This window comes from Ginsengibacter hankyongi (assembly GCF_008710285.1).
Classification (GTDB): domain Bacteria; phylum Bacteroidota; class Bacteroidia; order Chitinophagales; family Chitinophagaceae; genus Ginsengibacter; species Ginsengibacter hankyongi.
The window spans coordinates 634,386-749,728 of sequence record NZ_VYQF01000001.1 but is presented as its reverse complement, the minus strand read 5'-3'; the positions used below and the strand labels follow the sequence as shown (position 1 = coordinate 749,728).

Genomic DNA, 115,343 nt, shown 5'->3' with positions numbered 1-115,343 from the left:
TAAAACTTTTAAGGTTATTATTGATAAAAAAGAGGCGGGGAGATATCTTGGCCGTACAGAATTTGATAGTGTTGAAGTGGACAATGAAGTGATCGTTCATTCAAAAACAAAATTATTGCCGGGTGATTTTGTAAATGTAAAAATCACTTCTGCTTTTGATTACGACCTTGAAGGTGAACTAGTAAATTAAATTCCTTTTATTCTTAAATCTTGAACTTAGTGCAGGAAAACTCCGCCACAATTGCAATACCTGCAAATGAAATGCAGGAATGCTTCACCGGCATTTTATTGAAATACGGGTTTATACGTGAAAGAGCATTGCAGTGTGCACAGGTTTTTACTGAAAGCAGCCTTGATGGAATTTACACACATGGGATTTACCGTTTCCCAAGATTTATTCAATATTTAAAAGCTGGATATGTTGTTCCGGAAGCTTTGCCAACGTTGGAAAGCAAGTTTGGCGCCATGGAACAATGGAATGGCAACCTGGGGCCAGGTATATTAAATGCACTACAGGTAACCGACACCGTTATCTCACTCGCAATTGAATATGGTATTGGTTGTGTGGCTTTAAGAAATACCAATCATTGGATGCGTGGAGGTACTTACGGATGGCAGGCTGCAAAAGCAGGTTTTGTATTTATCGGCTGGACAAATACAATTGCCAACATGCCCGCATGGGGAGCTAAAGATGCAAAACTTGGCAATAATCCTTTGGTTATTGCATTGCCATATAAGGATGAAGCGATAGTGCTGGATATGGCGATGTCACAATATTCTTATGGGGCATTGGAATTATCAGCCATGAAAGATGAATCACTTTCTGTGTATGGTGGTTTTGATACTGAAGGTAACTTAACCAAAGATCCTTCTGCAATTCTTGCGGCCAACAGCCCATTACCCATTGGTTATTGGAAAGGTGCAGGATTATCTTTATTGTTAGATTTGCTCGCAACTATTTTATCAGGTGGGTTATCAACTCATGAACTAAGTAAGAAGGAAGTTGAATACAGTTTGTCGCAGGTATTTATCGCTATTGATATGTCAAAATTTGGTAAGCAATCCGTAATTGCGCAAGCAATTGAAGAAATCTTAAAAGATTATCATCAATCCATACCGTTAGATGAATCTAAAATAATAGTATATCCTGGTGAAAGAGTTTTACAAACAAGAAAAAATAATCTTGCCAATGGAATTCCGGTTCTTAAAGAAGTATGGGAGGAAATTAATTTACTCTAACGGAAGGCGCAGACGAAATGTTATTTCTCTTTGGCAAAAATCATCAGCGAGCTTATTGAGATCGTCAACACCTAAAGTTGTTTTGTTATCCTCAATCACTATCCTGTACCGAAAAGTAACAGACTCCCCTTTTTTTAATAGAAGATTTTTTGAAGATTTTCCATTCGTAAATATTTTTTCTCCAAGAGGATTTGCTGCAAATAAACCGTAGCCCCTTGCATGCCAGAAAGTAGGATAGTTGGGATTCTCCGGGTGATCAATGATTGCAATGCTTATAGAATCATTTCCCATTTTGCCATATACTTTGCACCATCTTCCTCTTGAGCTCCATGCATCGTCTCCGGTTTTCCCTTCACTGGTAAGATAGTTGCCATTTGCAATGGAATCTTTCACGCCTTTTACAATGGTTACGTTGCCTTTATTGTCTTTAAATTCCTGGTCTTTGGTTGATGGAATTTGTAACGCATGTGCTATCCTCATTCCATACAAGCCATCTTTTGCATCGTAAAAATTTACTGTCGTATCGGCTTTTAAAACAGTTATCCTGTCTATAATTCGCTGATGTTCCATTCCGCTAAATTCCAATCGCGTTGTTTCTTCCAGCAATACATTTTTTTGCTGATCGGTCCAGTTTGCGTGGTAAGAAATTATTCCTTTCGTGCCATTTGATGTGTTAAGAATTTTATCTGTTCTTATCCACCCGTATAAATGTTTTTTTGCTTTTGAAATTGCATATGAATTATTCCAGAAGTCGAGCCCGTTTACATTTTCATAAGTAAACCAAATTCCAACATGATGCGGATGATCGGTAGGATCGCCAGGCTGGGTATTGAATGGAAATCCTCTTGTAACAACGATTCCATTGGCCGCATGCACCGGATATAAAACCGGTTTCTCCAAAGTGTCGGGGTACAAGAAACTGGTGAAGATTTTATTTCCTATAAAAACAGATATTTTATTTTGGCTTGGTGATTTTACAATCTTTACCATTTCATTTTTTTGTGCAAATAATACTGAGCAACAAAAGATTGCTACTATTCCCAGGGAAAACTTTTGCGACGAATGTCTACTGTTCTTCTTCATTTTTAAATAGGATTACTAATGATTGAACAATTTGCTAACGGCTGACCTTAAACGATTTTAATACTTAAAAATTTTTCCACCCACCATTACTTCCTGTGTCGCTTCATCAAAAGTCGCTTTTAAGCCTGTATGCGATGCTGCGGTGGTCATGATGTTGGCAATGGAGTGGCTGTATCCCGCTTCAACAGGAGCATGCGGTTGTTTACGGCTGCGTACGCATTCCATCCAATTGCGTACGTGGTTGCTGGTTAGTACATCGCCGCCGGTGTTTGCAGAAGCGACAACTTTTTCACTTTGGTCTAAATTCATTTCGGGCAATAAATTCGGTTGCATATGCATTTCATCTGCATAATGTTTTGTCAGTCCTCCTTTTGGTGAAACCTTATTGGTTATAAGATTCAATTCCCCACCGTTAGAATAATAGATTTCTGAAGGATGTTCGTCGCCGTTATCCATACGTGCCTGGAACGATACCTGGAAGCCTGTGGTCAGATCATCAGCAGGCCCGTAATCAAAAACAGCCGTTATTGTATCCCAGTTTTTTCTTCCATCTTTCCACATATAAACTCCACCATTAGCCACTGCGCTGCGCGGATGCTTCAACCCGCTGAACCAATGAACTGTATCAATCTGGTGACTCATCCATTGACCGGGAAGTCCTGATGAATACGGCCAAAATAAACGGTATTCGAGGTATTTTCTTGGATCATAAGTATCGGCGGGCCTGTTCAATAAAAATCGTTTCCAGTCAGTATCTTCTTCTCTCAACTGTGCAACGAGATCCGGCCTGCGCCAACGTCCTGGCTGGTTTACATTCCATGTAAGCTCCACCATTTTTATGGGGCCAAACTTTCCTGATTGTATAAATTCTGCAGCCTGGATGTAGTTGGCGCCACTTCTTCTTTGTGAGCCAATCTGCACAATCCTGTCTGACGCTTTAATGGTTTTAAATGCGAGGCGATTATCTTCCATAGTTTCTGCAAAAGGTTTTTCACAATACACATCGCAACCTGCATTTACAGCTTCCACAGCATGCAGCGCATGCTGAAAATCGGCGGTGCTCACAAACACAGCATCCACTAATTTTTTATTATACATTTCTTCATTGTTACGGCAGCCAACAATATCATGATTCATTTTTTCTTTCCACATAGCGGTGCCTTCATTTCTTCGTTTGTTCCATATATCAGAAACGGCTACAATATCAAAATTTAATTCTTTATAGTGGTTCATGAAAGAAGGCATGTGAGAACTTCTATGCCTGTCTGAAAATCCTACCACGCCTACTCTTACGCGGTCATTAGAACCTATGATTCTCCTGTAGCTTTGTGCGCTGAAAGCATTGGCGCCCATATAAACACCTGCAGTGGTAAGGGCTGTTTTTTTTATAAAATCACGACGGGATGAAGACATAATGTAATAGATTTAGAAGTAAGGAAATATTAATTAGCTGATAGATTAAAGCTATTAAAAATTTTTGTGTTAGGCCAAAAGAAAATTATTAAGGCGTGAACGATTTTATGCGTATTTATTCAAAAATGGATTTCCATTTTTCTGTTTCGGCATATTCTTTAATTGTACTGTTCCTTTCAATGAGTAATCTTTTTAGGTAGTTTGAAAGGAGTATTTTGTCAACTAACTTACCAATCATCCCAAGTGGTGATTGGAAATTGAAAATATCTTTCATAATTACATACTGGTCATATTTTTCAAAGTAATGGTCATGAGCAATGTATTTAAATGCTCCTTTTTGCTGTTCATCTTTAAAGTAAAACGGTTCATTAAATCGGGTAATCTTTGATGTTAGTCTTTGGTTTATTCCAAAATGTTTTGCCTGCCAAGTAACATATTCGCCAAGGTTTATGAGTCCTTTTGTTTTGCCATCGACTGCTTTTTCATTCGTTTTTGCGGTTGATATTTGGTGTAAGTCAATACTCCTGGCCAGGTCAAAACAAATTTGAATGTTGGATTTTATTTTGGTTTCTAAGTATATTGTAGGCATAACAACTTTAGATATTTTTCAAATTTAGTCCCTTCTAATACACTACCAAGTCTTCCCTCAATTTTTTCCCTATATCTTTGCTTCTCAAAAAATAACTGCGTTACAAAAGCAATTAAAAAGTATAGATGAGCCAGGCATTTCAATCTCAATACATACCTTATTCAGCAACAGGAAAATTTGCAAAAATTATTTTGGATTATGTTGCCGGGGCAAATGATTTAAAAGATTTTTACGAACATGAATTAAATATTAATGGAATCACCGATTCTATTAATGAAAGAAGGAATTTCAATACCAACAGGAAATTATTAGTTGAGCAGTTACAACTTCAATATAAAAATATAGGCGACAGCGACAAAGTAGAAGCTAATATTGATGCACTTTCCAATGAAAATACATTCACTGTTTGCACTGCGCATCAACCCAATATTTTTACGGGGCATTTATATTTCATTTATAAAATTCTTCATACCATAAAGCTTGCTGATGATTTAAAAAAGCAGTTACCACAATATAATTTTGTTCCTGTTTTTTTTATGGGCAGTGAAGATGCAGATTTGGAAGAACTAAATCATGTCGTCGTTGATGGAAAGAAATATGTGTGGAACACTATGCAAACTGGCGCTGTAGGAAGAATGAAAGTGGATGATAGTTTATTACTACTAATGAATGAACTTGAAGGGCGATTGTCTGTTGAAGAACATGGCAAAAAGATAATTGAATTGCTAAAAAAATGTTTTCAAAAAGATTCAACAATACAGCAATCAACTTTTCTACTGGTTCATGAACTTTTTAAAAATTATGGGCTTATTGTTTTTTTACCGGATAACGCTTCATTAAAAAATGAAATGTCTGCCATTTTTGAAGAAGACATTTTTGAAAATATGTCTTCAAATATTGTAAGCAAAACTTCGGAAAAATTATCACAGAAATATAAAGTGCAGGCGCATCCACGGGAGATCAATTTATTTTATTTAAAAGATGATATACGAAACCGGATTGTGCAGGTGGAAGACCATTACCTTGTTCATGATACCAAACTTTTTTTTACAAAAGATGAATTAAAAAATGAATTAAAGAATCATCCTGAACGGTTTAGCCCTAATGTAATTTTAAGAGGACTCTTCCAGGAAATGATGTTGCCAAACATTGCCTTCATTGGCGGAGGCGGTGAAATTGCTTACTGGCTCGAACTGAAAGATCTGTTTCAATATTATAAAGTTCCATTTCCATTATTGATTGTTAGAAATTCTTTCCTGATTATTGAAAAAAGATATCATCAGCACATGGTGAAATTAGACTTGCTTTCGCCTGATTTGTTTAAGGGAGAAGAAGGAGTAGTAAATGAAATTGTAACAAGGCAAACTAATCACCGGTTGAAACTGGATGAAGAAAAATTCCAAATGCAACAAGCATATTATTCAATAAAAAAACTGGTAAAAGAAATTGATGTTACACTGGAGCAACATGCCGAAGCGCTTGAAACGAAATCCCTAAAGAAATTATCAGCATTAGAAAAGAAAATGTTTCGTGCAGAAAAGAGAAAGTTTGAAGATCAAAAAAATCAATTGTCTAAAATATTTTCTGTTTTATTTCCGCAAGGGAATTTACAGGAACGTATAGAAAATTTTATGCTGTATTATGCAAGATTGGGGGATGACTTTTTTAAAATACTTTACGAAAATTCATTAACACTGGAACAGGAGTTTTGTATTATCGAGGAGAATTAACTCCAATTATTTTTCAATCTTCTCTGCCTTTCTTTCCACTTCTTCTTTCATTTCATTTTTAAAATCAACAAGCTTCTGGGTAAGAGCAGCGTCGGCAGTTGCTAAAATTTCAACAGCTAATATTCCTGCGTTTTTTGCAGCGTTTAAGGCTACGGTTGCCACAGGAACACCGTTAGGCATTTGTAAAATAGAAAGAACAGAATCCCATCCATCAATAGAATTGGAAGATTTTATAGGAACACCAATTACAGGTAATGTGGTAATTGAAGCAACCATTCCTGGTAAGTGTGCGGCGCCTCCGGCGCCGGCAATAATTACTTTTAAACCTTTACTATGGGCAGATGCAGCATAGTCAACCATTCGCATTGGTGTACGATGTGCTGAAACAATCGTAAGTTCAAATGCAACCTCAAACTTTTTTAATATTTCAGCAGCAGCTTCCATAACTTTTAAATCACTGTCGCTGCCCATTATAATTCCCACTAAAGCGTTTTTTTTTATTGCCATCAGTATATATTTAAAAGAATAAAGATAGTGTTCTCTTAAAGATTGGCAATATCTCCCGTAAGTAAAGCAACCTGTGCTTCTGCCAGCTTTGCCTGGTTCAATGCATTGTACAACCTGTTCTTGGCATCGCTGTAACTTATCTGTATTTGACGAAGTTCTACAGAAGTAATGTTTAATTTTTTGTAACGCTCGTTGGCAATATAAATATTCTCTGTTGCTAATACGAGGTTGCTCTTTTCAAGGTCAACCAGCTTTAATGAGTTATTATAATTTATATAGGCATTTCTCAACAAGGTTTCAATGTTATTTTTTATTTGCGCCTGCGTAATTTGCTGGTTTTTTATTTGTATATCGGTAACGGCTAGTTGCTTTTTTACAACACTACCCCTAAATAATGGCAACGCTACACCAACTGAGCCCGAAGGCCCGTATGTTTGGTTAAGTAAAGTAAAACCTGCGCCATTTTTATTTCGGGCAAAATTATAGAAACCATTCAGGGTTACTACCGGCAGCCTTTCTGCATTAATTTCTTTTTTGGTTTCAAATAAAATGGTAAGATCACTGTTGGCTAAAAGGATATCCGGATTTTGCTTTGCAATTTTAGTTTGAGCATTTTCAATAGTTGGTAATTCGTTTACTGTAATTGTATCAACAACATTGTAAGAGGTGTCAGGGATCTTTCCCATCAGGTTATTCAATGACGTCTTAGCTAATGCCAATGAATTTTGCAATGATAACAGGAGGGAATATTGTTCATTCAAATCAACCTGTGCTTCCAGTACTTCATATTTTGCGCCAGTTCCTATTTCCAACCTGCGTTGCGCAAGATCGTTGCGGTCGCGGTATAATGTTATTTGTTCAAGGGTTGATTTTATTTGTTCATTAATTGTAACAACATTATAATAAGAGGAAATAACATTATAAACGGTTTCATTTAAATTTTTCTTGAAAGCATATTCCCCGTTTCTTTCCAACTCTTCGAGTCTTCTTTTTGTTGCAAACATTTTAAGCCCATCAAATACTGTCCAGTTTACAGCTAAACCCGCATTGAAATTTTGAGTGGTATTACCGTTTTTAGTAATTACGGTTCCATTGTTTAATTTTTGCTGGAGATTATTTACTCCAACTACTTTATTAGCTGTAGCGTTTACAAGTGGCACGGCGCCTGCGTTTGCCCAGTTGTTATTTATTTTCCCAATATCAATTTCATTTTTACTAATTGTAATTCCGAAATTATGTTGAATGGCATATTTCACCGCTTCATCTGCAGTTAATAAACTATCCTGTGCGAAAAGATGATAATGAAAAACAAAGAACTGTATAAAAATTAAAAGAAATATTTTACGAAAGCGCCTCATGTATCGGTGTTTTTTTTGATGAAAGAAAAGCATACATAGCCGGCACAACAAATAAGGTAAGTATCAAAGAAAATAGAATACCACCTACAATTACCACACCTAACGGTATACGGCTGGTAGAGGCATCGCCAATTGAAAGCGCCAGTGGCAGGGCCCCCAAAGACATGGCAAGGCTCGTCATTAAAATAGGCCGTAACCTTGAGAATGCTGATTCAATAACTGCTTCAACTTTACCCATGCCTGCCTTTCTTTTTTGATTGGCAAATTCTACAATCAATATTCCATTTTTAGTAACCAACCCTATAAGCATAATCATGCCTATTTGAGAAAAAATATTAAATGTTTGCCCGAATATCCAAAGAGATAACAAGGCCCCCGCCAATGCCAGCGGAACTGTAATCATAATGATAAAAGGATCTATAAAACTTTCAAATTGTGCCGAGAGAACAAGGTATATCAATACTAACGCCAGCACAAACGCAAATAACGTATTACCCGAGCTTTCAGCATAATCTCTTGACGTTCCGCTGAGCGCAGTTGTAAAGGATTCGTCCAATAATTTTTTTGAGATTCTTTGCATCTCTTTTATACCGTCGCCAACAGTGTGGCCGGAAGTAAGACCCGCTGAGATAGTTGCCGATTTATACCTGTTGAAATGATAAATGGTCGGCGGGGCAGAAGCCTCCGTCGTAGCTACTAAGTTATCAAGCCTTATATTTTCGCCGCGGCTGTTTTTCACCATAATCTTACTTAGGTCGTTTGGATCGTCTCTGTCGCTGCGATCTACCTGTCCTAATACTTCATACTGCTTTCCTGATTTTAAAAAATACCCGAGTCTTCTGTCGCTATAAGCAAGTTCGAGGGCTTGCGAAATATTATCCACATTTACCCCTAATTCACTTGCCCGTAATCTGTCAATATTAACACGCAGTTCGGGCTTATTAAATTTGAGATCAACATCTGCTCCTTCAAATACGGGGCTTTTATTTACTTCATTCAAAAATTCGGGAAGCACACTTTTTATTTTATCAAAATCATTATTTTGAATTACAAACTGTATCGGGGGGCCTCCGCGACGATCTACCGAAATTGTTTGTTCCTGTGTTGCATAAGCCTTACCCTGTGGAAACTTTTTCATATCCCGGTTCACCATGTCAACTATCTGTTGCTGAGACCGGGTGCGGTCTTTCGGGTCAGTAAGCATTACCCTGATGAAGCCGCTGTTTACCGCACCACCTCCAAAGCCGGGAGCGGTAAGGCTTATCATTTTTGTTTTTTCTGGAACTGAATCAGTGATCATTTGAGTAAGGCTGTCCATATACGAATCCATATAATCATAAGAAGTTCCTTCAGGCGCCGTAACTCCCACTCTGAATTGATTGCGGTCTTCTAACGGTGCAAGCTCGGATGGGATATTCGAAAAAATAACCCAGATGATGCTAAAACATATTCCAACCAGTATTAAAGCGATCCACTTAACTTTCATAAAAGATGCCAGGTTTCTCTTGTAGCCATTTTCCATCGCATTAAAAAACGGTTCCGTTTTTTTATAAAACCATGAATGACCTATTTTTTTCCTGGTAAGTTTTACATTGAGTACAGGCGTTAGCGTTAGTGATACAAAAGCTGAGATGAGTACGGCACCCGCAACAACAATCCCGAATTCGCGGAAAAGCCTTCCAACAAAACCTTGTAAAAATATAATGGGTAAAAAAACTATGGCGAGCGTGATAGAGGTAGAAATAACGGCAAAATATATTTCTTTCGAACCTTCTCTTGCCGCCTGGTATTTGTTCATACCCCGTTCAATTTTTTTGAAAATATTTTCAGTGACCACTATTCCGTCATCCACTACAAGGCCCGTTGCCAATACAACAGCAAGAAGTGTAAGCACGTTTATAGTAAAGCCAAAAAGATACATTATAAAGAAAGCTCCTATCAAAGAAACCGGAATATCGAGCAGAGGGCGAAGGGCTATGATCCAATCGCGGAAAAATAAATAAATGATGAGAATTACCAGGCCTAACGCTATAAAAAGTGTTTCTTTTACTTCGGAAATAGAGCGCTTGATAAACACAGTTTGATCCATCCCGATATCAAGTTTAAAATCCGGTGGAAGCTCCTTTTTAATATTGGCTAATCTTTTATAAAACTCATTGGAAATAGAAACATAGTTAGCGCCGGGTTGTGGAATTATTGCCAGCATTATCATTGGAACCTCACTTTCCTTTAAGCCTGATTCCTCGTCCTCGGGGCCTAAAACCACATCAGCAACATCGCTCAATTTTACGTTTACGCCACCTATATTTTTTATAACAAGATTATTAAATTGATCTTCAGTATTTAATTTTCCGAAGGTTCTTACAGAGAGTTCAGTAGTGTTTCCATAAATTTTCCCTGCGGGAAGCTCTACACTTTGAGTAAGCAGGGCTTGTTGCACATCATCTGTTGTAAGTCCGTAAGCATTTAATTTATCGGGCTTAAACCAAAGACGCATAGCATATCTTTTTTCGCCCCACACAGACACTGAACTTACACCCGGAATGGTTTGTATGCGCTCAACAATATTATTTTCGGCATATTCGGTTACTTCAAGAAGATTACGTTTGGTACTTTGTACAGTAACTGCAATTATGGGCTGCGCATTAGCATCTGCTTTGGAAATAACGGGAGGTGCATCTATATCCTGGGGCAGTTGTCGCGTTGCCTGTGACACTTTATCACGTACATCGTTAGCCGCAGTTTCGAGATCAACGCCCAATTCAAATTCTACGTTAATGCTGCTGTTTCCTTCGCTGCTTGAAGAAGTTATATTTTTTACCCCGGCAATACCATTGATGGCCTTTTCCAGGGGTTCTGTTATCTGCGATTCAATAATGTCGGAGTTAGCACCGGCATAGGAGGTACGTACCGAAATATTAGGCGGGTCAATAGCCGGATAATCTCTTACGCCTAAAAATTTAAATCCTATTACGCCAAATAAAACAATTACCAGGTTCATTACAATGGCAAAAACAGGACGACGTAAACTGGTATGAGATATATTCACTTGTACGTTACTTTTTTAAAGATGAAATACTGATTTTACTTCCTGGTTTAATGTTTAATAGCCCGGTTGTAATTACTGTATCCCCAATATTAATGCCCTTTAAGATTTCAACCCTAGCCGAATCCCGTACGCCGGTGGTTACAGTATTGAAACCAGCTACGCCATTATGATACACGATAACTTTTTTATCTCTTGCCTGAGGAATGATCGCTTCAGTAGGAATCATGATTGCGTTATTATCATCACCCATATCAAAATTTACTTTTGCAAATGATCCGGATGTTATGTTATTGTCAACATTTTCCACTACAGCATGTACTTTCAGGCTACGGTTCTCTTCTGTTATGCCTGATTCTGTAGCAACAATTTTAGCGTCGTATTTCTTTCCTGAAGATTCTGTACTGAAATTTACTATACGGCCCAGCGCTATTTTTGAGGTGTATTTTTCAGGGACAGAGAATTCCAGTTTTAATTTATTAATCTGGCGGATAGTGGTCACAATAGTGGCCGGGGTTACGTAGGCCCCTATGCTTATATTTTTAAAACCGATCTTCCCGTCAAAAGGTGCACGAATCATTGTCTTATCGATAGATGCCTGGAGCACCTGCATATCGGCTTTTATGCTACTTACGCTAAGTACACTTAAATCATAATCCGCCTGGCTGATACCTCCTATTTTTAATAATTCATCCTGGCGCGCTTGTGTTTTATCAGCAACTTCCAGTTGCACCGCTAATTTATGGAGCTGTGCCCGCAGGTCGCCATCAAAAAGCCTGGCCAGTAATGTCCCCCTTTTTACTACGCTGCCTTCTTTAATGGAAAGCATCACAACTTTTCCCGCAACTTCGGGATGAATTTCTGTTTCTTCAAAAGGTAATAAGGTTCCTGCCACATCAATCTTAGAATTTAGTACGGAGGGTGTTACAACATATCCTTCAACTGCCAATGACGCATTTGCTCCCGGCCTTTTTATATTTTTGGGAAGATCTGACTGGTCGTTTGATTTATTGCTGCAAGAGGAGATGTAAAATAAAAAAAGAATCCCTGCCAGGAGTTTCCAGTACTTCAATTTCATTAGGTAGATTTCTGATTTTTTGTATAGATGATGAATAAGACGCCGAAAAATTACAAAACCTTCGCTTAATAAACATTATTCTGCAATTACTTTCAATATATGTTTTATTTTATTGGCCGTATGTATAAGTTCCTGTCTTTCATTGCTTAATATGGTTACATGTCCCATTTTTCTTCCGGGCTTTGTATCCTTCTTACCGTAGATATGAACAAATACATTTTCAATCTTTAATAAATCTGGCAGTCCCTCATATTTTACCTTACCGGCACAGTTTTCTTCCCCTATCAGGTTTACCATTGCTGAAGTCATAATATGGCCCGTGTTTCCTAATGGATAATTAAGCATAATTCTCCATAACATATCAAACTGTGAGCAATAATTTCCTTCAATCGTATGATGCCCGCTGTTATGAACCCTCGGTGCGGTTTCATTTACCCAAACATTGTCCGCCATGTCAATAAACATTTCAACTGCAAACAGGCCCGGGCTATTAAAGTTTTTTACAACTGTTAGTGCTATCGCTTCTGCTTTCCATAATGTTTTTTCATTTATTGCAGCAGGGCTCAGCTGGTATTGTAACAAATTAAAATCTTTATTAAAAATCATTTCAACCGGGGGATATAACGCGGTTTCGCCTGCTTCATTTACTGCAACAATTAAAGCGATTTCTTTTTTAATATCCATCAGTTTCTCTAATACCGCAGGTGCATCAAATCCATTCTCAATTTGCTTTTCATTATTAATAACCACCACACCCCGTCCATCATAACCACCCATACCAATTTTGTGAACCGCCGGCAAAAAGCTTATGTGGTATTTTAATTCATTTTTATTTTGAGTGATTATAAAAGAAGAAGAAGGAACATTTATGGACGAATAGAATTGCTTTTGAAGAATCTTATTTTTAATGGTTGCCAATGCAGATGGCCTGGGGTAAACTTTAATTCCCTCTGATTCCAGTTTTTGAAGTGCATCAACATTCACCGATTCTATTTCTATCGTTACTGCATCCAGATGTTTGCCGAAATTATAAACATCATCATAATTAGTTATGTCGCCCTTTGTAAAATGATGACAAAGATGCGCAGCCGGGCATTCTGCGTCGTTTTCCATTACATAAGTTTCCACAGGATAATTAGCTCCCGCCTGCAACAACATTTTTCCTAATTGCCCACCGCCTAATATGCCAATCTTCATTTAAAAATTTTCTGCAAGATAAATGTTCCCGATTTACAAATATTAAAATCTCATTTGATATGAAGCAAATTGTGAAATAGATTATAGAATTCTCAAAATGTCAACACGAACTATTGGGTAAGGATGCTCTTTAATTTTTTATCTTTGTGCAAATTAAAATTACATGGAAACATCAGCGATAGCAATATCAAAGAAGGAAAAAAAAGAAGAAGATTTTTTGCCTTTGCTTGGAACAGATTATGTGGAATTTTATGTAGGTAATGCAAAGCAGGCGGCGCATTATTATAAAACAGCTTTTGGCTTTCAATCGCTTGCTTATGCCGGCCCTGAAACGGGTTTAAAAGACAGGGCAAGTTATGTGATACGGCAAAACAAACTCACGTTTATTTTAACTACCCCGCTTAGAAAGGATAATGAAATTGCTGATCATATTAATAAACATGGCGATGGCGTAAAAGTTCTTGCATTAAAAGTGGAAGACGCAACCAGCGCGTGGGAAGAAACCACCCAACGTGGTGGAAAAAGCTACATTCAGCCGACAACTTTAAAGGACGAAAATGGTGAAGTGGTTATGAGCGGCATTTATACCTATGGAGAAACAGTTCATCTTTTTATTGAAAGAAGAAATTACTCCGGTGTCTTTATGCCGGGTTTTAGGAAATGGGAAACCGATTATAATCCATCAGAAACCGGGCTTTTGTATGTGGATCACTGTGTCGGAAATGTCGGCTGGAACCAAATGAACAAGTGGGTGAAATTTTACGAAGAGGTTATGGGTTTCAGAAATATATTGAGCTTCGATGATAAAGACATATCAACAGAATATTCAGCATTGATGAGTAAAGTAATGAGTAACGGTAATGGGTATGTGAAATTTCCTATTAATGAACCCGCTGAAGGGAAGAAAAAAAGCCAGGTAGAAGAATATCTGGAATTTTACAATGGGGAAGGTTGCCAGCATATTGCAATTGCTACTAATAACATCATTGACACGGTTACAAAACTGAAGGGAAGGGGAGTGGAATTTTTAAAAATTCCTGCCAGTTATTATGCAACGGTTTTAGACAGGGTTGGACACATAGATGAAGACCTTAAGCCTTTGAGTGAATTGGGAATTTTAATAGATAAAGACGATGAGGGATATCTTCTGCAGATTTTCAGTAAACCTGTGGAAGACCGACCCACACTGTTTTTTGAGATTATTCAGCGTAAGGGTGCCCAAAGCTTTGGCAAAGGAAATTTTAAAGCGCTCTTTGAAGCCATTGAAAGAGAGCAGGCCGAGCGTGGAAATCTGTGATAATCTAGAATAATTATAAGTTAAGAAAATGCGGAATAATTATTTTTTTCAATAAAAAATTTACTTTTACGTTATAACATATAATCTTCTATCTGAATAAAAATGCTTAGTAGAATTTCTGCTTTTATTTTCACTTTCTTAGTAATTTTTTTTACCTCATTTATTTCAAATGCGCAAAACTCTTTTGTGGCACAGGAGAAATCATCATTCAGGCTTGCCAGTATTTTTAATAGCAAGGAAGACACCCTGCAAAAAGAGTTCGCTGCCAAAGGATTGGAATGGCCCGCAAAATACGTTTACATCCGCAGTTTTAAGTATGATGCGCAACTTGAAGTGTGGGTAAAAAATGCCCCCAAAGAAAGATACAAGCTTTTCAAAACTTATAAAGTTTGTATGCAAAGCGGCACAATGGGCCCTAAAAGATTGCAGGGCGATTACCAGGTGCCCGAAGGCTTTTATTATATTAATGAATTTAATCCGCATAGCAATTATCATCTTGCGCTTGGATTAAACTATCCTAATGCGTCCGACAGGATTTTAAGTGATTCACTTCGCCCCGGTAATTCTATTTATATTCATGGCAGTTGCGTGTCTGTAGGGTGTATTCCCGTTACGGATGAGGAGATTGAAGAGATTTATATTATTGCAAGCTATGCAAAATCGAATGGCGAAGATTTTATTCCCGTGCATGTATTTCCTTTCAGGTATAACTCAAGAAGGTCGATGGAATATTTTAAAACAACTGCAAAAAATAATCCTTCGTTACAAAAATTTGCGATGGAGTTAAAAGGTGCTTACGACAAGTTTGAAGATACCCACCAGGTGCCGCTTGTATTAATCGATCGCAAAGGCGATTATGTTATAGATTAAATTTCCCTCATTAACACCTGTATTGTATTAGCGGTTTTTTGTTGTAATACAATGGTTTTATTTTCAGTTAACTTATTTATAAATTCCGCGGTGTAATGCCTTATAGTGAGCAGCGTTAAATTTTTCTCAAGTTGTACATCAAAAATTCCGGATGCTTCCATCGCAACTTTTTCAATTTTTTCCGCAACATCATCCATACATATATACAGGCTTATGGCGGCGTTTTGAGTAAGATTGGGTTTTATTTTTATATCCTCAAGAATTTCGTATAAAGTGTTTACCGGTTTGCCTTCCACAAATGAAAAATCTTTGGATTCAAACGTCATTAATACCTGGTTACGTTTATATACAATAATAGGAGGCAAATGATGCGGATTCTTTCCCGTTATAACGGTACCGGGTAGCTGCCGTTCTATAAAACTTTTTACATGCAAAGGAATATTTTTATTTTGTAAAGGCTTTATAGTTTTAGGATGAATTACCTGGGCGCCATAGTATGCCATTTCTATCACTTCCTTATAACTGAGTTCAGGGATATTAACTGCGCCCGGCAAATCTTTGGGATCAGCGTTCATTACTCCTTCCACATCTTTCCAGATAGTAACACTTTCTGCATTTAAAATATTAGCAAAAACAGCAGCCGTATAATCGCTGCCCTCGCGGCCCAGTGTAGTGCTTTCATTTTCGTTGCTAGATCCAATAAAACCCTGTGTAATAACAAGGTCAGTTTCCCTAAAAAGAGGAAGAATTTTTTCTTCAATTTTTTGCCGGGTTACGGGCCAGTCGATCACCGCTTCCCTGAATGTATTATCTGTACGAAGCAAATCTCTTACGTCAATCCACTTGTTTAGTATTTTTTCTTCGTTTAAAAAATAACTTACAATAGTGCTCGATAAAAGTTCGCCGGCACATACAACCTGGTCGTAATAATAATTGTATTCTTTCACTGGCTTATCATGTAACAGCCATTCTACTTCTGTGAAGAAATTGAGAAGGTCATTAGTAGCTGCTTCCCACTGTTGTGTAACGGCATATTTTAATAAGGTCAAATGATTCTGTTTTATCTTTTCAAAAAGCCGGAGAGCGTCTGCTTTTTTGCCTGAATAAAAGGCCTCAGTAACTTTCTCAAGTGCGTTGGTCATTTTGCCCATGGCCGAAATAACAATTAAAATTTTTTCATTCTTATATTCTTCCAGGATTGTTGCGAGATTTTGAATTCGTTCAAAACTATTTATGCTGGCACCTCCGAATTTAAACACCTTCATAATAAAATTTAACTTTTAGCGTAGCAAAGTAAAATGAATTATTAATGCTATTTAAATTTTTATGATAGCCACGTTTATACTTATTTAATAAACAAGTTTCCTGCAATTCTTTTAAATACGAAACGATGTGTATTCAAAAAACAGCGAATTAATTAATTCACCTATTTTTGTTTCCTTTCAAAAAAATCAATTGAACGTTATATATGGTTAACAGGCAGGTATTAACCTTAGATGAATTTACGATAAGAGAAATGCGGGCATTTCCAAAAGCAACCGGTGAACTGGCGGGACTTTTGCGAGATATAGGCCTCGCGGCAAAGCGGGTGAATGTTGAGGTGAATAAAGCAGGGCTCGTTGATATTTTGGGAGATACCGGGAATGTGAATATACAAGGAGAAGAGGTAAAAAAATTAGATGAGTTTGCAAACGACCAATTTACACGGGTATTAAGACATGGAATAAGTTGTGCAGGCATCGCAAGTGAAGAGTTGGATGATGTAGTTATTTTTGATAATGAAATCAGCAGGAACTCTAAATATATCTGCATGTTTGATCCGCTGGATGGAAGCACCAATATTGATGTGAATGTATCTATCGGAACAATTTTTAGCGTCTATCGGCGGGTAAGTGAAACGGGAACTTCGTTAACTATTAAAGATTTTTTACAACCGGGCATGCGCCAGGTAGCGGCAGGATACATTATTTATGGCTCATCCACCATTCTTGTATATGCAACAAAAAGAGGAGTTAATGGTTTTACCTTAGATCAATCTATTGGAGAATTTTGTTTAAGCCATCCTAATATCCGGTGTCCCGAAACCGGCAGAATGTATTCTGTAAACCATGGTAACTTTTTTCAATATAGCGAAGAAGTTAAAGCCTATATCGATATTTGCCAGAAAAAAAATAAATCTAACGGCGGGCCATACACGCAAAGATATATTGGCAGCATGGTATCTGATGTACATCGTAATTTGATACGTGGAGGAATTTTTATGTATCCCGGAACTGCACAAAAGCCGAAAGGCAAATTGCGATTGCTTTACGAGTGCAATCCGCTAGCTTATATAATTGAAATAGCAGGTGGAAAAGCAACAGATGGAACCCAAAGAATACTCGAAAAACAACCAACCGAATTACATGAGCGTACCCCTTTATTTATTGGGAGTGCTGCAATGATGGCGGAGCTGGAAGTATGTCTTGGTGTCAGTATTTAGAATGGTGAGTTGTCAATAGTCAGTAGTCAATAGGCAATGGGCAAGAGGACACACTATAATGAATAAGAAAACAATAAAGATAATTCGTGTAATAAAGAAAAAAATGGAAACAATTATTTCAGTAAAAGATCTTAAAAAAAATTATGGCAAGTTTGAAGCCGTAAAAGGAATTTCTTTTGATGTATATGCAGGGGAAATATTTGGATTGCTTGGTCCCAACGGAGCGGGCAAATCTACCACGCTGGAGATAATAGAAACGCTTCGTGATAAAACTTCCGGTAAAATTATTGTTGATGGATTAGACCTTGATAAGTCACCGGAAAAAATAAAAAAGATAATCGGTGTACAACTACAAACCTCTGGGTTTTATCCAGGCCTTAATCTTCTTGAATTGATTGATCTTTTTTGTGGATTATACAATACGAAAACCGATTCAATGCAATTGCTGGAAATGGTAAACCTGAAAGACAAGGCTAAGAATAAATATAAAGAAATGAGTGGCGGCCAAAAACAGCGCTTTTCCATTGCAACTACTTTAATTAATCACCCCAGGATTATTTTTTTAGATGAACCTACTACAGGCCTTGATCCGCAGGCCCGGCGTAATTTGTGGGAGCTCATTAAAACGATAAGAGATAAAGGCACCACCGTTATCATCACCACGCATTATATGGATGAAGCGGAGCAGCTTTGTGATCGGGTGGCGATTATGGATGAAGGAAAAATAATTGCTCTTCAATCCCCCGATAAATTAATTGATGATCTTGTCGCTTCAGGCTTCGAAAGGCCAAAGGTTACCAAATCCGCTAACCTGGAAGATGTATTTATTAACCTCACCGGAAAAGATTTCAGAGAAGATTAAGAAATATTACTGTTGTAAATCCGTTATTTTGCCGAACAAATTTTTTAAATAAACCCCAATGAAAAAAATACTATTTATTTTACCCGTACTATTCTCTGTTTGTTATGCGCAAACGAAAAAGCCCGCATCAAAACCTGCTGTTAAAAAGACACCGGCGAAAGTAACTCTTAGCACAGCAGATAGCCTGAGTTATGCAATGGGAGTGCAGACCGCTGAATATTACAAAGCCCAGGGAGCGGAAAATATAAACCCGGCCATGGTTAAAAAAGCTTACGAGGATGTATATAACAATAAAAAACTTTTAATTTCGCCAGAACAATGTAATATGACTATTCAAACTAAACTCCAGGAATTTATGGCACAAAAAACAAATGCGGAAAAAGAAAAAAGTACTAAGTTCTTAGAAGAAAATAAAAAGAGGCCCGGTGTAATTACCTTGCCAAGTGGCTTGCAATACGAAATAATTACCAAGGGAACCGGCCTTGTTCCAACAGCAACCGATACAGTAAAAGCAAATTATATTGGTTCGTTAATTGATGGAAAGGAATTTGACAATTCTTACAAAAGAAATGAGGCGTTAACTATTCCGGTAGGCGGCGTAATACGTGGCTGGACAGAAGCTTTACAATTAATGCCGGTTGGCAGTAAATGGAAATTATACATTCCTTCAGAATTAGGATATGGCGATCGTGGCGCTGGTGGCGCAATACCTGGAGGAGCAGCATTGGTGTTTACCATTGAGCTTTTGGATATTGTGCATAATAAATAATTTTTTTTATGGAGAACGAAGAACAACGTCTAAGTTATCCAATAGGTTTAGAGGAGGAAAGTGATGTATATAATGACCTGTATGGTGATGCTTTAAAGCATAAGTTGCTGAATGATATCAAAATGCTTCCTGCAATGCTGGAGTTTGCGGTCCAGGGCTTAGATGAAGATCAGCTTAAAACTCCGTACAGGCCTGGTGGGTGGACGGTGCATCAGTTAGTTCATCATGTTGCCGACAGCCATATCAATGCCTATGCGCGTTTTAAACTTGCATTAACAGAAGATAATCCTGTAATTAAACCTTACGACCAGGAAGCCTGGGCATTGTTACCTGATACCCAAAATTTACCCATCAATATTTCATTAACGTTGCTGCATGCGTTGCACGCAAGGTGGTATCAATTAATGTACGATATGACAGAGGGTCAATGGCAGCGTTCGGTGTATCATCCTGACAGAAAAAGAAAACTTAGTTTATGGGAATTGCTGAAAAGTTATTCCTGGCATGGCCTTCATCACACTGCGCATATTGTGAAACTTCGTGAACGAATGAAATGGAGCTAAATTTTTTATTACACAAACTATAAAACATGAATTACACGAATGCTTTTTGTGAAATTCCTGGGATAGCCCGGTTCAAGGAAAAATTATATAACTGAGATAACTATTATAATTCGTGTAATTCGTGCCCAAAATTCGTGTAATAAATTATTTAATATGAAATGGGAAACATTATCCTCCGAATATATATCGAAACATAAATATTTTACTGCAAGAAAAGACAAATGCCTGGCGCCGGATGGAAAAATTATAGAAGAATATTTTGTAGTGGAATTGCCAAAGACTGCCTGTGCGTTAGCCATTACGGAAGACGGAAACGTTTTGATGGTAAAGCAATACAGGCACCCGGTAGAAGAAGTGTTACTTGAATTACCGGGCGGGTTTATTGATGAAAACGAGTCACCTGAAATAGCGGTAGCAAGAGAATTGATGGAAGAAACGGGTTATCAATTTTCGTCTATTGAACAGGTTGGATTAATAGCCGCCAACCCCGGCGTGTTAAATAATTATACAGCTTTGTTTCTTGCAACGGGTGGAAAAAGAACGGGTATTCAACAGCTTGATCACAATGAAGATATTGAAGTAGTAATAATTCCTTTGGATGAATTAAAGGGACTCTTTCTGGAAAATAAAATTGCTCAATCAATGCATGCAAATTGTATTTTTTATGCACTAAGAAGGATGGGAGAAATATAAAAGGCGATAAGCAATAAGCAAATGGCAATGGGCAATTAAGCACTTAATTAACTTCTCCTACTACAAATACACTCCCGCAAACAATAATCATATCTTCTTCAGTTGCTGTATCCATAGCCGCATTCAGGGCCTTATTTACTTCATCATAAGAAGATCCGGTTAAATTAAATTTTTGTGCCCGTTGCAATAATTCTTCCTCCGGTAAAGCTCTTGGGATTTGGGCTTTGGTAAAATAATAAGTTGCATTCTTAGGAAGCAGTTCCAAAACCTTTTCAATCTCTTTGTCCTTTACCATTCCGAAAACAATATGAAGAGCTTTATAAGAACTGTTATTAATCTGGTTAATTAATTGTTGTATTCCATCAACGTTATGCGCAACATCCAGAACTACCAAAGGATTGCGTTGAATAACCTCCCAGCGTCCATGCAAGCCCGTTATATCTTTTACATGACTTAGTGCATATTTAATATTTTCTTCTTTTAAAAGATATTTATTTTGCAATACATCAAGGGCTGTAAGAACTGTGCGCAGGTTTTTTGCCTGGTACAGTGCAGGTAAATCGAGATTATAAATTTTCGTTTTTGCAGTATTGTTAGGAAGGATTTCTACTTCCAGTTTTTCACTCACCGGTGTAGCTGAAATTATTTTAAACGCTTCTTCGGCAAAAAAAACAGGAGCATTTTTTTCTGCCGCTTTTTCCAGGAAAATAGTTTTTGTTGACGGCAGCGTTTCACCAATTATAACCGGAATATTTTGTTTGATAATTCCCGCTTTTTCAGTGGCAATTTTTTCAATCGTATCTCCTAAAATATCCATATGGTCAAATCCAATGTTGGTAATAATTGCAACTTCCGGCGTTATAACATTCGTGCTGTCAAGCCTGCCGCCAAGGCCGGTTTCGATAATTGCAATATCCACTTTTTGTTGGGCAAAATATTCAAGCGCCATTACAAAAGTGAGTTCAAAAAATGAGGGATTTATTTCATTGGAAAATGTTTTCGTTCTTTCAACAAAATCAATCACAAAATCCTGAGGTATCATTTCTCCGTTTAGTTTAATTCTTTCCCTGAAGTCCTTAAGGTGAGGAGAAGTATATAAACCGGTATTGTAGCCACTTTGCTGAAAGACTGCAGCAAGCATATGGCTCGCGGAGCCCTTGCCGTTAGTTCCTGCAATATGGATCGTTTTTATTTTATTTTGAGGATCTCCCAGATATTCGCAGAGAGCAATTGTATTATTTAAATCGGCTTTGTAAGCTTTAATGCCAATGGTGCTGTATAAAGGAAGTTTGTTGTAGAGATAGTGTATTGTTTGCCCGTAATCCATAGGAAGCAAATATAATCAGCCAACAGGATAAATAATTACCTAATTGGATAATTTGGAGTGTAATACATCTAACATTCTATAGCGTGCGTTTCTCACTTAGTTCTTCAAAACAAACACAAAAAGTATTGTTCCGCTTTCCACATCATTTTGGCTGGGAGGGAATTTTAATTCCTTTGCTTTTTCTATGGCGATGTTCCTGAGAGAACTGTTGGAAGTGGTTGTTCCACGGGCAATGCCTGCATCAACAACCTTTCCGCCGGCATTTACTTTTATATCTACATATACTTTTGCATTTTCATTAAAATCATCCGTCATGCTGGGAAAATGAATAATTCTTCTTCCCGACAGCCCACGCACTACGCTCACACCACTTCTTCCGCCGGGAGAATTTCCGTATGCATCAGGTTTTCCATCCGGACTTCCTGCATCTCCATTACCGGGTTTATAGCCCTGGTTTCTATATCCATTATCTTCTGTTGCGCCATTACCACCATTTCCGTTACCACCTTTATACAAAGGCAGTTTAGGTTTGGGTGGCGCCGGATTTGGATTTAAAACAGGGGACGGATTAATTTTTTTGGTTACTTTATTGGTGCTTGACTTATTAATATCTTTTGCATCTTCCTTGGGCTTCTCCACTTTTGTAACGGGTGCAGCTTCTTTATCATCATTATTTTCATCGGCCTGCACATTTCGTGTAGGGGCTTCCGTTACTTTAGCCGCTTTTTGGTGTGATTCCATACTTTGATTATCCGGCGCTCTTTCTCCTTTTACCAATGGTTGAATATTGCCCATTCCTTCCTGCTCATTGCCAAGATTGACATCAATTAAATCCTGTACCGGCGGCGTAGGAGGAATCAATAACGGCCATGTATAAAATATTGCAATGATGAGAAACAGCCCAACAATCCCTGTAGTATACATCAGGGCTTTCCTGTTCTTTTCTGCCTCGAACCTATGATTGATTGCTGTTGTACTCACTTAAGAAATATTTATTCAATATCAAATTTATGGTATTGTAAAAAAGATTTGTATTTGTAAATGTTAAAAGATTAAAAGCGCTTTAATTCGTGTATTCCGTGATTGTAATTCGTGTTATAAATTATGATCTTTTTCCAAACAACAAACTCCCAATCCTAACCATGTTGCTTCCTTCCTCAATTGCTATTTTATAGTCAGCACTCATGCCCAGGCTCAGAATAGTGAATGGTGAATTGTGAAAGGCGAGTGAATACTTGTCAAATAATAATTTCAGGCTTTTAAATTCATGTCTGACTTTTTCCATGTCATCGGTAAAGGAAGCCATTCCCATCAGTCCACGGATTCTTACATGCGTAAGATTCGTGTAATTCGTGGTAAGTAATTCATGCAACTCATTTTCATCCAACCCAAATTTTGTTTCTTCTCTTGCGATATGAACCTGTAAAAGACAATCTATGACGCGGTTAAGTTTTTCGCCTTGTTTGTTGATTTCTGTTAATAATTTTTTACTATCAACTCCATGTATCAACGAAACAAATGGAGCAATATATTTTACTTTATTAGATTGAAGATGGCCGATAAAATGCCACCTTATATCTTTTGGAAGCTGCTCATATTTTTCACTTAATTCCTGCACATAATTCTCACCAAAATCTCTTTGTCCAAGTTTATATAATTCAAGTATTTCTTCTGCAGGTTTCGTTTTTGAAACTGCAACGAGAGTTACGTTTTTGGTTTTTAACTCTTCAACAATATTTTTATAAAATTCAGAATTTACAGGCATGGATAAACGAAGTTCAATAATCAGGTAACTAAATAAACTATTAAACGATATAACAATATAACCGGTTAGCTCATTTTAAAATTCCGCGGCTGATAACAATCCTTTGCACTTCACTGGTGCCCTCGTATATCTGGGTAATCTTGGCATCCCGCATCATTCTTTCAACATGGTATTCTTTTACATATCCATAACCCCCGTGTATTTGTATCGCTTCTGTAGTTACCCACATGGCTGTTTCGCTTGCAAACACTTTTGCCATTGCTGCGCTTTCAGTATAATCTTCGCCTTTATCTTTTTGCCATGCAGCCCTGAAACATAACAGTCTTGCGGCTTCCACTCTTGTTGCCATGTCGGCAATTTTAAATTGTATTACCTGGTGATTTTTTATTTCCGTACCAAAAGCTTTCCTTTCTTTTGAATAAGCGATAGACCTTTCTAATGCTCCGGATGCAAGCCCTAATGCCTGTGATGCAATACCGATCCGGCCTCCGGAAAGCGTCATCATTGCAAACTTAAACCCGAAACCATGTTTGCCAACCCGGTTTTCTTTAGGAACTTTTACATCGGTGAAAGAGATACTGTGTGTATCACTCCCACGTATCCCTAATTTATTTTCTTTTGGTCCAACAGTAACACCGGGCCAGTTTTTTTCAACAATAAATACATCTATCCCACGGCTTCCTTTAGTAAGATCCGTTTGTGCAAACACGAGATATACCGAAGCACTATTGCCATTGGTGATCCAGTTTTTAACGCCATTAATAACATAATGATCGTCTTTAGCTACAGCCGTTGTTCTCTGCGAAGTAGCGTCACTTCCGGCTTCCGGCTCACTCAATAAAAAAGCGCCAATATATAATTCACCACCTTTGCGACCTTGCGCAAGCGGGGTCAAATATTTCTTCTTTTGTTCCTCAGTGCCAAATGCCTCAATACCATAACAAACCAAACTATTATTTACACTCATACAAACGCTGGTACTTGCATCTACCTTACTTATTTCTTCCATAGCAATAACATAACTTACCGTATCCAGGCCTGAGCCTCCATAATCAGGACTAACCATCATTCCCATAAACCCTAATTCAGCCAGCTTTATTACCTGCTCATAAGGAAATTTTTGTTTTTCATCCCGCTCAATAACCCCGGGAAGACATTCTGTATTGGCAAAGTCGTGTGCAGCCTGGCGTATCATCAATTGTTCTTCTGTAAGTTTGAATGTCATAATATTTATTTGTATCTGCAAAAATACGATTTGCTGTTCTAAATAAGAGTTGCAAGTAGACGAACTGAGTTTGATAATAAACAAAACCGAACTTACAATCCGGCACGTTAAACTCATAAACTATAATCTCACAATTCTTACCTTTGCGCACTTTATGAAATATCTGAACGAAATACAGAAGCGCAGAACATTTGCAATTATATCACATCCCGATGCGGGCAAAACTACATTGACTGAAAAGTTTTTGTTGTTTGGCGGCGCTATTCAAACTGCAGGCGCTGTAAAGAGTAACAAAATAAAGAAGCATGCAACCTCCGATTTTATGGAGATAGAAAGGCAAAGAGGAATTTCTGTTGCCACCTCCGTAATGAGCTTTGAATATAAAAATACTTTGGTAAATCTTTTGGATACACCCGGCCATAAAGACTTTGCAGAAGATACCTATAGAACATTAACTGCTGTTGACAGTGTTGTTTTGGTGATAGATTGTGTGAAAGGAGTGGAAGAACAAACTAAAAGATTGGTGGAAGTTTGCCGCATGCGTGATACGCCGGTTATTGTTTTTGTAAATAAGCTTGACCGTGATGGTAAAAACCCATTTGACCTGTTAGATGAAATAGAATCTGAATTAAAAATCAGGTTACATCCTTTAAGCTGGCCGATAAATATGGGAAGAGATTTTAAAGGGGTTTATAATTTATATGATAAAAGCCTTTTGTTATTTAAGCCAAACCAGAAAGCAACGGAAGAGGATTATCTTCCATTGGAAAATTTAAATGATGATATTTTACCGGTAAGAATAGGAGAGAAGGATGCTGCCCAGTTACGGGAAGATGTGGAATTATTAGAAGGTGTTTATGGCGATTTCGACCGGGAGTCCTACCTGCAGGGAAAGGTTGCCCCTGTATTTTTTGGAAGTGCTATTAACAATTTTGGTGTAAAAGAATTACTGGAAACCTTTATACAAATTGCGCCGTTACCCCAGCACCGGGCCGTAACTACAAGGGTTGTAGAGCCTTCTGAAGATAAGTTTAGCGGCTTTATTTTTAAAATTCACGCCAACCTTGACCCGAGGCACAGGGACAGGATCGCTTTTTTAAGGGTATGCGCCGGAAAGTTTGAGCGCAACAAATATTTTCATCACGTTCGTTTACACAAAGACGTTAGGTTCAGTAACCCTTATAGTTTTTTAGCAAGAGATAAGGACGTTATCGAATCGGCTTTTCCCGGTGATGTAGTTGGCTTATTTGATACCGGTAATTTTAAAATAGGCGATACCCTTACTGAAGGAGAGGATTTTTATTTTACAGGAATTCCTTCTTTCTCACCGGAGATATTTAAAGAGGTAGTGAACAAAGACCCAATGAAAACAAAGCAACTGGAGAAAGGCTTGTTGCAGCTTACCGATGAAGGGGTGGCCCAGTTATTTACCCAGTTTGGCGGCAATAAAAAGATAATAGGTTGCGTGGGCGAACTGCAGTTTGAAGTAATACAATATCGTTTGCTGAACGAATACAGTGCATCCGTACAATTAAATTCACTTCCGTTTTATAAGGCTTGCTGGCTTACTTCAAAAGATCCAAAAAAGCTGGCGGAATTTATAAAATTTAAATCTTCCAATATTGCTGAAGATAAAGATGGGCACATAGTTTACCTGGCCCAGAGCGAATGGTTCCTCAATACAGAGCGAACCAATAATCCTGATATTGAGTTTCATTTTACAAGTGAAATTCATAAATAACGTTTAATGATATTCGAAACAAAAAGATTATATGCCACCAAATGGCAACCGCGTGATTTAAAAGCATTGCATGAACTTTACAATGATCCGGCTATTACAGAATTTATTCTGCCGGCACTTACTTTAGAAGAAACACGGCACATTTTTGAAGACCAGTTAAACCGATACCGAAGCCATTATCCTTTCGGAAGATATTTTATCGTGGAGAAGATGAGTAATAAATTTATCGGGCTTCTTCTTTTTAAAAAGGATCATAAAAAGGCAGGCGTTGAAATAGGATATTCGCTAATCAAGAATCAATGGCACAAAGGATATGCCACTGAAATTGTAAAGGAAAGCATAAACTGGCTATTTGAGCAGGACAGGTTTTTTTCAATTTCTGCCATAACCGAATTGCACAACGAAGGTTCCAAAAATGTTTTACTGAAATGCGGGTTTCGTCCGCAGCAAACATTTATGGAATATGGCGAAGAAATGAACCTGTTTGGGCTCTTAAAAGAAGACCAGAACATGGAGTACATTACCTGAGTAAGGATACTGTCCCCTTCCTGTTAACAACTCCACACGCTGTTTTAGCGGATATAACATACACGAAAACATTCACATCCTGCAGTTGCTGTTTATAAGTGCCATCCCAGCATATAGCGGGGTTGCTTGTGTGAAATACTCTTTCGCCAAACCTGTTGTAGATGCTAAAGTCAAGTTGCTGCACTACTCCCCAATACTTTATTCCAAAACAATCATTTATACCATCACCGTTAGGTGTAAACGAATTGGGCAGGAGATATAAAGCATTCATATTAAAATCTGCTTTAACAGTAACGGTATCAGCGTTGGTGCAGCCATTGTCATCCTTACCGGTTACTTCATATACCGTTGTAACAGCAGGTGTAGCAACGGGATTTGCAATGTCGGCATTGTTTAATCCTGTGGCAGGCGACCATGTATAATTTATTGCACCGGTTGCAGTAAGCTGGCTGGAGCCTAAAGAACAGGTTAAATCATTGGAACTGGTTGCGTTTACATTGGGAAGTGGCAATACGGTTACATTAGTCGAAAGAGTTTTCGTTTCATTACAGGTATTTTCATGAATGGTTACCGTGTAAGTGGTCGTAGCACCAGGTGTTGACATGGGATTGCTGATATTTGAATTGTCGAGTCCATCTGTGGGGGTCCACGTATAGGTATCACCGCCTGACGCTACTAATTGAGTTGAACTTTTGAAACATACAGAGGAATTGGGCGAAACAGAAAATACAGCAGGCGGATTTATTTTTACCAACACAGAATCCGTATTCGAGCATGAATTATTGCCTGTTACCGTCACGAAGTATTTAGTAGTTGATACTGGTGATGCAACCGGGTTTGGGATATCGGGATTGCTTAATGAAGCTGCAGGTGACCAGGAATACCTATTTCCCCCGAAAGCGAAAATTTGTACAGAAGTGTTGTTGCAAATTACTGTATCGTTGCTTTTTATAATAACGGGTAGGGCAAGTGCCGTAAGGTTCACAGTATCATTGGCAATACAACCAAAATTATTAACACCGGCTACAACGTAAGCAATTGTATTGTTCACCGTAGCCACCGGGTTGGGAATAGCGGTATTTGATAATCCGGTTGAAGGAGTCCACGAATAAGTATTGGCACCTGAGGTTTGTAACTGAATTGTAGATCCTGAACAAACTGTGCTGTCATTATTAGATTTTATAAAAGGAGTGTTTACGCTAATTTTTACGCTATCTCTTTTCACCAGCACCGGGGCGAAAGAAATATCGTCCAGCGCAAAATCATTGCCTTGAACGAAAGTATTTTTATTTACTATTGAAATCGTTGCTGAAGTATTATTACCTGAATTCCATGTCGTAAAAAATTGAGTCCATGTGCAGGTTGGCAGGGATGCCGTAATTAAATTTCCAATATCAATTCCGTTTATTGAAAAGCTCAGTTGCGCAGGATTTGGAGGAAACAGGGCCTCAATCCAGGTAGAAAATGCATAATTGGTATTGGGTATAACAGTAACGGTTTGTTTCCATACATTAACGTTGGCAGCAGGAGATCCGTTAACCAGCATCATATTTCCATTGCCGGTTGTATGGTCACCGCATGCGCTCATCGAAGCATTCCATGCCTGCGGATTTTTCCCTACAAAATATTCACCTTCCGTAACATTTGGATTGGCAAAACTATATGCTGACGTAAATCCTGTATTCCCATTATCAAAGTTTCCGTTATTGATTACATTAGTTCCGGTAACCTGTGCTGTAAAATAATAGGTAATATTTTGCGGGGTTGATGTTACAGGATTTGGTGAAAGCGGATTATCCAAATAGGTTACCGGCGACCAGCAAAAATTTAAAGAAGGAACTGTTCTTAACTGTTTTGTACTGTTAATACAAATGGTTGTGTCAGGAGTAATAATAATATCAGCAGGAATGATTGAAAGAGAAATTGTTTTTGCGATAGTATCAACACAACCTCCGTTTTGAACGCTGAATTTTACTACATAATTTCCCGGTGATGCATAAGTATGAGTTGGGATAAGCGTGCCCGTTATATTACTTCCGTCGCCGAAAGACCAATAAGGATTCACAGCTCCTGCACCTATATTGGTAAACTTTACAGATAGGGGATTACAAACATTCTGGTCAAAAGAGAAATCAAAACTCATTCTATTTGCAGATATATCCCGGGTAATGCTGTCTTTACATCCGTTTATATCCGTTACTACCAATGTTACTGTATAGGTTCCGGCAGCAGCATAGGTGTGCGAGGTGTTCTGTTGAACATCTGTGCCACCATCCCCAAATGACCATTTCCAGGAATTGATTGCAGCAGTATTTGTATAACCAAGGCCTTTAAAATCGAAACTGGTACATGTGGTAGCGCTATCTTTTATTCTTACTGAATCTATGTTTGGTTTAAATAAAATAGTATCGACGGGGATTTTAAGGTTGAATAGATTTGAGCCGGCTTGACCAGCAGTCGCGCCATAAGAATCATTTCCAAAATCAATATTTACTCCATTTATGCCGCCGTTTTGGGTGACTACGACATTACCGGGTAAAGTTGCATTGGATACCCAACATACTCCACCTCCGCCTCCGCCTCCTGGCCCTAACTGTCCCTGTATCTCGCCATTCATATCTGCGCCTTTACCGCCATTAACATGAATGCTTGTGTTATCCAGGAAGCTATTTGCGTTGATCAAAATTGCACCACCTCCGCCACCTCCGCCCATGCCTTCGTGACATTTATACGCCTGGGCATCCCTAAAGCATTCAACTCCACCTGCGCCATCAGCAGTAATTATATTTCCATTTGTTTTTATAAAATTGGTTTTAATTATAATAATACCTCCGCCATTTCCTCCCAAAGGATTGAATCCCGGAATATTATCACAATGCCCTGCACCCCCTCCGCCACCTAAAAATGTCTTATTTGCAATGCCTGAATAGCTTAAAGGTTTTCCTCCAATTCCATTATTATTAATTGGTGGGCCGCATGTAATCCATTCCTTTCCTCCAAGTCCGCCATTGGAGCTGTTACTGCCGCCCCCTCCTCCGGAATTATGTTCTAATCCACCACCGCCCCCATTACTTAAAGCACCCTTACCAAATATTTTTTGATCCGATAAAATCGCAATTCCTTCACCTTTAGGTGCCGCCTTAATTGGATCATTTGGATAATAGTAATTGTTCTCGTGGCAATAAAAGCTATTATTCTTTGGATTGATAACCTGGCCCCCGATAAATCCTTTCCCGCTCACGTCAATATCCGCATTCATTGTTAAAGTATTCTTCACATTAAATGCCAATACGCCCCCTTTGCTTCCATCCCATTGCAAACAAGTTAGCTTATCATTTATTGTTAAGTTATCGAAGTAAGGCACCCTTATTATTTGCACCTTTCCAGTTGGTATATCATATTGTCTTGTCACCAGGTTTTTAAGTTGAATTACGTTTCCGGTCTTTTGTTTTACATAATTGTATTCGTAATTCCCGGCATTTTTATAATTCGTTACTGTTCCAAAATTTGCCGTGTTACTGGAATCAATTACGGCCCCCTTCATCTGAATCAGCAACACAGTATCGCCAGCATTGTATTTGGATGCGTCTGCAACTGTAAGTTCGTTTTTGCAAATATTAAATCCCAAAACTTCGGTATAATCATTAATTACATAGGGTAAGCTTACCGGTATTGAACAGGAATCGACAATGAAGCTACAATCCGGTAGGGTTTGGTTAATTGTTGCATTTCCCTGTATAACTCCATTCCAACTTGGATTCCCCTGCTTGTTAAGTAAATTATCGAAAGTATAATAGGCCAGCAATCCTGGCTGTGTTGAAGGATTAGGTAGAGATGCATTCATGTAGGTTCTCAACTGAGCTTGCGTCCTTGCGACGTTCCAAATCCTTACTTCATTAATGTAACCAAAAAATTGTGTATTCCACCATTGGTAGGCGTAGTATCCAATCCTGGTATCCTGGTTATTTTGAATTAAATTTCCGGTGGCCGCAAGCTGGCTCATTAAAAATCCATTCCGGTAAAATTTTAATGTTGCCCCGTCATACACCATCGCAACATGATAAACTTTCTTATCTTCTATTTTGCAAATATCCCCGGTTTGGTAGAATCCGTTTGTTGTTGTTATACTACAATAATCCGGTCGTAACAAATAATTGTCGTCACTCGGATCTGTGTGTTTGGAAACGATATCGGCGGTGCCAAGTGCCGTATTAACCGCTGTCTGATAAATAGTAGCTTCAACAGTGAGTTGATTTCCGGGTACTGCTAATTTACCAATGTTCACAGCGGATACATAGGATGGTGTGGACAGCCAGTTGTTGCAATTTGGAACTTGTGAAAATATTAATTGGGTGAAAAAAACAGGGAGGAAACCAAACAATATCTTTCTCATAAGCGTGGCTGGAGGTAGTTAGTTTTGCATCATATATTAGCAACAAGTTAGTTACTTTTTTTAAAAATCACAAAACCCGGTATAATTAAAAGGTGTAAACGATTTAAGTTCTTTTTTTATTGCTGATTTTATTTTAAGTGAGTCTATAAATGTATGAAGACTTTCCTGCGTGATCCTTTCATTGTTCCGCGTTAGCTCTTTCAATGCCTCGTAAGGCTTCGGATAATTTTCCCTTCGTAAAATTGTCTGGATGGCTTCGGCAACCACTGCCCAGTTGTCCTCGAGGTCAGCATCTAATTTTTGCTGATTTAAAATAAGTTTTTTTAATCCTTTCTCTAACGATTTAATTGCTAAAATCGTATGTGCAATTGGTACACCTATGTTCCGGATTACAGTGGAATCTGTTAAGTCACGCTGCAGTCTTGATATAGGTAGTTTTGTTGAAAGGTGCTCCAGTAAAGCATTCGCAATTCCAAGATTCCCTTCGGCATTTTCAAAATCAATTGGATTTACTTTGTGGGGCATAGCGCTGCTGCCCACTTCACCCTTTTTAATTTGTTGCTTGAAATAATCCATACTTATGTAACTCCACATATCGCGGCAGAGATCAGTCAGTATGGTATTGATTCGTTTTATATTATCGAAATGAGCAGCCAGCAAATCATAATGCTCTATTTGCGTAGTGTATTGCTGGCGTTGAATACCCAATTTATCTTCCAGGAATTTATTGGCAAAAGCTATCCAGTTTGTTTTCGGGTAGGCAGCATAGTGAGCATTGAAATTTCCCGTTGCCCCGCCAAATTTTCCGGTAAAAGGTATGTAGCTAAATTGCTGAATTTGGTTTTCTATTCTTTCCGCAAATACCATAATTTCTTTCCCCAAAATGGTAGGAGATGCCGGTTGCCCGTGCGTTTTTGCAAGCATTGGGATATTCTTCCATTCTTTTGAAAGATTTAATAATTCGTGTTGCAGGTTTATGACTGCGGGCAGGTATTCAAATTCCACCACATCTTTCCACAGAAGCGGTATGGAAGTGTTGTTGATATCCTGCGATGTTAATCCAAAATGTATCCATTCCTGCAAATTTCCTGCGCCGAGTTGTTCCAGCTTTTCTTTCAAAAAATACTCAACCGCTTTTACATCATGATTGGTAATGCTTTCCGTGGCTTTAATCTTTTCCGCATCTTCTATTGAAAAATCTTCATGAGCCCTGTTTAATTGTTTTTTTAAGACAGGAGTGATCTTGAAAAATCTATTTTCAGCCAAAAAAATAAAATACGCAATTTCCACTTTAACCCTGTATTTGATCAATGCGTATTCTGAAAAATATTCATCAAGATGCTGAAGTTGTTTCCTGTATCTTCCGTCAATGGGTGAAATGGCAGTAAGTGGCTGAAGTTGCATGTAGATAGATTGAATGAATGCAAAAAATTGATCTTTTAATCATTTTCATTGCACTAAATTTGCCGCAAATTTAAAGTAATAGGTTTGCAAAGAAAAATAAGGGTTGGAGCCGTTAGTTACCTTAATACAAAACCCCTGGTATACGGATTTGAACATGGCATGATGGCTGATAGCGTTGACTTAAACATAGACTTTCCTTCAAAAATTGCTTCAATGCTCCTGGAAGATAAAATTGATGTGGGCCTCGTGCCGGTGGCCATCATTCCTGAAATGAAGGAACATTATATCATTTCCAATTATTGTATTAGCTGCGACGGAGCAGTCGCCAGTGTTTGCCTGTTTAGTGAAGTTCCGCTCGATAAGATCGAAAAGATATTATTAGACTACCAAAGCAGGACCTCTGTTGAACTATTAAAAATACTCATTAAAGAATCCTGGAAAATTGATCCCGTTATAGAGGAAACAACAGGGGAATACCGGTCTCAAATATCAGGCACCACCGCAGCGCTGGTAATTGGCGACAGGGCGCTGGAACAGAGAAAGGTTTCCCCTTACATATATGACCTTGGTCTCGAGTGGAAAAAATTTACGGGATTACCATTCGTATTTGCTGCATGGGTAAGTAATAAAAAGTTAGATACAGATTTTATAGATTCTTTTAATGAAGCTAATAGTGCAGGACTTCATAAAATTGAAACAATTGTTGAAGAGAATCCGTTTTCGGAGTTTAATCTTATTGATTATTATACTAAATATATAAGCTTTGAATTAAACGATGCAAAAGAAAAAGCATTGGGACTATTTCTTAACAAAATTTCTTCAGGTACTTTGCTGGTCAATTAATTTCCGGTAAATATTTAATTAGTATAAATCTGACCTTATATAATATTTTTGAATCTTATAAAAGTGATTTATGAAAGTTGTAATCTTCGCTGGCGGACTCGGAACACGTATTAGTGAGGAAACTGATGCAAGACCCAAGCCAATGGTAGAAATTGGCGGGAAGCCAATCCTGTGGCACATTATGAAGATTTATAATCATTTCGGATTTAATGAATTTGTCATTTGTCTTGGTTATAAAGGATACGTTATTAAAGAATATTTTATGCATTATTTTTTGCATAATTCTGATATAACCATAGAATTGGGAAGTAATAATATAGAAATTCACGATACAAATACTGAAGCATTTAAGGTCACCCTGGTTGAAACGGGGCTAAATACCAAAACTGCAGGAAGACTGAAACAAGTTCAAAAATACATAGGTGATGAAGATTTTATGCTTACCTATGGCGATGGGGTTTGTGATGTAAATCTGAAAGAGCTTTTGGCTTTTCATAAAAGCCATAATAAAATTGCCACCGTTACTTCTGTTCAAATGGATGCCAGGTTTGGTGGAATGGACGTAGGGCCGGATGGAGAAGTTTTATCGTTCCGCGAAAAAGCAAAAGATGAAAGCAAATGGATCAATGGCGGTTTCTTTGTTTTAAAGCCGGAGGTTTTTAATTATTTAAAGGGTGATGTTGCTGATATGATGTGGGAAGATGAACCACTGGAAACCCTCGCAAATGATAATCAACTGGTCGCTTACCGGCATCGCGGTTTCTGGAAGTGTATGGATGCTTTAAGAGATAAAATTGAATTGGAAGATCTTTGGAAAAATAATCAGGCTCAATGGAAAGTTTGGTGAATCAAATTACATTCGAAAAATTCTATAAGGGAAAAAGAATATTTGTTACCGGCCATACCGGCTTCAAAGGCGCATGGTTTATTACCTGGTTACATACCCTGGGCGCAGAAATAAAAGGCTATGCACTTGCTCCCGGAAACGGGGAGTCGATTTACAATATTATTGCTCCCCACGTGCCACATACAAGCGTAATTGCAGATATCAGGGATAAAGGTGGACTTGAAAAAGAAATAGCAGATTTTAAGCCCGATTTCATATTTCATTTTGCAGCGCAGGCCCTCGTGCGCCGTTCTTATAATATACCCGCTGAAACATTTGATGTAAATGTTGTGGGAACTGCCAATGTTTTGGAGTCAATGATTTCCTTGCAACATAAGTGCACCGCGATAATTATTACCACGGATAAAGTATACGAGAATAAAGAAGAGCAAATTCCATTTATTGAGACCGACAGGTTGGGTGGGCATGATCCCTATAGTGCCAGTAAAGCATGCACTGAAATCGTAGTTCAATCTTTTTCAAAATCGTTTTTTAATATAGATAAGTTTGGAGAACATCAAAAAACAATTGCAAGTGCGAGAGCAGGAAATGTAATTGGCGGTGGTGACTGGAATGAGGATAGAATTGTTCCGGATATTGTGAAGCACCTGAAGGAAGGAAAGAAAATCCCCGTAAGAAACCCGTATGCTGTCAGGCCGTGGCAGCATGTTTTGGAACCACTTGGAGGTTATCTTTTAGCGGCAGGTATTTTAAATGAAAACGAAAACTTAGCCCGTGCGTATAATTTTGGCCCGGAGATACAGGATCACTTAAAGGTAAAAGACCTGGTAAAAATTGCCATCGATTGCTGGGAAAGCGGGGAATGGTTAGACGTTTCTGATATGGATCAGCCGCACGAAGCCGGTATTTTAAAATTAGATATTAACCTTGCAAAAAAAGACCTGAACTGGCAGCCGAAACTGGATAGTAAGCTGGCTATTAAATGGACGATCGACTGGTACAGTCAAAAGAAAAACAACTTATATGATTTTACTTTGCAGCAAATAAGAAAATACCAGTCGATATGAAATTTATTCCAACCGGATTAGAAGGAAGTTACGAGATTGATATTTTTCCTATTGAAGATGAAAGGGGATGGTTTGTAAGAACATTTTGTAAAAATGAATTTGCTGAAATAGGACACTCAAAAGAATGGGTGCAAATGAATCATTCATTTACAAATAATGCAGGAACTATAAGGGGAATGCATTACCAGCAACCCCCTTTTTCGGAAATAAAATTAATAAGATGTATTGCAGGCAAAGTATTTGATGTTATTGTTGACCTGCGAAGAAATTCTGAAACTTTTTTAAAATGGATTGGTATTGAATTATCCGCAGAAAACAAAAGAATGATTTATATACCGGAAGGATTTGCGCATGGTTTTCAAACATTGACTGACGATTGCCAGTTAATCTATAACCATTCCGAATACTATAAGCCGGGAGTTGAAGGCGGCATAAAGTACGATGATAAAATGGTTGGAATCAAATGGCCGTTGCCTGCAAAGAATGTTTCAGAAAGGGATGGCAATCATCCATTGCTTGATAAAAATTTTGAAGGATTAAATATTTATAATGAACTGTAGATTTTGTAAAGCTCCTTTAGAGCATGTATTTATTGATCTGAATAATTCGCCTGCTTCCAATTCTTTTTTAACCAAAGAAGAATTGAATGAGCCGGAAGTATTTTATCCCTTAAAGGTATACACCTGCACCCATTGTTTTTTAGTACAGGTAGATGAATACAAAAAATCGGATGCAATTTTCAATAAAGAATATGCCTATTTTTCTTCTTATTCAAAAGACTGGCTGGCTCACAGCAAAGCATACGTGCAAAAGATGGTGGAACGATTTGCCCTTAATTCAACGTCTTCTGTTATAGAGATTGCCAGCAATGATGGTTATTTGCTGCAATACTTTAAAGAAAAAAACATACCCGTGCTGGGCATTGAACCAACAGCAAACACTGCAAAAGTAGCTATTGATAAAGGCATTGAAACTATCATTGATTTTTTTGGAGTGCGGTTAGCAAAAGAACTTTCATCGAAAAATAAGAAAGCAGATTTGCTTTTAGGTAATAATGTTTTAGCTCATGTTCCTGATATTGTTGATTTCGTGGGTGGAATGAAAATTCTTTTGAAAGAAGATGGGATCATTACGATGGAATTTCCGCATTTGGTTCAATTGATCAATAATAACCAGTTCGATACTATTTACCACGAGCACTTTTCTTACTTGTCTTTTTATACCGTTAAACAAATATTTGAATCCGCGGGGCTTAAACTTTCTGATGTGGAAGAACTGCCAACCCATGGTGGCTCATTAAGAATTTATGCAACACATGCTGAAAATAACCAGCAAGCGATTACTGAAAATGTTAAGACTTTGCTGGATAAAGAATTGAATTTTGGAATAAACAAAATTGAATACTATAGCGGGTTTACACAAAAAGCCTTTAATGCTAAAATCCAATTGCTGGAATTTTTAATTGAGCAGAAAAAGCAAAACAAGAAAGTAGTTGCCTATGGCGCCGCAGCTAAAGGAAATACTTTATTAAATTACTGCGGCGTAAAAAATGACCTGATAGATTTTGTGGTTGATGCCAACCCGCATAAGCAGAATAAATTTTTACCGGCAAGTCATATTCCCGTCGTAAATGAAAGCGAAATAATTAAAGCGAAGCCGGATTTTGTAATCATACTTCCATGGAATTTAAAATCTGAAATAACCAGCCAACTGAGCTATATAAAAGAGTGGGGCGGAAGATTTGTAATTCCAATTCCCGAAACTGAAATATTGTAAAATGAAAATTTTAGTTACAGGTGCAATGGGTTTTGTGGGCAGGCATGTAATTAACGAGTTATTAAAATACAATCACCAGGTTATTGCTGCAACAAGAAAAGTTGATTTAAAAAGCAACGGGGATAAACTGGAATACACATTTCTCGATATTGATAACCCCGATTTAACTCAAAATTATTTTGCTCAACTTGGCAGTCCTGATTTGTTGATACATCTTGCCTGGCAGGGATTACCAAATTATAAATCACTCTTTCATTTTGAAGATAATTTAATGGCTCACTATTCTTTTTTAAAAAATATGGTGATGAATGGTTTGAACAATGTAGTTGTAACCGGCACCTGTTTTGAATATGGAATGAGGGAAGGATGTTTATCGGAAGATATGATACCCGATCCGCAAAACGCATACGCGTTGGCGAAAGACACACTGCGCAAATTTTTATTTGAACTTAAAAAAAAGTACCCGTTTGATTGTAAATGGATCCGGTTGTTTTACATGTACGGTGAGGGGCAAAATCCCAGTTCTTTACTTTCGCAGTTGCAAACAGCTTTACAAAAGGGAGATAAAGAATTTAATATGAGTGGCGGAGAGCAGGAGAGGGATTATTTGCCGGTAGAAAAAGTCGCAGAATATATTGTTAGCATTGCACTTCAAAATACAATTTCCGGTATTATTAATTGTTGTAGCGGGAAACCTATGAAGGTGAAACAGCTTGTTGAAAATTATTTAAAAGATAATAAACAGGAAATAAAATTAAATCTCGGGTATTATCCATACACCGATTACGAAGCAATGTCATTCTGGGGTGATGATGCTAAACTTAAAAAAATAATTAATGAAAGATCCTATCCGGGAATTTGAAGAAGAAAAGGTGCAACTGATTAAAGCGAATGGTGAAAATGTTGCGCTTAAGGAAGCGGCCCATGCCTTCAATGTTGAATCGAATCGTGCAAAGTATTCCTACAACTTTACGTGGATGGGAAGACCTATCATTCAATATCCGCAGGATATGATAGCCATGCAGGAATTAATCTGGGAAATAAGACCTGATCTTATTATTGAAACCGGCATTGCGCATGGTGGCTCCATCATTTACTACGCATCATTGTTAGAATTAATAGGAAAGGGCGAAGTGCTCGGCATCGATATTGATATAAGAGAACATAACAAAAGGAAGATTGAGGAACATCCGATGTATAAAAGAATACACATGCTGGAAGGTTCTTCAATAACCGAAGAAATGGTTAGCAGGGTAAAACCATTTGCTGAAGGCAGGCAAGCTGTTATGGTGTGCCTTGATTCCAATCATACACATGAGCATGTTTTGGCTGAATTAAATTTGTATGCGCCGTTTGTAACGCCGGGTTCTTATATCGTGGTTTTCGATACAATAGTTGAAGATTTGCCCGAAAGTTACCTGCCCAACAGGTTCTGGGGAGTTGGAAACAATCCTAAAACCGCCGTTCATGAATTTCTAAAAAATAACGATGATTTTATTGTTGATAAAGCAATAGATAATAAGCTGTTGATAAGTGTGAACCCTGAAGGTTATTTAAAAAGAGTAAAATAATGGCACGAGTACAGGAAAGTCAGGCATGGGTTACCTTTTGCATAAGTACTTATAAGCGCCCCGGCTTTTTAAAAGAACAATTAAATTCTCTTTCTCAACAAACGCTTCCAAACTTTAATGTAGTGATTTGCGACAATGATCCTGAAGCAAGCGCTGAAGGAATTGTAAGAGAATTTAATGATAATAGATTCTTGTATTACCATAATGAGCGAAACCTGGGAATGATCCTAAGTTTCAACAGGGCTATCGAAAAGGCTACGACCCCTTATATTGTGATGCTTACTGACGACGATCATGTTGACAAGAATATGCTCAAAGAATTTAAGGGTATTATCGATTTACATCCCGGTTATCCCGCTTATCTTGGTTGTAAAAGGAAAAATGTCCCGGGTAAACAGGTAGAAATATTTGAGAAGGAAAATTATGTATTTGAGTTGTTAGATCCCGGTAAAACTGAAACAATTTTATGGTCAAGTTGTATATTGGAAACAGCCACTGTTAAAGGATTTGGTGGTATACCCGATTTTGGGAGCCCGCATTTTGCCGATCATGCCTTATTGGTTTTGTGTGGTAAAGACAGGGGCGGCGTATTTATAAACAATGTCTACGGCTCTCTTTCGTCTCACGATCAAAATTTTTCAAAAAGCCATTTTGATTTGTATTACAAAGGATGCGTTGGTTTTTACCAGTTTGTCACGTCTCATTTTGATATAAGTTCTTATAAAAAGAATGGCATAAATGCGCTGGAGAAACATCTCCATAATTGGTTCCTGAACAACTATTTTATTCTAAAAAAATATTTTACTTATAAAAATTACAACCAGGAAACACTTCAGGACATCAATGATTTCTCGCATAAGATTATGAGCCTTTCCTTTATGAAGCCGGTTTCCCCGAAGTTTCAACTTATGCAAATAGGGTTTCTTCTTAAAAAACCGCTATTTTTAATCAAATACCATCGTTGATTTTATTAGTTCTGAAATTTTTAGAATGAAATTCAGCATTATATTACCAGTAAAGAACGGCGGCGTATATGCAAAAGAATGTGTTGATAGCATTCTGTCACAATCGCTGCAGGATTTTAATTTGATAGTGCTTGATAATTGCAGTACTGATGGTACATTGGAATGGCTTCAATCGCTGAACGATCCTAGGATTGTTATACATCAATCAGAAAAACCTTTATCGATAGAAGAGAATTGGGCAAGAATAAAGTCGGTCCCAAAGAATGAATTCATTACGTTAATAGGCCACGACGATATTTTGAATACAAATTACCTGCAGGTAATGGCTGATCTTATTCAAAAACATCCCAACGCAAGCCTGTACCAAAGCCACTATCATTACATTGATGGAGACGGTAAGATATTGCGTAATTGCCTTCCGATGGATGAAGTTCAGCAGGCGCATGAGTTCCTGGCGCTTTATATGTGTAATCTTATTGAAAGCACCGGAACAGGCTATATGATGCGCTCCGGGGATTATGACGATTTTGGCGGCATTAACCCCGTCTACAATAATCTGATCTTTGCTGATTTTGCACTTTGGATTGGCCTCATGGGCCTGTCTTACAAAGCCACTTCTTTTGACGTCACTTTTAAATACAGGATTCACAACAGTGTCTCAAAGGTAACTAACGGTGAAGCCTACCAGCAGGCATTTGATAAGTTCCTTGAATTTATAATTGAGCAGGGAGGCAAGAACGAAAAAATAAAGCAGGTTTTGGAAAGATATGGAAAAAGATTTCTGCTCTACTTCTGCGAGGCCCTTGCCCACCGGGTACTTAAAACTCCCCGTGACCAAAGAAAGATTACTGTAAAAAATTTGATTGACAAGTATAAGAGCTATGCTGCCCGTTTGGTACCGCACCAGGATTTTATACCCGAAAAAGAATTCCGCATCAAAATCGCAAAGCTTTTGGATCGTTCAATCGTTGGAAGAGAATTGTTCTTATTGATGAAAAAATTGTAGCGCTTCGAATGCGGTAGTAAACTATGTAGTCTGCACAACCTTATATTACAACACCAAACTCCCTGTATACACACTGCAGGCTGCGTCGTCTTCGTCATTGCTTAAATAGCCCATCCATGTTTCAGCAAGCTGCCCTTGCCTGTTGGGATTTTCAAGAATTGCATTGCCGGATTGTCTTGTTCCTGCGTCAAAGCTGTATACTACTTCGTTTGTTGCGGGGAAGTAAGCAACCAGTATGGCCTTGTCTGTTTTTTTGGAAGTACCCGTGCCGGTATTATCCGTCCAGGTGAATTGTATATTACCTGCATCCGTTGCTGCAGCTACCGCGTTCAGCGCAGGCGGCAGCGTACCTTTTGATATCAATACCAGCGGGTAGCTGATAGTTACGCCATCTTCCGAAGGTACCAGCGCCAGGCTCATGAGTGCACTTACCGCACGGTTATAGCCGGAGCCGGTATGGCCAAAGGCCGGGAATGTTTTGGTAAAAAAGCCTTTGCCGGCAAATGCTTTTGCAAAAGCATTACATACGGTAATCTTGCTGCGCTGGGCCAGTCTTTTTGCCGTAGGTTTTACCGTGCCCCTGTTTTTTGCAGAGCGAATTACGTCTATGCCATACCTGTTATAGCCGGTTACAGTACCCACCCGGCCTTGTATGCCGCCCAGGATGCCGTTAGGAATTGTTGCCATAATTTTTTATTTTTAAATTATATAAAATCAATCTTTATCCTTCATTAATATCTCTGTTATTATTGCATCTTATACCCTTAGTACCTGCCTGTGCCCTGCCTTTTACAAAAGACAGGCGGAAGAAGGATATTAGTTATTCGGTTATTGCGACCGAACAACTACCGAAGAAGTACCGAAAAACTATCATACACCTTTCAAACGACGATGCCCGCAGGCCATATCGGGAAGTAACGAAGGGTTGGGGAAGTTTATTGTGAGGGGTGTATAATTATAACGGCGGGAGTGCTTTGTTAGTATACCACCTGAGTCTTTGCAGTTGAATTAATTATTTCATTTTTAAGTGATAATGTGTAGATTTATAGTTCTAACTGTAATTCCTTCCCCTGTGTTTCTTGTTTAAACAATACATCCCGTATTACCGGGAAGGTGATGATTTGTTACATAAAAAATTATAAAATGAAAAAGCTAATGCTATTGGCAGCGATGATGTTTATTACTGCCATGAGTTTTGGGCAAACAAGGCACCCATATTACGGCGGAGGGTACCATACCAAAAGCCACGGGGGACATTATGCCGGCAGTACGAATACGCATCATAAAAACGGACATTATTTTGACCGACTTTATTTTTTTGGGGATTTATTTTTATAAACATACTAAATAAATTAGTATTATTCCATTAATTATTTAGCTTAATGTTATACTTTTAATCTTTATGGGAAAACCGTTTATAAAGGAAATTAGAAAGCTGCCTGAAACAATAGAATGGGCAAAAAAATTAAACCTAGCAAAGCTTGCTGAAATAGTTAATAAATTTCATCATCCTGTCTATATAGTAGGATCAGGAGGATCATTCAGTGCCTGTGTGTATGCTGCTGATCTTCTAACAGCCAAAGGCATTTTTGCCAAAGCGATCACTCCTTTGGAATTATTCTATGCTAAATCCACTATTAGAAAAAGTAACTTAGTTTTTATTAGTGCAAGCGGAAGAAATACTGACATTTTATTTGCATTTAAAAAAGCAATTGAAAGTGAACCGATTTCAATTGTCAACATCTGCATGAGAAAAAAAAGTAAATTGGCAGCTCTATCAGAAAATTATTCATGCTGCACTACTTTTGAATTTGAACCACCTTACGGGAAAGATGGTTTTCTGGCCACAAATTCCTTGATTGCATTTTTTGTCATTTTGTTTAGATCAATTACTAACCAGTTTATGCAAAATGAATTTCAACCTCTTCACAAGACTTTCTATATAGATTTCATAAAACGAATAGGACACAATACCTGCTTTACTATTCTATATGGGTCTTTTCACCATGCGGTCGCGGTCGACCTGGAATCCAAATTTTCAGAAGCCGGCTTAGCTCCGTCTCTTGTAAGTGATTACCGCCATTTTGCCCATGGTCGTCATCAATGGTTTGATAAAAAGAAGGACTCAGCAATCATCGCATTGACATGCCCTGCCGATGAAAAGCTTTGTCTTAAAACATTGCAACTACTACCCGAAGGAATTCCAAAACTTGTATTTAATAGTCATCTCGAAAATTTTGACGGCACTATTGAGTTATTGCTTCAATCAATGGAATTAATAGGGCTTTATGGTATAAAACAAGGCATAGATCCTGGTCGGCCTGGCGTACCCGATTATGGTTCGAAAATATATCATTTAAGGTACGAGAAGTTAATTTCGAATCAAGGCCTAAGTACAAAAGATGTAGCCATTGTTAGAAAAGCTAAAGTGACCAAGCTGTCGGACCTTTCGCATGAACAACTGAAGGATTGGGAAAAGCATTACTTAAACTTTATAAAAAAAATCAGTGTTACAAAATTTGGAAGTTTAATCTTCGATTACGATGGAACGTTATGTTCATCAGCTAACCGCTTCGTCGGTCTGAATGATGAGATCAAATCTTTGTTGATAAATTTTGTAAAAAAAGGTTTTGTTCTGGGCATTGTATCAGGCAGAGGAAAATCTTTACGGGAGGATTTGGAGAGAGCATTTAACAACGATCCTGAACTTATGAAGAATGTGATGGTTGGATATTATAATGGCAGTGATATCGCGCCTTTATCAAACGCGAAACATCCTAATAAAAGTAATCATATGCATCCTTCCTTAGTGGTTGTTAAAAATCAACTTATTAAAATTGGAATAAACCCTGATGAAAGTCCGAATCAACTTACTTTAGGTTCAAAGACGACCGAGGAATGGAATTCCTTAAAAGAAATCTTACTTAATGAAATAATGTTGCTTGATTTAAGCGATATCACCATGGTTGAATCTTCGCATTCGATAGACATCATACCTCGCAAAATTGCTTCCAAAAACCATATGCTCAACCATTGCCGTAAACTATGTAAATCCCTAGGTTTGCCCGTTGAAGCTTTATGTATTGGAGATAAGGGTCAATGGCCGGGCAACGACTATGAATTATTGGCCAACGAATATGCATTAAGTGTGGGCGAAGTTTCCTCTTTTCCTAAAACAGGCTGGAATATGTTTCCGCCTGGCTTAAGGGATGAAAAGGCAGTTTCATATTTATTTGGTAAACTAAAAATGAAGAAGGGATACTTTACATTAACTGATTTATGAGAACTACATTAGCAGAAACCTTACTAACTAAGATTATGGAATGGACGCCGGACGAAATAGACTGTGAGCGCCCTTTGCTTCAGGCTATGGCTAATCTAAAATGGAACGAATATCAACAATTCGCCCCTGGAACAAGGTTTCTTGAAAGTCTAGTAAAATGGTTGCAGCAATTTAATAGCCTTGAAGATAAAAAAAGCGCTTATAAGTTAGTAAGGGAACATCTTATTTTTGTTTCCAGTGAGCAAATGGCTCATTTGGTTGATATCCTCTTTTCCGAAAAAGTAAATCCCTTGTTAATTAAAAAAACAGCGGCTGAAAAGCGATTAGCCTCATATTTAGTTACAAAAATACTGAACGATCTTGCTTACGAAAATAATTTACGGATGTCGTTGTTTATTGGCTTAAGCGACGGATCAAGAATTGATCAATTTAGAAGGGGTGCCTATCTAAACAATGAGCAGGTGATTTCAACTTATGACATATCACCTGAAAAAGTAAAGGACATGTTGGATAACTTAGAAAAGGATGTGCCGGGTGCTAAATTTAAAACAATTTTTTTGATTGATGATTTTACTGCGAGTGGGAAAACCTTTTGCAGATCCGGCGGTAGAGGTAAATTGGGAAAAATTTTTAAAAAAATATTTTTTGAAGAAAACAGCGGATTTAAATCAGCAGTTGATTTTGATAAAATTGAAGTCCATATTTTATTCTATATAGCAACCTCAGATGCAATCGATAATATAACAGCGGGAATAACAGAATGGAAAGAAGAAAATGGTATTGAATTTCCTTGTACGGTCAATTGTTTACTTCTAATAGACGATACGACCAAGAATAAAATTATTGAAGACGCAGCTATTATGAGCTTTATTTCAAGATATTTTGATGATACTGTTGTGGATGAACATTATAAAAAAGGTAAGCATGAGTTACCATATTTAGGCTTTAATGAGTGTGGATTGCCCTTAGTACTAAATCATAATTCACCAAATAATTCTATTGCCATTTTTTGGTTGCCAGCAGACAAAAAATATAAAGGTTTATTTCCAAGAATTTCAAGACATCGGGAAAAATGAGCATTAAAATAAGAAACCCATTTTTGTTACGAGCATCAGAAAGCATAGAATCTGACGCCGGATTTTTGCGCTTATATAGCCCATTGGTACTGGATTTTTTTATTGAGTTACAGGCTGAGGGCAAATTATGGGATACACTGTTTTTTATAAGAAGTTCTCCAGGTGCGGGAAAAAGTTCTTTGTTGAGGTTGTTTGATCCAAATTCACTTCTTACATTACAAAACCGAAAGTCAGGCGACGAGTTTAAAGAAGTTTTCAAGAAGTTAAAAAAGATTGAAGTCGTAAGCGATGATACTATTCATGTTCTCGGTGTAAATCTGACATTCACAAGGAATTATGAATTACTTGAGAGTTTTGCGGGGATCGATGTTGGTAATAGAGAACGTTTGTTTTATTCTTTATTAAATAGTCGGATAATAACTGCGACATTACGTTCGGTTCTTTCGCTGAAACGGCTTCAGTTTCCGGAAGATCTTTCAAGGATTGAATTCTGCTATCCCAATAGCAAATTGTTTTATAAGAGAATTGAGGTCCCCTGCAACGGTCAATTGCTTTATGACTGGGCATCAGGCATTGAGAGATCAATTTACGAACTACTTGATAGTTTTCTTCCAATGACACAAACTTCGATTGAAGGGCATAATGAGGTGTTTTCTTTCGAATCACTTCGCCCTGAATTCATTAAAGTAGATGGCAGGCCTGTATGTACACGCATTCTTTTCATGCTCGATGATATTCATAAATTATCCAGCCGACAAAGAGACGTTCTGATCTCTCATTTACTTGCAAACAGGAGCAACGTCAGTCTATGGCTTTCCGAGAGGTTAGAGGCCCTAAATAACCTCAAAACTAACCGCGGCAGAGATTATGAAGAATTAAATTTGGAAAATTACTGGAAGGATAGAGAAATTAAATTTGAAAAATTGTTAAGCAATATTGCGATAAAAAGGGCAGCTGAATCCAGGGATGGCGTCGAATTTTCCCTAGAGCATTTGCAAAACGAATTAGACCTTGCTGATATTTATCAGGAGGCAAAAGAAACTCTTTTCAAAAATATTGTTGCACTTACGGCCGAAACGCAAAAATTCGATTTATGGAAAGACTATCTTTTTAATTTAGATGGCACTCCTCAGGAAATTTGCCAAAAAGCAAAAGAACTGGAGATACTAATTCATCGAAATCTCGCTAAAACAGAACTCGCATTGGATTTTTTTCTTAGTATTCAGGAAATGGAAGAAAAAACTGATGAAAAAATCATAACTGCGGCACGGTTATTTTTAAGTAAACAATTTGGCATTCCTTATTATTTTGGTATGAGTATGCTCGCCAGAATTTCTACTAATAATATTGAACAATTTCTAAGTTTCGGCGCACCACTTTATGAAAGAATGTTGTCTTTGAATTTGAATATGACAAATGTGTCTATAACCGCTAAAGATCAGGATAAAGAAATCAGGCGTATTGCTAATGAAAAATGGCGTGAATTACAAAAAATGATTCCGGAAAGTGCACTTATCATGCGTTTTTTAGAAAATCTTTGTTTATTCTGCTTTACCGAAACATTCAGGCCTACGGCACCCTATGCACCTGGCGTGACTGGATTCTATATTGACGCTTCTCGCACTATTCAACTAATTAATGAAGAAGATTGGCTTTCGAATGAAATATTTGAGGATTTGCAACTTGTATTGAATACTTGTCTTGCTTTTAATTTATTGCATGTAAAGGAAACTATGCAGGGTAAAAAAGGACAGAAAAAAAATGTTTATTATCTCAACCGTTGGTTATGTGTGAAGTTTAGTCTTCCTTTAAACTATGGAGGTTGGCGAACTAGAAAACCAGATGATCTCTTACGATGGACAAGAAAATAAAACATACTCTCAAATGGGACCCCTATGTTCTTTTGCGTAATGACGATATTTCTTCATTTGCGAGAGAATATTTTGAGGGTTCAAGTGGCAGGAAATTATTGTATATAATGGGTGAAGGCTTTGATATTAGAATGAACAAAGGAATACAACTATTAAAGAATAATTGCCCTGCACTTGACATTGAATGTTTATTGATAAGATATGATGAGGGCAGAAGTTCGTCTTCCAAAAAATATAAGCCGCTCGTGAAAAAAAACGTTGATATTCTTTACAATTTTTTACCTGAAGGGAAAATCACACCTAAAAAAATTGAGCTGTGGAGTGCTGAAGGGAAAATGAGAAAAAGAGTCGGTGATCAAAACATTGCAGATGTATTTAATGACCCCACATTGTTCGCTAATTATACAGATGTTGTAGTTGATATAAGCGCATTGCCCCGTGGCATTTATTTTTCACTAATAGGTAAGATTCAGGCCTTGTTGGACCAATTCTATAAAGATTCGGATAAAAATTTTTTTATTATTACATGTGAAAACGCTACCCTCGATGCACACATCAAGGAATTCCAACCGGACTCGGAATTATCTTATGTATTTGGCTTTAGAGGCGGGTCTGAACTAACTTATGATAAAAAGCAAACTATCTGGCTTCCCATCCTTGGTGAAGGAACCGCTTACCAGATTAGTGCAGCCTACGAAAAAATTAAACCTAATGAAATTTGTCCTGTACTTCCTTTTCCGTCAAGGGATCCAAGACGCTCTGACGCATTGCTGATTGAATATCATCAATTGCTATTTGATGAGTTGAATATAGAAGGGCAAAATATTATATACGTGCCAGAGCAAAATCCTTTTGAAGTTTACCGAACACTATGTCAAACAATCCGTGATTACAATGAGACACTTGCAGTTGTTAAAGGATGTGATATTGTCATCTCGACGTTTTCGAGGAAGTTATTGTCAATTGGCGCTTTACTTTGTGCTTATGAATTTAAAGTGCTAAATGACATCAAGGTTGGCATATTAAATGTGGACTCTTCTGGATATGAGATAGATGCCGATGGTTTTGAAAAAAATATTATGGATCGATCTGAACTTTTCTTAATTTGGCTCTCTGGTGAGCCATATAAAAAATAAATAAATTATGTCTACTTGTTTAGGCACAGGGTTGGTTGCATTAGATGTAATATTAAATGGGAGCCCTACAACTTTACCCAAATTATCTGCCGGCGGCTCGTGTGGTAACGTGCTAAGTATACTAAGTTATCTTGGTTGGAATAGTTACCCAGTGGCAAGGCTATCGAATAATCAGGCGGGAGCCGAACTCTTGCACGATTTGGAAAGATGGAATATTCATATCGATCATATTTCCGTTAATAAAGAGGGAAGCACACCCATTGTTATCCATAGAATACTTAAAGATAAAACGGGAAAGCCGGTTCACCGGTTCGAGTTTCGTGATCCTGAAACAAAATCCTGGCTTCCACAATTAAAGCCGATCACAAAAACCATTGCAGTGGAAGTATCACAGCGGAGCATCAAACCGCAGGTTTTTTATTTTGATCGTATGAATCCCGGTACTCTGGAACTTGCAAGGAATTTAAAATCAAAGGGTGCAGTTATTTATTTTGAACCTTCATCATACAGAGATATTAAACAGTTCGAAAAATTTCTTGCTATAGCTGATATTGTAAAATTTTCACATGAACGTATTCCGGATTATAAGGAAAGATATAACCTCATTCGGTGTTTCTTGGAGATAGAAACATTTGGTGATCAGGGATTGGCTTATAGAACTAAAAAGAGTTCTGAGCCAAATCATTGGAAATCGATTAAAGGATTTTCTTTAAATAATATCCAGGATGCAGCTGGAGCCGGTGACTGGTGCACTTCTGGCATTATAAGTTACCTTTGTTCGGCAGGACAAACTGGCCTTTTAAATGCCGAGATCGACCTTATCGAAAGAGCACTGGAATTTGGGCAAGCACTAGGAGCGTTAAATTGTTTATATGATGGAGCTAGAGGCTTAATGTATTATTACGAATATAAATCTCTAGTTTCGACAATTAATTCCTTCACTTCAGCAAGAAGTATAGCTCAAAAAGATTTAGTGCTGTCGCCAATAATTGATATTTCTACAAATAGGCAATTTTCGGAATTATTTTGCAGTGTATAGAGTTGGAAAATAGATAAAAATTTATCTGCCAAAGGGCCTTAAGTGTTATCAACAAGGTTTTATAAAACGGATATAACTGACTATAAGTTAAACTCAGCTTCTTAGCTTGGCACACTCGACAAACAGCTTTAAGCTCTCCCCTTCAACAATAATTCTTCCAGCTTTTCAATCATATCACCCTTTTCCTTCAGCATTCTTTCATCCAAAGCAATTTTTTCATCGTATAGCTGTATAACTTTTTCAATAGGGTTAAAGTTGCTATTAAACGCGTAAACAGCTCCATGATTTACTCTGCCGTCATTAAAGCTATTAAAGTAGTTTACTGCTTTGAATCTTCTAAGTTTCTTATAGCTTCCTCCGGCACTTTTAAAATTTTAGCCACTTCTTCCAGCACATCATCTTCAATCTCTTCTTTTTGTTCCAGTAAAGAAACTTTCTGCTGGCTCCAGTTGAGTTCTGCTGCCAATGCATCCTGCTTAATGCCAGCCCATTCGCGGAAGCGTTTGATATTTCGGCAGCGCCTTATGCCGAACCCGGTAGGATACCAACCTGCAACGTTTTAAACCAGGTGCTTACCAGGAATGCAACAATTGTATAGAAAATCAGCCATTGTTGCAAGCAAGTATCAGAAAACGCAGATATATTGGCAACCTTATTGCTATATACACAGCTTAGTCTATCTTACAACTGAATCTTACGCTAACCTCCCAAGGATCTATGAATAAAAAAAAGCCCGGCGCACCTGAAAATTCCAATGCCGGGGTAAATAACGACTCTCTGATACAACTCGCTTTTAATAACGCCGCGCAGCCAAACATCATTACTATTGTCAGCAGCGGCAAGATAATATTGGTCAACAAAGCTGCGTGCACCCTTACAGGCTTTTCCAAAAGAGAATTATTAACCAAAAGCAGGGCATCTGTTTTCGATACGAATGAGACCAGTTTTAAAAAAATGCTCAGCCAAGGGAACGCTGAAGGGCAATCTGTTACCCTGGTAAATATTATAACAAAAACCGGCAAGGCGATTCCCTGCGAAATCAGTTCTGCGGTTTTTATGGATGAAGACGGAATTGAAAAAGCCATTACCACCATTTCCGATAGGAGTCAAAGTATCAGGAAGCAAAAAGAAATCGACACTAAGAAGGATAAAATAGTGGAGGATAATATTATTCTCGCTAAATCCAGGCAAAAAAAGGTTGAAGTAAAAAAAGAAAAAATAGTTGCAGATAATATTATAGTGGCGCAGGAAAGATCTGATGCCAGGCTTGCGGAAAATAATGAATGGATAAAATATATAGCCAAAGCATCGTACGATGTGATGTGGGACTGGGATATTGTAACCGGCGAAATTTATGTAGGTGACAGTATTGAAGAAGTGTTTGGTTATAAAGTGCAAAATAATACGGTGCATTTTAACCATTTCAGCCGTTGCCTTATCCGCGAGGAAAAAAATACTATTGAAAAAAAATTATTTACGACACTTGGCTCAGATCATAAAAGCTGGGACGATTCTTATAGGTTCAAACGTTATGACGGTTCGGTTGCATCCACTACCAGCAGGGCAAGCATTGTAAGAGACGAACAGGGAAAAGCGATCCGTCTTATCGGTGCCATACAGGATGTAAGCAGGCTGCAGGAACTTGAAAAAAAACTGGATGATCAAAGTACCGTAGAGAACGATAACGGCGATATATTGCTTAAAGCATCTAATCTTTCCATCGAGGGAATATGGCACTGGAATTTATTAACGAATGAATTTTTCCTGAGCGATAGATTTGAAGAATTATTTGGGTATTCAACAAAAAACAATGGCGGCAATATGGATGCTGATTGGGCTAATTACTTTCACCGCGATGATAAAGAAGCAATTATAAAAAGCCTGTACGATGCAATTGCATCACCTGTTACCTACTGGGAAAGTACTTATCGCTTCATTAAGGCCGATGGTTCTGTTTCAAGAGTATTTAGCAGGGCCAGCATCATTAGAAATAACGAAGGAAAAGCCTGCCGTATAATTGGGGTTATGCACAATGTTAGCAGGCAACCAGAAAAGAAAGTCACTTTTCCTGAGCCAATGGAGGATAGGAAACCCATGCTTATCGGCAAGATAAAAAATATAATTGTGGATTTGGTTCATTATTCGGATGAACAGTTGCAAACAAACTTTTCTGATTATCTCAGTAAGAAACTGGAATATGATTATACCTATCTTTCTAATCTCTTTTCAGAAGCCGAAGGCATTCCCATTCGAAAATTTATTATTGTACAAAAAATTGAACGGGCGAAAGAATTAATGATGACTGGGGAAGTGAGCCTTACACAAATAGCATCGAAACTTCATTACAGCAGTGTGGCTCATTTATCCAATCAATTCAAAAAGGTCACGGGTTTCACGCCATCTTACTTTAAACAGGTGCAGCAACAACAACTTACCGCATCGGAAAATGTGTGAAAGATGTAAGTCTTTTCCCAAAATCATGTAACACCTCTACAGATTTTATTGCCCTCATCTTGCGTTTTATTGTCGTGTAAAAACTAAAAACACAACAATTAATTTTAAAGCGCAATTATGAAAAACAACCCTTTCCAAAAGGAGAAAACCCTTATCCGCACACGTAAAGGCTACCATCACATTTTCAACAAATGGTTTATGTTAGCACTGCTGGTTGTTTTTGCAGCCGGATGTAAAAAAGTTACCGAAGAACCCGGGATTTTAGGCGTCTGTCCCAAAGTAATTTCAACCAACCCTGTGGATACCGCTTCAGGCGTAAGTCTTAACAAGACAATTGATGCCATCTTTAATGAAGCGATGAATCCTTCTACCATCAATTCGTTGACCTTTACAATAACCAACGGAACGACGCCAATTGCCGGGGTGATTACTTATGCAGGCACAACGGCAACTTTTTCACCAACTCATAATTTTTTACCCAATACTAAATATACAGGGACAGTTACTTCCGGGGTAAGAGACCCCGCGGGCAATGCCATGGTAAGTAATTATGTTTGGAACTTTACAACCGGTGCAGGTCCGGATATAATACCGCCTACGGTTATTTCAACCGATCCGGCGAATGCAGCCATAGGTGTGGCGCTCAACAAAAAGATCTCGGCTACTTTCAGTGAGGCAATGGATTCTTTATCCACTACCACCAGCTTTACCTTAGTAAATACAACACTTGGCGGAGTTTCAGTGAATGGTGCGGTTTCTTATTCAGGCACTACGGCCGTTTTTTCACCATCGGTTAATCTTACGGCCAATACCACTTACACGGGTACCATTACTACCGGTGCTAAAGATGTTACCGGCAATGCAATGATAAGCAAGTATGTATGGAACTTTACTACGACGGGCGATGTAACGCCACCAACGGTAACCTCCACCGACCCGGTGAATAATGCTACCAATGTGGCCCTGGATAAAAATATTGCTGCCACCTTTAGCGAGGCGATGGATCCTTTAACGCTTAATGCTTCCACATTTATTCTGAAACAGGGAGCAAACACGGTTTCAGGAACTTTAGCCTACTCAGGCACAACGGTTACTTTTTCTCCTTCAGTTAATCTTGCATCCAGTACCGTTTATACAGCTACAGTTACCACAGGGGCAAAGGACCTTGCAGGCAATTCACTGGTCAGCAATTACGTGTGGAGCTTTACTACCGGATCAATAGCGCCTCCGTCATTTTTAGGAAGTGCGGCTGGTTTTGGTGCGTTTGGCGGAAATGCCGGGATAACCAACCAGGGATTAAATACCATCATTAACAATGGAAGCATCGGTACCACCGGGGCCTCTACCTTAATTACAGGATTCCATGATGGAACCAACAACGATATATATACAGAAACCCCGCTGAATGTAGGCGATGTTACAGGTGGAATTTATACGGCTCCTCCGGCGCCGGGAAATGCGACTTCATTTACCATAGCAACTAAAGCTTTGGCAGATGCAACCACTGCTTATAACAGTATTTCTCCTGCTTCAAAACCGGGTGGAACTGATCCGGGTGCAGGTGAACTTGGAGGATTAACCCTGGCTCCGGGTGTTTATAAATCTGCCAGCGGCACTTTTAAAATAACCAACGGAAATCTTACGCTGGATGCCAAAGGAGACCCCAATGCGCAATGGATATTCCAGACAGCAAGCGGTTTAACGGTAGGTGTTGCCGGTCCATCAGGAGCCCGCAGCGTCGTAATGATAAACCAGGGCCAGGCTAAAAATGTTTACTGGTATGTGGGTAGTGCGGCCACTATTAACGGATCAGGCGGTGGTATTATGAGCGGAACTATTATTGCTTCTGCAGGAGTTACTTTCTCTACTGCCGGTAATGCAGTTCAGACAGTATTGAATGGCAGAGCGCTTTCCTTAAATGCTTCGGTTACCATGGTAAACACTACTATTAACGTACCACAATAACAAAGTTATTAGTTTAACAACACACACAAATCATCCCGCCGCCGGGCGGGATGATTTCCAAAAGAACAATACAATTAATTTATAAAAAGATATTTTATGTTACAATTTCATCTAGCAAATAAAAAATTTGCAATCATGTTCCTGGTGTCAATTTTCGCAGGGGTCGCAGGCCATGCACAAAAAGTAAAGCGAACACAACCCGTATGGTGGTTCGGCGAATCAGCTGCTGCAAACTTCAATACTTATCGCGGTACCACGCAAATGCTCAACAACAGCTTAACAGTACCTACTGCGTTTCATAAAGGAGACGGAGTGAAGCCTTATCTCTCTTTACTTACGGAGTACAGGCCGAACAAAGTTTGGGGTGGGATGCTAAATATAGCTTACGATAACCGCGGCGGAAAGTTTGACGGCGTGGTGGCTCCCTGTAATTGTGCGGCAGACCTGTCAACCAATATCAGTTATGTGGCTGTTGAACCCAGTTTACGCATCGCTCCCTTTTCTAACGCCTTTTATATTTTTGGCGGGCCAACACTTAGTTTTAATGTGAGCAAAGCATTTACGTATACGCAGGAAAAACAACCCGATACCAGGGGCGACTGGAGCGATATTCGCAAAACTGTTTTTTCAGCCCAGGCAGGCGCCGGTATTGATATCCCGGTTTCTGCACGTACAAGCGCAACACAGATGACCGTTTCTCCATTTGTATCTTTTCTTACCGACTTTGGTCATGACCCACGCTCAGTAGAATCATGGTCATTTTATACAGTTCGTGCCGGTATTGCACTAAAGTTTGGTACTTCCAGGAAATCAATCGCTAAACCAATAGAAGAATCCGTAGCAACTTCACCGGTTGTCCAGGAAAAAGATGTGCAGTTCTCAGTAAGGGCACCCAAAGTTGTTCCATTGAGCCGACAGGTAAAAGAAACATTCCCACTTATTAATTCAGTATTTTTTAACCAGGAATCAACTGACATACCTGCCCGTTACATACAATTGAATGAGGACCAGGCTGCCTCATTTAAAGAAGCCCAATTACAGGAAGGACAGCCGGATAATTTAAATAATGGCCGTTCGGCAAGGCAGTTAGCGTTATATCATAATATTCTAAATATTATGGGCGATCGCTTGCGCAGCAATCCGCAAAGCACTATTACTTTAATTGGTGCATCAGGTAAAAATCCTGCTGAAGGAAAAATAATGGCTGAAAATATTAAGCAGTATTTAGTAACAGTTTTTGGAATAGATGGCTCAAGAATAAATATTGATGGAAAAGATAAACCAGCTATTTCCTCAGAACAACCGGGTGGTGATAAAGAACTTGCATTATTACGTGAAGAAGACCGCAGGGTAGATATCGTAAGCGCTTCTCCTGAATTACTGATGCAGGTTGGCGGAAGTAGTTCACCCTATTTAAAACCTGTGGAAATAACTTCTGTACAAACAGATCCTTTAGACAGCCACGTACTATTTAATACAGACGGAGCTGCTGAATCATTAAAATCATGGACAGTAGATGTTACAGATGAACAGGGTAACGTGCAGCACTATGGTCCTTATACACAAGACCAGGCTTCAGTTTCAGGGAAGACGATTTTGGGCAACAACCAGCAGGGTAATTATAAAATTATGATGATTGGCCAAACAAAAAATGGCGGTACCATTGAGAAAGAAAGCTCTGTTAGTTTAATGAAAATGGATGATCCTAAACAGGAAGGATTGCGTTACAGCATCCTCTTCAATTTCGACCAATCGAAATCAATTGCTGCTTATGAAAATTTCCTTACTGATGTTATAACGCCTCTTGTACCTGAAAATGGAACGGTTATTATTCATGGGCATACGGATATTATAGGAGATGAAGCATATAACCATACCTTATCGCATGAAAGAGCAACAAGCGCTCAGCAAATTATTGAGCAAGCCTTGTCAAAAGCCGGAACGAAAGGTGTTACATTTGAATCTTACGGGTTTGGTGAGGATGCCGGTACGGCGCCCTTTGACAATACACTTCCCGAAGAAAGATTTTACAACAGAACAGTAATTATTGACATTATCCCGGCGAAATAAGATAAAATAAAAATTTCCAAAGCACAGGATATAGCATTAGCAAATGTTATATCCTGTGCTTTTTTTAGTAGGGTTATCGATACCTCAAAAGAAGGCAACTTTGAAAAAATGCCCCCGCATTCCCGAAAGGTTTGATATTTGCTATGGTGTAATTTCTATCGCCCTTTTATCTGTGTATCACACTTTCTATGACAACCAGGTGTATTCATTTCCCCGGGTACCCAACTGTTCACTTTCTTTAAACAAGTGTTCGTTTATGAACACTTGCGCACCAAATAAATTATAATAAATAACTCTTTATCAATACGATGCAGGCTTGGTATATGGATTGAAAGTTTTTCCGGTGATTGGCTTTATATTAAGGATGATGATGTGCAGCTTCCCGGCAACGGGCACGCAGAATTATAAATCATAAAGGAGTTGTGAATGTGATGGTTATCGGGTTTTCTTTTTACTTATAACTTAAAACATACGGCCTAAAACTTATTTTATGTTTAAAACTTATTTTAAAATAGCATGGCGCAGTATCATCCGTCATAAAATTTATAGCATGATCAATATAGTCGGGCTTGCTTTGGGCATTTGCGCTTGCATTGTCATATTTCTTGTTACAAATTATGAATTCAGCTTTGATAAATTTCATCCTGATTCAGACCGCATCTACCGCATAGTTGGCGAGGCGCAAAGAAACGGCGGAGAAAAGCAATTTTTAAACAGCCCGTTTTCTGATGTGGCCGGTTTTCAAAACCAGGTTCCCGGCTTTGAAGCAGTGGCTGGTGTTTACTCCTACGGTGCCGGGGTAAGCATACCCGATGGTAACAGGCCGCTGAAAAAATTTGATGGCCGGCTTGAGGGCTCTTATGTTTCTGCTTCCATTATTACCTGGCCCCAATATTTTGATATTTTTAAATACCAATGGCTGGAAGGTAATGCCCGGGTTTTAAATGAACCGTTTAAAGTAGTGCTTTCAGAAAAAAGGGCACGTCAATACTTCGGCGATATTCCGTTAAGCAGCATGATCGGGAAAACTGTGATCTATGATGATTCATTACGGGTAGGCGTAGCCGGTATAGTAAAAGACTGGAAGGGGAATACTGATTTTGGATATACTGATTTTATTTCCATCAGCACGGCAACGCATAGTTTTTTAAAAAGCCGGATTCCAACGGAAGACTGGAATAGCTTAAGTCCGCACCAATCCATGGCATTTGTGAAACTGGCAAAGGGGGTCACACCATCCGGCATAAATAAAAGGTTTGCGGCATTTATAAAAGACCATGTAAAATTTCCCGATAATAGTTCTTCACTACACATGTATCTCCAGCCGCTCAATGACATTCACTTTACCGATGATTTTCACCGCGGCGATGACGGTGATGATTTCAGGAAAGCTTACCTGCCCACATTATATGCTTTGATGGGCGTTGCTTTATTTATCTTAATTATTGCAGCCGTTAATTTTATTAATTTATCAACAGCGCAATCTATACAGCGGGCTAAAGAAATTGGGGTGCGAAAAGTGCTGGGCAGTAACAGGAGAAATATCATGTTCCAGTTCTTAACAGAAACATTGGCGCTTACTTCCATTGCCGTGGTGCTTTCAGTGTTGCTCGTTAACCCTGTGTTGCATCTTTTTAAAGATTACATCCCCGAAGGCGTTGCCTTCCATCTTTCCAATTCATCCACGCTTTTATTTTTGCTCGCCGTTACCCTGCTAACATCTTTGTTAGCTGGTTTTTATCCGGCTAAAGTTTTATCATCTTATTTGCCGGTACTAAGCCTGAAAGGTGCAACCGGGCAACAAGGTCGTGAAAAGGTGGGGCTGCGTAAAGAATTAATTGTGTTTCAATTTTCAATTTCATTGGTCTTTATTATCGGCGCTATAGTTATCGGCAAGCAGATCAGTTTTATGAACACAACCAATAAAGGCTTTAATACGGATAACGTTATTACATTAGTGAAATGGCGCGATAAAGATCAAAAACTAAAGGTGCTGGCGCAACAGGTAGCACAGATAAAAGGTGTTGATAAAGTGATATTACAAAATCATGCGCCGATGGGTTTTGCGCAAATGACGAATAGCTTTAAGTACAAAGGCAGGCAGGAAATAGTTACACAGCCATTAATGGAAATTGGCGATGACCAATACATCCCTTTTTACCAGATGAAAATTATTGCAGGCAGAAACATGTTGCATAGCGACAGCCTGAAAGAATTTGTGATAAACGAATCCATGGCAAAGGTAATCGGTTTTACTAACCCTCAGGATGCGGTAGGTAAAATGCTCTACATGATGGGACCAACAGAAAAAGCTTATCCGATAGTTGGAGTGATTGCGGATTTTCATCAGCAATCTTTTCATGATGCCATACAGCCTGCTGTAATAGTAAATGATCCTTCATTGAATTTTAGTGTTGCAATAAAGCTTGCAGCATCCGAAACAAATATGAAATCTGTAAAGCCAATTGTATCGGGGATAGAACAGCAATGGAAAAAAATATACCCGGGTGAGCCATTTGATTATAGCTTTTTAAATGAATCTGTTACCTGGTTATACGGCCAGGAAAAGAAGACGGCATGGCTCATGAACGCAGCGATGGTCATTACTATTTTTATTTCCTGTATGGGTTTGTTTGGCCTTGGCATGTACACTGCTCAAAAACGAACGAAAGAAATCGGCATCCGTAAAGTTCTTGGTGCAAGCGTTACCAATATTACTGCTATGTTGAGTAAAGAATTTTTGATACTGATCCTGATAGCTATCATTGTTGCTTCGCCGGTTGCTTATTATTTTTCAAAACAGTGGTTGCAGGACTTCGCTTACCGGACGACCGTTAGTTGGTGGATATTTTTGGTGGCGGGTGCAGGAGCTGTATTCATTGCATTACTAACGGTGAGCTTCCAGGCAATAAAAGTAGCGATAGCAAACCCGGTGAAGAGTTTGAGAACGGAATAGTATCGTGAATGGTGGATGGTGAATCGTGAATCGTCAATCGTGAATGGTGAATAAATCACATCTTATAAATCAACTTCTATGTTTAAAAATTATTTCAAAACCGCATGGCGCAATTTGATGAAGAGCAAAATGTTTTCGTTAATTAATATTCTTGGATTAACCATTGGCATTACAGTTTGCATGATGATTTATTTATTTATCATGAATGAATTCAGCTTTGATAAATTTCATAAAAATGGTGATCGCATTTATCGTGTGCAACGTGGAATAAAGATGGATGGAAAAGCGGCAAGTGTTGCCTACCTGTCTGGTCCTTACATGCCTGCTTTATTGAATGATTTCAAAGGTCAAATAGCAAGTGCTGTTCGTGTAAATCAAAATGATAATTTATTTAGTGTCGGCGATAAATCTTTTCATGAAAAAAAAGAGATTGATGTGGATTCAAACTTTTTTAGCTTCTTTTCATTTCCATTACTAAAAGGAAATCCTTCAAAAGTATTGAATGACATAAATAGTGTTGTGCTAACTGAAACAACAGCAAAAAAATATTTTGGAAGCATTGATAATGCAATGGGAAAAATTGTTATGCTCAACAAAGAAGCGCCGTTAAAAGTTACAGGCATTGCAAAGGATGTGCCTTCTAATTCACACCTGGATTTTGATATTGTTACTTCTCTTGAAAGACGCAGGAATGCCAGCTTTATGAATGTGTGGATAAACAATGGATTATATACTTATGTGGAACTTGCTCCTAATGTAACGCAGTCCCAGGTAGAAAAACAGCTTCCTGCTTTTATGGAAAAAAATATGGGTAGTGATATGCGCAAGTATGGTTTCCATTTCACGCTTTCATTAACCCCATTAAAAGATGTTTATTTTTCAGGTTCTTTGGACAACACTAAACACGGCGATAAAGCTGTTGTATATATTTTTCTTTCTATTGCAATTTTAATATTACTTATTGCCTGCATCAACTTTATGAATCTGTCAACGGTTCGTGCAGCAGAACGTTCTAAAGAAGTTGGCTTACGTAAAGTGCTAGGTGCATTACGTAATAATTTAGTTTGGCAGTTTATAGGTGAATCACTTTTGCTTACAACCATCTCATGTTTACTTTCTGTTGGTTTACTGTTTTTGATCATGCCATGGTATAATCAAATATTAGGCTATTCATTAACGGTATCGTGGAATACCTGGACTATTTATTTATTTCTTATTAGTGTAATTATTATTGTAGGAATTTTAGCAGGCAGCTATCCTGCATTTTTTTTATCAGCATTCTCGCCCATACAAGCCTTAAAAGGCAAATTGAAATCAGGAAAGGGTGGCGCATCATTCAGGCAGGCATTAGTTATTGTTCAATTTAGCATATCCGTGTTTTTAATTGTGGGCACTATCATCATTACAAAACAAATGAATTATGTAAAGAGCAAACAACTTGGTTATAATAAAGAGCAAACCGTAATTATTCCAATTGATAATAATGATATCTATAATAACCTGAATACTTTTAAAAACGAACTGCAAAATCAAAGTGGCGTACAATCCGTCTCTGCAATGAGTGGCGAGCCAGGAGGATTTTTTGACGGGCATATGTTTGAAGTAGAAGATCATGCAGAAAGATGGAATGCAAGAACCGAGTTTGCCGACTTTGAATTTGTAAAAACATTAGGTTTAAAAATTATTGCAGGCAGAGATTTTTCAGCACAATTTCCAACTGATACAACAAGCGCGGTTTTAATAAATAAAACAGCTGCAGCCAAACTTGGATGGACACCACAAGAAGCCATTGGCAAATGGATATTGAACACAGTTCGGGATAGCGCAAGACGCAGAATTATTGGTGTGGTTAATGATTTCAATTTTCAATCATTAAAACAAGATGTGGATGCGTTGGTGATATCGCCGGCAGAAGACAGAAGGCAAATATTAGTAAAATTGAAACCAGGCAATTTGCAGGCCGGTGTTGCACTTATAAGAAACGCATATAGCAAAGCCGCGCCCGATTATCCGCTTGAATACAAATTTTTAGACCAGCAGTTTGATGATTTGTATAAAAAAGATATTCGCCAGCAAACTATTTTATCTGTGTTTGCGGGCTTAGCCATTTTTGTTGCCTGCCTTGGCTTATTCGGCCTTGCATCATTTACTGCCACAAAACGGTTTAAAGAAATCGGTGTAAGAAAAGTGCTGGGCTCATCTGTACAAAGCATTGTTGTTTTATTATCAAAAGATTTATTAAAGCCCGTAATAATCGCAACCTGTATTGCATTGCCTGTTGGTTATTGGGTGATGAATAAATGGCTGCAAAACTTCGCTTATAAAACAACAGTAAGCTGGTGGATTTTTATTGTAGCTGCGCTGATAACTTTTGGTATTGCAATAATTACAGTTAGTATAAAAGCAATTAAAGTGGCAATGGCAAACCCAGTGAAAAGTTTGAGAACGGAATGATATCGTGAATGGTGAATGGTGAATAGATAGATCATAATTTATAAATCAACTTCTATGTTTAAAAATCATTTTATAACTGCATGGCGAAATATTATAAAACAAAAGTTTTTTGCTGTTATTAATATTTCAGGATTGTCAATTGGCATTGCATGTTTTAGCTTGCTTGCCTTATATGCTTATAATGAATTTAGTTTTGATAAGTTTAATAAGAATGCAGGCAATATTTATCGCCCTTATGTATGGTTTGATGCATTAAACGGTCAGCCTGCTGCAGGTTATATGGATTATTCCGGTCCTACAGCAACAACGTTAGGTGAAGCGCTGAAGCAGGATTTGCCCGATGTAATAAATTATGTACGCATACAACTTCCTTACGACAAGAGTTTACTGCGTGCAAACAATAAAGGATTGCGGGCTGAAGTTACTTATGCAGATCCATCGCTGTTTTCAGTTTTTTCTTTTCCTTTGAAATACGGTAATGCTGCGTCTGCGCTACGTAATCTGAATGATGTTGTATTAACCGAATCAAAAGCAAAAGAGCTATTTGGAACGGACGATATTGTTGGAAAAATAATCGAGATTAAAATAGGCGCCACATTTCAACCTTTCACTATTTCCGCAGTTTCAAAAGATATACCTGAAAATTCAACAATTCACTTTGATATTTTAGGCAATTTTTTATACGCTGAAAAATATGTGAATGGAAGCATTTTTGTCGGGAATGATTTTCATTATATTGATAAGCAAACCTATGTTCAGTTAAGGCCGGGAAGTACACTGGCCAATGATAAAAAACAATTGCAAAATTTTCTTGCTACGTTTTATCCGGGCTATTTAACTGACTTAAAAAATAGTGGTGCTACATGGCCAAAGAATGAAATACCGGTTAATCTAAAGTTGCAGCCATTGCTTTCAATACATACTTCTGATATTAATTTATGGCACGACTTTCCACACGTTGATTTGAAATCCATCTGGATTCTGCTTGCAATAGCTTTTGGGATTTTGCTTATTGCCTCCATTAATTTTACTACGCTTGCAATAGGGCGATCTGCAGGAAGAAGTAAAGAGATTGGTGTAAGAAAAGTTATCGGCGCAGATAAACGTCAACTTATTTTCCAATTTATAACAGAAGCGTTTTTACTGTCAATAGTTTCAGCCATAATTGGATTATTGTTAGCCAATTTATTATTGCCATATTTTAATCAACTTGCAAAAAGTGATTTACATTTCTCGCTTTCGCCGCAGATATTCTTTTTGTTCGTTAGCCTGGTGATCATCGTTGGATTAATCGCAGGAAGTTATCCGGCATTTGTACTTTCTTCATTCAAACCGATTCTTATTCTTAAAAATAAAATTCGCGTTGGAGGTTCAAACTTGTTTACCAGATCGCTGGTAACTTTTCAATTTGTGTTATCGATTGTATTAATTGTCTCAACGATTATTATGCTTCAGCAAACGCAATATTTATTAAATAAAAATCCCGGGTTTAATAAAGAAAACGTTATTGTGGTTGATGCTTCAGAATCAGATCCTGCTAAAATTTTCCCATTGTTTAAACAATCAATAATAAATCAACGTTCCATCGAAAATGTTGCAAGCGCTGCTGCTGGTTTGGGAGCCGGGCAAAATTATCTGGGATACTCTGATAATGGCCTGAATGCAGATATAAACATCATCGACACAAACTATTTGAGTGTGTTGGATTTAAAATTGATTGCCGGGAAAAACTTCAATGCTGCAAATATTAATGACACAGTAAAATCCATCATCATTAATGAAACCATGATGAAGGCTTTTGGATGGAATACTGAAAACGCAGTTGGAAAAGAAATTAAAAATTTTCAAGGGCAGAATGCTGTTGTAACAGGCGTAGTAAAAAATTTTAGCTATCATTCATTAAGTGAAGTTGTAAAGAACCAGGCTTTCATCACATCAAAGGATAAAGGGTATGCAAACTTTTATGTAAGAGTAAAACCTGGTGATCCAACTGCAGCCATTGCAGCAATGCAAAACGAATGGAATAGTTTATTGCCGGGTATTCCTATGCGGTATAGTTTCCTTGATGATGATATAAATAACTATTACAAAGCCGAACAAAAATGGGCAAGCATTGTTGGATGTGCAAGTAGCATATCGATATTTCTCGCATGTCTCGGTTTATTAGGCTTAGCTGCGTTAGCTTCCATCAATCGCGTTAAAGAAATAGGTGTAAGAAAAGTATTGGGCGCATCTATACCTGATATTCTTGCACTGCTTTCAAAAGATTTTATAAAATTAATTATTGTTTCGTTCCTCATTGCTTCACCCCTTGCATGGTATTTTATGAATAATTGGTTATTGGATTATGCCAATCACATCCATATAAACTGGATCGTTTTTTTAATAACAGGAATCGCGGCCATAACCATCGCATTTATAACAATCAGCTTCCAGGCACTAAAAGCAGCGGTAGCTAACCCGGTAAAGAGTTTGAGAACGGAGTGATATCGTGAATGGTGAATGGTGAATAAAAAAACAGGATGGCAAAAAATCATACGTCATAATTCGTCTTTTATGTTTAAAAATTATTTCCGCCAATAGCTTTTTTACATTAACATATTTATATCTTTTGGTGCTTCGGAAGTACCGTTGAAGTTTTAACCGGCCTATTGTTAGCGGGCGCATCTATCATCATCGGCAAGGTTTTATACATCAGGTATAACTGACTTTATCCGGCTGTGGAAAATATGCCTTACATCTTTCCGTTTCCCACCGCCAAATGAACGGATCGCGCCTTTGAAAAAATGTAAATTTCGCCTTTTGCAAAACTTAGGATGAAACCTTTGGGCAGAACGTTGTTTATGGGCCTAATTATTTAATTTCGCGTTCGATTAATAACAATATTTTGTTTTTTTTTACGTCTGATAATGGTGAAAAATTGGCTAACGGTTTTTCCCTGATTCGAAGCAACGGCAAAAAAAAACTAAAATCATTTAAACAAAACATGTAGTTTGCAATTATGAAAACAGCGTTAATAACAGGAGTAACAGGCCAGGACGGGGCCTATTTGTCAGAACTTTTACTAAGTAAAGGCTATGAAGTGCATGGAATAAAAAGAAGAAGCTCGCTGTTTAACACCGAACGTATTGACCATATATACGAAGATCCGCATCGCCCTGATCCGAAATTTAAACTCCATTACGGCGACCTGACTGATTCAACCAATATCATTCGAATCATCCAGGAAGTTCAGCCGGACGAGATTTATAATCTTGGCGCGATGAGCCACGTGCAGGTAAGTTTTGAAACCCCTGAATATGCCGCTGATGCAGACGGCATGGGAACCTTAAGGGTGCTTGAGGCAGTACGTTTGCTGGGGCTGGCAAAAAAAACCAGGATTTACCAGGCTTCCACATCAGAATTGTATGGCCTGGTGCAGGAAATCCCGCAGAAAGAAACAACGCCATTTTATCCAAGATCGCCCTACGCAGTGGCAAAGTTATACGCTTACTGGATTATGGTTAACTACCGCGAAGCCTACAATATGTTTGCCTGCAACGGAATTCTATTTAACCATGAAAGCCCGCTGAGAGGGGAGACGTTTGTTACAAGAAAAATAACCCGGGCTGCGGCTAAAATTGCGCTCGGTATGCAGGATAAAGTGTACCTCGGAAACCTTGATGCACAAAGGGACTGGGGCCATGCAAAGGATTATGTGGAGGGAATGTGGCGTATTTTGCAACAGGATATACCGGAAGATTTTGTGTTGGCTACAGGTGTTACCACCACGGTAAGAAAATTTGTTGAAATGGCTTTTGCAGAGGTGGGGCTGGAACTGGAATTTAAAGGAAGCGGGGTAAAAGAAGTGGGAATTGTAAAAAGTTGCAGTAATCCTGCTATTCATCTGGCACCGGGCGCCGAAGTAGTGAATGTTGATGAAAATTATTTCAGACCTACGGAGGTTGAATTATTAATTGGAGATCCTACAAAAGCAAAAACAAAATTGGGTTGGACTCCGTCGCACACATTGAAGGACCTGGTAAGCGAAATGGTCGCATCAGACCTTGATAAATTTAAAAAAGAAAAACACCTTATTGATAGCGGATTCTTCATCAGCCAGTCTATAGAACATTGATTTAACTATGAATAAAACAGATAAGATATATGTTGCGGGCCATAGGGGTATGGTTGGCAGTGCGATAGTACGAAAACTGAGAAGCGAAGGATTTAATAATATTATTGAAAAAACATCTTCAGAACTGGACCTGAGGAACCAGGAAAGTGTGAATAAATTCTTTGAGACGAATAAGCCGGATTATGTTTTTTTAGCGGCTGCAAAAGTTGGGGGTATTATGGCCAACAATACCTATAAGGCTGAATTTTTGTACGACAACCTTATGATTGAAACAAACATCATCCAGGCTGCTTATAAAAATGAGGTGAAAAAATTATTGTTCCTGGGTTCCTCCTGTATCTACCCGAAACTGGCGCCCCAGCCTTTAAAAGAAGAATACTTACTGAGCGGGCTACTCGAGTCCACCAATGAGCCTTATGCGATTGCAAAGATTGCCGGTATTAAATTATGTGAATATTACCGGGAACAATTTGGATGCAATTACATTTCGCTGATGCCTACCAATTTGTACGGGCCTAATGATAATTATGATCTTCAGAACTCGCACGTATTACCCGCGCTTATTCGAAAACTCCATACAGCAAAAGTTTCGGGTATGCCCTCCATTACGTTATGGGGAACGGGTTCACCCAAGCGGGAGTTTTTACATGTAGATGACCTGGCAAATGCGTGCCTGCATTTAATGGAACATTATAATCAGAAACAGTTTTTGAATATAGGAACAGGCGAAGATTTGACCATTAAGAAATTAGCTGAATTAATTAAAAATATCGTTGGCTACGATGGTGATATAAACTGGGATGCAACAAAGCCGGATGGCACTCCAAGAAAACTGATGGATGTAAGTAAGGCACACTCACTGGGATGGACACACGAAATCGCTTTGGAAGAAGGAATTAAAAAAACCTATGCTGACTTTCTTACGCTTAATTTGAATTAATAATTATCGGTTTCGCCGGAAACTAATTATTTGATTAATAAATTCCTGTATTTTTCGCAAAATGTTTTTCCGCTAAAATGCTCTTCTGCATAGCGCCTGCTTTTATTACCTACCTGCTCCAATACAATTTTGTTATCAGCCAGGTGTTGCAGAACAGCAATCCCTTCGGCAATGATTTTACCTTCATCAGGACTATTGTTTAACAGGAAACCATTTTCTCCATTCGTAATGTAATCAGGAATACCGTCAACGGCAGTGGATACAACAACTTTTCCATGCGCCATCATTTCCATAACCGCAATAGGAAGCCCCTCATAGGCGGAGGTGAGCAACAAGACATCAGCGTTGCGGTAAATTTCCTCCATCTTATCAGCGCCCTTAATGTTGCCGTAAAAAGTGGCATACGGATAGTCAGCAGGATTAATGATTTTTTCCACATCCCCGACAAACGAAAAATGAATATTGGTTTTCATTTCAGAAAACTTCTTTGCGATAGCGGCAATGATATGAATTCTTTTTTGTGGTGCGCCCCGGCCAACGAAAACAACCGATAAAGTGGAATTAGTATTTTGAAAACGTTCTGGAATATTAACCTTATTATCTATAAAATGTAAGCGGGAATATAACGGTAACGGCAAGTTGTTTTTTTTATATAAAGCTTCTGCATCTCTTTTAAGTTTGGCAGTGCTGAAAATTCTTACATCAAGATCTTTAATAAATTGTTGCGTATAGTTAAACCACGTATTGAGGTGACAGATATCAGCACGTACCGCATTTTTTTTTACATGAGGCAATACTTTATAGAAGTATAAGCTTTCGCCACCAATTACTACCGGGTTTTCGACCTTATTGATCAACGAGGCTATAACGCCGCGGTAAAAAAGATTTACAAAATGATACCATTTATTATCAACATAACGGTGGAGATCAACGGTACGAACGCCTTGAACTTTAAACTGGTCCAGGAACTCGTTGTTCTTTGGTTTCTTTGAAAAAATTACCAATGGGGATTTATCTGCAAAGCAGCCGCATAAATCATAGTTAACTTTTACTGATCCGCCGATATCAGCCGATGGAGAGAAAATAAAAACCTGGTGATGCGTTTTTAAAGAAAACAAAGGGGCGCATATTTTTCCTAACCATACAAAAGGAAAAATAATCACAGCTTCTATATTCCGTTTTATGATCGCTGTTTTGTAGGTCACCTTGAATGATAATATTTTTTTAATAATGAAGCAAGATAGTTATCATTAAACTGAATATGTAATGATGTAAACAGGGATTCAATAGTTGTAATGTCTATAAAGTAATTATCCCCTCTTTCAACTTCATTAATGATTGCTTTTTTATTAAGATGCGTTTCAATGGTTTTAATAATATAGGGAACCGGGTAATTTTGAGGATTGGCAATATTAATGGTAGTATTAATATTTTCTTTTTCCTGTAAAAAATAATTAACGATTGCATACATATCGTCTACCCCTATTATATTCCTGAAAGCATTTTTCCAAACTGTCAACGGCTGATCCTTTAGTATGTTGAAGATAAAATAATTGAGCAGCGTATAAGGGTTATTAGATACACCGGCAAGATTTGAAATTCTGAACAGGTAATACTTTGCAGCATTTTGTGTAATGTATTCCTCCATATTTTTTTTGTGAGTGACATAAGGCGAGGAGGCAAGATCAACATCCTGGATACTGCAGGTACTGAAGTAAACGAGTATTTTTTCCGGGTAGTCCTGCATGGTTTGTTTCAATAACAGGAACTCTCTTTGGTAATTTTCTTCAACAGTATCTTTTGAATTGGAAACGCCTGAAGCGAAAATAATAATGTCTTCATTATTCTTATAAGAAGCAAAACTATTTGCGATCATTCCATTCCCGATAACCATAAGTATTACTTTTTATTGCACGAAATATAAAACGCGAATTTCACGAATGAATGTATGCGTCAACTTTATAATAAATGCGCATCGGGCTTCTTTCTTTTCCCGATTGCTAAATAAACAATGGCAGCAATTAATGAAAGGAACACCAGTATGTTTGCTATAATTGTTATCGTTCTGCCGGTATAATATGATTGCGGTTCGAAGCGAAATTCAATCTCGTGGTCGCCGGCCGGCACATACATGCCACGCAAAACATAATCTGTTTTTACATAGTCTGCTTTCTTACCATCAATAAAAGCATTCCATCCAAGCGGGTAATACACTTCACTTAATACGGCAAATTGTGGCGTTGTGCTATGAAATGTATAATCAATTTTGTCATTGAGATTTTGTTTGAGTTTGATAAATGCAGAAGAATCAGCAACCGGTGGCTGCTTAACCTGCGGCATATATCTTTTGTCAACAACAGCCGTATCTTTTAAATTGGTGCTGTCCAGTGCCTCCATTTCTGCATCTGCGTTAGGAACATACTTTATTCCTTTCACCAGCCATGCATTTCCAAACGCACCCGGGTTCAGTTGTGCAGTAGGTTTTCCCGTTTGAGGATTTTGAACGATAAAATATTTTGTATTCAACATATCAAAAACCTGCATATTCCCTTTGCTTAGCTGGTTATCGATGATGTCTGCATACAATCCCAGCATCGCAGGGTGATAACCGCCAATAGAATTATGATGATAAGAAGTCCTGGAATCGCTGTACAGCGGGCTGGCTGCTGTTTGGTCAAATACGCGGAAATTAGCATGGTCGGGATCTTTCAAAATTTGCTGGTCTGCTTCTGTAGGTATAAACGCAGCTTCAAAATCACTATCATCTACAAAAGTGTCGGCGTTTAAATACCGGCTTGCCACGCTCAGCAAATCAAAAGATGAAAGAACGATGAGTCCTGCCATTAGAATAGCGGGCTTTATTTTTCTTTTTATAAATAATCCTATTAAAACTACAGCAATGCCAATCAATAAGATATTTTTCAAAAGATCTGAACCCATCAGGTCTTTCCTGTCGCTGCGTAACGCATTTATAAGTTCCGAACTGAATGATTCTGCCTGTTGCTGTAATTGCGGCGGCGCTTGTTGTCCGGGCGGCACCTGTTGTAGCATGCCCTGCTTAAAATTCTCTTTGAGAGATTTATCATTACCGCCGCTAAAATCTGCCGTAAAATAAAATCCTGCCAGGAGCAGTAAAATGGCGCCGGTAACGTAAACGCTTACCCGTAATTTTTTCCAGGCAACACTCCAGTCAGTTTCGTCAATTAATTTGTTTATTGCAAGAACACCCAGGAACGGGAAACACAATTGAGGAATAACCAATGACATGGTTACCGCCCTGAATTTGTTGTATAAAGGAAGGTGGTCGAAAAGGAAATAATTTATCCCTTTTAAATTAGCGCCCCAGGCCAATAAAATTGCAATAGCTGATGCCGCAACAATCCACCACTTATACCAGCTTTTTACATAGAATAATCCAAATATGAAAAGGAAGCAAATGATTGCGCCAAGGTAAACCGGCCCTGCGGTTGATGGTTGCTCACCCCAATAGGAACTGTAATCCGCATATTGAATGGCCCTGTCTTCCTGCTCGCCTGCCTGGGTAAGTTTATCAACAAATTTTGATGAAGAACTCATTTGCTTGTTACGGCTTCCGCCTCCATACAAATCGGGGACAATAAAAGTGAACGTTTCCCCAAATCCATAACTCCACCTGAAGGCTTCTTCTTTATCAAGGCCGCCCTTTGTTTTGTTTGCGCTATCATGCGTAAGTTCTGATCTGCCGCCTCTTGTGCTTTCTTTGGCATATTCCGCAGTTGGCAGCATAGTTACAGCGCTGCATGTAAGTCCCAATACTCCAGCAACTAATGCCAAAACGCCGCTTCTAACGGCAACGGATAATTGTTTTTCTTTATAACTTTTAATAATGAATGCTACATACATTGCCGCGGCAATGATTAGGGTGTAATACACCATCTGAACATGGTTCTGGCCGATTAATAGAGCGGCAAACAGCGCAGTGACAGCAAAACCTGCCCAGTATTTTTTTTGAAAAAGCAATAGCAACCCGGCCAATACCGCAGGCATATATCCAATTGAAATCATTTGTGTATCGTGGCCAACCGTAACTATTATCGGGTCGAATGTTGAATACGCGTAAGCCAAACCGCCCATAATACTTAACCATGGATTGATACCGGCAACAATACATAACAGGTAAAAACAAATGCAAGCCAGGAAGAAAAAACTAATGGGCTTAGGTAATCCAAGTGTTATTACATTTCCGAGGTATCCAACCAGTATATGAGTACGTGCGTCCAAAAATATTTGGTAAGCTGGCATGCCACTGTACATACTGTTCGTCCACAACGGGTAGTACCCATACTTATCATGAAACTCTACGGATTGCTGGCTCATGCCCCGCCATCCCTGTATATCCTGTTGCGCAACTACTTTGCCTTGTAATGCAGGTTTGCAATAAATAACAGCAACAATTAAAAAAATAACAATTGCAATTACATGGGGCAATAATTTTTTGAAATCGAAATTCTTCATGAACTTATTTTCATTTAAAAAGCAAAGTAAAAGTTTTATACCAAAGGGTTCAAATAAAGTTTAAGGCGCTTGTTGAAAAAATGCCCGGGAGTTGTCGTCGTGAATCCGTGACAGTAGTTAATCAGGAAGGAAGTTATTGATCAAACAATTATCAATTTTCAATTGTCTATTATCAATTATCATTTCCTATCTTAGTTTCTTACAAATCAATTTATGGCATTAAGCAGAATATGGGCGGCGTTTATAATAATTGCTGTATTGGCAGCAATTATTCAATGCGTTTTTATTAAAGATAATACAGATATATTTAGCAGGATGGTGGTTGGCAAGACCGGGGATACTTCTTATACAAGGCCAGTGGATACTACTGCGATGCCTGCAACTATATTACATGCAATACAAAGCGGCAAAACGTATAACGGCGGCAGTTATATGTATGCAAAAACATCTAACGGCAGTTACGTCTCTTACCGGCAACAAAGCGGAGATGGAATTATTGCCACTGCAAAAGCGGCTGTTGATATTGCCATCAATCTTATTGGCATTATGGCGTTGTTCATGGGCTTTATGAGCATCGCAGAAAGGGCAGGGGGCATAAGACTTTTATCAAAAATAATAGGTCCGTTCTTCTCTAAACTATTTCCTGAGCTACCAAAGAATCATCCGGCAATGGGTCACATGGTTATGAATTTTTCTGCCAACTTACTGGGGCTTGATAATGCCGCAACTCCGTTTGGCATTAAGGCCATGGAAAGTTTGCAGGAGATCAATCCCAATAAAGACACCGCATCCAATGCACAAATTATGTTCCTGTGCTTACATGCATCCGGGCTTACTTTAATCCCGGTGAGCATCATTGCAATAAGGGCTTCTTTAAATAGTTCTAACCCAACGGAAATTTTTATTCCGTGTATGATTGCAACTTTTGCTGCAACCATTGCAGCAATGCTCATCGTATCGTTTAAGCAAAAGATCAATATTTTTCAACCCGTTATTCTTTTATGGGTGTTAGGTATTTCTGCAGTCATTTCTTTAATGATCATTTATTTAAAAGAATTGAGCTTCACGGGCGTCCAGACTTTCTCCGGCGTGTTGAGCAACGGCATTATCCTGTTTATATTTTTCCTGATAATATTGGGTGCGTTATATAAAAACATCGACATTTTCAGCGCCTTTGTAGAAGGTGCCAAAGGAGGTTTTGAAGTAGCCATTAAAATAATCCCGTACCTGGTAGGGATGCTGGTAGCCATCAGTTTATTAAGGACCAGTGGAACGTTTGATGTAATTATTAACGCGATGCGTCATCTTTTTTCAGCGTTAGGCACCGACACGCGGTTTGTGGATGGCTTGCCTACTGCCTTAATAAAACCCTTAAGCGGAAGCGCCGCAAGAGGCATGATGATTGATGCGATGACAACGCACGGCCCCGATTCCTTTGCTGCAAGATTGTCTTCTATCTTACAGGGAACTTCGGATACCACCTTTTATATTGTTGCCGTTTATTATGGCGCCGTTTCTATAAAAAACACGCGGTACTCCATTGGCGCGATGTTGCTTGCTGACCTTGTGGGGATCGTTACGTCGATATTTTTAGCGTATTTATTTTTTGGACATAGTATGTAAAGTCCCAGCAGCTATAACCGCGTCATTATTTTATATTCAAGACAACAATCTTTCCATGCATTGTGGTAGCAATCACTTTATTTTTATCCAAAGGCATTATATTAGTTATAAGGGCATTTGAAATTTTGTGTTTCCATAAAATGTTACAGTTAGGTTCATTTGGCACGAGATCTCGTTGATTAAATGATACATAAATTATGTTATTCTACTTTTTTGCCGAGTAAAGCATTTCAAGGCTTTTAAGCAAGTTTTTAAAGTGAGAAAGCAAAAAAAATACGGGTAAATTTTACCCGTATTATCTATGTTCTTTTGAACAAATAAAGTTATTTCTATTTCCGAATTAAAGTGAGATAGTCTTTGCTAGCAGACTATACCCGGAATAAATCGCCTCGCTATTGTTTGAGATAGCCATAATATTGATCGTCTGTTGCACAATCCCACCAAACCGGCATACTCCATATATTTGGATCAGTGGCATGGGCATTTAAAGCTGTTGTATGAATAAAATTGTATTGTATTTCATAAGTTGGAGGTAGTGCGAAGCGTCGTATCCAATACCTTGGATCGGTGGGGCTACCACCCGTTAACTGGGCTTGACCTGTAAACAAAGGTCCTCTGCCATACCCCGGATACACAACACCAAAGTTTCCAATGTCCCCTGCGCTAAAATCAAACCGGCGCATATCGTTCCAGTTTTCGATATTGAAACCCATAGCAATATACTTTTGCAGCATAATGTCTGACATTGTCAAAGAACCGACATCCTGGGCAACTGCATTACTCGTCATATAAGTATCAATAGCTGTCTGATCCATGGGCCCCATGTCCGGATTAGGGATACCGGAAGAAGTTTTGTCATAGCTGCCTTTCCATTGGTTAAGCTTGGACTGCATATAATCTAAGTCAGCCTGGATACCTGCCTTGTATGCAGCATAGGCATTGGCTGCATCGCCCTTTCTCATATACACTTCAGCTTTAATAAAGCACATTTCATGATACATCAGGATCTCCATGTCAGAAACAGGACGAATTTGGAAGGAGCCAGTGGAAGCGACAACGCCGGCATTATAATCGGCTAAGTTTGGATACCAGGTTACATCATTTGAAGGCTGAGCTACACCTGTTGTGGCAAGTGAATTGCTGCGCAAATTTACATAAACAGTATCTCCTGACCGTCGGTAATCCGTACTCGGTATGTAGATAGATCCCGCCTTATAAGTTACTGTTACATTATTTCCGCTGGTCGTATAAGGCCGCCCTGCCGCATCCTGTGCAGCAATAAAATTGGCACGGTCGGTTCCATCGGGAATAGCATATGTTACATTAGTATTCGTTGCAGCATAACTGACTGTTGCGATAGAAGTAGCCCCACCTTTTAATAAACGGTTGGGGAAGCCTAACGGAGACGGGTGTTGATCTGTTGTGTTGTAAGAATTAACACCTATTGAACGTAACCATTTATAAGTTGATACCTTACCAGTGCCGGCGTCAAGTGTAACACTATCCATAGAAGCAGGTATAATTTTCGGCATCCTGGGATCAACCACTCCAGCCCCCCGGATATTAGTGAGGAGATTGTAATAGTATTCGGCAATGCGTTGGTTGCTGCCATAACCGGCGAAATCATAATTTCCATTGCCCGAAACAGGATCTCCCTCTAAAAAATCGGTTGTGTTGCTATTATTAAAATTTTGTTCTACTACATTGTCTGCATTAGATTGTGGCCCTTTGGACAAACAGTATAATATAGAATCCGGGTTAAACAAGTCAGCTTTTTTTGACAGTTTGAGCATATACCGGGCTTTTAATCCCCAGCATAGCTTTAACCATTTATCTACATCACCGTTATTCCATATATCTCCGGCAGACAAGGATGGAGCGCCCGCCTCCTGTGTTTTACTAAATAGAGCAATAGCCTCATTGAGGTGGTCCATGCACCCGTTAAAAATAGTTTTACCGTCATCAGGAACGGGACTTGGAATTCCTGTCCCTGCCTGCGTGTAAGGCATTTCACCATACACATCAAGCATTTCCATATATCCCAGGGCGTGTAATACATCAGCCGCAGCCATATAATGATAGGCACCCTGTTTCTGAGCGGTATTATACAAGTCCGTTATATTGGAAGATACTCCCACAAAAAATGCCTGGTATGGTGTCGTTGAATTGCCACTAGAGCATTGCCATGTTGTACTCAGCGTATTTTGAGTAGCTGCAATAGCATAAATAACTCCCGATATGCATGAAGTACGCATATTGGTAACTCCTGCTGGTTCCTTCCACTCATTTTGGATCCAGGGTAACTTGTTTTGAACCGGTACGCTTTGATTGTTTGGATTATCCGGGTCGGTATTGACATCCAGCCACTTTTTACAGGAAGCTAATGCAAATACGAGTATGAAACCCAGCGTGATGTATTTTGAACTTTTCATAATTTGTTTTTGTTTCATTAGTTAAAACTTAAGATTGATGCCGAATGTGAAACTTGCTACTGCGGGTACACCCAGGTAATCAATACCTGTTGAGCCAGAACCGCCTGTTCCTCCTGCTACACTTACTTCAGGATCCATTCCTTTATAGTTTGTCCATGTAAATAAATTCGTGCCTACGGCTGTGGCTGACAATCCCTTAATAATTCCTTCTTTTTTAAACATACTGGAGAAATCGTAAGTTAATGACAGCGAACGCAGTTTCAGCCAGTTAACAGAAGTAATAAAATTCGAAGAATTAGCAGCATAGTTTTGCCAGTATTGGTAGATCATGGAAGAGCCGGCATAGGTTGTTGTACCAATTTTATAACTTTCACCTGCCTTGTACGTTATAGAAGTATCGGCTCCTGTAACGCTGCTTACGCCGCTCAAGGCTACCGATTGGCGATCATTCAGGGTAGTCTTTTTACTTAAACCATTAACTATCATAAAATATTCTGTACCATTAAATACATCTCCTCCTATACGGATGTCAAGAAGAAATGACAATGATAAATTTTTGTAGCGTAAGTTATTATTAAAGCCACCTATATAACGCGGTTCACGATTACCTACAATCGGTAAATTAGGGTTAAGCTTATAAAGACCAGTTTTAGGATCTATCTGGTAACGGCCGTTTGAAATTTCCTTACCATTATTATCTGATTCACGAAGATAAGGTGAACCAATTATGCCCAGAAAGGGGCCACCGTTTGGAATAGATGCTGCCTTTATTGTTCCAAACTGTACGTCAGTTGGGTAAAAATACTGCACACCTGGAATGAAAGCTCCTAAGGTGCCTCTATTGTAGGAGAAATTGATAGTGGCATCCCAGCTAAAATTCTTTTGAGATACTATTTTGCCCGTAAGCGCTATCTCCATGCCCTTATTAATCACAGTTCCGGCGTTAAGGGTGCTAAAAATAAATCCTCCGGACTGGGCTAAGCGCGGCGAGCCAATTTGATTCGCCGTTTGACTATGATAGTAAGTATAATCGAGTCCGATACGATTATTCAAAAATCTAAACTGCCCCCCAACTTCCCACGAAGTTTGAATTTCAGGTATTAAAGTAGCGTTACCTGCTTGCCATTGATTACCAATGCCAACGTAACTTCCATTACCGGCGAGTATTGTAACCGGTGAATTTTCATAAGTATTGGTTGCATAGGCATTAGCATCTTTACCAACTCTTGCCCAGCTTGCACGAAGTTTACCAAACGAGAGAATATTGTTTGCGGGTAGCAATTGCGAAAAAACAAAAGAGCCGCTAAGCGAAGGATAAAAATAAGACCAGTTTTCTACAGGTAAGGTAGATGACCAGTCGTTCCGTCCCGTTGCTGTAAGATAGACAAGATCTTTATACGATACGCCAACTTCTCCAAAAACCCCTACCAGGCGCCTTCTTGTTGTGTTATCGGAAAATTGTTTATTTGCAAGATCGATGCTATTTAGGCTAACAGTACCGGGTGTACTAAAGTTCCATCCCCAAAGATTTTGAACATTGGTATTAAAATCGTCTGAAGTGGTTCCCAAGGTCAGGTGAGTATCAAAATTTTTAATGGTTTTGTGAAAATTAGTCATCACGGTGGTTGTGATGTACGTATAGTTAACCTGGTCTTTGCTTAAACGGCCATTCTGGTATTTTGCAATCACGGCAGACCCAGGAGCAATAAGAGTATTATCTTTAGTAAAGTATTGGTCATAACCCACGCGGCCTGTGATGTCCCACCAATCGGTAATTTTAAAATTGCCGTTGATTCCGCCCGTAAAGCGGTTAGTTTTCGAGGTCAACTTATCCTGGTTAATGATCCAGAAAGGATTATCAACATCGTCTGCCAAATCCGTAATAGTTGAGGCGTATATCCGATGCTGTGTCCCGTCAGCATTTATATAATTTCTTATGTCGGACGTTTGAGGCCAGTGATACAATTCCTGCATGCTTCCTACTCCACTTCCATACAACCCTGCAGAGGTCAACGTTCTGTCCGTGTTGGCAACAGAATAGGCAGTAGTTGCATTTATAGTCAAACGGCCATATTTCTGTTCACCGTTAAAACGAAAAGTTGTTTTATCGTAACCTGTACCGGGAACGATACCCGTTTGCTTAAAATTAGATCCGGATAAATAAAAAGAACCAGTCTTTGTTCCTCCTGATACGTTTACGTTATTATCATATATAAGGCCGTTCTGAAAGAAATTACCGATGTTGTTATAAATAGTACTGTCGGACGGAATTTTTGGTCCCCATGAATTATACGAATCAGTGTTAACCACGCCATTACTAGAAACGCTACCCGGGCCAAACTCAGTTTGAGCTTCAGGCAACTTATCTGCCCAGGATGTACTTATTTTACTGGTAACATTAACAGTTACTCTTCCTTCTGCTCCTTTCTTTGTGGTAATCACAATAACACCGTCTGCGGCTCTCGCCCCATACAATGCGGCGGCTGCAGCACCCTTCAAAACCGTAAGAGTTTCAATGTCTTCCGGGTTAATATCCATGACGCGATTGGAGTAAGTTGTATTACTGCGGGATAAACCGTCAGTGCCTGTATTACCGGTAACCGTAGTTGAGTTATCGTATATAATACCATCAACAACAAATAGCGGCTGATTTTGCCGGGTTTCCGAAGTAGATGTAGCACCACGGATAGTTATAGATGCTCCGGCGCCCGGTGCACCGCTGAACTGTGTAACATTAACACCAGGAACTTTGCCAGCTAAAGAATTGACGATATTGGTGTTTTTATTTTTCATCAATTCCTTCGCATCTAACTGGGTAGTGGCATAACCAAGCGATTTTTCCTGCTTTTTAATACCCAGAGCCGTAACAACCACTTCTTGCAATTCCCCATTTCCCGCCTGAAGAGTAATTGAAATAGTGGAAGAACTTCCTACTTTGATTTGCTGGGTAGAAAAACCGATGGCGCTAATAACCAAGGTACTTCCCCGTGAAGCATTAATAGAAAAACGCCCGTTGACGTCAGTTTGGGTTCCTGTTTTTTGTCCCAGGAGAAGAACTGATGCTCCGGCAACCGGCGTATTATCGGAAGATAACACTGTGCCGGAAACTGTTTTTTGCTGAGCCAAAGTTGTTTGACATAATTGTAAAAATAAAAATGTCAGAATAGCTGTTACAAATTTTTTCATAGCAATTTTTATGGTTTGTTTAAAATGTTTCTGTGTGTTTATGACATTAAAAAATAGTGTTCTGCTGCGTTGATTAGTTCGTAGGGTTGGATAGAAATATTTATAAGTCTGTTCAAAAGAATTCTATTATCAATTAAAAAAACAACCGTGCAACCAGGCTCTTTTATAAGCGGTAAGTGGTTCTTTTAATAATAATAAATATATTTATGCTTAGATGCTTTATATAACTCTTATGCCTGCCTGAACATAAGGTTTTAAAATCTCATGGTCGGCAGGTAATTCTGTTATCAACGTATCAATCTTTTTAATATCGCATACCTGTATCGGCTGTTGGGAATTAATCTTTTCTGAAATAGTTAAGCAAACCAATCTTCTCGTTGATTCAATCATTGCTTTTTTTACTTGTACCACATCCCAGTCATTATCAGAAACTCCGTTTTCCAAATTGATGGCGTTGACTCCCAAAAAGCAGAGGTCTGCTTTTATTTCCCTGATTTTTGAAATTGCTTCCGGTCCTACCGTAATTTTTGAGTTTTTAGAAATTTTATCCCCAATAACAATTACCTCAATATTGGGATGGCTGCTATATTCAAAAAGAGCCGGTATACTTCCTGAAATAAATGTTGCGTGCAAAGCGGGGGGCAGCGCCCTGGCCAATTCTATAATAGTAGTTCCGCCACCGGACAGGACAAACATGCCATCTTTTATAAGTGATACAGCCTTTTGGGCTATTATGCGTTTTTGCTTATAACCATAAACTTCCTTCGGTGTGTGATGTCCGTTATGAAAGGAAGGAGAAAGTGCACCGCCATGAACCTTGATTACTTTACCGCTATCCGCGAGTTGTTGCAAATCTCTTCGTATTGTATCGTCGGACACATTTATTTGCTGGCTTAAATCAGCAGACAAGACCTTATTATGCAAATTAACCTGGTGGAGAATAAAGGCGTGTCTCTCTTCTTTAAGCATTAGTTAAAAATTTGTTAACCAAAACTAAATTGAAAAAAGCAAAAAACCGCAACTGTGGAAAAAAAGTTTAAAAAATATTGCAGATAACCGCAAATAACGGCAGCTAAAGGTTATTTAGAATTACCTTGTTTTTCATCATCCTCCATTACCGAAGAAGGCTCAAATATCTCTGCCATTTTCTTAGCCCTATAAATATATGGATTGTATTTATTGCCTAAAACTATTATGGTTGCTGAATCCTGGATCATTCTTATGAAAACAGTATTGTTACCGTGCCACCAACCATTATGATAGATAATTTTTCTTCCATCAGGATACACATTCATTCTCCATCCATATCCATAATTTCTAATGCCTGGCTTTTCATTACTGTAAGGCGTATAAGCTTCTTCCAGTGTTTTCTTACTAAAAATTTCATTGGTATATAAACACTGGTCCCATTTTAATAAATCTTCAGGAGTACTGTAAATATTTTTATCGCCGAACCCGGTATCTAAATAGGTAAGCCCTTCCTGTCTTCCACGGTAGTAAGAAGGCATTGCTGAGGCACTATCACTCATGTTAAACACATAAGTATCCTTCATATGTAGAGGCGTGAAAAAAGTTTGTTGAAGGAAATCAGCATAACTCATCCCGGAAGCTTTTTCTATAATTAAACCTAATAAAGCATAATTAGTGTTACAATATTCAAAGCGTGTTCCCGCCTGGCTATTAATGGGAGGCTTAAATTGAATAAGATAAGAAAGAACATCTTCATTACTGCAATATTGTTTCCTGTTCCACCCAAGTTTCTCCATAAAATAAATATAATTGGGCAAGCCACTTCTGTGACTCAGTAATAATTTCACCGTAACATTATCGTAGGGAAAACCGGGGAAGAATTTCTTCATATCATCATCCAGGCTTAGTTTACCCATTTCAACAAGCTTAAGGGTCGCCATTGCTGTAAATGTTTTTGAAACAGAAGCGAGGTGAAAGGCACTATGCGGCGTTAAAGAATCTTTTTTCTTCAGATTAAAATAACCATGATAATCCTCAAAAATTACACGGCCTTTTTTGGCTACTAGTATGCCACCATTAAAGCCTTTATCAACTAAATTATTGATGTAATAATCCTTTATAGCGTTATAATACGCATCAAATTCATGCTTGGGAATATAGCCGGGCTCCGGAGCCACATACACTGAAGGATCTTCAGAAACTTTTTTAATTTTCTTGGTTGCGCCGGATTTGCAGGCTACCAAGAATAAAGAAAATGATATTGGAATTAAAAGAAACCTACTGACATTCATTAGAATACATTCAACGATTTAGAGACTATATTTGCAATATTACAATACAAAATTTATATGGCTGAGAAAAAATCAACTAGTTATCCTAAAGAAAAAATAAATATTTTATTTCTTGAGAATATAAGTAAAACGGCGGCAAAGAAGTTTTATGATGCAGGTTACACTTCTGTAAAACAAATTCCCGGAGCTTTAAGCGAAAAAGATCTGATAAAAGAGATTAAAAATGTTCACCTGCTTGGTATCAGGTCAAAATCAAAAATAACCCAGGAAGTGCTAAACAATGCAACAAAACTGCAGGCAATTGGCTGCTTTTGCATTGGGGTTAACCAGGTGGATTTGGCGGCTGCCACTAAAAAGGGGGTTACGGTTTTTAACGCACCTTATTCAAATACAAGGTCTGTAGCAGAATTGGTTATTGCTTCTTCGATCATGCTAATAAGGAAGATTCCCGATAAGAATAAAGCCGCTCATGAGGGGAAATGGATTAAAGATTCATCTGGCAGCCATGAGCTTCGCGGCAAAACTTTGGGCATTATTGGCTATGGAAATATTGGCTCCCAGGTAAGTGTACTCGCAGAGGCGCTTGGAATGAAAGTTATTTTTTATGATACTGAGACTAAAATGCCTTTGGGAAATGCAGAGGATAAATCTACCTTAAAAGAAGTATTGCGTTTGGCTGATGTTATTACATTGCATGTTCCTGATCTTCCCACAACCCGGAACATTATCAACAAAACAACCCTGAAGTATTGCAAACCGACTGCAATGCTTATCAACTATGCAAGAGGCAAAGTGGTCGATATTCCTGCATTAAGAGACGCATTGGTTAATAAGGAGCTTGGAGGCGCCGCTATAGACGTGTTTCCCGTTGAACCGGAAAAAACCGGCGATCCTTTTATAACCCCCTTGCAGGGATTAAGTAACGTTATATTAACGCCCCACATTGGCGGATCCACTGAAGAAGCTCAATTGAACATTGGGGAAGATGTAAGCTCAAAGCTTTTCAATTTTTTAGAAAAAGGAATTACTACTGGTTCTCATACTACGCCTGCATTGAGCCTTCCACCGCAGGAAGGAACGCACCGCATTCTTCATATTCATAAAAATGTTCCGGGAGTATTATCCGAAATAAACACAACACTTTCTGAAAATAAAATAAACATACTGGGACAGTATCTAAAAACGAACGATGATATTGGATATGTTGTACTTGATGTTAGTAAGAATATTTCAGGTAATGCGGTGGAATTACTCAAAAAAGTTAAAGAAACAATTAAGGTAAGGTTATTGTATTAAAACGTTTGCCATGCAAAGTTTAAGAGGATATTTTTAAACATTAAAAACATCAAACGATAATATAGTATGAACGTTTTAATTATTGGAGGAGGTTTTGGAGGCTTACGGCTTGCAAGAAAATTGAGTAAAAAAAAGAGTTTTGATATAACACTCATCGACCGTTTTAATTTTCACCAGTTTCAACCTTTATTTTACCAGGTGGCTACAGCAGGCCTCGACGCCAGCAATATCTCATTTCCATTGAGGAAGGTTTTTCACAGTGAAAAGAATATTCACTTCCGTATGGCGGATGTGAAATCCGTGGATATTGCTCAAAAAAAAGTAATTAGTGATGTTGAAATTTTTCCTTTTGATATTCTTATTTTAGCCACCGGTGCTGATACTAATTTCTTTGGAAATGCTGAGCTGGCTGCCTGTTCTTACCCCATGAAAAGTACAGTGGAGGCATTGCAGATAAAATACAAGCTTCTTAGAAATATTGAAGATGCTTTATATGCCAAAGACGAAAAGCAATTACAAAGTCTCATGACCATTGTAATAGTTGGCGGCGGCCCTACCGGTGTGGAAATGAGCGGCGCCATTGCAGATATGCGCAGGTTTGTTTTCCCAAAAGATTATCCTGAACTCGATTTCAATAAAATGAAAATCTATTTACTGGAGGGCAGTCCACGAACACTTGCAGCAATGAGTGAAAAGTCGAGTCATGATTCGAGTGAATATTTAAGAAAATTAAATGTAATTGTAAAAACGGGCACCATTGTAAAAAATTATGACGGTTCAACAGTCACTATGCAGAATGGTGAAACTATTGAATCTTCAATGGTAATATGGGCGGCAGGAATTACAGGTAACGTTCCGGAAGGAATAGATAAAAGTATAATTGTAAAAGGTAACCGCATTACCGTTGACCGGTTTAGTAAAGTGAAAGGAGCCGAAAACGTTTATGCTATTGGCGATGTAGCTTATATGGAAACCCCAAAATACCCGCACGGGCATCCGCAAGTGGCATCAGTTGCAATTGCACAGGGAACTGTTTTATCGGATAACTTAAAAAGAATGGAAAAGAATCTTTCGATGAAAGAGTTTGAATACCATGATAAAGGTTCATTGGCAACCGTGGGACGTAACCTTGCAGTAGTTGATATTCCTAAACCTAAGCTGCATCTGAAGGGATTTTTAGCATGGATATTCTGGATGGGGTTACATCTTTTCTTATTGCTCGGTGTCAAAAACAGGATAGCGGTTTTCTTTAACTGGATTTATAATTATCTTACATATGACCAGAATTTGAGATTGATATTCCGGGTTTTTAAAAGAACTAAACACGAATAAATGAGCTCGCATTTTTTGCATGCAGAATGGAATAACCTGATCATGGCAAATTATGTCGTACCTAAAGAATTACTTCTTCCATATATTCCCGCGGCAACAGAACTGGATTTTTACAAAGGCAAAACCTATATAAGCCTGGTTGGATTTATGTTTCTTAATACCCGGATAAGAGGGCTTAGCGTGCCTTACCATATAAATTTTGAGGAAGTAAATTTGCGGTTTTATGTAAAGCATAACGATAGGGGCAGTTGGAAAAGAGGTACAGTTTTTATAAAAGAAATTGTTCCCAAACCTGCAATTAGCTTTATTGCAAACCGGTTGTTTAAAGAAAAGTATTCAACCATGCAAATGAAACATTTTCATATTGAAAAGCCTGATGTTATAGAAACCTGCTATGAATGGAAATATAAGAACAAATGGAATAAACTTATGGCTGCTTGTCATAAAAAATCTTCTCCCATGCGTATTGATAGTGAAGAAGAATTTATTGCAGAACATTATTGGGGATATACGAAATATAATGGCACCAGAACTTACGAATATGAAGTAGAACATCCCAGGTGGGAAATTTTTCATGTTTCTGATTATACTATCGAGTGTGATTTCAAAGGAATTTATGGAGATGAATTTTCATTTTTAAAGGAAATAAAACCATCGTCAGTGTTTATGGCAAAAGGCTCGGAGGTGAGGATATATCCTAAAATAACGTTGTCTTAGGGAAATGATTTCATAAATGCTTTTGCCCTGCTTTTAAATGCGGCACTTTGATGAGGTAACTGTTCTTCAATAATTAATTTTATTTCAGGGATTATTTCAGGATATTTTTTTGCCAGGTTAGCCAATACCGTTAGCGAGAATGCTTTGATGGCAATAGCCTCATCAGGCGATGCTAAATATTTAAAGCAAATTTCCATAACCATCCCTTCATATTATCCAGGATGTCAACGGCTTGCAAGAGTCTTATCGTGTTTCTTTTTATTGAATCATGAAGATTGGGTTTATTTAAATTGCTGAGGAGCTCTCGATAATTATTGCGCATAAAACCGGGATGTTTAATAACACAATAGCTTAACGGCCATGCTGCCCTTTGCGTTAGCCGGTATTCACCGTTTAAAAACAAATGAAATAATTCATTGAATTTTTCCTGGTTGCTGCCCACCCATTGTACAATTTTGTCGCATTGTTTTTTTGAATGTTCTTTAAGAATAACTTCTTCCAGATTCATTAAGCAATTGCTGAATTTGAAAATTGTTCAAGAAGATCAACCATCTTTTTTACTTCTTCTTTATTAACAACAAGATGTCCCGTTTTTTCACCCATTGATTCGTTCTCATATTTCATATTGCTGGCTGTAAAAATACTTGCTGAACTGTGAAACTCAACAGCGCCAGTACTTTCAGCCAATGAGGTAATATTTTTTGAGCTTACTCCTGAGCCGGGCATAATAATCATCCGGTCATCTGCCTGCAAAATTAATTGCTTAATTATCTCCACACCATCGATGGCTTTTGGACGCAGGCCTGAAGTTAAAATTCTTTCACAGCCTATTTCTATAATATCTTCCATCGACTGAAAAGGGTCTTTTGTTCTGTCGAAAGCCCGGTGAAATGTAACGCCTAACGGATAGGCATAATCGACCAATTGGCGGCATCTTTTTTTGTCGATAGTTCCATCCGTTTTCAGTAATCCCAAAACAATTCCATCGCATCCTGATTGTTTGCACAATTCAATATCCTTCTTCATGATTTCAAATTCATCATTGCTGTACAAAAAATCGCCGCCACGTGGCCGGATCATTACATATAATTCAATTGAAAGTTTTTCTCTTGCAGCTTTAATAAATCCATACGATGGAGTAGTACCTCCTTCCAAAGGATTAGCACATAATTCAATTCTGTTGGCACCTGCATCCTGTGCGGCAATGCAGCTTTCAATATTAAAACCGATTATTTCTAATTTCATAATTATTTTTAATCAATCATCACCTGAACCCCAGCGTTTTTTATTGACCATTGACCATTGCCTTTACCCCTGTGTATCAAACACGTATTTTGAAGGAATTATTTTTTCTTCTCCATTGCTTTTTACACAGAATACAAAACCTTTCTGGATGGCGTAAGCTCCGTACTCACCCTTTTTATTAAGTGCTAAAAAAGCTAACTGGAATGTTTTTGCTTTCGCCATATCCCTGCTTATCACCCTGTTTATAGCCTTGCGACATGCCATTTCCGGAGAGTCGCCCTGTCGCATAAATTCAACTACCAAATGGGTTCCGCAAATGCGCATATTTTCTTCGCCAACGCCGGTGGATGTTGCTGCTCCTACTTCATTATCTACAAATATTCCTGCCCCTATAATTGCTGAATCGCCCACGCGCCCATGAATTTTAAATGCCATACCACTCGTTGTAACAGCGCCACTCAGATTGCCGGAATTATCTAAAGCTACCAAGCCCATCGTGTCATGATTGGCTGATCCATCATCAAAAAAAGCGGGAGCAAATGGACCGTGTTCATCTTTCCCCGGATTTTCCCCGGGATGATTTTCAATATTTATTACCGGCTTATATTCACTTTTTTTCAACCAGCCTTTGTATGCATTTTCAGCATCCGGCGATAATTCTTTCGGTTCTTTTTTAAATCCGTTTTCAATGGCAAACTGTTGAGCACCTTCTCCGACAAGCATTATATGTGGGGTGGTTTCCATTATTTTCCTGGCTACGGAAACTGCATGTTTTATCTGTTCAATTCCTCCAACGGCGCCACAATTGGCTTTTTCATCCATAATGCAGGAGTCAAGTGTGACAATTCCATCCCTGTCGGGATAACCGCCTAAACCCACACAACAGTTTATTGTGTCTTCTATCTGCCGTGCTCCTGCTTCTACAGCATCAAGAGCACGCCCGCCGGTAGATAAAATTTTCCATGCAGCCGTATTAACGTCTTTGCCGGAATCCCACGTGGAAATTACAATTGGCTTCGTCTGTGACACATCGTTGGTAAGTACATTTTTTACGGAAAGTAAAGGCGCAGCAAAGCTGGAAAGTTGCAAAAATTTTCTTCTGTTAAGCATTGTTGTTTTATTGAAAATTAAAAAATAAGATTGGTTATCGTGGCATGTTTCATTTACGGTGTATAGAAAGTTTTTTAATCATTTCATTAGAAATAGAATCCGCATAAGCCCCATAGGCATTCACCAGCACCCCTTTCATCTTTTCTTCTTTTGATTCAACGGCATACACCACTGCCTCATCAGACGGGTTTGATTCGCCCTCAAACCTATATACCTCAGTAATTTCAAATTCGTGTGGGTTAAGGCATTCATTTGTTTCGTTACAAATTAATTTATCGAATGAAATATTAAAATCTTTAGTATATCCTCTTGCTTTTAAACTATTAAGCGCATTAGATACTGTATCGTAATTTGCCATTTTTATTTTTTATCAAAAATAAAACATTCCGTTTAGGGAACACGTAATTGAATTTTCCTTTCTTTATCAAAAAAACTGATACAGATACTTTGTGTAAATTGCGTTTATAGACAATAAATGTAGCTGAAAGATTTATGAGTAAAAAAACAGGAAAGAAAAAACAGGATCCACTGATCCAGGGAGTTTTGGATATTACACGTTCCGGCATTGGTTACGTAATTACCGAAGGCCGCGATACGGACGTGTTGGTTAGGCCAAACGATTTTAACAGAGCCATGCACGGAGATACGGTAAGAGTAAAACTAAAAAAATCAAATGGCCGCCGTGCCGAAGGGGTAATCGAAGAAGTTGTTGACAGGAAACAAACAGAATTTATTGGTAATATAGAAGTGAAAGAAAACTTTGCTTTTTTCAGACCCGATAGCCAGAGGCCGATACCCGACTTTTATATAAGCACCAGGAACCTCAGCGGAGCAAAAGATAATGACAGAGTTGTTGTAAGACTTTTGAATTGGGAAAAAGGTGAAAAAAAACCAGAAGGAGAAGTAGTAACTGTGCTGCAGGCAAGAGATAAAAGTGATATGGCGATGAAAGAAATTCTCATTCAGAACGGCTTCCCGCTGGAGTTTCCGAAGATTGTTCTGGACGAAGCTAATGAATTAAAGGAATCGATTGATGAAACTGAGTTGGCTAAAAGAAGAGATTACAGAAATGTACTCACGTTCACCATTGATCCCGCCGACGCAAAAGATTTTGATGACGCACTCTCTATACAAAAGGTTGGGAAAGATGAATATGAAATTGGGGTACACATTGCCGATGTAAGTCACTTTGTTAAGCCAGGTTCGGAGTTAGATAAAGAAGGGTACAGCCGGGCAACGAGTGTGTACCTACCCGATCGTGTAAATCCAATGCTCCCGGAAAAAATTTCCAATGAGCTTTGTTCGCTCAGGCCTGATGAAGATAAATATACCTTCTCTGTTATTTTCATAATAAACAATAAGGGAAAGGTAAAAGATTACTGGCTGGGCAAAACTTTTATTCATAGCGACCACCGGTTTAATTATGATGAGGTGCAGGAAATTATTGAAACCAATACAGGAAAGTATGTCGAAGAAATTCAATACCTGAACTCACTGGCAAAACATTACCGTAAAGAAAGATTTAAAAATGGTGCCATTAATTTTTCCTCAACAGAAGTGAAATTTCAATTGGATGAAACAGGTAAACCAATTGGCATTGTCGTAAAAGAAAGCAAGGAATCTCATCAATTGATAGAAGAATTTATGTTGCTGGCCAACAGGACAGTTGCTGCCCATGTTGATAAAATAAAGATTGATAAAAAACCAATACCCTTTCCCTACCGCATTCACGACACACCTGATGAAGAAAAATTAAAACCTTTTGTTGCTTTTGCAAAAAAATTTGGATACAAGTTTAATATGAACAATGAAGCGGAAGTCGCTGCGTCTTTCAACCAGTTGCTAAAAGATGTGCATGGCAAACCTGAACAGCACGTATTGGAGCAGTTGGGTATTCGCACCATGGCCAAGGCAATTTATACTTCAGAAAATATCGGCCATTATGGTTTGGGCTTTGAACATTATTGTCATTTTACCTCGCCTATACGTCGCTATCCTGATGTGATGGTGCACAGGATTTTACAGGACGTTATCGAACGAAAGGTTCATCCTGATAATAAGATGGAGGAAAAATGCAGGCATTGCAGTGCAAAGGAACGTTCTGCTATGGATTCTGAACGGGCAGGAAATAAATACAAGCAGGTTGAATTTATGATGGATAAAGTGGGCGAAGATATGGAAGGCGTAATAAGCGGTGTCGCTGCATTTGGCTTTTGGGTAGAAACGGTAAATGAAAAGTGTGAAGGCCTTGTTTCGGCAAGAGATCTTTCAGATTATGATGACTTCCGGCATGATGATACAGACTACGCCCTGGTGGGGCTTCGTACAGGAAAGAAATTTCGTATGGGAGATAAAATAAAAATAAAACTGGTGGCTGCAAATCTTGAAAAAAGACAACTCGATTTTGAATGGATTCCGGGGGTAGAAAACCTGAGAGTGAAAGCGGTAAAGAAAAAGAAAATGAAAATAAAAAGATAACTGTTTAATGCCTCATCTTCTTAACGGTAAAATCTTCCAGCCAACTTTTTTGAAAACATCAGCTATACTTTTTTTGTTACAACAGCAATTCAACAATAAAACAATGTAACTCATCGCCCATGTATTCGTTTAAAGAACTTTCACAACTGTTTGAAGAAAAATTTAATATCCGCCATTTTCCCGAGTACCCGCATAACCTTTATAATGCATCGCAATACATACTAACGCTTGGCGGTAAACGCATAAGGCCCGTGATGTGCCTGATGGGTAATGAACTTTTTGATAACATAAATCCGGATGCATGGCATCTTGCCAATGCTATTGAACTGTTTCACAACTTTACACTCATACACGATGATATTATGGATAAAGCTCCGCTGAGGCGCGGTATGCAAACGGTTCACACTAAATATGGCGGCCCAACTGCGTTGCTTGCAGGAGATGTAATGCTGGTTGCGGCGTATGACTTTATTAATAAGATAAACAATGACCATATTCACCAGGTGCTTGAAATCTTCAATCACACAGCAATGCAGGTTTGTGAAGGCCAACAACTGGATATGGATTTTGAACAAAATGAAAATGTAAGTTTTGATGAATACGAAAAAATGATCCAGCTTAAAACATCTGTTCTGCTTGCAGCAAGTCTTCAGTTGGGTGCTGTACTTGGCGGGGCAGGCGTTGGTAACCAGCAACACTTGTATGGATTTGGGAAAAATCTCGGTATTGCCTTCCAGGTGCAGGACGATTACCTCGATGCTTTTGGCGATCCTGAAAAATTCGGTAAAAAGCATGGCGGTGATATTATCGCGAATAAAAAAACATTTCTCCTCATCCAGGCGATGCATGTGAGCTCCAAAGATCAATTGATAGAATTGCACCGGTTGATGCGAAACAATGATGATGATAAAATACAAAAAGTCATCAACATTTATAAATCATGTACCGTAGATGAATGGGCACAAGAACTGAAACAGAAATATATGGCTAAAGCATTTGAGCATCTTGAAGAAATTGCTGTTTTGTCGGCCCGTAAAAAACCGCTGGAACAACTGGCACATTATCTATTAGACCGCGAAGCATAATACGCCAATAATTCTTTTGCCTGGCGAGGTGCTCTAACGACAGATAACTTAAATTTTCAAAAATCCGTTTGACCGGGCAGCATTGCATTCCTAAAAAATAAAAGATAGATTTGTGGCTTAATACAAGATGTTATGCCTCACAGGTATGCTCTTTTTATGTTGGTTTATAGTATTATTTTTTTTACGGTAACACTTAATGCACAGGATAATGTTCACAGGAAGCCCGAACAAAAAGAAGATATTTCCTCCCACGCAAATCTTTTTAACGGGGATGAGATTCTTCATTTTAAGCTTGTTGGAAAATTAAACAAACTCTTCAGCGACAGAAGTGATAGTAATTCTTATCATCCCATACTGCTTCAATATTTTGAAGCAGACAGCAATCTTGTTTCAATTCAATTAAGGGTAAAAACAAGAGGGCATTTTCGGCGCATGAAGGGGAATTGTAAAATGCCGCCGCTGTTACTTGAATTTCCAAAAGAGCAAAATAAAAAGTCGATATTTAGGAAAGAGCATAAGCTTAAGTTAGTTGTTCCCTGCCAGGGCGATGATTATGTAATAAGAGAATGGCTCGTGTATAAAATATTTAATCTTATTTCGGAAAAAAGTTTTAGGGGCCGCCTCGTGCAGGTTGAGTTTGAAGATTCGCTGAAACAGCGAAAGCCTGAAACCCATTATTGCATTTTACTGGAAGATGAAAAGAAAGTTGCAGAAAGAAATGACTCTTATGTATGGAAACCAAAAATGTTCCCCATGCAAAGCACGAATAAGGAAGAATTTAAAAAGCTTGCGGTATTTGAATATATGATTGGAAATACCGACTGGTCTGTTCCGTACCTGCAAAACATAATTTTAATAGCACAGGATTCTGCGAAAGCGCCTGTCGCTATTCCCTATGATTTCGATCATGCAGGGATTGTTGATGCATCCTATGCCGGCGCCGCGCCTGAATTGGGAATTTCGTCTGTTCGTGACCGTTTGTATCGTGGCTATTGCGAGCCGGATAAAAAGAATTTTGCCGAGACGTTTAAATTATTTAACAGCCTGAAAAATGATATTTACGATTTATATAAAAATTGCCCCCTGCTTGGAAAAAAATATTTGAAGTTTGTTGATAGCTACCTTGATGATTTTTACAGAACGATAAACAATGACAGAATTATAGAAGCAGAATTTGGAAAACCCTGCAGGGAAGATATTCACGTGGAGTTAAGAGGATTAAAAAAATAAACAGCAGATTTCTTACCCAAATATAATTTTAATATTTTTTACTTCCCATAGTTAATCGTCATTTTATTCAGAACAACTTTTGTAAGTTTACCTAATTTAACCCACGATTATCTTTTCGGGTGAATTTTATTTCTGATTTCAAAAAACCAACTTTAAATGAAAAAAGTTTTAGCATTAGTATGCTTGTGTTCGTTTGCAATTATATCATTTGCGCAGGATAATAAAAATGAAATTGCGATTATACCACAACCTGTAAAAATTATCGCGAATACCGGCTATTTTACTTTACCAAAAAATGTAATTATTGAAGCTCCGGCGAATGTTGCGTTGAAAGAAACGATTTCATTTTTAAATGATCGTTTATCAATTCCAACGGGTATGCCTGTTACGGTTAAAAATACCATGTCACCGGCATCAACTATAAAATTATTATTAAATAAAAAAGCAGATGCGCAGATTGGTAAAGAAGGATATCATCTTTTAGTAACCACAAACAATATTACCATACAGGCCAATGAACCCGCAGGATTATTTTACGGTGTACAAACACTTGTTCAGTTGTTTCCTAAAGAAATAGAAAGCGCAACCAAAGCAGAAAATATCAAGTGGGAAGCACCTTGCGTTACCATTACTGATTATCCAAGATTTGGCTGGAGAGGGTTGATGTTTGATGTTGCCCGTCATTTCTTTACCAAAGAAGATGTGGAAAAATACATTGACCAGATGGTTCGCTATAAATATAATTTGCTTCATCTTCATCTCACTGACGATGAGGGCTGGCGCATAGAAATTAAAAGCTTACCAAAGCTAACAGAAGTAGGTGCCTGGAATGTAAAGAAAGTTGGATACTTCGGCACGTTCGCTGTGCCGAAGCCTGATGAACCGCGAAACTATGGTGGCTTTTACACACAGGATGATATTAAAGAAATTGTTCAATACGCCAAAGAAAGGTTTGTAAATATTTTGCCCGAGATAGATGTGCCCGGGCATAGCCTTGCAGCCATAGCGGCTTACCCTGAATTGTCATGCTCCGGTGGTGTAAAGAATATTGGTGTTTCTTCAGGAGAAAATATTAAAGACTGGAGTACGCATACGGCTTTGTATGATGACAATCTATGCCCGGCTAACGAGAACGTGTACACGTTTTTGGATAAAGTAATAACAGAAGTGGCGCAACTTTTTCCTTTTGAATACATACACATGGGTGGCGATGAAACTTTTAAAACTTTTTGGGAAAATAGCGATGCTATTAAGGAATTGATGAAAAGAGAAAAGCTGAAAAATATGCAGGAAGTTCAAAGTTATTTTGAAAAAAGAGTGGAAAAAATTGTGGAATCGAAGGGGAAAAAATTTATGGGCTGGGATGAAATACTCGAAGGTGGACTGGCTCCAAATGCTGTTGTTATGAGTTGGCGTGGAATGGAAGGCGGAGTACAGGCTGCAAAGATGGGACATGATGTAGTAATGAGCCCGACAACATTTGCATACCTGGATTACATGCAGGGAGATCCGGCAATTGAACCACATATATATGCTACCCTGCGATTAAAAAAAGCATATGAATTTGAGCCGGTGCCTGATAGCGTAAATCCGAAATTTATTAAAGGCGGACAGGCGAATCTTTGGACTGAACAGGTATATAACATGCGCCATGCAGAATACATGATGTGGCCGAGAGGATTTGCGATTGCTGAAGATCTTTGGTCACCAAAAGAAAATAAGAACTGGGATAATTTTGTAACCAGGGTTGAAAAACATTTTGCCCGATATGATGAGGCTCAAATAAAATACGCTCCGAGCATGTACGACCCTATCATCAATGCGAGCGAATCGCCGGATAAAAAAATAATTGTTAAATTAAGCACAGAAATAAAAGGGCTGGATATTTATTACACTTTTGATAATTCTTTCCCGGATAATTTTTATCCAAAATATACCGAACCTGTAATTGTTCCTGAAGATGCGGTGCAACTTAAGTTGATTACCTACAGAGATGGAAAGCCCATTGGGAGAATGATTACAGTGCCGGTTACAGAGTTGAAAGAAAAGGCCGGGACGAAGTAATAGTTGAAAGAGGAGTCATAACAGCTATAGGTAGTGTTCTATAAGCATCATTAGTGATTATTATTTTTATACTAAATGGTAAGTAATTACCTTCGAAATAAATAATTCAACGATGCTTGTAAAGATATCCTCCCTGTTACTCCTTATTAATTGCTGGTTTGCTAACGCTGCATCTAGTCAAATTCCCAACATTCTTACTCAAAAAGAAACGCAGCAAGGCTGGAGACTTCTCTTTAATGGAAAAGATTTGGTTGGGTGGCATTCGTTCCAGGAAAAAGTTGCGGGTAAGGCATGGCAGGTGCAGGATGGCGCTATTGTTCTTAATAAAAATAACAAAAGTGTTTACAAAGACTATGCAGACCTGGTAACAGATGATGAATTTGAAAACTTCGATTTGAAAGTTGAATGGAAAATGGAACCATGCTCCAACAGTGGGGTTATGTTTTATGTGAATGAATCTCCGCAGTTTAAAAACACTTATGAATCAGGGCCGGAAATGCAAATTGCAGATTTAGCCTGCAACGATGATGGCCGTATTTTGAAATGCAGGGCAGGAGATTTATACGATTTGATTTCTGCAGATACTGAATGGGTAAACAAAGGTGGCCGATGGAATCAATATGAAATAATATCAAAAGATGGGCATCTTACATTTTTTATGAATGGCCATAAAACAATCGATACTCAAATGTGGGACGATCATTGGCGTGATATGATCAAGAACAGCAAGTTTGTTGAATGGCCTGGCTTTGGCAGTTTTAAGAAGGGGCATATTTCTTTCCAGGGAACAGAGAATGGAAAGCTATGGTATCGTAATATCAAGATCAGGAAATTATAAGATATCATAGTAGTTAAATCTAATTATGGGAATTACACGAATTTTTAATTCATGTAACTCTTTAAATATAATTCGTGTACGCTATAACGTTATAATATTTGCTTTTAATCCGTGTAATTCGTGTAGTTCGTGTCAAAAAATTCGTGTAATTAAAAAATAAAATTATGGAAGACAATAAAGAAACAACGCCAAAAAAATTAATAAGCCGTGGCGAGTTTATAAAAAACACTGCATTAACTGCTGCAGCATTTTCCATAGTACCACGGCATGTGTTGGGAGGAAAAGGATTTGTTGCACCAAGTGATAAATTATACATAGCCGCTGTAGGCTGTGGTGGTGAAGCAGAAAATGATATTCATCATTATGCGACTGCACCTAAAAAAAATGCGGTGATAGCTTTTTTGTGTGATGTGGATGATCGTATGGCAGCACCACGCCGGAAAGAATTTCCCAATGCAAAGTTTTATTATGACTGGAGAGAAATGTTTGAAAAAGAAAGTAAACATTTTGATGCAGTATCGGTTGCCATCCCCGATCATAACCATGCAATTGTAGGTTTAAGTGCCATGCAATTAAAGAAACATTTGTATTTGCAAAAACCATTAACGCATGATATTTATGAAGCCCGAATATTAACTCAGGCCGCAGAAAAATATAAGGTGGTTACGCAAATGGGCGACCAGGGCGCATCCTGCGATGGTATGAGAACGATGAGAGAATGGTTTGAAGCAGGATTAATTGGTGATATTACAAGTGTTTATAACTGGACTAACCGTCCCGTGTGGCCGCAGGGAATTCCCTGGCCTAAAGATCGCCCGCCGGTTCCAAAAGAATTAAAATGGGATTTATGGTTGGGCACCGCGGAAAAAACAGATTACATAGATAACCTTGTTCCTTTCAATTGGCGTGGATGGTGGAGGTTTGGTACAGGTGCATTAGGTGATATGGCTTGTCATATAATTGGCCCTGCATTTAAATTATTGGAGTTGGGTTATCCAACAGAAGTAACGTGCAGTGCCAGCACTATTTATTCAGGCATCTTCCGGGAAAGTGATTATCCGGAAAGTATTCCGGTATCAAGCAAGCTTCGCTATAAATTTATTTTAAAAGATGGGCGTGAATTAAAATTGTATTGGATGGATGGAGGAATGATTCCCGATCGTCCTGATGAACTGGATCCTGATGTAAATGAAAATGAAGCACTGGCTGATGTTCCCGAAGAAAATGATTTTGAAGGCGGTTCATTATTTATAGGAACAAAAGGAAAGGTTTCCTGCGGATGGGGTGGAAGTCATCCGCGTTTACTTCCGCTTTCATTGAATAAAGATGTAAATGTTCCTCAAAAATATCCACGCATAGAAGGTGGAATGGACGGCCATTGGTGGCAGTGGATTGATGCATGTATTGCAGGTTATGGAAATATGGAAGTTGATTCTCCTTTTGTCGGGTATGCGGGACCGTTAACTGAGACGGTGCTCATGGGTAATTTATTGTTACGCAGTTTCAACATCCGCAACAAAGTAAAAAGACATGATCCTGTTTACGGAGATGTAGAAGATATAACTACGCCCGGCCGTTATATTACTTATAAATGGGATGGAGAAAATATGCGGATAACTAATTTCGAAGCCGCCAATCAATTTGTAAAAAGAGAATACCGGCAGGGCTGGGGCGAATTAAAATTATAGAAGTGTTGGCCATCTCCCTTGGGAGAGGGGTTGGGGTGAGGCTTTTATAAATATTTATTATGAAACGTAACTACTACATTGTAAGCCTCATCATGCTTACATTTTTTGTAATCTCTTTCCTTACAAACATCATCGGCCCTTTAATGCCCGATATTATTAAAGGATTTCATTTGAGCCTTACGTTGGTAGCATTGTTGCCATTTGCTTTTTTTATTGCTTACGGAGTTGTTTCCATTCCCACAGGAATGCTGGTAGAAAAATATAAAGAGAAGAAGATCATGATAACAGGATTTATTGTGGCTTTCTTTGGTGCACTCTTATTGGCATTAGTTCCAAATTATTTAACAGCAGTAATCTCTCTCTTTCTAATTGGTTCCGGAATGGCCATGTTGCAGGTTGTAATCAATCCCTTATTGAGGACGTCCGGTGGCGAAGAACATTACTCATTTAATTCGGTGATGGCTCAATTAATTTTTGGCATCGCTTCTTTCATTAGCCCGAACGTATATTCTTATTTTGTTTTGCATCTTAATAATAGTGAAAATGCACAAGGTAGTTTTCTAAGTATATTCAGTTCGTTTGTTCCTGCCGATCTTCCGTGGATATCGCTCTATTGGGTGTTTACAGTTATATGCCTGCTGATGATTCTTATTATTTTGTTTTCAAAATTTCCAAAGGTTGAATTGAATACAGATGAGAAAGCAGGTGCATTGCAAACGCATATTATGTTATTTAAGAAGCCCGTTGTTATCCTTTTCTTTATCGGGATATTTTGTTATGTAGGCACAGAACAGGGCGTGGCAAACTGGATATCTCAATTCTTATACACTTATCATGGTTACAACCCACAAACGACAGGAGCCAATGCTGTTGCTTATTTCTGGGGATTGATGACTGCAGGTGGCGTTATTGGATTGTTGCTTTTAAAAATTATGGATCAGCGAAAAGTATTGATCAGTTTTACATTGCTCGCTTTGGTAAGTTTAACCCTGGCACTTTACGGATCAGCTAAAATTTCGCTTATAGCTTTCCCGTTAGTTGGCTTTTTTGCTTCGGTAATGTATCCCGGTATTTTTTCATTGGCATTAAATTCAGTTAAAGAACATCACGGCTCGTTTGCAGGAATACTTGTTACCGGTATCATCGGCGGCGCTGTAATTCCTTTAATCATTGGCTGGCTGGGCGATCATTTCGGGCTTAGAGCCGGTATGCTTTTCATTTATTTAACCATGGGATATATTCTTAGCATTGGTTTTTGGGCACGCCCTCTTATAACTAATAAAACGATTGATCTTTTTAAAAGAGAAAAAAATATTAGTTGAATGCCTGCGATATTGGCCTTCTCCCTAGGAGAGGAGTTGAGGTGAGGCTCTTAATCCTGCCCCGGCTTATCCCCCACAAACCAATGTTCTTTATTTTTAAACAACACATTAAATGTGGTGAATGAACCATAGATGCGTGTAATGTATTGTTGAAGATTTACCTTTTCCTCGTCACTAAGATTCTTATTACTGTTTATATTTTGTTCGAGCACCCGAAGCCGGTCTCTCGCCATAACTATTTTATGAAAAAATATTTCAATCGGGATTTCTTTTGGCTTCAATGAAGTGTCTTTCGGTTGTAGCAACATGATGCCGCCAATCCACCTGTCGCCCAACTTAACTATCTCACTAACGTCGCCCCACAAACGTAATATTTTTAATAATGATTTTTCGATATCAGAATTGGTTTCTATTTCTTCACTTACATTTTCCGGTTGAATATCATCCAGCTTATTATCTGTTTTATCTACTTCAATAATTCCATGATGTATAAAAGAGACAAGATAAGTAGCATACCGGATGCCGACAATTACTCCGGGCCCATGAATAGTGTGCTGCAGCCTCGTTCCAATTCCCAGAAGTGTCTGATCCATCTTATAATATTTAGTACAAAGAAATAAAAGTTTTATTGCAGCAGAAAATGAAACTAAAAATACAAGCCTTTTTAGATGCCTGTAGCTTTTTGTTGTAACAGGATAGAAAGTATCCTTGGAATTTCACTGGTATCATTTTCGTCGAAATATTCCAGTATATCAACCGGCATTAATTGATACTTTTTTGCAGTTTGAATAAATTCAGAAATATGATGATTAAAACATTCTACTACCTGTTGTCCGTCTTCGGTATCGAATCTTGCTTTCGTTCCTGCATATTGTTTAAATGGATGCAACTCGCCGATATAAACATATCCCCCCGGTATTAATTTCTTCGAGACTTCGTTAAAAACAGGATCAAGATTTTGAATATGCTCAAGCACGAGACTGAAACTTACCAGGTCATATAATTGATTAGTAAACGTCCATTCATTTTTTATATCTGTTTGTATAAAGTCAACATGGTCTGATTTAATTTTTTCTTTAGCTTTTGCAAGCATCTCTTCGGAAAGATCGACAGCCATTACATGTTTAGCTTTTTCCATAAGCCAGGTTGTGTTCTTCCCGGTTCCGCAACCAACTTCTAAAACCGAATCGAATGAAATGCCTGATAACATTTCACGAAATGCAATTGCCTCGAGATCTCTCGTTTTATTGTGGTTGGTATCATAATGTGAAGCCCAGTTGTTATATGCCTGCTGAATGTTCATTAAGTTTTATTTTGAATTATACATTTAAAACGATCTGAATTGGTGCAAATAAAATAAATTCAGCAATAATTTTTTAAAAAATTAATACTAAAAAATAGTTGGATAGATTATTAAGGTTTATAAATACATTTATTGAAAATTGCCAATGACTTTCCTGATTATTTTTTTGTGCATTGCCGGTCTTGTTTTGATGATCACCTGGGGCAAGATCAATCCATTTCTTGCATTTCTTATAGTATCAATTGCTGCGGGCCTTTTATTGGGAATTCCGTTCAACAAGGTTATTGCTTCTGTTCAATTTGGAATTGGTGATACTTTGGGCTCGCTGGTAATTATAATTGCATTAGGTGCTATGCTTGGCAAGTTAGTGGCTGATAGCGGTGCAGCGCAAAAAATAGCATCCGTAATGATGAAAGCATTTGGTGTTAAATACATTCAATGGGCTTTGGTTGTTACGGGTTTCATTATTGGCATCCCGTTATTTTATGGAGTTGGTTTTGTATTGATGATACCACTTATATTTTCAGTTGTATATCAATATAAATTGCCGGCTGTTTACATAGGCCTCCCTATGCTGGCAGCGTTATCTGTTACATTTGGTTTTCTGCCCCCACATCCGTCACCTACGGCTTTGGTTGTTCAGTTTCATGCGAATATGGGATTAACGTTAATCTATGGACTCATCATTGCCATACCTGCTATTATTATTGCAGGGCCTTTGTTTTCACGAACTTTAAAGAATATTCATTCTGTGCCTTTGGAAACTTTTCATGGAACAAGTCTTCCGGAAGATCGCTTACCCGGAACAGTGAGTAGCTTTTTATCGGCTCTCTTGCCCGTCGTTCTTTTAATGATCGCGACGCTTGTTGCCAATTTTGTTTCACCCGCTACTTCATTTGGTAAGGTGGTTTCATTTTTAGCTGAACCCGCCGTTGTTATGCTAATATCATTATCGGTTGCTACTTACACACTCGGTATTAAACAAGGTAGCAGCATTAAAAGTGTTATGTCAACTTATGCAGAATCAGTAAAGGATATTGCTATGATTTTGTTGATCATTGGAAGTTCCGGAGCGTTAAAGCAGGTTCTTACGGATAGCGGCATCAGCCAGGAAATTGCCGCTCAGTTAAATCACGTGAATATTCACCCGTTGATTCTTGCGTGGCTTATTGCAGCGATTATCAGAATTTGTGTAGGATCTGCTACAGTGGCCGGTTTAACTACGGCGGGTATTTTAGCACCATTGATTTTACAAGGCCATGTTAATCCAAATTTAATGGTACTTTCAATAGGTGCCGGAAGCCTTGCATTTTCTCATGTAAATGATTCCGGTTTCTGGATGTTCAAAGAATATTTCAACGTCAGTATAAAAGACACCATTCGTTCGTGGACGATGATGGAAACGATTATTTCGCTTGTCGGCTTAGCCGGTGTATTAATTTTAAACATTTTTGTATAATTAAAAAACAATTAAGTATGAATACTGAAAGCCCTTCAGAGAATTTCAAGCAAACTGGTTTCACGCTGCCACCCGCTCCAAGCCCAATGGGTGTTTATAAGCCGTTTCTTATCGATGGGAAGCATCTTTATATTTCCGGACACGGCCCTGTTCAAAACGGTGGAACATTAATTACCGGAAGGGTAGGCGTTGATATTAACATGGAACAGGGAAAGATGGCCGCACAACAGGTTGGCTTAACGATTCTCTCAACAATAGTTACTAATCTTGGCAGCCTCGATACAATAAAACGTGTGATAAAAGTTCTGGGAATGGTAAACTGCACCCCGGATTTTGAAAAACATCCTTATGTTATTAATGGCTGCAGCGAATTATTTGAAAAAGTATGGGGCAAAGAAAATGGGGTAGGAGTGCGGAGTGCTGTAGGCATGGGATCTTTACCAGGAAATATCCCCGTAGAGATTGAAGCTTTATTCGAATTATATTAATTATGAAAATGACTAACGATAAAACAGGGAATAGCTGGTATTTGATTAATGACATAGATACAATTGACTCTCCTGCTTTGGTTATTTACCAGGATAGGGTACTTGAAAATATCAGCACTTTGCTTTCAATGATTGATGATGTTAGGAGATTGCGCCCGCATGTAAAAACGCACAAATCAAAAGAAGCAACAGCTTTGTTGATGAGAGCAGGCATAACTAAATTCAAGTGTGCTACCATTGCTGAAGCGGAAATGCTTGCATTAAGTTTAGCGCTTGATGTGTTGTTGGCGTACCAACCCGCAGGTCCCAAGTTAATGCGATTTATAGAAATTATTAAGCGATACCCATCGACAAAATTTTCATGTCTTGTTGATAATATTATTTCTGCAAAAAATATTGGAGCTGAAGCCAAAGCGAATAATATAGTGATACCAGTTTTTATTGATTTGAACATCGGCATGAACCGTACCGGAATTACTCCTGGTGATGAAGCAATTGAGCTTTATAAAGCTTGTAATAATATTCCCGGAATAAAAATGATCGGCTTACACGCGTATGATGGCCACATCCGTAACCCGGATATTCAACAACGTACCATTGAATGTGACGAAGCATTTGAGCCGGTTTTGCAAATGCAAAATACTTTGCTCGGCGATGGATTTCCTGAACCAATAATAGTTGCAGGCGGCTCACCTACCTTTCCTATTCATGCTAAAAGAAAAAAAATTGAATGCAGCCCTGGAACGTTTATTTATTGGGATAAAGGCTACCTGCTTACCTGTAAAGAGCAGGCTTTTATTCCGGCAGCTTTAGTAATCAGCAGAATTATTTCCTTGCCTTCTGATACAAAACTTTGCCTTGACCTGGGCCATAAATCAATTGCATCAGAGAATGCTTTAGACAATCGTGTTTATTTTTTAAATGCACCGGAATTAAAATTCATCGGCCAGAGTGAAGAGCATTTGATTGTGGAAGCACCGAAAGACCATTCTTATAAAATTGGGGATGTATTATATGGGTTCCCTTACCATATTTGCCCAACTGTTGCTTTATACGAACGGGCACCAGTAATTCAAAATAATATAGTAAGTGGTGAATGGAAAATGATTTCAAGAGACAGGAAGATTAATCTCTAATTAGTAATAAAAAAACTGAAACGTGGCAGGGAATAATTTATAAATTTTCAATTGACGAAGCATGTTTATAATTGATGCACATCTCGATCTTAGCATGAATGCGATGGAATGGAACCGTGATTTGAGAAAGCCTGTTAATGAAATTAATGAAAGAGAAAAAGGACTAACGGACAAGCCTGATCGCGGGAATGCAACTGTTTCTTTTCCTGAATTGAGAAGGGGAAATATTGGGTTAGTTGTGGCAACACAAATCGCACGTTATGTAGCTCCTTCAAATCCTTTACCGGGTTGGAATTCGCCCGAACAGGCCTGGGCGCAAACGCAAGCCCAGCTTGCATGGTATAAAGCGATGGAAGAAGATGGCGAAATTATTCAAATCAACAATTTACCATCTCTTGAAAATCAACTTGCTTTATGGAATGACGGAAATAGTAATCAGGAAAAACCGATTGGATATATTTTAAGCCTGGAAGGTGCAGATTCATTAGTTACTATTGAGCATGTTGAACGTGCATGGAGTTATGGTTTGCGTGCCATAGGTCCTGCGCATTATGGTGAAGGCCGTTATGCCAATGGAACAGATGCGACAGGACTAATGAAAGCGAATGGAATTGCATTGCTTAAAGAAATGGAAAGGTTGAATATTATCCTGGATGCAACGCATTTATGTGATGATGTTTTCTGGCAGGTGCTGGCTAATTTTAACGGCCCTGTTTGGGCGAGCCATAATAATGTAAGAGCGATCGTAAATCACAACCGGCAATTTAGCGATGAACAAATAAAAGCGTTGATTGAAAGAGGCGCCGTTATTGGCGGAGCGTTAGATGCATGGATGATGGTACCAAATTGGCAAAGAGGCATATCCTCACCAAAAGAAATGAATTGCCATCTTGAAAAAATTATTGATCATTTCGATCATATTTGCCAGTTGGCGGGAAATGCATTGCACATTGGAATCGGTACTGATCTCGATGGCGCTTTCGGCCGTGAACAATGCGCTTATGACCTGGAAACAATTTCCGATCTTCAAAAGTTGCCATCTCTATTTTACAAGCGGGGTTATTCCAAAGTAGATGTTGAAAATATTATGCATGGTAACTGGTTAAGATTTTTAAGAAAGGCATGGGCTGATTAATTTAAAAATGCCCCGGCCATAAAATTTAAATTCATTATTTTGCTTTATTAAAAAATAATCAATTCTTCATTACCGGCAACTCAATATAAGTAGGATATTTTTCTGTAAAATAAATCGTATGGGTTGCTTTAGTGAAATCACTTTCTTTTGCTTCGAAAATATTCGGTATAAATTTTTGAGGGTTCCGGTCTATCAATGGAAACCAGGTGCTTTGTATTTGTATCATGATGCGATGCCCTTTTAAAAAAACATGATTGATGTCATGCAAATCAATTACAAACTCTTCCGGTTTGTTTGGGACAATCGGTTCCGGCTTTGAAAAACTTTTTCTGAATCTCCCCCTGAATACTTCCATTGCCACAGGCAATTGGTAATCGCTCATCAAAAAATTTTCTTGATCAAAATCAGGATATACATCAATCAGCTTTACAATCCAGTCTGCATCTGTACCTGTGGTGCTTGCAAAAAGATGTGCTGTTATTTTCCCTGTGACAGTCAAATTTTCTGTAAGAGAATCTAACGTAAAACTTATAACATCGGGCCTCGTATAAACGAAGTGCTGATCTTCTACCTGCCACGGTTTCCAGCGGCTTCCTTTCCCATAAGTTGCCTCGATGGGTAAAGTTCGGTAAGGTACAGGATGTGCCGGATCGCTGATAAAACTTACTTGTCCCCTCGCACTAACGGGAGCCGTAAACGAAGCTTTATTGTTTGCCGAGGCATACACTTTTTTAATAATTGCTTCTTTGGGTGGCCATGTATTGTATGTTTTCCATTTATTGGTGCCGGTTTGAAAACAATATGCTTCGTCAAATTTACCGTCGCCAATTCCTTTCAGGTAATAATCAAACCATTTCTTTTGCAACTCACGAAACCAAACTCCGGTATTACTTTCAAAAGATATTTTACCCAGGCTATCGCCTTTGCCACGGCCCCACTGTCCATGATTCCACGGTCCTAAAACAATATGATTGCGATTGAAAGTGTCTTTCTTTTCCATCTGGCCATACATCAGTTGCGGCCCGTTAATATCTTCCTGGTCGAAGTAGCCGCCTACATGCAATTGTGGTATTTGCGGATATTTTATATAACTGAGTGGGGAATTCTTTTGCCAGAACGAATCGTAATCAGGATGCTTAACAAAATTGTTCCAGGTAGGAATGGTATTATGAAAATATTTTTCGTTTACACTTTTCAGTGAGCCAAGCTTTAAATACCAGTCGAACAAATCAAATTGAGGAAAAGGAAAATCACTGTCAGTTGTTTTATCATGTTCCACTTCATAAGTATATTCCATTCCATAGCTTAAACGAAAAGCGCCGTTATGATGAAAATCATCGCCTAAAAAAAGATCGCCCATACAAGCCTGTTCTGAAGCGACTTTCAAGGCCGGGTGCGGATCAACAGAACCAACCAGCGCCAGCCAGCCCGGATATGAAATGCCATATATGCCAGCCTTGCCATTATTGTTTGGAACATTTTTCAGGAGCCAGTCAATGGCGTCGTATGTGTCGGTGCTTTCATCAATACTTCCTTTTTGGGTAGCATGAATCAATGGCTGGTGTATCTGCATTGTCCCTTCGCTTTTATATTTTCCACGAATATCCTGGAATATAAAAATGTAACCTTCTGCCGCCAGAGGAGCCAAATAAGATTCTTTGGGAATAGAAATAATTGAATCATCCGGAATAGGAACATTGGCGCCGTAAGGTGTGCGCTGAATTAAAAAAGGTGATGGTTCTTTTGCCGCAACAGGAGCGATGATAACGGTAAAAAGTTTTATCCCGTCACGCATGGGAATCATAACACTGGTTTTTTTATAAAGAAGCGAGCTGTCTTTTTGTGCATTAACGAAAGAAAAAAAACAGGTTATAGTTATAAATGAAAGGAAAAGTTTTTTCATGAAGGAATTATTATATAATGAAATTAAAATTAAGAAAGTTGGAGAAGATTTTTGTGACCAAGTATTTATGCCCTAATAACTTTAGAATGTTCGGTTATTGGGATTTATTAAAATAACTGATTAAGAATAAAGCATGTTGCAACAAGAGCGTTTATATGTCCAAATAAAAGAAGATCCGGAGCAAGTATAAATTCAATTGTATTCATAGTTGCGATGATAACAATTTGCGTTAATGTACAAAGCCCGGAATTTATTTTACTTACAATCCATATCGCCATTAATATTTCGAGTATCCCAATTGTTTTTGTGGCGATCCATGAATATTCATGGCCGAGTATCCGTGCAACAATCAATTGGTGACGGGGAACAAGGTTTAATACTTTACAGAATAGTCCATTGATAAGCCACACCAACGAGATCGCTATTGTTGGAATAGTTTTGATAAGATTTCTAATTGTATAAAGATTTTTGTTATCGTTTATATGTGGATATAAACTAATTTATAAAAATTCTCTTTAGAATAGTTAGAATAGCCTGTTTTTATACAGACGAATCATCACGCTATTGCTTCTGAAGCGCCCTTTGCAGCCGCTTTATCATCATGATGTTTTTTATAAAAATTCTTCCTGCTGAAATAAATAATTGTAAAAACTACTAATAAAATAGCCGGCATTATAGCCACTTTCAAAAACGTATTAGAACCGGCAATCGCATCCGCTGCTGCTGCATTGGCGCCGGAACTGATGGCATTGGCGTGGAAGTTATCATACCAGTGTCCCATAATGGGAACGATGAGAGACGTAGAAAACATACCAGCCCCGCCCATTATTGAAAGACCGAGTGCTCCGGTATCCGGAAGATATTCTGATACAAATCCCAGCATAGTAGGCCAGAAAAAACAAACTCCAACTGCAAAAACAAATGCTGCTGCAAAAGCCGCCGGACCGCTTACTATGCTTAATAATATCAGCCCGATGCCTGCAAACAATGAAGAGAATATCAACATGCCGTTTGGATTAAGCCGGTGAACAACAGGGCCTGCAAATGAACGTCCTAATGCCATTAGCCCATTTATAAAAACAAGAATTAATATACCCGAAACATTAGCTCCCTGCAACAACGCAACAATCCATGTGTTGGTGCCTAACTCTGTTGCGCCGGTCATCAGCATACAAATAACCATTATAATAAATAACGGCTTTATGCATGCAGAAAACATTTGCTTAGTGCTTACGCCACTCGTTACTCTTTCAGTTTGCGGAAATTTTAATTTCAAAAACAGGTAGCCGTAAATAATTGCGGGAATGAAGAGAGACGCAATTAAAATACGCCAGTCCAAATGCATTTTTTCAATCATTACATAAGAAAGCAAACCGCCTATAACTATACCTCCGGGGAACCAAACATGGAAGCGGTTAAGCATTGTGGTTTTATTTTCAGGGAATAATGTAACCGTTAAAGGATTACATGCGGCCTCCACCATGCCGTTACCAACGCCAATACATACGGTGCCAATAAACAGCATAGTAGCATCTTTGGCAATAAGATACATAACGATGCCGGCTACATGCCCCATAAACGCAAATCCCAATAAACGTTTCATGCCAATAATATCACAAAGAGGGCCGCCAAAGATCATGGCAAGCGTGAAGCCCCAGAATGCAGGGCTAAATATCCAGCCGAGTTGTTCTTTCGATAAAACGAACTGGGTGCTCCATACACCTTCAAGGGATGCCCTGAAGGCAAAGGTCATGGCGGTTACAATAAGCGCAATGCGACTGGCAAGAAAAAGCTGTTTACGGTTAATTGTATTCATATAGCAGTTTGTTTTTTATAAGAAAATGGTTATGAGAAGTTGTTGTAAGCAATATTAATTCCGGATGGATCATTGTTTCAGGCATCGTTATAAAAACTGAAAATAATAATTTTTATAATCGCATGTAAACATTTCTTCAATTATTTTTTTAAAGTGGTTATTCGCGACCCGTATGAAAGCTGATGAAAGGAGTAAGCGCGTGTTTAGGTGCGGTGATGAAATTAAGCTTCTTTATCTCCTCGAAAAATAATTAAGGTGTTTGCAACTCAGTTCGTTTTTCGCCGTACAGCATTGGTATATAACGGTTAATATTAGACGAATTTTTTAACCTAATTGTTTAAAACTGCAAACTAAACACTGTGCCCTCGGCCAGCCTTGACTGAACAGTAATGTTTCCTTTATGGAGCATCATAATCTGTTTGCATAAACTCAGCCCGATGCCGCTTCCGTTTTTCTTGGTACTAAAAAAAGGAATAAATATTTTATCCATAATTTCTTCGCTCATCCCTGAGCCGTTATCTGCCACTTTAACTATAATTTTTCGATTAGGCAAAAGTGACGCAGATAAAATAATTTGCGGCTCGGGATTATCTTTCACGGCTTCAATTGCATTTACAATTAGGTTAATAAGTACCTGCTCTACAAGGCTTGTATCGGCCTGCAGCAAAAGATCTGTATCTTTTAAAACAATGTCGAGTTCTATATTTTTTTGTACGAGCGTAGGTTCCATTAACTGGTGCAATCCCTCGAACAAATCCCTTACATAAATGGCTTTTAAATTGGGCGTTGTAATTTTATTCAGGTTTCTGTAGGTCTCCGCAAATTTTAATAATCCTTCACTACGCCTTTTAATAGTTTCAATGCCTAACTCAAGATCGTGCACCGCCGAAGATTTATTAGTCATATGCGATACCGATTTTTCCAGCCTGTTTTTTAAAGTGTCTGCAAGGGAAGAAATAGGCGCCACCGAATTCATGATTTCATGGGTCATCACGCTCAGTAATTTTTGCCATGCTTTCGATTCTGTCTCGTCCAACGCTTCGTTGATATTTTGGAATGCAATGAGCTTGAATTTTTTTCCTTCAGTTTGAAAAGCGGTTGCAGATAATAATACTTTGAAAGAACCTTTTTCAAGATGCGCTTTGGTAATTTTTCCGTCACCTGGCTTTAATGCGATAATGTCTTCGTAAAGTTCATGATCTCTTTTTGCAAGTGAATGAATTGTTTTTAAATAAGGGACCTGCAACATTTTTTTTAAAGATTCATTCATCCAGAGCACTTCACCATTTTCGCCTTCATAAGACAGGATACCGGTATCAACTAATTCTAATATTTTTTGCAGGTATTGATATTGGGTTTCTTTCTCCTTACTGATAACCTTAAACGTAGAATTAATTTGATTGAATCCTTCACGAAGTGGCTGTAACTCAGCAGGAGCATGCTTTACATCAAAATAGCGTGAGAAGTCACGGTAATGGATAGACTCAACAAACTGTTGCAATTCATCCTGTGCCTTTCGTTGAAAGCGATATAATTCCACCAATTGATAAGATATTACGGGAACAAGTAAAACAAGGTACACGTACAACTGGTTCACGAATAGAAACGCGAACGCAGTAATGGTTACAAATAATAAAAATATTCTTATAAATATCCGCCAGCCTGTATTTTGCACAAATGAGTTAGACATTCTTCTTACGCGATTATTAAACCTGTTATTAAATATTGATTATTAGTTCCGGTCTTCGACAGGCTCAGACCGACAACAACTATTTTCCATATCTTAAATATCATATTTGCTCAGCCTCCTGTATAATGCTGTTCTTGTAAGGCCAAGTTCTTTGGCGGCCCTGCTGATGTTGCCGTTATGTTTTTCTATTACTTTTAAAATGGTATTTTTTTCGAGTGTGCTTAAGTTAAGTTCAAGAGGCTCCGGGTCTTTTGGTAACGAAGATTCAATGGGTGAAAATATTAAATCGTTCGCCGTTAATTCTTCCCCTTCCGACATTATCACTGCTCTTTCCATTGTGTATTGCAGCTCGCGCACATTGCCGGGAAAAAGATAGTGCCGCATTTTTTCCGACGCTTTTGCATCAAACACCGGCTCGGGCTTTAAATATTTATTTGCATAAAGGCTGGCAAAATGTTTGGCCAATAAAATAATATCATCTCCTCTTTTACGCAACGGCGGTATTTCAATTTCTACTGTATTGATGCGGTAAATAAGGTCTTTCCTGAAACGATTTTCATTGGCAAGTTCTGCAATAGGGAGGTTGGTGGCACATATCAGCCGAATATCTATATTAATCGGATCATTACTTCCGAGCCTTGTAACCTGGCGGTTTTGCAAAACACTTAATAATTTTACCTGTTGCTGTAATGAAATATTTCCAATTTCATCAAGAAATAAAGTGCCCCCGTTTGCTGCTTCAAACCGTCCGGCCCTGTCCTCACTGGCACCCGTAAACGAGCCCTTTTTATGTCCAAACAATTCACTTTCAAAAATGGATTCAGTTAAGGCGCCGAGATCAACTTTTACAAAAGGTTTATCGGCTCGAAGCGAATGTTGATGAATAGCCCTGGCGATAAGGTCTTTACCGGTACCATTTTCACCAAGAATTAAAATGTTTGCATCGGTAGGCGCAATTTTTTCTATCTTAAAAAAAATATCATTCATAACCTCCGATTCACCAATCATTTCTTTACCAATTACCGGTACAGCCGCATTTGCGGAAGTTTTGCCTTTAGCTTTTAAAGTGGCTTTTATTGTTTCAATAAGCTTTTCGTTGTGCCATGGCTTTACAACAAAATCTGCAGCACCTTCTTTTAATGATCGTACTGCAAGGTTAATATCCCCATAAGCTGTGATCATAATTACCGCAGCTTCCGAGCCGGACTCTTTTATTTTTTTTAACCAAAACAGCCCTTCATTACCCGTATTGATAGAACTGGTAAAATTCATATCCAGTAAAATAAGATCGAACGATTGTTTGGATAATAACCAGCGGAGGTTTTCGGGATTTTTTTCTGTGACTACTTCCTTTACCTCCGTTTTTAATAACAATCTTACGGCGGTTAACACGTCTGTATCATCATCAATAATTAAAATGGTTGCGTTCCTTAGTAACATAGTATAAATATAATTTGTGTTTTATCTTAAATTAAAATTTCTTTTAATAAGATTTGGTAAATGAATTTTTAAATTTTGCTAAAGAATTTCATAATTCCATTAATCTTATGTTTTACAGTTGATGGAACTTGCTGCAATTATACCATAAATACAAAAGCATGGCAATTAATTTTTTAGATAAAATAAGGTAAAATGAGTGTATCAAAACCGTACACCTGCTGTATCAGTAAAGAACATTTAAATGTTAGCCGGGAAATGTAACCTATTGAATATCAAAAACGTTAAACAATGGCACTGTGTTGATAGTATATGCCACGAAAGTAACAGATGAATTTTCTCATTTAATCCCGAAGGCCACCAGGTAAAACCGGTGACCTTATTCTTTAACAATAAAAATTAAATATAAACAGTGGACAGAGTAATTGAAAAAAAGTATTGGTCTCGAAAAAGAATTCTCACAATAGCAGGTATCGTTGCTCTAGTAGCTTTAATTGGCGGCAGTTATTATTATACATCCGGTGGCAGCAAATTGAATGTAGACACTGAAAGAATTACCGTAAGTGAAATTACAAAGGGACCGTTCCAGGAATTTATTCCGGTGAATGGTATTGTTTTGCCACTTACGACCATTTATCTTGATGCAGTGGAAGGTGGTCGTGTTGAAGAAAAATATGTGGATGACGGTGCCATGATGAGAAAAGGCCAACCGATTTTAAGATTATCTAACACCGATTTACAATTAGGCCTGGTAACACAACAAACCAATGTTTATAATTTGCTGACGCAAATGCAGATCTCTAAAAACGCTGCGCAACAAAATACCGTTAGCAAGCTTAACCAAATGACCGACGTAGAAAGCCAGTTTAAGGAAGCGGAACGGATTTATAAATTAGATAAACACCTGTACGATCAAAAAGCAATCGGTTCGCAGGAATATCAGCAGGCTGTAAATAATTACAACTATTTGCTTCAAAAGAAAAACTTAACCAATAAAATACTGCAACAGGATTCAGCCTCCAACCAACAACAGGTAACCCAGGCAAGACAGTTGTTTGAAGGATCGCAAAACGCTTTAAATGTAATGCGGCAAAAAGTGGGTGATCTTATAGTGAGGGCGCCAATTGACGGGCAATTAACTTCTCTTGACGCTGAAATTGGCCAATCAAAAAATAAAGGAGAACGCCTTGGACAAATTGATGTAATGAGTGGCTTTAAGGTAAGAGTAGATATTGATCAGCATTATATATCACGAATTTTTACAGGGCTTATGGGCGACTTTGATTTTGCCGATAAAACCTATAAACTCGTTATCAAAAAAATATATACGCAGGTAAACACAAACGGGAGCTTCCAGGTAGATATGGAATTTGTGGGCGCTGTTCCTAAAGGAATCCGCCGCGGACAAACGCTGCAAATTCGGTTGGCCTTGAGTGACGAAACCCAGGCTGTGTTACTGCCAAAAGGAGGTTTCTATCAACAAACAGGTGGCAACTGGATTTTTAAAGTTAACGCTGATGGAAAATCTGCTTACAAGGTAGATATCCAGCTTGGCCGCCAAAATCCTGATTATTATGAAGTTTTACAAGGATTGAAACCAGGCGACAAAGTGGTAACAAGCAGCTATGAAAATTATGGAAATATGCAGGAGCTCGTGTTGAAGAAGTAGAAAAAAAATCCACGCTACTATAATAAAAATCAGGGTCAACTAAATAATGAATACAGCTATCACTTTAAAACTTACTATTATGAAAAAAATATTTTTATACCGCTTCATTGCAATTGTAGGTATGTGTCTTCCATCCCTATTAATTAAAAGTGAAAATGTAGCTTGCAAATTAAGCTGTACTTCTTTTTCAACCAGTAAATTACAGGTTGAAGAAGTTACCAGTAAAACAATTATCCCCATCTACAACAATGCAGGGTTCTTTATAAAAATCTGAGAAATAAATAAAACTAAAAGACTCAAATAAAAATTAAAACAATGATTAAAATTTCTGACCTCGAAAAAATTTACCGCACGGAAGAAGTGGAAACCGTTGCCTTAAATAAACTTTCTTTTAATGTGAAAGAAGGCGAATTTGTTGCAGTGATGGGGCCCTCAGGTTGCGGCAAATCTACATTGCTTAATATTCTTGGATTATTAGACGATCCTGATGATGGCAGTTTCTTATTTAATGGTATTGAGGTTGCTCATTTTAATGAAAGAAAGAGAGCTGACTTACGCAAAAGAAACATTGGCTTCGTTTTCCAAAGTTTTAATCTTATTGATGAACTTACTGTTTTTGAAAATGTTGAATTGCCCTTAATTTATCTCGGCGTAAAAGGAGATGAAAGAAAACAACGCGTGGAAAAAGTGCTGGATAAAATGCAGATCATGCATCGCCGTAATCACTATCCGCAACAATTGAGCGGTGGTCAACAGCAACGCGTAGCTGTAGCGAGGGCCGTAGTTAATAACCCAAAATTAATCCTGGCAGATGAGCCTACCGGAAACCTTGATTCATCAAACGGTAATGAAGTAATGCAATTACTAACGGAGCTAAACGAACAAGGAACAACCATCATTATGGTAACACATAGTGAGCATGATGCACGCTACAGTCACCGCATTATTCGTATGCTTGACGGGCAAACAGTTACTGAAAATATTTTGGTATAACGCCTGGGAATGCTAAGTAAAATGTTGAATGTTGAATTGTAATGGAGTAGTTCATTTAAATTCAATATTTAAAATTTTAAAAACATTTTTATGTTCAAAAATTATTTTAAAACAACGTTCAGAAATCTTTGGAAAAATAAGGGATATAGTTTTTTAAACATTGGTGGCCTTGCTATAGGCATTGCCTGTGCCGGCTTAATATTTTTATGGGTTGAAGACGAACTTACCTTCAATCATTACTTTAGCAACAGGGATAATCTTTACAAAGTTAAAGACCGTCAAACCTACGACGGCACTACATTTACGTTTGATGCAACGCCCGGCCCTTTTGCAGCGGGAATAAAATCTGAAATGCCGGGTATTAAAAATACCGCACGAACAACCTGGGGTAACAGCGTTCTATTTTCATTGGACGACAAAACGATTTACCAGCAAGGATTATATGTTGATTCGCCATTTTTGAAAATGTTTCAACTTCAGTTTGTAAAAGGAAATGCCACCAACGCATTTTCTCAATTGCATTCAATAGTTGTTTCAAAAAAGATGGCAAATAACTTTTTTGGTACTACTAACGTTATCGGTAAAACGCTGAAGGTTGATAACAAAGATGAATATATAATTTCAGGGGTAATTAAAGATCTTCCTGAAAATGTTTCATTCAAATTTGATTGGCTATCGCCTTTTAAAATATATGAAGACCAGAACCAATGGTTGCAATATTGGGGCAATAACGGTGTGGTAACTTATGTGGAGACTCAACCTAATACTAATGTTGAACAGATCAACAAAAAGTTATATGGCTATATTCAAACCAAGCAAAAGGAGACGAATGCAAAAATGTCTATCTATCCTATGAACAGGTGGAGAATGTACGACAGCTTTGAAAATGGGAAAGAAATTGCTGGCAGGATAAAGTATGTCAACCTCTTCAGTTTAATCGCATGGATTATTTTAATTATCGCCTGCATCAATTTTATGAACTTATCAACAGCCCGTTCAGAGCAGCGTGCAAGAGAAGTGGGCGTAAGAAAGGTTTTGGGTGCGGGTAAATCAAAGTTGATAAGCCAGTTCATCGGCGAATCTATTTTTACATCGGTGCTCGCTGCAATACTTGCTGTTGGTATTATATATCTTTCATTGCCGGCTTTTAATAGTCTTGTTGAAAAGCAACTATCCGTTAACGTTGCCAATCCTTATCATATAGGAGCATTATTGCTTATCGCTTTAATATGCGGTTTAGTTGCCGGTAGCTATCCTGCATTTTATCTCTCTTCTTTCAACCCGGTATATGTTTTAAAAGGAATCAAAATTAAGACCGGCGGGAGTGCCGGATTAATAAGGAAGGGTCTTGTTGTTCTGCAATTCTCAATCTCGGTTGTTCTTATAATTTCTACTATAATAATATACCAGCAAATAACCCATGTAAAAGACCGTGAGCTTGGTTATAATAAACAAAACCTTGTGTATATGTATATGCAGGGTAAAATGAGACAGCATTTTAATGTTATAAAAAATGATTTGCAATCTACCGGTGTGATAGAAAATGCCGCTTTAAGCAATAGCCAGGTGTTACAGCTTGGAAGTAACACCGGCGATTTTACCTGGGAAGGAAAAGATCCTTCGAAGCAAGTATTAATAACCGTAGAAGGAGTAAGTCCCGAATATACTGCCACCATGGGGATGCATCTTAAAGACGGAAGGAATTTTTATCCTGATGGAAAAACTGACAGCAGCAATGTTATTATAAATGAATCGCTGGCTAAAATACTCAAGAAGAAAAATGTATTGGGCACTATAGTTACGCAGGGAAATACCAACTATACAATTGTAGGTGTTGTAAAGGATTTCGTATATAATAATATGTATGCTTCGGCTGCGCCTTTAATATTGTTTTCCGATACTTCAAATTGCAATGTTTTATCTATTCGAATAAAAGCGGGCGCTCAACTTCCCGCAGCGCTTTCAAAAATTGAAGCAGTAATTAAAAATGATAATCCCGGTTATCCTTTCGATTACAGTTTTGTTGATCAGCAATTTGATAAATTATTTAAAACAGAAACGTTGATTGGAAAATTGGCCAGCGTGTTTTCGATATTAGCCATCTTTATCTCCTGCCTTGGTTTATTTGGGCTTGCTGCTTATACTGCCGAAAAGAGAATAAAGGAAATTGGTATCCGCAAAGTGTTGGGTGCTAGTGTGAAAGGCCTTGCAAGCTTGCTTTCAAAAGAATTTTTACTATTGGTTGCCATATCCTGCCTTATCGCATTTCCTGTTGCATTGTGGATGATGTATGATTGGCTTAATGGCTATGCATACAGGGTAAAAATAAGCTGGACTGTTTTTGCTTTAGCCGGTGTGCTTGCTTTATTGATCGCTTTATTAACTGTAAGTTTCCAGGCAATAAAAGCTGCAATTGCAAATCCGGTGAAGAGTTTAAGAAGTGAATAGTAATATCAATAGTGCTAAGCTTTGGATTTAAGAAATTAAAAAAAAGATTTGATCTTTCCGGAGAGATTACCCGATTGATATTACACGAATTAATTATTGTGTAAGAATCATATGTCATATGGGATTTTTGTCCGCGAAATTTTTTAAGGCAGAGCAAAAAATTCTTTTCAGCCCAATCCATTTGTTTTTAAATTGACAATTATTTTTTCAAATGATTGCTTTTGAAAACCCTGCTGATTTTGCAATACCTCAATCATTTCTATTGTCAGATGTAAATTAGTGGCTGTTACTAAAAGGTAACCATATCCAAGCAAGCATTTATCATAAGTGTGATCACCGGTTCTGCTGCCATCTGCTTTTTTTAAACCTGATGCTAATCCATGGCCGCCGCAGCCTGCCACTATATAAGGTATGGATACTTCTTTTCCTTTAAAAGAAATAAAACGGGTGTAACGCTGGTAATCGTGGTCATGAGCTGCAATTACGGCGTCAGGGAATACTTCGCTTTTTGTACAACAGTCATCAATATCTTTAAGCATTTCTACACTGGAACTGTGTCCGCCGCTGCTGAAAGGTGGATGATGTACTGCCAGCAGCAATGCTTTTCTTAAATTTTGTTTCCGTGTTTTTTTTATTCTGATGAGTGTTTTTGTAAGCCAGTCCTTTTGTTTTTTACCGATTGACGGTGCTGATATAAATCCGGGCCCTTCAGCAACATTTGAATATAGCCCGATTATATCTATGAAAGGTGTATTTAAAACCCAGTAAACTCCTGGCTGACTTATCATTTCGCGATAAATAGTGCCCGCAGCTGGTGGAACAGCGGGCTTTGGCTGGCAAAAATTTCTTATGAATGCATCAAGTGTTGTC

91 protein-coding genes (2 of these 91 cut by a window edge) are annotated in these 115,343 nt (G+C 38.3%); 54 read left to right on the top strand and 37 right to left on the bottom strand.

The window, feature by feature from the left end; translation table 11 throughout:
- Together rimO and yiaK are read left to right on the top strand one after the other, a co-directional pair.
- A protein-coding gene (gene rimO / locus FW778_RS03125) for a 30S ribosomal protein S12 methylthiotransferase RimO (protein WP_150413135.1) crosses the window boundary here: on the top strand, positions 1 to 190 show its end. Its footprint begins 1,118 nt before the window's first position; only the last 190 of its 1,308 coding nucleotides appear in the window; its start codon lies off the left edge, out of view; its stop codon occupies positions 188 to 190.
- A gap of 29 nt (positions 191 to 219) precedes the next feature.
- Positions 220 to 1,239, top strand: a complete 1,020-nt coding sequence (yiaK, locus tag FW778_RS03120; RefSeq protein ID WP_235906170.1) for a 3-dehydro-L-gulonate 2-dehydrogenase — start codon at positions 220 to 222, stop codon at positions 1,237 to 1,239.
- Here the strand turns inward: yiaK and FW778_RS03115 are convergent.
- The 3 genes from FW778_RS03115 to FW778_RS03105 all read right to left on the bottom strand — a co-directional run bounded on the left by FW778_RS03115 (position 1,231) and on the right by FW778_RS03105 (position 4,324).
- Positions 1,231 to 2,322 (bottom strand): DUF6807 domain-containing protein, encoded by a 1,092-nt coding sequence (locus FW778_RS03115; RefSeq protein WP_150413134.1) that lies wholly within the window; start codon positions 2,320 to 2,322, stop codon positions 1,231 to 1,233. The two genes, yiaK and FW778_RS03115, sit on opposite strands and share 9 nt — an antisense overlap.
- 57 nt (positions 2,323 to 2,379) lie before the next feature.
- The gene (locus FW778_RS03110) at positions 2,380 to 3,735 is read right to left on the bottom strand and encodes a Gfo/Idh/MocA family protein (RefSeq protein ID WP_150413133.1); all 1,356 of its coding nucleotides are present in this window, start codon (positions 3,733 to 3,735) and stop codon (positions 2,380 to 2,382) included.
- A 115-nt stretch (positions 3,736 to 3,850) separates the two neighbouring features.
- Entirely contained in the window at positions 3,851 to 4,324 is a 474-nt protein-coding gene (locus tag FW778_RS03105; protein ID WP_150413132.1) for an SRPBCC family protein, read from the bottom strand.
- Between the two features lie 125 nt (positions 4,325 to 4,449).
- On the opposite strand from FW778_RS03105, the gene bshC reads away from it, so the two are divergent.
- Positions 4,450 to 6,054 (top strand): bacillithiol biosynthesis cysteine-adding enzyme BshC, encoded by a 1,605-nt coding sequence (bshC, locus tag FW778_RS03100; protein ID WP_150413131.1) that lies wholly within the window; start codon positions 4,450 to 4,452, stop codon positions 6,052 to 6,054.
- A 6-nt stretch (positions 6,055 to 6,060) separates the two neighbouring features.
- Here the strand turns inward: bshC and purE are convergent, their stop codons facing one another.
- The 5 genes from purE to FW778_RS03075 all read right to left on the bottom strand — a co-directional run bounded on the left by purE (position 6,061) and on the right by FW778_RS03075 (position 13,240).
- Positions 6,061 to 6,561, bottom strand: coding sequence for a 5-(carboxyamino)imidazole ribonucleotide mutase (gene purE / locus FW778_RS03095; RefSeq protein WP_150413130.1), 501 nt, complete (start codon positions 6,559 to 6,561; stop codon positions 6,061 to 6,063).
- Positions 6,562 to 6,596: 35 nt separating this feature from the next.
- The gene (locus FW778_RS03090; RefSeq protein ID WP_202552053.1) at positions 6,597 to 7,919 is read right to left on the bottom strand and encodes a TolC family protein; all 1,323 of its coding nucleotides are present in this window, start codon (positions 7,917 to 7,919) and stop codon (positions 6,597 to 6,599) included.
- Positions 7,903 to 10,968, bottom strand: a complete 3,066-nt coding sequence (locus FW778_RS03085) for an efflux RND transporter permease subunit (protein WP_150413128.1) — start codon at positions 10,966 to 10,968, stop codon at positions 7,903 to 7,905. The genes FW778_RS03090 and FW778_RS03085 overlap by 17 nt, the downstream gene beginning before the upstream one ends.
- A gap of 7 nt (positions 10,969 to 10,975) precedes the next feature.
- Positions 10,976 to 12,043 carry an efflux RND transporter periplasmic adaptor subunit gene (locus FW778_RS03080; protein WP_150413127.1) on the bottom strand — a complete coding sequence of 356 codons (1,068 nt, stop codon included), beginning with the start codon at positions 12,041 to 12,043 and terminating at the stop codon, positions 10,976 to 10,978.
- 75 nt (positions 12,044 to 12,118) lie between these two features.
- Complete coding sequence (locus FW778_RS03075) at positions 12,119 to 13,240, bottom strand: 5-(carboxyamino)imidazole ribonucleotide synthase (protein WP_150413126.1); 1,122 nt, start codon at positions 13,238 to 13,240, stop codon at positions 12,119 to 12,121.
- Between the two features lie 163 nt (positions 13,241 to 13,403).
- On the opposite strand from FW778_RS03075, the gene hppD reads away from it, so the two are divergent.
- A complete protein-coding gene (hppD, locus tag FW778_RS03070) occupies positions 13,404 to 14,537 on the top strand; it encodes a 4-hydroxyphenylpyruvate dioxygenase (RefSeq protein ID WP_150413125.1) in 1,134 nt (377 codons plus the stop codon).
- A gap of 102 nt (positions 14,538 to 14,639) precedes the next feature.
- The gene (locus tag FW778_RS03065; RefSeq protein ID WP_150413124.1) at positions 14,640 to 15,407 is read left to right on the top strand and encodes a L,D-transpeptidase family protein; all 768 of its coding nucleotides are present in this window, start codon (positions 14,640 to 14,642) and stop codon (positions 15,405 to 15,407) included.
- Here the strand turns inward: FW778_RS03065 and FW778_RS03060 are convergent.
- Entirely contained in the window at positions 15,404 to 16,672 is a 1,269-nt protein-coding gene (locus tag FW778_RS03060; RefSeq protein ID WP_150413123.1) for an aspartate kinase, read from the bottom strand. The genes FW778_RS03065 and FW778_RS03060 overlap by 4 nt on opposite strands.
- Positions 16,673 to 16,875: 203 nt before the next feature.
- On the opposite strand from FW778_RS03060, the gene fbp reads away from it, so the two are divergent.
- The 5 genes from fbp to FW778_RS03035 all read left to right on the top strand — a co-directional run bounded on the left by fbp (position 16,876) and on the right by FW778_RS03035 (position 20,776).
- Positions 16,876 to 17,889: a class 1 fructose-bisphosphatase gene (gene fbp, locus FW778_RS03055; RefSeq protein ID WP_150413122.1), complete on the top strand. Its 1,014-nt coding sequence runs from the start codon at positions 16,876 to 16,878 to the stop codon at positions 17,887 to 17,889.
- A 103-nt stretch (positions 17,890 to 17,992) separates the two neighbouring features.
- Entirely contained in the window at positions 17,993 to 18,751 is a 759-nt protein-coding gene (locus tag FW778_RS03050; protein ID WP_150413121.1) for an ABC transporter ATP-binding protein, read from the top strand.
- 58 nt (positions 18,752 to 18,809) lie between these two features.
- Positions 18,810 to 19,520 carry an FKBP-type peptidyl-prolyl cis-trans isomerase gene (locus FW778_RS03045; RefSeq protein WP_150413120.1) on the top strand — a complete coding sequence of 237 codons (711 nt, stop codon included), beginning with the start codon at positions 18,810 to 18,812 and terminating at the stop codon, positions 19,518 to 19,520.
- An 8-nt stretch (positions 19,521 to 19,528) separates the two neighbouring features.
- Positions 19,529 to 20,083, top strand: a complete 555-nt coding sequence (locus tag FW778_RS03040) for a YfiT family bacillithiol transferase (protein ID WP_150413119.1) — start codon at positions 19,529 to 19,531, stop codon at positions 20,081 to 20,083.
- A 153-nt stretch (positions 20,084 to 20,236) separates the two neighbouring features.
- Positions 20,237 to 20,776, top strand: coding sequence for an NUDIX hydrolase (locus FW778_RS03035; protein WP_150413118.1), 540 nt, complete (start codon positions 20,237 to 20,239; stop codon positions 20,774 to 20,776).
- Positions 20,777 to 20,819: 43 nt separating this feature from the next.
- On the opposite strand, the gene FW778_RS03030 is transcribed toward FW778_RS03035, so the two are convergent.
- The 4 genes from FW778_RS03030 to FW778_RS03015 all read right to left on the bottom strand — a co-directional run bounded on the left by FW778_RS03030 (position 20,820) and on the right by FW778_RS03015 (position 25,093).
- Positions 20,820 to 22,103: a bifunctional folylpolyglutamate synthase/dihydrofolate synthase gene (locus tag FW778_RS03030; RefSeq protein WP_150413117.1), complete on the bottom strand. Its 1,284-nt coding sequence runs from the start codon at positions 22,101 to 22,103 to the stop codon at positions 20,820 to 20,822.
- Between the two features lie 96 nt (positions 22,104 to 22,199).
- Entirely contained in the window at positions 22,200 to 23,084 is an 885-nt protein-coding gene (locus FW778_RS03025; RefSeq protein WP_150413116.1) for a TonB C-terminal domain-containing protein, read from the bottom strand.
- Between the two features lie 121 nt (positions 23,085 to 23,205).
- Positions 23,206 to 23,868, bottom strand: coding sequence for a YggS family pyridoxal phosphate-dependent enzyme (locus FW778_RS03020; RefSeq protein ID WP_150413115.1), 663 nt, complete (start codon positions 23,866 to 23,868; stop codon positions 23,206 to 23,208).
- A 70-nt stretch (positions 23,869 to 23,938) separates the two neighbouring features.
- Complete coding sequence (locus tag FW778_RS03015) at positions 23,939 to 25,093, bottom strand: acyl-CoA dehydrogenase (RefSeq protein WP_150413114.1); 1,155 nt, start codon at positions 25,091 to 25,093, stop codon at positions 23,939 to 23,941.
- A 154-nt stretch (positions 25,094 to 25,247) separates the two neighbouring features.
- Between FW778_RS03015 and FW778_RS03010 the strand changes: the two genes are divergently transcribed.
- Positions 25,248 to 26,834 (top strand): peptide chain release factor 3, encoded by a 1,587-nt coding sequence (locus tag FW778_RS03010; protein ID WP_150413113.1) that lies wholly within the window; start codon positions 25,248 to 25,250, stop codon positions 26,832 to 26,834.
- 6 nt (positions 26,835 to 26,840) lie between these two features.
- Positions 26,841 to 27,362 (top strand): GNAT family N-acetyltransferase, encoded by a 522-nt coding sequence (locus FW778_RS03005; protein ID WP_150413112.1) that lies wholly within the window; start codon positions 26,841 to 26,843, stop codon positions 27,360 to 27,362.
- On the opposite strand, the gene FW778_RS03000 is transcribed toward FW778_RS03005, so the two are convergent.
- Together FW778_RS03000 and purB are read right to left on the bottom strand one after the other, a co-directional pair.
- Complete coding sequence (locus tag FW778_RS03000; protein ID WP_150413111.1) at positions 27,355 to 31,755, bottom strand: PKD domain-containing protein; 4,401 nt, start codon at positions 31,753 to 31,755, stop codon at positions 27,355 to 27,357. The two genes, FW778_RS03005 and FW778_RS03000, sit on opposite strands and share 8 nt — an antisense overlap.
- Positions 31,756 to 31,815: 60 nt before the next feature.
- A complete protein-coding gene (purB, locus tag FW778_RS02995; protein WP_150413110.1) occupies positions 31,816 to 33,159 on the bottom strand; it encodes an adenylosuccinate lyase in 1,344 nt (447 codons plus the stop codon).
- 84 nt (positions 33,160 to 33,243) lie between these two features.
- Here purB and FW778_RS02990 point away from each other — a divergent pair, with 84 nt between their 5' ends.
- The 9 genes from FW778_RS02990 (at position 33,244) to FW778_RS02950 (ending at position 41,234) form a co-directional block, all read left to right on the top strand.
- Positions 33,244 to 34,002 (top strand): menaquinone biosynthetic enzyme MqnA/MqnD family protein, encoded by a 759-nt coding sequence (locus FW778_RS02990; RefSeq protein WP_150413109.1) that lies wholly within the window; start codon positions 33,244 to 33,246, stop codon positions 34,000 to 34,002.
- Positions 34,003 to 34,072: 70 nt separating this feature from the next.
- Positions 34,073 to 34,849: a glucose-1-phosphate cytidylyltransferase gene (gene rfbF / locus FW778_RS02985; protein WP_150413108.1), complete on the top strand. Its 777-nt coding sequence runs from the start codon at positions 34,073 to 34,075 to the stop codon at positions 34,847 to 34,849.
- Positions 34,834 to 35,916 carry a CDP-glucose 4,6-dehydratase gene (gene rfbG, locus FW778_RS02980; RefSeq protein ID WP_150413107.1) on the top strand — a complete coding sequence of 361 codons (1,083 nt, stop codon included), beginning with the start codon at positions 34,834 to 34,836 and terminating at the stop codon, positions 35,914 to 35,916. The genes rfbF and rfbG overlap by 16 nt, the downstream gene beginning before the upstream one ends.
- Positions 35,913 to 36,476 carry a dTDP-4-dehydrorhamnose 3,5-epimerase gene (gene rfbC, locus FW778_RS02975; protein WP_150413106.1) on the top strand — a complete coding sequence of 188 codons (564 nt, stop codon included), beginning with the start codon at positions 35,913 to 35,915 and terminating at the stop codon, positions 36,474 to 36,476. The genes rfbG and rfbC overlap by 4 nt, the downstream gene beginning before the upstream one ends.
- The gene (locus FW778_RS02970) at positions 36,466 to 37,692 is read left to right on the top strand and encodes a class I SAM-dependent methyltransferase (protein WP_150413105.1); all 1,227 of its coding nucleotides are present in this window, start codon (positions 36,466 to 36,468) and stop codon (positions 37,690 to 37,692) included. The genes rfbC and FW778_RS02970 overlap by 11 nt, the downstream gene beginning before the upstream one ends.
- Position 37,693: 1 nt before the next feature.
- Positions 37,694 to 38,554, top strand: coding sequence for an NAD-dependent epimerase/dehydratase family protein (locus tag FW778_RS02965; protein WP_150413104.1), 861 nt, complete (start codon positions 37,694 to 37,696; stop codon positions 38,552 to 38,554).
- Positions 38,529 to 39,263: a cephalosporin hydroxylase family protein gene (locus FW778_RS02960; RefSeq protein WP_150413103.1), complete on the top strand. Its 735-nt coding sequence runs from the start codon at positions 38,529 to 38,531 to the stop codon at positions 39,261 to 39,263. Before FW778_RS02965 ends, FW778_RS02960 begins: the two co-directional genes overlap by 26 nt.
- Entirely contained in the window at positions 39,263 to 40,228 is a 966-nt protein-coding gene (locus FW778_RS02955) for a glycosyltransferase family 2 protein (protein ID WP_150413102.1), read from the top strand. The genes FW778_RS02960 and FW778_RS02955 overlap by 1 nt, the downstream gene beginning before the upstream one ends.
- Positions 40,229 to 40,253: 25 nt before the next feature.
- Complete coding sequence (locus tag FW778_RS02950; RefSeq protein ID WP_150413101.1) at positions 40,254 to 41,234, top strand: glycosyltransferase; 981 nt, start codon at positions 40,254 to 40,256, stop codon at positions 41,232 to 41,234.
- Between the two features lie 45 nt (positions 41,235 to 41,279).
- Here the strand turns inward: FW778_RS02950 and FW778_RS02945 are convergent, their stop codons facing one another.
- Positions 41,280 to 41,921 carry a DUF6266 family protein gene (locus FW778_RS02945; RefSeq protein WP_150413100.1) on the bottom strand — a complete coding sequence of 214 codons (642 nt, stop codon included), beginning with the start codon at positions 41,919 to 41,921 and terminating at the stop codon, positions 41,280 to 41,282.
- 456 nt (positions 41,922 to 42,377) lie between these two features.
- On the opposite strand from FW778_RS02945, the gene FW778_RS02940 reads away from it, so the two are divergent.
- The 6 genes from FW778_RS02940 to FW778_RS02915 all read left to right on the top strand — a co-directional run bounded on the left by FW778_RS02940 (position 42,378) and on the right by FW778_RS02915 (position 49,639).
- Complete coding sequence (locus tag FW778_RS02940) at positions 42,378 to 42,572, top strand: hypothetical protein (protein WP_150413099.1); 195 nt, start codon at positions 42,378 to 42,380, stop codon at positions 42,570 to 42,572.
- 64 nt (positions 42,573 to 42,636) lie between these two features.
- Positions 42,637 to 44,517 carry a hypothetical protein gene (locus FW778_RS02935; RefSeq protein WP_150413098.1) on the top strand — a complete coding sequence of 627 codons (1,881 nt, stop codon included), beginning with the start codon at positions 42,637 to 42,639 and terminating at the stop codon, positions 44,515 to 44,517.
- On the top strand, positions 44,514 to 45,593 hold the full coding sequence (locus FW778_RS02930; RefSeq protein WP_150413097.1) for a phosphoribosyltransferase-like protein: 1,080 nt from the start codon (positions 44,514 to 44,516) through the stop codon (positions 45,591 to 45,593). The genes FW778_RS02935 and FW778_RS02930 overlap by 4 nt, the downstream gene beginning before the upstream one ends.
- Positions 45,590 to 47,464, top strand: coding sequence for an ORC-CDC6 family AAA ATPase (locus FW778_RS02925; RefSeq protein WP_150413096.1), 1,875 nt, complete (start codon positions 45,590 to 45,592; stop codon positions 47,462 to 47,464). Before FW778_RS02930 ends, FW778_RS02925 begins: the two co-directional genes overlap by 4 nt.
- Positions 47,449 to 48,600 (top strand): hypothetical protein, encoded by a 1,152-nt coding sequence (locus FW778_RS02920; RefSeq protein WP_150413095.1) that lies wholly within the window; start codon positions 47,449 to 47,451, stop codon positions 48,598 to 48,600. The genes FW778_RS02925 and FW778_RS02920 overlap by 16 nt, the downstream gene beginning before the upstream one ends.
- Before the next feature lie 7 nt (positions 48,601 to 48,607).
- The gene (locus FW778_RS02915; protein ID WP_150413094.1) at positions 48,608 to 49,639 is read left to right on the top strand and encodes a PfkB family carbohydrate kinase; all 1,032 of its coding nucleotides are present in this window, start codon (positions 48,608 to 48,610) and stop codon (positions 49,637 to 49,639) included.
- 319 nt (positions 49,640 to 49,958) lie between these two features.
- On the opposite strand, the gene FW778_RS23400 is transcribed toward FW778_RS02915, so the two are convergent.
- Positions 49,959 to 50,105: a hypothetical protein gene (locus FW778_RS23400; RefSeq protein WP_235906010.1), complete on the bottom strand. Its 147-nt coding sequence runs from the start codon at positions 50,103 to 50,105 to the stop codon at positions 49,959 to 49,961.
- 251 nt (positions 50,106 to 50,356) lie between these two features.
- On the opposite strand from FW778_RS23400, the gene FW778_RS02905 reads away from it, so the two are divergent.
- The 8 genes from FW778_RS02905 (at position 50,357) to fcl (ending at position 66,595) form a co-directional block, all read left to right on the top strand.
- Positions 50,357 to 52,093 (top strand): PAS domain-containing protein, encoded by a 1,737-nt coding sequence (locus FW778_RS02905; protein WP_150413093.1) that lies wholly within the window; start codon positions 50,357 to 50,359, stop codon positions 52,091 to 52,093.
- A gap of 117 nt (positions 52,094 to 52,210) precedes the next feature.
- Positions 52,211 to 54,058: an Ig-like domain-containing protein gene (locus tag FW778_RS02900; protein ID WP_202552052.1), complete on the top strand. Its 1,848-nt coding sequence runs from the start codon at positions 52,211 to 52,213 to the stop codon at positions 54,056 to 54,058.
- A gap of 96 nt (positions 54,059 to 54,154) precedes the next feature.
- A complete protein-coding gene (locus FW778_RS02895) occupies positions 54,155 to 56,128 on the top strand; it encodes an outer membrane beta-barrel protein (RefSeq protein WP_150413092.1) in 1,974 nt (657 codons plus the stop codon).
- A gap of 490 nt (positions 56,129 to 56,618) precedes the next feature.
- Complete coding sequence (locus FW778_RS02890; protein ID WP_150413091.1) at positions 56,619 to 59,084, top strand: ABC transporter permease; 2,466 nt, start codon at positions 56,619 to 56,621, stop codon at positions 59,082 to 59,084.
- 78 nt (positions 59,085 to 59,162) lie between these two features.
- Positions 59,163 to 61,538 (top strand): ABC transporter permease, encoded by a 2,376-nt coding sequence (locus tag FW778_RS02885; protein WP_150413090.1) that lies wholly within the window; start codon positions 59,163 to 59,165, stop codon positions 61,536 to 61,538.
- 54 nt (positions 61,539 to 61,592) lie between these two features.
- Positions 61,593 to 64,025: an ABC transporter permease gene (locus tag FW778_RS02880; RefSeq protein WP_150413089.1), complete on the top strand. Its 2,433-nt coding sequence runs from the start codon at positions 61,593 to 61,595 to the stop codon at positions 64,023 to 64,025.
- Positions 64,026 to 64,539: 514 nt separating this feature from the next.
- Positions 64,540 to 65,655 carry a GDP-mannose 4,6-dehydratase gene (gene gmd / locus FW778_RS02875; protein ID WP_150413088.1) on the top strand — a complete coding sequence of 372 codons (1,116 nt, stop codon included), beginning with the start codon at positions 64,540 to 64,542 and terminating at the stop codon, positions 65,653 to 65,655.
- Between the two features lie 7 nt (positions 65,656 to 65,662).
- Positions 65,663 to 66,595 carry a GDP-L-fucose synthase gene (gene fcl, locus FW778_RS02870; protein WP_150413087.1) on the top strand — a complete coding sequence of 311 codons (933 nt, stop codon included), beginning with the start codon at positions 65,663 to 65,665 and terminating at the stop codon, positions 66,593 to 66,595.
- 26 nt (positions 66,596 to 66,621) lie between these two features.
- Here fcl and FW778_RS02865 read toward each other — a convergent pair whose 3' ends face one another.
- The 3 genes from FW778_RS02865 to FW778_RS02855 form a co-directional block, all read right to left on the bottom strand.
- Positions 66,622 to 67,800 carry a glycosyltransferase family 4 protein gene (locus tag FW778_RS02865; RefSeq protein ID WP_202552051.1) on the bottom strand — a complete coding sequence of 393 codons (1,179 nt, stop codon included), beginning with the start codon at positions 67,798 to 67,800 and terminating at the stop codon, positions 66,622 to 66,624.
- Complete coding sequence (locus FW778_RS02860) at positions 67,797 to 68,489, bottom strand: NAD-dependent epimerase/dehydratase family protein (protein WP_150413085.1); 693 nt, start codon at positions 68,487 to 68,489, stop codon at positions 67,797 to 67,799. Before FW778_RS02860 ends, FW778_RS02865 begins: the two co-directional genes overlap by 4 nt.
- Positions 68,490 to 68,554: 65 nt before the next feature.
- Positions 68,555 to 71,089 (bottom strand): glycosyltransferase family protein, encoded by a 2,535-nt coding sequence (locus FW778_RS02855; protein ID WP_150413084.1) that lies wholly within the window; start codon positions 71,087 to 71,089, stop codon positions 68,555 to 68,557.
- A gap of 213 nt (positions 71,090 to 71,302) precedes the next feature.
- Here FW778_RS02855 and FW778_RS02850 point away from each other — a divergent pair, with 213 nt between their 5' ends.
- A complete protein-coding gene (locus FW778_RS02850) occupies positions 71,303 to 72,712 on the top strand; it encodes a nucleoside recognition domain-containing protein (protein WP_150413083.1) in 1,410 nt (469 codons plus the stop codon).
- A 392-nt stretch (positions 72,713 to 73,104) separates the two neighbouring features.
- Here the strand turns inward: FW778_RS02850 and FW778_RS02845 are convergent, their stop codons facing one another.
- The 4 genes from FW778_RS02845 to FW778_RS02830 all read right to left on the bottom strand — a co-directional run bounded on the left by FW778_RS02845 (position 73,105) and on the right by FW778_RS02830 (position 80,591).
- Positions 73,105 to 75,144 (bottom strand): SusD/RagB family nutrient-binding outer membrane lipoprotein, encoded by a 2,040-nt coding sequence (locus FW778_RS02845; RefSeq protein ID WP_150413082.1) that lies wholly within the window; start codon positions 75,142 to 75,144, stop codon positions 73,105 to 73,107.
- Positions 75,145 to 75,165: 21 nt separating this feature from the next.
- Entirely contained in the window at positions 75,166 to 78,330 is a 3,165-nt protein-coding gene (locus tag FW778_RS02840; protein WP_150413081.1) for a SusC/RagA family TonB-linked outer membrane protein, read from the bottom strand.
- Between the two features lie 219 nt (positions 78,331 to 78,549).
- Positions 78,550 to 79,299 (bottom strand): DeoR/GlpR family DNA-binding transcription regulator, encoded by a 750-nt coding sequence (locus FW778_RS02835; protein ID WP_150413080.1) that lies wholly within the window; start codon positions 79,297 to 79,299, stop codon positions 78,550 to 78,552.
- 110 nt (positions 79,300 to 79,409) lie between these two features.
- Positions 79,410 to 80,591 (bottom strand): serine hydrolase domain-containing protein, encoded by a 1,182-nt coding sequence (locus FW778_RS02830; RefSeq protein WP_150413079.1) that lies wholly within the window; start codon positions 80,589 to 80,591, stop codon positions 79,410 to 79,412.
- A gap of 57 nt (positions 80,592 to 80,648) precedes the next feature.
- Between FW778_RS02830 and serA the strand changes: the two genes are divergently transcribed.
- From serA to FW778_RS02815, 3 genes are all read left to right on the top strand, one after another.
- Positions 80,649 to 81,887, top strand: coding sequence for a phosphoglycerate dehydrogenase (serA, locus tag FW778_RS02825; protein WP_150413078.1), 1,239 nt, complete (start codon positions 80,649 to 80,651; stop codon positions 81,885 to 81,887).
- A gap of 66 nt (positions 81,888 to 81,953) precedes the next feature.
- Positions 81,954 to 83,219, top strand: a complete 1,266-nt coding sequence (locus tag FW778_RS02820; RefSeq protein ID WP_150413077.1) for an NAD(P)/FAD-dependent oxidoreductase — start codon at positions 81,954 to 81,956, stop codon at positions 83,217 to 83,219.
- The gene (locus tag FW778_RS02815; RefSeq protein WP_150413076.1) at positions 83,220 to 83,936 is read left to right on the top strand and encodes a YqjF family protein; all 717 of its coding nucleotides are present in this window, start codon (positions 83,220 to 83,222) and stop codon (positions 83,934 to 83,936) included.
- Here the strand turns inward: FW778_RS02815 and FW778_RS02810 are convergent.
- The 5 genes from FW778_RS02810 to FW778_RS02790 form a co-directional block, all read right to left on the bottom strand.
- Complete coding sequence (locus FW778_RS02810; protein ID WP_150413075.1) at positions 83,933 to 84,133, bottom strand: hypothetical protein; 201 nt, start codon at positions 84,131 to 84,133, stop codon at positions 83,933 to 83,935. The two genes, FW778_RS02815 and FW778_RS02810, sit on opposite strands and share 4 nt — an antisense overlap.
- Positions 84,109 to 84,444, bottom strand: coding sequence for a hypothetical protein (locus FW778_RS02805; protein ID WP_150413074.1), 336 nt, complete (start codon positions 84,442 to 84,444; stop codon positions 84,109 to 84,111). Before FW778_RS02805 ends, FW778_RS02810 begins: the two co-directional genes overlap by 25 nt.
- The gene (locus FW778_RS02800) at positions 84,444 to 85,181 is read right to left on the bottom strand and encodes a copper homeostasis protein CutC (protein WP_150413073.1); all 738 of its coding nucleotides are present in this window, start codon (positions 85,179 to 85,181) and stop codon (positions 84,444 to 84,446) included. Before FW778_RS02800 ends, FW778_RS02805 begins: the two co-directional genes overlap by 1 nt.
- A gap of 63 nt (positions 85,182 to 85,244) precedes the next feature.
- Positions 85,245 to 86,291 (bottom strand): N(4)-(beta-N-acetylglucosaminyl)-L-asparaginase, encoded by a 1,047-nt coding sequence (locus FW778_RS02795; RefSeq protein WP_150413072.1) that lies wholly within the window; start codon positions 86,289 to 86,291, stop codon positions 85,245 to 85,247.
- Between the two features lie 49 nt (positions 86,292 to 86,340).
- Positions 86,341 to 86,649: a phosphoribosylpyrophosphate synthetase gene (locus FW778_RS02790; RefSeq protein ID WP_150413071.1), complete on the bottom strand. Its 309-nt coding sequence runs from the start codon at positions 86,647 to 86,649 to the stop codon at positions 86,341 to 86,343.
- A 134-nt stretch (positions 86,650 to 86,783) separates the two neighbouring features.
- Between FW778_RS02790 and rnr the strand changes: the two genes are divergently transcribed.
- The 7 genes from rnr (at position 86,784) to FW778_RS02755 (ending at position 96,996) form a co-directional block, all read left to right on the top strand.
- On the top strand, positions 86,784 to 88,769 hold the full coding sequence (rnr, locus tag FW778_RS02785; protein WP_150413070.1) for a ribonuclease R: 1,986 nt from the start codon (positions 86,784 to 86,786) through the stop codon (positions 88,767 to 88,769).
- Positions 88,770 to 88,888: 119 nt separating this feature from the next.
- Entirely contained in the window at positions 88,889 to 89,854 is a 966-nt protein-coding gene (locus tag FW778_RS02780; RefSeq protein WP_150413069.1) for a polyprenyl synthetase family protein, read from the top strand.
- 132 nt (positions 89,855 to 89,986) lie between these two features.
- Positions 89,987 to 91,084, top strand: coding sequence for a hypothetical protein (locus FW778_RS02775; protein WP_150413068.1), 1,098 nt, complete (start codon positions 89,987 to 89,989; stop codon positions 91,082 to 91,084).
- A gap of 156 nt (positions 91,085 to 91,240) precedes the next feature.
- Positions 91,241 to 93,148 (top strand): beta-N-acetylhexosaminidase, encoded by a 1,908-nt coding sequence (locus tag FW778_RS02770; RefSeq protein WP_150413067.1) that lies wholly within the window; start codon positions 91,241 to 91,243, stop codon positions 93,146 to 93,148.
- Between the two features lie 112 nt (positions 93,149 to 93,260).
- Positions 93,261 to 93,986, top strand: coding sequence for a 3-keto-disaccharide hydrolase (locus FW778_RS02765; RefSeq protein WP_150413066.1), 726 nt, complete (start codon positions 93,261 to 93,263; stop codon positions 93,984 to 93,986).
- Between the two features lie 164 nt (positions 93,987 to 94,150).
- Positions 94,151 to 95,674 (top strand): Gfo/Idh/MocA family protein, encoded by a 1,524-nt coding sequence (locus FW778_RS02760; RefSeq protein ID WP_202552050.1) that lies wholly within the window; start codon positions 94,151 to 94,153, stop codon positions 95,672 to 95,674.
- A 59-nt stretch (positions 95,675 to 95,733) separates the two neighbouring features.
- Positions 95,734 to 96,996, top strand: a complete 1,263-nt coding sequence (locus FW778_RS02755) for a sugar MFS transporter (protein ID WP_150413064.1) — start codon at positions 95,734 to 95,736, stop codon at positions 96,994 to 96,996.
- A 50-nt stretch (positions 96,997 to 97,046) separates the two neighbouring features.
- Here the strand turns inward: FW778_RS02755 and FW778_RS02750 are convergent, their stop codons facing one another.
- Positions 97,047 to 97,589 (bottom strand): hypothetical protein, encoded by a 543-nt coding sequence (locus tag FW778_RS02750; RefSeq protein WP_150413063.1) that lies wholly within the window; start codon positions 97,587 to 97,589, stop codon positions 97,047 to 97,049.
- A gap of 71 nt (positions 97,590 to 97,660) precedes the next feature.
- Complete coding sequence (locus tag FW778_RS02745) at positions 97,661 to 98,299, bottom strand: class I SAM-dependent methyltransferase (RefSeq protein WP_150413062.1); 639 nt, start codon at positions 98,297 to 98,299, stop codon at positions 97,661 to 97,663.
- A 145-nt stretch (positions 98,300 to 98,444) separates the two neighbouring features.
- On the opposite strand from FW778_RS02745, the gene FW778_RS02740 reads away from it, so the two are divergent.
- The 4 genes from FW778_RS02740 to FW778_RS02725 all read left to right on the top strand — a co-directional run bounded on the left by FW778_RS02740 (position 98,445) and on the right by FW778_RS02725 (position 102,517).
- A complete protein-coding gene (locus FW778_RS02740) occupies positions 98,445 to 99,758 on the top strand; it encodes a gluconate:H+ symporter (protein WP_150413061.1) in 1,314 nt (437 codons plus the stop codon).
- Between the two features lie 17 nt (positions 99,759 to 99,775).
- Complete coding sequence (locus tag FW778_RS02735; protein ID WP_150413060.1) at positions 99,776 to 100,246, top strand: RidA family protein; 471 nt, start codon at positions 99,776 to 99,778, stop codon at positions 100,244 to 100,246.
- A gap of 2 nt (positions 100,247 to 100,248) precedes the next feature.
- A complete protein-coding gene (locus tag FW778_RS02730) occupies positions 100,249 to 101,382 on the top strand; it encodes a D-TA family PLP-dependent enzyme (RefSeq protein WP_235906009.1) in 1,134 nt (377 codons plus the stop codon).
- A 61-nt stretch (positions 101,383 to 101,443) separates the two neighbouring features.
- Positions 101,444 to 102,517, top strand: coding sequence for a dipeptidase (locus FW778_RS02725; RefSeq protein ID WP_150413059.1), 1,074 nt, complete (start codon positions 101,444 to 101,446; stop codon positions 102,515 to 102,517).
- 58 nt (positions 102,518 to 102,575) lie between these two features.
- Here the strand turns inward: FW778_RS02725 and FW778_RS02720 are convergent, their stop codons facing one another.
- The 5 genes from FW778_RS02720 to FW778_RS02700 form a co-directional block, all read right to left on the bottom strand.
- Positions 102,576 to 104,420: a CocE/NonD family hydrolase gene (locus FW778_RS02720; protein ID WP_150413058.1), complete on the bottom strand. Its 1,845-nt coding sequence runs from the start codon at positions 104,418 to 104,420 to the stop codon at positions 102,576 to 102,578.
- A gap of 107 nt (positions 104,421 to 104,527) precedes the next feature.
- Positions 104,528 to 104,830, bottom strand: a complete 303-nt coding sequence (locus FW778_RS02715) for a DoxX-like family protein (RefSeq protein ID WP_235906008.1) — start codon at positions 104,828 to 104,830, stop codon at positions 104,528 to 104,530.
- Between the two features lie 146 nt (positions 104,831 to 104,976).
- Complete coding sequence (locus tag FW778_RS02710; RefSeq protein ID WP_150413056.1) at positions 104,977 to 106,236, bottom strand: MFS transporter; 1,260 nt, start codon at positions 106,234 to 106,236, stop codon at positions 104,977 to 104,979.
- Between the two features lie 337 nt (positions 106,237 to 106,573).
- The gene (locus tag FW778_RS02705) at positions 106,574 to 107,926 is read right to left on the bottom strand and encodes a sensor histidine kinase (protein ID WP_150413055.1); all 1,353 of its coding nucleotides are present in this window, start codon (positions 107,924 to 107,926) and stop codon (positions 106,574 to 106,576) included.
- 93 nt (positions 107,927 to 108,019) lie between these two features.
- Positions 108,020 to 109,366 (bottom strand): sigma-54-dependent transcriptional regulator, encoded by a 1,347-nt coding sequence (locus FW778_RS02700; protein WP_150413054.1) that lies wholly within the window; start codon positions 109,364 to 109,366, stop codon positions 108,020 to 108,022.
- A gap of 409 nt (positions 109,367 to 109,775) precedes the next feature.
- Here FW778_RS02700 and FW778_RS02695 point away from each other — a divergent pair, with 409 nt between their 5' ends.
- The 4 genes from FW778_RS02695 to FW778_RS02680 all read left to right on the top strand — a co-directional run bounded on the left by FW778_RS02695 (position 109,776) and on the right by FW778_RS02680 (position 114,473).
- Complete coding sequence (locus tag FW778_RS02695) at positions 109,776 to 111,032, top strand: efflux RND transporter periplasmic adaptor subunit (RefSeq protein WP_150413053.1); 1,257 nt, start codon at positions 109,776 to 109,778, stop codon at positions 111,030 to 111,032.
- 79 nt (positions 111,033 to 111,111) lie between these two features.
- Complete coding sequence (locus FW778_RS02690; protein ID WP_150413052.1) at positions 111,112 to 111,306, top strand: hypothetical protein; 195 nt, start codon at positions 111,112 to 111,114, stop codon at positions 111,304 to 111,306.
- Positions 111,307 to 111,347: 41 nt separating this feature from the next.
- On the top strand, positions 111,348 to 112,025 hold the full coding sequence (locus FW778_RS02685) for an ABC transporter ATP-binding protein (RefSeq protein WP_150413051.1): 678 nt from the start codon (positions 111,348 to 111,350) through the stop codon (positions 112,023 to 112,025).
- Between the two features lie 90 nt (positions 112,026 to 112,115).
- Positions 112,116 to 114,473 carry an ABC transporter permease gene (locus tag FW778_RS02680; RefSeq protein ID WP_150413050.1) on the top strand — a complete coding sequence of 786 codons (2,358 nt, stop codon included), beginning with the start codon at positions 112,116 to 112,118 and terminating at the stop codon, positions 114,471 to 114,473.
- A 167-nt stretch (positions 114,474 to 114,640) separates the two neighbouring features.
- Here FW778_RS02680 and FW778_RS02675 read toward each other — a convergent pair whose 3' ends face one another.
- Positions 114,641 to 115,343, bottom strand: the 3' portion of a protein-coding gene (locus tag FW778_RS02675) for a metallophosphoesterase family protein (RefSeq protein WP_150413049.1). The gene runs 527 nt beyond the window's last position; the window shows 703 of its 1,230 coding nt (coding positions 528–1,230); the start codon falls outside the window, past its right edge; its stop codon occupies positions 114,641 to 114,643.

Bases quoted from the DNA above. Each gene is read 5' to 3' on its own strand.
- FW778_RS02805 (WP_150413074.1), bottom strand. From the start codon at position 84,444: ATGAATCTGGAAGAAGTTATTCTTAAAGAACATTCAAAAAAACAATGC.
- FW778_RS02770 (WP_150413067.1), top strand. From the start codon at position 91,241: ATGAAAAAAGTTTTAGCATTAGTATGCTTGTGTTCGTTTGCAATTATA.
- fcl (WP_150413087.1), top strand. From the start codon at position 65,663: ATGAATAAAACAGATAAGATATATGTTGCGGGCCATAGGGGTATGGTT.
- FW778_RS03115 (WP_150413134.1), bottom strand. From the start codon at position 2,322: ATGAAGAAGAACAGTAGACATTCGTCGCAAAAGTTTTCCCTGGGAATA.
- FW778_RS03090 (WP_202552053.1), bottom strand. From the start codon at position 7,919: ATGAGGCGCTTTCGTAAAATATTTCTTTTAATTTTTATACAGTTCTTT.
- FW778_RS02755 (WP_150413064.1), top strand. From the start codon at position 95,734: ATGAAACGTAACTACTACATTGTAAGCCTCATCATGCTTACATTTTTT.
- FW778_RS03065 (WP_150413124.1), top strand. From the start codon at position 14,640: ATGCTTAGTAGAATTTCTGCTTTTATTTTCACTTTCTTAGTAATTTTT.
- FW778_RS02750 (WP_150413063.1), bottom strand. From the start codon at position 97,589: ATGGATCAGACACTTCTGGGAATTGGAACGAGGCTGCAGCACACTATT.
- FW778_RS03005 (WP_150413112.1), top strand. From the start codon at position 26,841: ATGATATTCGAAACAAAAAGATTATATGCCACCAAATGGCAACCGCGT.
- FW778_RS02845 (WP_150413082.1), bottom strand. From the start codon at position 75,144: ATGAAAAGTTCAAAATACATCACGCTGGGTTTCATACTCGTATTTGCA.
- FW778_RS03105 (WP_150413132.1), bottom strand. From the start codon at position 4,324: ATGCCTACAATATACTTAGAAACCAAAATAAAATCCAACATTCAAATT.
- FW778_RS03075 (WP_150413126.1), bottom strand. From the start codon at position 13,240: ATGAAGATTGGCATATTAGGCGGTGGGCAATTAGGAAAAATGTTGTTG.
- FW778_RS02860 (WP_150413085.1), bottom strand. From the start codon at position 68,489: ATGGTTATCGGGAATGGAATGATCGCAAATAGTTTTGCTTCTTATAAG.
- FW778_RS02960 (WP_150413103.1), top strand. From the start codon at position 38,529: ATGAAAGATCCTATCCGGGAATTTGAAGAAGAAAAGGTGCAACTGATT.
- serA (WP_150413078.1), top strand. From the start codon at position 80,649: ATGGCTGAGAAAAAATCAACTAGTTATCCTAAAGAAAAAATAAATATT.
- FW778_RS03045 (WP_150413120.1), top strand. From the start codon at position 18,810: ATGAAAAAAATACTATTTATTTTACCCGTACTATTCTCTGTTTGTTAT.
- hppD (WP_150413125.1), top strand. From the start codon at position 13,404: ATGGAAACATCAGCGATAGCAATATCAAAGAAGGAAAAAAAAGAAGAA.
- FW778_RS03010 (WP_150413113.1), top strand. From the start codon at position 25,248: ATGAAATATCTGAACGAAATACAGAAGCGCAGAACATTTGCAATTATA.
- FW778_RS02815 (WP_150413076.1), top strand. From the start codon at position 83,220: ATGAGCTCGCATTTTTTGCATGCAGAATGGAATAACCTGATCATGGCA.
- FW778_RS02945 (WP_150413100.1), bottom strand. From the start codon at position 41,921: ATGGCAACAATTCCTAACGGCATCCTGGGCGGCATACAAGGCCGGGTG.
- rfbG (WP_150413107.1), top strand. From the start codon at position 34,834: ATGGAAAGTTTGGTGAATCAAATTACATTCGAAAAATTCTATAAGGGA.
- rfbC (WP_150413106.1), top strand. From the start codon at position 35,913: ATGAAATTTATTCCAACCGGATTAGAAGGAAGTTACGAGATTGATATT.
- FW778_RS03015 (WP_150413114.1), bottom strand. From the start codon at position 25,093: ATGACATTCAAACTTACAGAAGAACAATTGATGATACGCCAGGCTGCA.
- FW778_RS02925 (WP_150413096.1), top strand. From the start codon at position 45,590: ATGAGCATTAAAATAAGAAACCCATTTTTGTTACGAGCATCAGAAAGC.
- rnr (WP_150413070.1), top strand. From the start codon at position 86,784: ATGAGTAAAAAAACAGGAAAGAAAAAACAGGATCCACTGATCCAGGGA.
- FW778_RS02840 (WP_150413081.1), bottom strand. From the start codon at position 78,330: ATGAAAAAATTTGTAACAGCTATTCTGACATTTTTATTTTTACAATTA.
- purE (WP_150413130.1), bottom strand. From the start codon at position 6,561: ATGGCAATAAAAAAAAACGCTTTAGTGGGAATTATAATGGGCAGCGAC.
- FW778_RS02965 (WP_150413104.1), top strand. From the start codon at position 37,694: ATGAAAATTTTAGTTACAGGTGCAATGGGTTTTGTGGGCAGGCATGTA.
- FW778_RS03080 (WP_150413127.1), bottom strand. From the start codon at position 12,043: ATGAAATTGAAGTACTGGAAACTCCTGGCAGGGATTCTTTTTTTATTT.
- FW778_RS02915 (WP_150413094.1), top strand. From the start codon at position 48,608: ATGTCTACTTGTTTAGGCACAGGGTTGGTTGCATTAGATGTAATATTA.
- FW778_RS02950 (WP_150413101.1), top strand. From the start codon at position 40,254: ATGAAATTCAGCATTATATTACCAGTAAAGAACGGCGGCGTATATGCA.
- FW778_RS02955 (WP_150413102.1), top strand. From the start codon at position 39,263: ATGGCACGAGTACAGGAAAGTCAGGCATGGGTTACCTTTTGCATAAGT.
- FW778_RS02780 (WP_150413069.1), top strand. From the start codon at position 88,889: ATGTATTCGTTTAAAGAACTTTCACAACTGTTTGAAGAAAAATTTAAT.
- fbp (WP_150413122.1), top strand. From the start codon at position 16,876: ATGGTTAACAGGCAGGTATTAACCTTAGATGAATTTACGATAAGAGAA.
- bshC (WP_150413131.1), top strand. From the start codon at position 4,450: ATGAGCCAGGCATTTCAATCTCAATACATACCTTATTCAGCAACAGGA.
- FW778_RS02970 (WP_150413105.1), top strand. From the start codon at position 36,466: ATGAACTGTAGATTTTGTAAAGCTCCTTTAGAGCATGTATTTATTGAT.
- FW778_RS02935 (WP_150413098.1), top strand. From the start codon at position 42,637: ATGGGAAAACCGTTTATAAAGGAAATTAGAAAGCTGCCTGAAACAATA.
- FW778_RS02810 (WP_150413075.1), bottom strand. From the start codon at position 84,133: ATGGAAATTTGCTTTAAATATTTAGCATCGCCTGATGAGGCTATTGCC.
- FW778_RS02895 (WP_150413092.1), top strand. From the start codon at position 54,155: ATGTTACAATTTCATCTAGCAAATAAAAAATTTGCAATCATGTTCCTG.
- FW778_RS02820 (WP_150413077.1), top strand. From the start codon at position 81,954: ATGAACGTTTTAATTATTGGAGGAGGTTTTGGAGGCTTACGGCTTGCA.
- FW778_RS02830 (WP_150413079.1), bottom strand. From the start codon at position 80,591: ATGAATGTCAGTAGGTTTCTTTTAATTCCAATATCATTTTCTTTATTC.
- FW778_RS02680 (WP_150413050.1), top strand. From the start codon at position 112,116: ATGTTCAAAAATTATTTTAAAACAACGTTCAGAAATCTTTGGAAAAAT.
- gmd (WP_150413088.1), top strand. From the start codon at position 64,540: ATGAAAACAGCGTTAATAACAGGAGTAACAGGCCAGGACGGGGCCTAT.
- FW778_RS02765 (WP_150413066.1), top strand. From the start codon at position 93,261: ATGCTTGTAAAGATATCCTCCCTGTTACTCCTTATTAATTGCTGGTTT.
- FW778_RS02885 (WP_150413090.1), top strand. From the start codon at position 59,163: ATGTTTAAAAATTATTTCAAAACCGCATGGCGCAATTTGATGAAGAGC.
- FW778_RS03040 (WP_150413119.1), top strand. From the start codon at position 19,529: ATGGAGAACGAAGAACAACGTCTAAGTTATCCAATAGGTTTAGAGGAG.
- FW778_RS02700 (WP_150413054.1), bottom strand. From the start codon at position 109,366: ATGTTACTAAGGAACGCAACCATTTTAATTATTGATGATGATACAGAC.
- FW778_RS03060 (WP_150413123.1), bottom strand. From the start codon at position 16,672: ATGAAGGTGTTTAAATTCGGAGGTGCCAGCATAAATAGTTTTGAACGA.
- FW778_RS02835 (WP_150413080.1), bottom strand. From the start codon at position 79,299: ATGCTTAAAGAAGAGAGACACGCCTTTATTCTCCACCAGGTTAATTTG.
- FW778_RS02900 (WP_202552052.1), top strand. From the start codon at position 52,211: ATGAAAAACAACCCTTTCCAAAAGGAGAAAACCCTTATCCGCACACGT.
- FW778_RS03110 (WP_150413133.1), bottom strand. From the start codon at position 3,735: ATGTCTTCATCCCGTCGTGATTTTATAAAAAAAACAGCCCTTACCACT.
- FW778_RS02905 (WP_150413093.1), top strand. From the start codon at position 50,357: ATGAATAAAAAAAAGCCCGGCGCACCTGAAAATTCCAATGCCGGGGTA.
- FW778_RS02760 (WP_202552050.1), top strand. From the start codon at position 94,151: ATGGAAGACAATAAAGAAACAACGCCAAAAAAATTAATAAGCCGTGGC.
- FW778_RS02890 (WP_150413091.1), top strand. From the start codon at position 56,619: ATGTTTAAAACTTATTTTAAAATAGCATGGCGCAGTATCATCCGTCAT.
- FW778_RS02920 (WP_150413095.1), top strand. From the start codon at position 47,449: ATGGACAAGAAAATAAAACATACTCTCAAATGGGACCCCTATGTTCTT.
- FW778_RS02930 (WP_150413097.1), top strand. From the start codon at position 44,514: ATGAGAACTACATTAGCAGAAACCTTACTAACTAAGATTATGGAATGG.
- FW778_RS02730 (WP_235906009.1), top strand. From the start codon at position 100,249: ATGAAAATGACTAACGATAAAACAGGGAATAGCTGGTATTTGATTAAT.
- purB (WP_150413110.1), bottom strand. From the start codon at position 33,159: ATGCAACTTCAGCCACTTACTGCCATTTCACCCATTGACGGAAGATAC.
- FW778_RS02720 (WP_150413058.1), bottom strand. From the start codon at position 104,420: ATGAAAAAACTTTTCCTTTCATTTATAACTATAACCTGTTTTTTTTCT.
- FW778_RS02690 (WP_150413052.1), top strand. From the start codon at position 111,112: ATGAAAAAAATATTTTTATACCGCTTCATTGCAATTGTAGGTATGTGT.
- FW778_RS03000 (WP_150413111.1), bottom strand. From the start codon at position 31,755: ATGAGAAAGATATTGTTTGGTTTCCTCCCTGTTTTTTTCACCCAATTA.
- FW778_RS03020 (WP_150413115.1), bottom strand. From the start codon at position 23,868: ATGCCTGTAAATTCTGAATTTTATAAAAATATTGTTGAAGAGTTAAAA.
- FW778_RS02800 (WP_150413073.1), bottom strand. From the start codon at position 85,181: ATGAAATTAGAAATAATCGGTTTTAATATTGAAAGCTGCATTGCCGCA.
- FW778_RS03050 (WP_150413121.1), top strand. From the start codon at position 17,993: ATGGAAACAATTATTTCAGTAAAAGATCTTAAAAAAAATTATGGCAAG.
- FW778_RS02685 (WP_150413051.1), top strand. From the start codon at position 111,348: ATGATTAAAATTTCTGACCTCGAAAAAATTTACCGCACGGAAGAAGTG.
- FW778_RS02745 (WP_150413062.1), bottom strand. From the start codon at position 98,299: ATGAACATTCAGCAGGCATATAACAACTGGGCTTCACATTATGATACC.
- FW778_RS03030 (WP_150413117.1), bottom strand. From the start codon at position 22,103: ATGGATTACGGGCAAACAATACACTATCTCTACAACAAACTTCCTTTA.
- FW778_RS02710 (WP_150413056.1), bottom strand. From the start codon at position 106,236: ATGAATACAATTAACCGTAAACAGCTTTTTCTTGCCAGTCGCATTGCG.
- FW778_RS02705 (WP_150413055.1), bottom strand. From the start codon at position 107,926: ATGTCTAACTCATTTGTGCAAAATACAGGCTGGCGGATATTTATAAGA.
- FW778_RS02850 (WP_150413083.1), top strand. From the start codon at position 71,303: ATGGCATTAAGCAGAATATGGGCGGCGTTTATAATAATTGCTGTATTG.
- FW778_RS02880 (WP_150413089.1), top strand. From the start codon at position 61,593: ATGTTTAAAAATCATTTTATAACTGCATGGCGAAATATTATAAAACAA.
- rfbF (WP_150413108.1), top strand. From the start codon at position 34,073: ATGAAAGTTGTAATCTTCGCTGGCGGACTCGGAACACGTATTAGTGAG.
- FW778_RS03035 (WP_150413118.1), top strand. From the start codon at position 20,237: ATGAAATGGGAAACATTATCCTCCGAATATATATCGAAACATAAATAT.
- FW778_RS02940 (WP_150413099.1), top strand. From the start codon at position 42,378: ATGAAAAAGCTAATGCTATTGGCAGCGATGATGTTTATTACTGCCATG.
- FW778_RS02740 (WP_150413061.1), top strand. From the start codon at position 98,445: ATGACTTTCCTGATTATTTTTTTGTGCATTGCCGGTCTTGTTTTGATG.
- FW778_RS02725 (WP_150413059.1), top strand. From the start codon at position 101,444: ATGTTTATAATTGATGCACATCTCGATCTTAGCATGAATGCGATGGAA.
- FW778_RS02790 (WP_150413071.1), bottom strand. From the start codon at position 86,649: ATGGCAAATTACGATACAGTATCTAATGCGCTTAATAGTTTAAAAGCA.
- FW778_RS02855 (WP_150413084.1), bottom strand. From the start codon at position 71,089: ATGAAGAATTTCGATTTCAAAAAATTATTGCCCCATGTAATTGCAATT.
- FW778_RS02735 (WP_150413060.1), top strand. From the start codon at position 99,776: ATGAATACTGAAAGCCCTTCAGAGAATTTCAAGCAAACTGGTTTCACG.
- FW778_RS02795 (WP_150413072.1), bottom strand. From the start codon at position 86,291: ATGCTTAACAGAAGAAAATTTTTGCAACTTTCCAGCTTTGCTGCGCCT.
- FW778_RS02775 (WP_150413068.1), top strand. From the start codon at position 89,987: ATGCCTCACAGGTATGCTCTTTTTATGTTGGTTTATAGTATTATTTTT.